Origin of the sequence: Solibacillus sp. FSL W7-1324, assembly GCF_038008025.1 — a bacterium.
In the GTDB taxonomy this organism is placed as follows: Bacteria; Bacillota; Bacilli; order Bacillales_A; family Planococcaceae; genus Solibacillus.
This window is the reverse complement of sequence record NZ_JBBOYH010000001.1, coordinates 3,420,172-3,525,000: the sequence shown is the minus strand read 5'-3', so window position 1 is coordinate 3,525,000 and position 104,829 is coordinate 3,420,172. Positions and strand designations below refer to the sequence as shown.

98 protein-coding genes, 6 tRNA genes, 2 rRNA genes and 1 pseudogene (1 of these 107 only partly in view) are annotated in these 104,829 nt (G+C 38.3%); 82 read left to right on the top strand and 25 right to left on the bottom strand.

From position 1 onward, the window contains the following. The first annotated feature begins 183 nt into the window (after window positions 1-183). From MKY71_RS17605 to MKY71_RS17515, 19 genes and pseudogenes are all read left to right on the top strand, one after another. Window positions 184-3,112: ribosomal RNA gene (locus tag MKY71_RS17605) — 23S ribosomal RNA — on the top strand. 87 nt (window positions 3,113-3,199) lie between these two features. After that, window positions 3,200-3,315, top strand: a 5S ribosomal RNA gene (gene rrf, locus MKY71_RS17600). Window positions 3,316-3,563: 248 nt separating this feature from the next. After that, window positions 3,564-4,196, top strand: coding sequence for a FusB/FusC family EF-G-binding protein (locus tag MKY71_RS17595; protein WP_339174331.1), 633 nt, complete (start codon window positions 3,564-3,566; stop codon window positions 4,194-4,196). Window positions 4,197-4,295: 99 nt separating this feature from the next. After that, a complete protein-coding gene (locus tag MKY71_RS17590; RefSeq protein ID WP_339174329.1) occupies window positions 4,296-5,582 on the top strand; it encodes an alpha/beta hydrolase in 1,287 nt (428 codons plus the stop codon). A 163-nt stretch (window positions 5,583-5,745) separates the two neighbouring features. Beyond that, window positions 5,746-5,821 (top strand) — tRNA-Asn (locus MKY71_RS17585). Between the two features lie 128 nt (window positions 5,822-5,949). Beyond that, window positions 5,950-6,024: transfer RNA gene (locus MKY71_RS17580), tRNA-Glu, on the top strand. 45 nt (window positions 6,025-6,069) lie between these two features. Beyond that, a tRNA-Val gene (locus MKY71_RS17575) sits at window positions 6,070-6,145 on the top strand. Between the two features lie 30 nt (window positions 6,146-6,175). Further along, window positions 6,176-6,259 (top strand) — tRNA-Tyr (locus MKY71_RS17570). A gap of 13 nt (window positions 6,260-6,272) precedes the next feature. After that, window positions 6,273-6,347 (top strand) — tRNA-Gln (locus MKY71_RS17565). Between the two features lie 17 nt (window positions 6,348-6,364). Further along, window positions 6,365-6,437 (top strand) — tRNA-Lys (locus MKY71_RS17560). Between the two features lie 196 nt (window positions 6,438-6,633). Then, entirely contained in the window at window positions 6,634-7,539 is a 906-nt protein-coding gene (gene rocF / locus MKY71_RS17555) for an arginase (RefSeq protein WP_339174326.1), read from the top strand. Between the two features lie 149 nt (window positions 7,540-7,688). After that, window positions 7,689-8,252: an RNA polymerase sigma factor SigW gene (gene sigW / locus MKY71_RS17550; protein ID WP_008405972.1), complete on the top strand. Its 564-nt coding sequence runs from the start codon at window positions 7,689-7,691 to the stop codon at window positions 8,250-8,252. A gap of 13 nt (window positions 8,253-8,265) precedes the next feature. Further along, window positions 8,266-8,880: a zf-HC2 domain-containing protein gene (locus tag MKY71_RS17545; RefSeq protein ID WP_339174322.1), complete on the top strand. Its 615-nt coding sequence runs from the start codon at window positions 8,266-8,268 to the stop codon at window positions 8,878-8,880. Between the two features lie 208 nt (window positions 8,881-9,088). Further along, a complete protein-coding gene (gene cdaA, locus MKY71_RS17540) occupies window positions 9,089-9,925 on the top strand; it encodes a diadenylate cyclase CdaA (protein WP_339174321.1) in 837 nt (278 codons plus the stop codon). Beyond that, window positions 9,918-10,934, top strand: coding sequence for a CdaR family protein (locus MKY71_RS17535; RefSeq protein ID WP_339174320.1), 1,017 nt, complete (start codon window positions 9,918-9,920; stop codon window positions 10,932-10,934). The genes cdaA and MKY71_RS17535 overlap by 8 nt, the downstream gene beginning before the upstream one ends. 83 nt (window positions 10,935-11,017) lie before the next feature. Beyond that, the gene (glmM, locus tag MKY71_RS17530) at window positions 11,018-12,370 is read left to right on the top strand and encodes a phosphoglucosamine mutase (RefSeq protein ID WP_339196529.1); all 1,353 of its coding nucleotides are present in this window, start codon (window positions 11,018-11,020) and stop codon (window positions 12,368-12,370) included. Between the two features lie 415 nt (window positions 12,371-12,785). Then, window positions 12,786-13,310 carry a type 1 glutamine amidotransferase domain-containing protein gene (locus MKY71_RS17525; protein WP_339174314.1) on the top strand — a complete coding sequence of 175 codons (525 nt, stop codon included), beginning with the start codon at window positions 12,786-12,788 and terminating at the stop codon, window positions 13,308-13,310. A gap of 700 nt (window positions 13,311-14,010) precedes the next feature. Beyond that, window positions 14,011-15,810, top strand: a complete 1,800-nt coding sequence (gene glmS, locus MKY71_RS17520) for a glutamine--fructose-6-phosphate transaminase (isomerizing) (protein ID WP_339174312.1) — start codon at window positions 14,011-14,013, stop codon at window positions 15,808-15,810. Window positions 15,811-16,028: 218 nt separating this feature from the next. Next, window positions 16,029-16,211: pseudogene (locus MKY71_RS17515) on the top strand (cytidine deaminase); the annotation flags it as partial. Window positions 16,212-16,229: 18 nt separating this feature from the next. Here MKY71_RS17515 and MKY71_RS17510 read toward each other — a convergent pair. Next, entirely contained in the window at window positions 16,230-16,649 is a 420-nt protein-coding gene (locus MKY71_RS17510) for a DUF3888 domain-containing protein (protein WP_340716712.1), read from the bottom strand. A 219-nt stretch (window positions 16,650-16,868) separates the two neighbouring features. On the opposite strand from MKY71_RS17510, the gene MKY71_RS17505 reads away from it, so the two are divergent. Beyond that, the gene (locus MKY71_RS17505; RefSeq protein WP_340716711.1) at window positions 16,869-17,426 is read left to right on the top strand and encodes a hypothetical protein; all 558 of its coding nucleotides are present in this window, start codon (window positions 16,869-16,871) and stop codon (window positions 17,424-17,426) included. Window positions 17,427-17,573: 147 nt separating this feature from the next. Then, window positions 17,574-17,981: a hypothetical protein gene (locus MKY71_RS17500; protein WP_340716710.1), complete on the top strand. Its 408-nt coding sequence runs from the start codon at window positions 17,574-17,576 to the stop codon at window positions 17,979-17,981. 352 nt (window positions 17,982-18,333) lie between these two features. Here the strand turns inward: MKY71_RS17500 and recJ are convergent, their stop codons facing one another. Next, window positions 18,334-20,004, bottom strand: coding sequence for a single-stranded-DNA-specific exonuclease RecJ (gene recJ, locus MKY71_RS17495; protein WP_340733499.1), 1,671 nt, complete (start codon window positions 20,002-20,004; stop codon window positions 18,334-18,336). Window positions 20,005-20,740: 736 nt separating this feature from the next. Here recJ and MKY71_RS17490 point away from each other — a divergent pair. The 6 genes from MKY71_RS17490 to MKY71_RS17465 all read left to right on the top strand — a co-directional run bounded on the left by MKY71_RS17490 (window position 20,741) and on the right by MKY71_RS17465 (window position 28,761). Then, window positions 20,741-21,175: a hypothetical protein gene (locus tag MKY71_RS17490; protein WP_340716709.1), complete on the top strand. Its 435-nt coding sequence runs from the start codon at window positions 20,741-20,743 to the stop codon at window positions 21,173-21,175. Window positions 21,176-21,463: 288 nt separating this feature from the next. Beyond that, window positions 21,464-21,943 (top strand): hypothetical protein, encoded by a 480-nt coding sequence (locus MKY71_RS17485; protein WP_340716708.1) that lies wholly within the window; start codon window positions 21,464-21,466, stop codon window positions 21,941-21,943. A 265-nt stretch (window positions 21,944-22,208) separates the two neighbouring features. Next, a complete protein-coding gene (locus MKY71_RS17480; protein ID WP_340716707.1) occupies window positions 22,209-23,015 on the top strand; it encodes a TnsA endonuclease N-terminal domain-containing protein in 807 nt (268 codons plus the stop codon). Window positions 23,016-23,035: 20 nt separating this feature from the next. Then, window positions 23,036-25,219: a Mu transposase C-terminal domain-containing protein gene (locus MKY71_RS17475; protein ID WP_340733498.1), complete on the top strand. Its 2,184-nt coding sequence runs from the start codon at window positions 23,036-23,038 to the stop codon at window positions 25,217-25,219. Then, window positions 25,200-26,909 carry an ATP-binding protein gene (locus MKY71_RS17470; RefSeq protein WP_340716705.1) on the top strand — a complete coding sequence of 570 codons (1,710 nt, stop codon included), beginning with the start codon at window positions 25,200-25,202 and terminating at the stop codon, window positions 26,907-26,909. The genes MKY71_RS17475 and MKY71_RS17470 overlap by 20 nt, the downstream gene beginning before the upstream one ends. After that, complete coding sequence (locus MKY71_RS17465) at window positions 26,878-28,761, top strand: TnsD family transposase (protein WP_340733496.1); 1,884 nt, start codon at window positions 26,878-26,880, stop codon at window positions 28,759-28,761. The genes MKY71_RS17470 and MKY71_RS17465 overlap by 32 nt, the downstream gene beginning before the upstream one ends. 51 nt (window positions 28,762-28,812) lie before the next feature. On the opposite strand, the gene MKY71_RS17460 is transcribed toward MKY71_RS17465, so the two are convergent. Beyond that, a complete protein-coding gene (locus MKY71_RS17460; RefSeq protein WP_340716703.1) occupies window positions 28,813-29,523 on the bottom strand; it encodes a type II toxin-antitoxin system VapC family toxin in 711 nt (236 codons plus the stop codon). A gap of 3 nt (window positions 29,524-29,526) precedes the next feature. Further along, complete coding sequence (locus MKY71_RS17455) at window positions 29,527-29,757, bottom strand: hypothetical protein (RefSeq protein WP_340716702.1); 231 nt, start codon at window positions 29,755-29,757, stop codon at window positions 29,527-29,529. 536 nt (window positions 29,758-30,293) lie between these two features. Here MKY71_RS17455 and MKY71_RS17450 point away from each other — a divergent pair. The 6 genes from MKY71_RS17450 to MKY71_RS17425 all read left to right on the top strand — a co-directional run bounded on the left by MKY71_RS17450 (window position 30,294) and on the right by MKY71_RS17425 (window position 34,879). Further along, window positions 30,294-31,406, top strand: a complete 1,113-nt coding sequence (locus tag MKY71_RS17450) for an ABC transporter permease (RefSeq protein WP_339174309.1) — start codon at window positions 30,294-30,296, stop codon at window positions 31,404-31,406. After that, on the top strand, window positions 31,407-32,084 hold the full coding sequence (locus MKY71_RS17445) for an ABC transporter ATP-binding protein (RefSeq protein WP_340733494.1): 678 nt from the start codon (window positions 31,407-31,409) through the stop codon (window positions 32,082-32,084). Between the two features lie 121 nt (window positions 32,085-32,205). Continuing rightward, window positions 32,206-32,910, top strand: a complete 705-nt coding sequence (locus tag MKY71_RS17440) for a ZIP family metal transporter (protein WP_340733493.1) — start codon at window positions 32,206-32,208, stop codon at window positions 32,908-32,910. Window positions 32,911-33,009: 99 nt separating this feature from the next. Continuing rightward, window positions 33,010-33,939, top strand: a complete 930-nt coding sequence (locus MKY71_RS17435) for an aminoglycoside phosphotransferase family protein (RefSeq protein WP_340733492.1) — start codon at window positions 33,010-33,012, stop codon at window positions 33,937-33,939. Between the two features lie 20 nt (window positions 33,940-33,959). Further along, window positions 33,960-34,169, top strand: a complete 210-nt coding sequence (locus MKY71_RS17430; RefSeq protein ID WP_339174301.1) for an ATPase — start codon at window positions 33,960-33,962, stop codon at window positions 34,167-34,169. After that, a complete protein-coding gene (locus MKY71_RS17425; protein ID WP_340733491.1) occupies window positions 34,166-34,879 on the top strand; it encodes a class I SAM-dependent methyltransferase in 714 nt (237 codons plus the stop codon). Before MKY71_RS17430 ends, MKY71_RS17425 begins: the two co-directional genes overlap by 4 nt. Before the next feature lie 267 nt (window positions 34,880-35,146). Here MKY71_RS17425 and MKY71_RS17420 read toward each other — a convergent pair whose 3' ends face one another. Continuing rightward, window positions 35,147-35,914, bottom strand: a complete 768-nt coding sequence (locus MKY71_RS17420; protein WP_340733490.1) for a sulfite exporter TauE/SafE family protein — start codon at window positions 35,912-35,914, stop codon at window positions 35,147-35,149. A 99-nt stretch (window positions 35,915-36,013) separates the two neighbouring features. Here MKY71_RS17420 and MKY71_RS17415 point away from each other — a divergent pair, with 99 nt between their 5' ends. Continuing rightward, window positions 36,014-36,901, top strand: a complete 888-nt coding sequence (locus MKY71_RS17415; RefSeq protein WP_340733489.1) for a LysR family transcriptional regulator — start codon at window positions 36,014-36,016, stop codon at window positions 36,899-36,901. Between the two features lie 121 nt (window positions 36,902-37,022). Continuing rightward, entirely contained in the window at window positions 37,023-37,451 is a 429-nt protein-coding gene (gene psiE, locus MKY71_RS17410; protein WP_339174290.1) for a phosphate-starvation-inducible protein PsiE, read from the top strand. 42 nt (window positions 37,452-37,493) lie between these two features. On the opposite strand, the gene MKY71_RS17405 is transcribed toward psiE, so the two are convergent. After that, on the bottom strand, window positions 37,494-37,625 hold the full coding sequence (locus MKY71_RS17405; protein ID WP_340733487.1) for a hypothetical protein: 132 nt from the start codon (window positions 37,623-37,625) through the stop codon (window positions 37,494-37,496). Window positions 37,626-37,978: 353 nt separating this feature from the next. After that, window positions 37,979-38,947, bottom strand: a complete 969-nt coding sequence (locus tag MKY71_RS17400) for a DMT family transporter (protein ID WP_340733486.1) — start codon at window positions 38,945-38,947, stop codon at window positions 37,979-37,981. Between the two features lie 129 nt (window positions 38,948-39,076). Here MKY71_RS17400 and MKY71_RS17395 point away from each other — a divergent pair, with 129 nt between their 5' ends. The 6 genes from MKY71_RS17395 (at window position 39,077) to MKY71_RS17370 (ending at window position 45,194) form a co-directional block, all read left to right on the top strand. Next, on the top strand, window positions 39,077-39,937 hold the full coding sequence (locus MKY71_RS17395; RefSeq protein WP_340733485.1) for a LysR family transcriptional regulator: 861 nt from the start codon (window positions 39,077-39,079) through the stop codon (window positions 39,935-39,937). A gap of 211 nt (window positions 39,938-40,148) precedes the next feature. After that, on the top strand, window positions 40,149-41,333 hold the full coding sequence (locus MKY71_RS17390; protein ID WP_340733484.1) for an amidohydrolase: 1,185 nt from the start codon (window positions 40,149-40,151) through the stop codon (window positions 41,331-41,333). Window positions 41,334-41,461: 128 nt separating this feature from the next. Beyond that, complete coding sequence (locus MKY71_RS17385) at window positions 41,462-42,643, top strand: M20 metallopeptidase family protein (protein ID WP_340733483.1); 1,182 nt, start codon at window positions 41,462-41,464, stop codon at window positions 42,641-42,643. 62 nt (window positions 42,644-42,705) lie between these two features. Beyond that, window positions 42,706-42,999 (top strand): DUF5316 domain-containing protein, encoded by a 294-nt coding sequence (locus tag MKY71_RS17380; protein ID WP_339196479.1) that lies wholly within the window; start codon window positions 42,706-42,708, stop codon window positions 42,997-42,999. Between the two features lie 104 nt (window positions 43,000-43,103). Then, window positions 43,104-44,231 (top strand): S-layer homology domain-containing protein, encoded by a 1,128-nt coding sequence (locus tag MKY71_RS17375; RefSeq protein WP_339196477.1) that lies wholly within the window; start codon window positions 43,104-43,106, stop codon window positions 44,229-44,231. Window positions 44,232-44,372: 141 nt separating this feature from the next. Beyond that, window positions 44,373-45,194: a methyl-accepting chemotaxis protein gene (locus MKY71_RS17370; protein ID WP_340733482.1), complete on the top strand. Its 822-nt coding sequence runs from the start codon at window positions 44,373-44,375 to the stop codon at window positions 45,192-45,194. A 44-nt stretch (window positions 45,195-45,238) separates the two neighbouring features. Here MKY71_RS17370 and MKY71_RS17365 read toward each other — a convergent pair whose 3' ends face one another. Then, complete coding sequence (locus MKY71_RS17365; protein ID WP_339196473.1) at window positions 45,239-45,697, bottom strand: DUF2975 domain-containing protein; 459 nt, start codon at window positions 45,695-45,697, stop codon at window positions 45,239-45,241. Window positions 45,698-45,830: 133 nt separating this feature from the next. On the opposite strand from MKY71_RS17365, the gene MKY71_RS17360 reads away from it, so the two are divergent. The 5 genes from MKY71_RS17360 (at window position 45,831) to MKY71_RS17340 (ending at window position 48,931) form a co-directional block, all read left to right on the top strand. Further along, complete coding sequence (locus MKY71_RS17360; protein WP_340733481.1) at window positions 45,831-46,250, top strand: ABC transporter permease; 420 nt, start codon at window positions 45,831-45,833, stop codon at window positions 46,248-46,250. 33 nt (window positions 46,251-46,283) lie between these two features. Continuing rightward, window positions 46,284-46,733 carry a GNAT family N-acetyltransferase gene (locus MKY71_RS17355; RefSeq protein ID WP_339196469.1) on the top strand — a complete coding sequence of 150 codons (450 nt, stop codon included), beginning with the start codon at window positions 46,284-46,286 and terminating at the stop codon, window positions 46,731-46,733. 16 nt (window positions 46,734-46,749) lie between these two features. Continuing rightward, entirely contained in the window at window positions 46,750-47,286 is a 537-nt protein-coding gene (locus MKY71_RS17350; protein WP_339196467.1) for a GNAT family N-acetyltransferase, read from the top strand. A 106-nt stretch (window positions 47,287-47,392) separates the two neighbouring features. Further along, entirely contained in the window at window positions 47,393-47,824 is a 432-nt protein-coding gene (locus MKY71_RS17345) for an NUDIX hydrolase (RefSeq protein WP_339196465.1), read from the top strand. A 45-nt stretch (window positions 47,825-47,869) separates the two neighbouring features. Then, the gene (locus MKY71_RS17340) at window positions 47,870-48,931 is read left to right on the top strand and encodes a PQQ-dependent sugar dehydrogenase (RefSeq protein ID WP_339196463.1); all 1,062 of its coding nucleotides are present in this window, start codon (window positions 47,870-47,872) and stop codon (window positions 48,929-48,931) included. A 54-nt stretch (window positions 48,932-48,985) separates the two neighbouring features. Here the strand turns inward: MKY71_RS17340 and MKY71_RS17335 are convergent, their stop codons facing one another. The 5 genes from MKY71_RS17335 to MKY71_RS17315 form a co-directional block, all read right to left on the bottom strand. Next, window positions 48,986-49,189 carry a helix-turn-helix transcriptional regulator gene (locus MKY71_RS17335; RefSeq protein ID WP_079523390.1) on the bottom strand — a complete coding sequence of 68 codons (204 nt, stop codon included), beginning with the start codon at window positions 49,187-49,189 and terminating at the stop codon, window positions 48,986-48,988. Beyond that, a complete protein-coding gene (locus MKY71_RS17330) occupies window positions 49,186-49,710 on the bottom strand; it encodes a DUF6773 family protein (protein ID WP_340733479.1) in 525 nt (174 codons plus the stop codon). The genes MKY71_RS17335 and MKY71_RS17330 overlap by 4 nt, the downstream gene beginning before the upstream one ends. Window positions 49,711-49,862: 152 nt before the next feature. After that, entirely contained in the window at window positions 49,863-50,423 is a 561-nt protein-coding gene (gene lepB / locus MKY71_RS17325; RefSeq protein ID WP_339174260.1) for a signal peptidase I, read from the bottom strand. A 44-nt stretch (window positions 50,424-50,467) separates the two neighbouring features. Then, complete coding sequence (locus tag MKY71_RS17320) at window positions 50,468-51,640, bottom strand: M20 metallopeptidase family protein (RefSeq protein ID WP_340733478.1); 1,173 nt, start codon at window positions 51,638-51,640, stop codon at window positions 50,468-50,470. A gap of 19 nt (window positions 51,641-51,659) precedes the next feature. Next, a complete protein-coding gene (locus MKY71_RS17315) occupies window positions 51,660-52,202 on the bottom strand; it encodes a GNAT family N-acetyltransferase (RefSeq protein ID WP_340733477.1) in 543 nt (180 codons plus the stop codon). Between the two features lie 386 nt (window positions 52,203-52,588). Between MKY71_RS17315 and MKY71_RS17310 the strand changes: the two genes are divergently transcribed. Then, a complete protein-coding gene (locus MKY71_RS17310) occupies window positions 52,589-54,292 on the top strand; it encodes a sensor domain-containing protein (RefSeq protein WP_339196455.1) in 1,704 nt (567 codons plus the stop codon). A 40-nt stretch (window positions 54,293-54,332) separates the two neighbouring features. Here the strand turns inward: MKY71_RS17310 and MKY71_RS17305 are convergent, their stop codons facing one another. Next, window positions 54,333-54,734 (bottom strand): PH domain-containing protein, encoded by a 402-nt coding sequence (locus tag MKY71_RS17305; protein WP_340733475.1) that lies wholly within the window; start codon window positions 54,732-54,734, stop codon window positions 54,333-54,335. 77 nt (window positions 54,735-54,811) lie between these two features. Beyond that, window positions 54,812-56,023 (bottom strand): NAD(P)/FAD-dependent oxidoreductase, encoded by a 1,212-nt coding sequence (locus MKY71_RS17300; protein ID WP_339174245.1) that lies wholly within the window; start codon window positions 56,021-56,023, stop codon window positions 54,812-54,814. Between the two features lie 123 nt (window positions 56,024-56,146). Between MKY71_RS17300 and MKY71_RS17295 the strand changes: the two genes are divergently transcribed. The 4 genes from MKY71_RS17295 (at window position 56,147) to MKY71_RS17280 (ending at window position 58,719) form a co-directional block, all read left to right on the top strand. After that, a complete protein-coding gene (locus tag MKY71_RS17295) occupies window positions 56,147-56,806 on the top strand; it encodes a phospholipid phosphatase (RefSeq protein ID WP_339174244.1) in 660 nt (219 codons plus the stop codon). 117 nt (window positions 56,807-56,923) lie between these two features. Beyond that, window positions 56,924-57,238: a PadR family transcriptional regulator gene (locus tag MKY71_RS17290; protein ID WP_339174242.1), complete on the top strand. Its 315-nt coding sequence runs from the start codon at window positions 56,924-56,926 to the stop codon at window positions 57,236-57,238. A 1-nt stretch (window position 57,239) separates the two neighbouring features. Beyond that, the gene (locus MKY71_RS17285; protein ID WP_340733472.1) at window positions 57,240-58,286 is read left to right on the top strand and encodes a DUF4097 family beta strand repeat-containing protein; all 1,047 of its coding nucleotides are present in this window, start codon (window positions 57,240-57,242) and stop codon (window positions 58,284-58,286) included. A 76-nt stretch (window positions 58,287-58,362) separates the two neighbouring features. Beyond that, window positions 58,363-58,719 carry a hypothetical protein gene (locus MKY71_RS17280; protein WP_339174238.1) on the top strand — a complete coding sequence of 119 codons (357 nt, stop codon included), beginning with the start codon at window positions 58,363-58,365 and terminating at the stop codon, window positions 58,717-58,719. A 90-nt stretch (window positions 58,720-58,809) separates the two neighbouring features. On the opposite strand, the gene MKY71_RS17275 is transcribed toward MKY71_RS17280, so the two are convergent. Together MKY71_RS17275 and MKY71_RS17270 are read right to left on the bottom strand one after the other, a co-directional pair. Then, window positions 58,810-60,522 (bottom strand): ABC transporter ATP-binding protein, encoded by a 1,713-nt coding sequence (locus MKY71_RS17275; RefSeq protein WP_339174235.1) that lies wholly within the window; start codon window positions 60,520-60,522, stop codon window positions 58,810-58,812. Then, entirely contained in the window at window positions 60,519-61,262 is a 744-nt protein-coding gene (locus MKY71_RS17270) for a MerR family transcriptional regulator (protein WP_340733470.1), read from the bottom strand. The genes MKY71_RS17275 and MKY71_RS17270 overlap by 4 nt, the downstream gene beginning before the upstream one ends. 348 nt (window positions 61,263-61,610) lie before the next feature. Between MKY71_RS17270 and MKY71_RS17265 the strand changes: the two genes are divergently transcribed. From MKY71_RS17265 to MKY71_RS17230, 8 genes are all read left to right on the top strand, one after another. Continuing rightward, window positions 61,611-63,191: an NlpC/P60 family protein gene (locus MKY71_RS17265; RefSeq protein ID WP_340733469.1), complete on the top strand. Its 1,581-nt coding sequence runs from the start codon at window positions 61,611-61,613 to the stop codon at window positions 63,189-63,191. A 128-nt stretch (window positions 63,192-63,319) separates the two neighbouring features. Continuing rightward, window positions 63,320-63,721 (top strand): DUF948 domain-containing protein, encoded by a 402-nt coding sequence (locus MKY71_RS17260; RefSeq protein ID WP_339174226.1) that lies wholly within the window; start codon window positions 63,320-63,322, stop codon window positions 63,719-63,721. A 340-nt stretch (window positions 63,722-64,061) separates the two neighbouring features. After that, window positions 64,062-64,184, top strand: a complete 123-nt coding sequence (locus tag MKY71_RS17255) for a hypothetical protein (protein WP_339174224.1) — start codon at window positions 64,062-64,064, stop codon at window positions 64,182-64,184. A gap of 23 nt (window positions 64,185-64,207) precedes the next feature. Beyond that, window positions 64,208-64,330, top strand: a complete 123-nt coding sequence (locus MKY71_RS17250) for a hypothetical protein (RefSeq protein ID WP_339174221.1) — start codon at window positions 64,208-64,210, stop codon at window positions 64,328-64,330. Between the two features lie 446 nt (window positions 64,331-64,776). Further along, complete coding sequence (gene ahpC / locus MKY71_RS17245) at window positions 64,777-65,340, top strand: alkyl hydroperoxide reductase subunit C (protein ID WP_339174218.1); 564 nt, start codon at window positions 64,777-64,779, stop codon at window positions 65,338-65,340. A 212-nt stretch (window positions 65,341-65,552) separates the two neighbouring features. After that, window positions 65,553-67,109 carry an alkyl hydroperoxide reductase subunit F gene (gene ahpF / locus MKY71_RS17240; protein WP_340733468.1) on the top strand — a complete coding sequence of 519 codons (1,557 nt, stop codon included), beginning with the start codon at window positions 65,553-65,555 and terminating at the stop codon, window positions 67,107-67,109. Between the two features lie 93 nt (window positions 67,110-67,202). Further along, window positions 67,203-67,496, top strand: coding sequence for an RNA polymerase alpha subunit C-terminal domain-containing protein (locus MKY71_RS17235; RefSeq protein WP_445265727.1), 294 nt, complete (start codon window positions 67,203-67,205; stop codon window positions 67,494-67,496). A gap of 85 nt (window positions 67,497-67,581) precedes the next feature. Next, complete coding sequence (locus tag MKY71_RS17230) at window positions 67,582-67,803, top strand: hypothetical protein (protein ID WP_339174214.1); 222 nt, start codon at window positions 67,582-67,584, stop codon at window positions 67,801-67,803. A gap of 121 nt (window positions 67,804-67,924) precedes the next feature. On the opposite strand, the gene MKY71_RS17225 is transcribed toward MKY71_RS17230, so the two are convergent. Continuing rightward, the gene (locus tag MKY71_RS17225) at window positions 67,925-68,800 is read right to left on the bottom strand and encodes a MerR family transcriptional regulator (RefSeq protein ID WP_339196441.1); all 876 of its coding nucleotides are present in this window, start codon (window positions 68,798-68,800) and stop codon (window positions 67,925-67,927) included. A gap of 178 nt (window positions 68,801-68,978) precedes the next feature. Here MKY71_RS17225 and MKY71_RS17220 point away from each other — a divergent pair, with 178 nt between their 5' ends. Next, a complete protein-coding gene (locus MKY71_RS17220) occupies window positions 68,979-71,180 on the top strand; it encodes an MMPL family transporter (protein WP_340733466.1) in 2,202 nt (733 codons plus the stop codon). A 78-nt stretch (window positions 71,181-71,258) separates the two neighbouring features. Here MKY71_RS17220 and MKY71_RS17215 read toward each other — a convergent pair whose 3' ends face one another. Beyond that, a complete protein-coding gene (locus tag MKY71_RS17215; RefSeq protein ID WP_340733465.1) occupies window positions 71,259-72,995 on the bottom strand; it encodes an ABC transporter ATP-binding protein in 1,737 nt (578 codons plus the stop codon). Next, a complete protein-coding gene (locus tag MKY71_RS17210; RefSeq protein ID WP_339174204.1) occupies window positions 72,995-74,737 on the bottom strand; it encodes an ABC transporter ATP-binding protein in 1,743 nt (580 codons plus the stop codon). Before MKY71_RS17210 ends, MKY71_RS17215 begins: the two co-directional genes overlap by 1 nt. A gap of 593 nt (window positions 74,738-75,330) precedes the next feature. Between MKY71_RS17210 and MKY71_RS17205 the strand changes: the two genes are divergently transcribed. From MKY71_RS17205 to MKY71_RS17185, 5 genes are all read left to right on the top strand, one after another. Then, window positions 75,331-75,837, top strand: coding sequence for a fructose-2,6-bisphosphatase (locus MKY71_RS17205; protein ID WP_339174201.1), 507 nt, complete (start codon window positions 75,331-75,333; stop codon window positions 75,835-75,837). Between the two features lie 17 nt (window positions 75,838-75,854). Further along, entirely contained in the window at window positions 75,855-77,435 is a 1,581-nt protein-coding gene (locus tag MKY71_RS17200; protein WP_340733464.1) for an amidohydrolase, read from the top strand. Between the two features lie 155 nt (window positions 77,436-77,590). After that, the gene (locus tag MKY71_RS17195; protein ID WP_340733462.1) at window positions 77,591-79,213 is read left to right on the top strand and encodes a glutathione ABC transporter substrate-binding protein; all 1,623 of its coding nucleotides are present in this window, start codon (window positions 77,591-77,593) and stop codon (window positions 79,211-79,213) included. 109 nt (window positions 79,214-79,322) lie between these two features. Beyond that, window positions 79,323-79,829 carry a DNA-deoxyinosine glycosylase gene (locus MKY71_RS17190; protein ID WP_340733461.1) on the top strand — a complete coding sequence of 169 codons (507 nt, stop codon included), beginning with the start codon at window positions 79,323-79,325 and terminating at the stop codon, window positions 79,827-79,829. A gap of 84 nt (window positions 79,830-79,913) precedes the next feature. Further along, entirely contained in the window at window positions 79,914-80,384 is a 471-nt protein-coding gene (locus MKY71_RS17185) for a DinB family protein (RefSeq protein ID WP_340733460.1), read from the top strand. Between the two features lie 76 nt (window positions 80,385-80,460). On the opposite strand, the gene MKY71_RS17180 is transcribed toward MKY71_RS17185, so the two are convergent. After that, a complete protein-coding gene (locus MKY71_RS17180) occupies window positions 80,461-81,231 on the bottom strand; it encodes a TSUP family transporter (RefSeq protein ID WP_339174189.1) in 771 nt (256 codons plus the stop codon). 133 nt (window positions 81,232-81,364) lie between these two features. Here MKY71_RS17180 and MKY71_RS17175 point away from each other — a divergent pair, with 133 nt between their 5' ends. From MKY71_RS17175 to MKY71_RS17110, 14 genes are all read left to right on the top strand, one after another. Then, the gene (locus MKY71_RS17175) at window positions 81,365-82,084 is read left to right on the top strand and encodes a YjjG family noncanonical pyrimidine nucleotidase (protein ID WP_339174187.1); all 720 of its coding nucleotides are present in this window, start codon (window positions 81,365-81,367) and stop codon (window positions 82,082-82,084) included. Between the two features lie 54 nt (window positions 82,085-82,138). Continuing rightward, window positions 82,139-82,807, top strand: coding sequence for a nuclease-related domain-containing protein (locus tag MKY71_RS17170; RefSeq protein WP_339196428.1), 669 nt, complete (start codon window positions 82,139-82,141; stop codon window positions 82,805-82,807). A gap of 134 nt (window positions 82,808-82,941) precedes the next feature. Continuing rightward, window positions 82,942-83,817, top strand: coding sequence for a polysaccharide deacetylase family protein (locus MKY71_RS17165; RefSeq protein ID WP_340733459.1), 876 nt, complete (start codon window positions 82,942-82,944; stop codon window positions 83,815-83,817). Between the two features lie 100 nt (window positions 83,818-83,917). Then, window positions 83,918-84,754 carry a putative RNA methyltransferase gene (locus tag MKY71_RS17160; RefSeq protein ID WP_340733458.1) on the top strand — a complete coding sequence of 279 codons (837 nt, stop codon included), beginning with the start codon at window positions 83,918-83,920 and terminating at the stop codon, window positions 84,752-84,754. 6 nt (window positions 84,755-84,760) lie between these two features. Further along, complete coding sequence (locus tag MKY71_RS17155) at window positions 84,761-85,651, top strand: NAD-dependent epimerase/dehydratase family protein (RefSeq protein ID WP_340733457.1); 891 nt, start codon at window positions 84,761-84,763, stop codon at window positions 85,649-85,651. Window positions 85,652-85,714: 63 nt separating this feature from the next. Continuing rightward, window positions 85,715-86,317, top strand: coding sequence for a lysophospholipid acyltransferase family protein (locus MKY71_RS17150; protein ID WP_340733455.1), 603 nt, complete (start codon window positions 85,715-85,717; stop codon window positions 86,315-86,317). Between the two features lie 56 nt (window positions 86,318-86,373). Then, complete coding sequence (locus MKY71_RS17145; RefSeq protein WP_339196424.1) at window positions 86,374-86,835, top strand: low molecular weight protein-tyrosine-phosphatase; 462 nt, start codon at window positions 86,374-86,376, stop codon at window positions 86,833-86,835. A 324-nt stretch (window positions 86,836-87,159) separates the two neighbouring features. Beyond that, window positions 87,160-88,023 carry a KPN_02809 family neutral zinc metallopeptidase gene (gene ypfJ / locus MKY71_RS17140; RefSeq protein WP_339174170.1) on the top strand — a complete coding sequence of 288 codons (864 nt, stop codon included), beginning with the start codon at window positions 87,160-87,162 and terminating at the stop codon, window positions 88,021-88,023. 159 nt (window positions 88,024-88,182) lie between these two features. Further along, window positions 88,183-88,902, top strand: coding sequence for a YebC/PmpR family DNA-binding transcriptional regulator (locus MKY71_RS17135; protein ID WP_339196418.1), 720 nt, complete (start codon window positions 88,183-88,185; stop codon window positions 88,900-88,902). 195 nt (window positions 88,903-89,097) lie between these two features. Further along, window positions 89,098-90,846 (top strand): methyl-accepting chemotaxis protein, encoded by a 1,749-nt coding sequence (locus tag MKY71_RS17130; protein ID WP_340733453.1) that lies wholly within the window; start codon window positions 89,098-89,100, stop codon window positions 90,844-90,846. A 166-nt stretch (window positions 90,847-91,012) separates the two neighbouring features. Further along, entirely contained in the window at window positions 91,013-92,716 is a 1,704-nt protein-coding gene (locus tag MKY71_RS17125) for a M3 family oligoendopeptidase (RefSeq protein WP_445683739.1), read from the top strand. Between the two features lie 148 nt (window positions 92,717-92,864). After that, entirely contained in the window at window positions 92,865-93,953 is a 1,089-nt protein-coding gene (locus MKY71_RS17120; protein ID WP_339174162.1) for an AI-2E family transporter, read from the top strand. A gap of 120 nt (window positions 93,954-94,073) precedes the next feature. After that, a complete protein-coding gene (locus MKY71_RS17115) occupies window positions 94,074-94,541 on the top strand; it encodes a hypothetical protein (RefSeq protein ID WP_340733451.1) in 468 nt (155 codons plus the stop codon). Window positions 94,542-94,561: 20 nt separating this feature from the next. Then, entirely contained in the window at window positions 94,562-94,789 is a 228-nt protein-coding gene (locus tag MKY71_RS17110) for a hypothetical protein (protein ID WP_339174156.1), read from the top strand. Window positions 94,790-95,281: 492 nt separating this feature from the next. On the opposite strand, the gene MKY71_RS17105 is transcribed toward MKY71_RS17110, so the two are convergent. The 4 genes from MKY71_RS17105 to MKY71_RS17090 form a co-directional block, all read right to left on the bottom strand. After that, complete coding sequence (locus MKY71_RS17105) at window positions 95,282-97,411, bottom strand: MMPL family transporter (RefSeq protein WP_340733450.1); 2,130 nt, start codon at window positions 97,409-97,411, stop codon at window positions 95,282-95,284. Window positions 97,412-97,519: 108 nt separating this feature from the next. Further along, window positions 97,520-98,536 (bottom strand): inorganic phosphate transporter, encoded by a 1,017-nt coding sequence (locus MKY71_RS17100; RefSeq protein WP_340733448.1) that lies wholly within the window; start codon window positions 98,534-98,536, stop codon window positions 97,520-97,522. 19 nt (window positions 98,537-98,555) lie between these two features. Then, complete coding sequence (locus MKY71_RS17095; RefSeq protein ID WP_008405849.1) at window positions 98,556-99,176, bottom strand: DUF47 domain-containing protein; 621 nt, start codon at window positions 99,174-99,176, stop codon at window positions 98,556-98,558. Between the two features lie 204 nt (window positions 99,177-99,380). Then, a complete protein-coding gene (locus MKY71_RS17090; RefSeq protein WP_340733446.1) occupies window positions 99,381-100,541 on the bottom strand; it encodes a class I SAM-dependent methyltransferase in 1,161 nt (386 codons plus the stop codon). A gap of 287 nt (window positions 100,542-100,828) precedes the next feature. Between MKY71_RS17090 and hflX the strand changes: the two genes are divergently transcribed. The 3 genes from hflX to MKY71_RS17075 all read left to right on the top strand — a co-directional run. Then, complete coding sequence (hflX, locus tag MKY71_RS17085; protein ID WP_340733445.1) at window positions 100,829-102,106, top strand: GTPase HflX; 1,278 nt, start codon at window positions 100,829-100,831, stop codon at window positions 102,104-102,106. A gap of 316 nt (window positions 102,107-102,422) precedes the next feature. Then, a complete protein-coding gene (locus MKY71_RS17080; protein ID WP_340733444.1) occupies window positions 102,423-103,907 on the top strand; it encodes a peptide MFS transporter in 1,485 nt (494 codons plus the stop codon). A 400-nt stretch (window positions 103,908-104,307) separates the two neighbouring features. Next, window positions 104,308-104,829, top strand: partial view of a GNAT family N-acetyltransferase gene (locus MKY71_RS17075; RefSeq protein ID WP_340733442.1) — the 5' portion only. Its footprint extends 312 nt past the window's final position; the window shows 522 of its 834 coding nt (coding positions 1-522); it begins with the start codon at window positions 104,308-104,310; the stop codon falls past the right edge of the window.

The window sequence follows — 104,829 nt, the reverse complement described above, 5'->3', positions numbered from 1 at the left end:
TGCTGTTCAGTTTTGAAGGTTCATTCTTAAATGAATGAAATACTTCAAAACACTCGTTCTTTGAAAACTGGATAAAACGACATTGAAAGCAATAAATCAAATTTCTATTTTATAGATTTTTAAACAAGTCAAGCAATTGACGTGTAAACTTAAATCTTGGACTCGTTCCAAGTGTTAACTTTTGGTTAAGTTAATAAGGGCGCACGGTGGATGCCTTGGCACTAGGAGTCGATGAAGGACGGCACTAACACCGATATGCCTCGGGGAGCTGTAAGTAAGCTTTGATCCGGGGATTTCCGAATGGGGGAACCCACTATCTTTAATCGGATAGTATCTTCACGTGAATTCATAGCGTGTCGAAGACAGACGCAGAGAACTGAAACATCTAAGTACCTGCAGGAACAGAAAGAAAATTCGATTCCCTGAGTAGCGGCGAGCGAAACGGGAAGAGCCCAAACCAAAGAGCTTGCTCTTTGGGGTTGTAGGACACTCTATACGGAGTTACAAAAGAATGAACTAGACGAAGCGACTTGGAAAGGTCCGCGAAACGAGGTAAAAGCCCTGTAGTCAAAAGTTCATTCCCTCCAGAGTGGATCCTGAGTACGGCGGAACACGTGAAATTCCGTCGGAATCCGGGAGGACCATCTCCCAAGGCTAAATACTACCTAGTGACCGATAGTGAACCAGTACCGTGAGGGAAAGGTGAAAAGCACCCCGGAAGGGGAGTGAAATAGATCCTGAAACCGTGTGCCTACAAGTAGTTAGAGCCCGTTAATGGGTGATAGCGTGCCTTTTGTAGAATGAACCGGCGAGTTACGATTACGTGCGAGGTTAAGTTGAGAAGACGGAGCCGCAGCGAAAGCGAGTCTGAATAGGGCGAATTAGTACGTGGTCGTAGACCCGAAACCAGGTGATCTACCCATGTCCAGGGTGAAGGTGAGGTAACACTCACTGGAGGCCCGAACCCACGCACGTTGAAAAGTGCGGGGATGAGGTGTGGGTAGCGGAGAAATTCCAATCGAACCTGGAGATAGCTGGTTCTCTCCGAAATAGCTTTAGGGCTAGCCTCGTGATTGAGAATACCGGAGGTAGAGCACTGTTTGGACTAGGGGGGCATCTCGCTTTACCGAATTCAGACAAACTCCGAATGCCGGATATTTATACACGGGAGTCAGACTGCGAGTGATAAGATCCGTAGTCAAGAGGGAAACAGCCCAGACCACCAGCTAAGGTCCCCAAGTAATCGTTAAGTGGAAAAGGATGTGGCGTTGCTTAGACAACCAGGATGTTGGCTTAGAAGCAGCCATCATTTAAAGAGTGCGTAATAGCTCACTGGTCGAGTGACGCTGCGCCGAAAATGTATCGGGGCTAAACGATTCACCGAAGCTGTGGATGCATACTTTGAGTATGCGTGGTAGGAGAGCGTTCTAACAGCGTTGAAGTCAGACCGGAAGGACTGGTGGAGCGGTTAGAAGTGAGAATGCCGGTATGAGTAGCGAAACATGGGTGAGAATCCCATGCACCGTATGACTAAGGTTTCCTGAGGAAGGCTCGTCCGCTCAGGGTTAGTCGGGACCTAAGCCGAGGCCGATAGGCGTAGGCGATGGACAACAGGTTGATATTCCTGTACCACCTCCTCACCGTTTGAGAAATGGGGGGACGCAGTAGGATAGGGTAAGCACGCCGTTGGTTGCGCGTGTTCAAGCAGTAAGGCGTGTATGTAGGCAAATCCGCATACTTTAACGTTGAGCTGTGATGACGAGCTCGTATGAGCGAAGTTCCTGATTTCACACTGCCAAGAAAAGCCTCTATCGAGGTGAGAGGTGCCCGTACCGCAAACCGACACAGGTAGTCGAGGAGAGAATCCTAAGGTGTGCGAGAGAACTCTCGTTAAGGAACTCGGCAAAATGACCCCGTAACTTCGGGAGAAGGGGTGCTTCTTTGGGTGCATAGCCTAGAGAAGCCGCAGTGAATAGGCCCAGGCGACTGTTTAGCAAAAACACAGGTCTCTGCAAAACCGTAAGGTGACGTATAGGGGCTGACGCCTGCCCGGTGCTGGAAGGTTAAGAGGAGCGGTTAGCGCAAGCGAAGCTGTGAATTGAAGCCCCAGTAAACGGCGGCCGTAACTATAACGGTCCTAAGGTAGCGAAATTCCTTGTCGGGTAAGTTCCGACCCGCACGAAAGGCGTAACGATCTGGGCACTGTCTCAACGAGAGACTCGGTGAAATTATAGTACCTGTGAAGATGCAGGTTACCCGCGACAGGACGGAAAGACCCCGTGGAGCTTTACTGTAGCCTGATATTGAATTTTGGTACAACTTGTACAGGATAGGTAGGAGCCAGAGATCTCGGAGCGCCAGCTTCGAAGGAGGCGTCGGTGGGATACTACCCTGGTTGTATTGAACTTCTAACCCATGCCCCTTAGCGGGGTAGGAGACAGTGTCAGGCGGACAGTTTGACTGGGGCGGTCGCCTCCTAAAGAGTAACGGAGGCGCCCAAAGGTTCCCTCAGAATGGTTGGAAATCATTCGTAGAGTGTAAAGGCATAAGGGAGCTTGACTGCGAGACCTACAAGTCGAGCAGGGTCGAAAGACGGGCTTAGTGATCCGGTGGTTCCGCATGGAAGGGCCATCGCTCAACGGATAAAAGCTACCCCGGGGATAACAGGCTTATCTCCCCCAAGAGTCCACATCGACGGGGAGGTTTGGCACCTCGATGTCGGCTCATCGCATCCTGGGGCTGTAGTCGGTCCCAAGGGTTGGGCTGTTCGCCCATTAAAGCGGTACGCGAGCTGGGTTCAGAACGTCGTGAGACAGTTCGGTCCCTATCCGTCGTGGGCGTAGGAAATTTGAGAGGAGCTGTCCTTAGTACGAGAGGACCGGGATGGACATACCGCTGGTGTACCAGTTGTCTTGCCAAAGGCATCGCTGGGTAGCTATGTATGGACGGGATAAGTGCTGAAAGCATCTAAGCATGAAGCCCCCCTCAAGATGAGATTTCCCATTACGCAAGTAAGTAAGACCCCTGAAAGACGATCAGGTAGATAGGTTCGAGGTGGAAGTGCGGTGACGCATGCAGCTGACGAATACTAATCGGTCGAGGACTTAACCACATTTTATTGCACAAACTCAATGAAACGTTTATCCAGTTTTGAAAGAATGAAAATTCTTTTACATAGGCTTTTTAAAGCCCACTATAGTGAAGTGATGATGGCAAAGAGGTCACACCCGTTCCCATACCGAACACGGAAGTTAAGCTCTTTAGCGCCGATGGTAGTTGGGGGCTTCCCCCTGTGAGAGTAGGACGTCGCTTCGCTCAAAAAGTCGCTGCTGATTTAGTCAGTAGTGGCTTTTTTATATTATTGAAAATTGTATAGGTTACTATAGAATATAAAGAGTAAACCAAAGATCGTGTCTTAACGGACTACTTTCTTTGGTTTTTCTATTATTAAAGTGTTTTACCTGTCTAAATAAGGTAGCTTAAGTAGTTGACCATTAAAGCAGAAAGAAATACGATTATTAAATGTAAAAAGTTTTACAAGGCATAACAGTGGAGGAAGTAACATGACAGCACCATTTTTAATGGTAGTGGACCTACGATTAATCGAACAGCAAGTAAATAAAATACTGCAGGCAAAGTTAGCATCAAATGATAAGAAAATTGTTTCAGCTGTAAGAGAGCTGGCAATTGCAGAGCTAAGAGAAAAACTGACACATGTAAATGAAGATATTATTAAAGAAGTAGAAACAGTTGAGGATACTATCGGGGCAGAACTATTTTTCCAAAGCTTAAAGTCATATACTATTCCGTTTAAACCGATTTCCGAGCAAGGTTTGCAAAAGCTTTTTAAAAAAGATAAGAAGCTGAAGCTGCCTAGACTAGAAATGATTGATTGGCAAACAATCAGCTATCTGTCATGGGTTGATAAAGGGACGAATCGCCAATACATTGTACTGGAAAAGGAAGGCGATTATACAGCATTACGTGGAGTTGTTGATGCTCACAATCCTATTAAAGGTGTTTGTTCGATTTGTAACCAGCATAGTGCAGTCCATTTGTTTACAGCTACAGTAAAGGGCAATGGGGATAACTATACATCTTACAGCAATTACATATGTGATGATTCACAATTATGTAATCAAAAGGTCAGTGATTATGAAAAACTTCAGGAATTTGTTGACCGTAATTTAATTTAATCTATTGGAAAAGTCATCGTCATTTGATGGCTTTTTATTTTGAAACTTTTTCCTATTCTAACCGTAAAGGAAGTAAAGAATGAAGTGGGAGGAAGAGTCATGCGAAAAATTGCTTATAGTTTAGCTGTTGTGTTATTGCTGTCAGCTTGTAATGGTGAAGATACGGATAAGTCAACGGCAGAAGAACAAACAAAGCAGGAGGTTGTGCATATGGAACAAGCGTTATTAGGAAAGTGGCAAGGAATGATTGAGATTCCGCAGTCGCCTCTTGAAATTATACTAAATTTGGAAGAGTCGAGTGGGAGTATTTCCGTACCTGCACAAGGACTGAGTGACTTTGCATTTGAATCAATTAAATATAACAAGTCGGATGTAGCCATCACCATTAATTTAGCCGGATCTCTCGTTAAAATTGACGGGAAGCTAAATAACGAAACAATAGAAGGAACGTTCACACAAAATGGACAGTCCTTTCCAATTACGTTAAAGCCTTATACAGAGACACCAGTTACGTATGATGAGCTATCGATTCCAGTTTCCGGCGGACAGCTTAAAGCCGCGTTGGAAATGCCTGATAAAGCTACGGGCGAGCTTGTTATTATCCATGCAGGGTCTGGACCTACTAATAAAGACGGTAATACAATTGGAGCTGGTTCGAACAATAGTTTAAAGATGATTGCAGAAGGGTTAGCGGAGAAAGGAATTGCTTCTATTCGGTTCGATAAGCGTGGAGTCGGTGAGAATACGGCATTAGTTAAAAAAGAAGAAGATTTAACGTTTGATGTCTATGTCGAGGATGTTAAATCTATTGTAGATTACGCAAAAAAGGATGACCGATTTAATGAAATTCATTTATTAGGTCACAGTGAAGGTGCATTAATAATGACCATTGCTGCCCAGCAAAACGATGTAGCTTCTCTCATTTCGGTAGCAGGTATTGGTAGACCTGCTGATGAAGTTTTAATGGAGCAGTTATCAGCAAGCTTACCTCAGAACTTATTGTCGGAATCGGAAAAAATACTGCAGCAATTAAAAGCGGGTAATGAGATGAAAACAGTGTCACCACAGCTCCAATCATTATTTAGACCATCTGTTCAACCATATATGATTTCATGGCTTAAATACGATCCCCAGCATGAAATTAGTAATGTTAACGTTCCGATAATCATCCTTCAAGGTAAAAAAGATATTCAAGTAACCGAAGAAGATGCGAAAAATTTACATGCAGCAAATAATGATGCGACAATACACTACTTCGATAAGATGAATCATGTATTAAAGGATGTAGAAGGCGACCGAGAACAAAATCTTGCGAGCTATTACAATCCTGACTTACCGCTAACAAAGGGATTGATCGAAGAAATTACTGATTTTATAAAACAGTAAAAGGGAAAGAAGTATTCATTATAAGTGGCTCTTCCCAGGGAGGAAGAGCCTAATAAATAAAATGTTCAAATTATTTCAAAAAACTACTTGTATAAATTTAAAACGTTGCTATAATAATAAATGTACGAAAGATGGCTTGTACATCAATGTATAATAGTAGCGTTCCGAAGTAGCTCAGTTGGTAGAGCATCCGGCTGTTAACCGGCAGGTCGCAGGTTCGAGTCCTGCCTTCGGAGCCATTTTTTTTGCCTTTTTACTATTAAAAATAAATAATAAAACTTTTTTAAAAAAGTTTTAAAAAAGGCTTGCACTAGATAAAAATTGATGATATTATAAATCTTGTCTTAAAGAGAACATCTTATAAAACGGCCCGTTGGTCAAGTGGTTAAGACACCGCCCTTTCACGGCGGTAACACGGGTTCGAATCCCGTACGGGTCACCATTTAAGGCTTCATAAAAAAATAAAGCAGTAACACTTGTTATGTATGGAGGATTAGCTCAGCTGGGAGAGCACCTGCCTTACAAGCAGGGGGTCGGCGGTTCGAGCCCGTCATCCTCCACCATTCAACTTTAACAGTGTTGCATCATTTGTCGGAGGGGTAGCGAAGTGGCTAAACGCGGCGGACTGTAAATCCGCTCCTTAGGGTTCGGCGGTTCGAATCCGTCCCCCTCCACCATCTATAAAATGTTTGGGGTATAGCCAAGCGGTAAGGCAACGGATTTTGATTCCGTCATGCCCTGGTTCGAATCCAGGTACCCCAGCCATTTTTTTTATTTTTTATGAGCCATTAGCTCAGTTGGTAGAGCATCTGACTTTTAATCAGAGGGTCGAAGGTTCGAGTCCTTCATGGCTCACTTTTATTTTATAAACTTAGAAGTGTACTTAAATATCAAATAACAATCCTTTACTTAATTATAAGTAAAGGATTTTTTGCGTTTATAGAGGAAAAATCGTTTAGTTACTCGAAATTCTATAGAAGGGTGAGCGGAGAATAGAATAGATTAGAACAGAAAAGAAAGAACAAATGACAACATGATAGGGGATGCAGAAATGATGAATCAGAAAATTTCAATCGTAGGGGTACCATGTGATTACGGACAACAACGCCGAGGGGTAGACATGGGACCTAGTGCCATCCGTTATGCGGGCGTACAGCAGCGATTGGCCGATCTTGGCTATGAAGTTGAAGATGAAGGGAATATTCAAGTTATAGAGGGGGATGCAGCTGCAACGAAAGATGAAAAGCTGCTTAATCTGGATGAGGTAATCAAGGTAAATACAGCACTTGCCGAAAAAGTATATAACGTTGTAAAAAAGGATTACATACCGCTTGTATTGGGGGGCGATCATAGTATTGCAATTGGTACATTGGCTGGCCTATCGATGAAATATAAAAATCTGGGTGTCATCTGGTTTGATGCACATGCAGATTTAAATACACCGGAAACAACGCCTTCAGGAAATATTCATGGGATGCCATTAGCAACAAGTATCGGGCTAGGACATGAAAGGCTAACTTCGATTTTACATGCTGAACCTAAAATTAAAGCAGAAAACATTGTTATAATTGGCGGACGTTCTATCGATGAAGGGGAACGGGAGCTAATTAAAACACGAGGGATTAAAATATATACAATGCATGAAATCGATCGTCTAGGAATGACATATGTAATGGAAGAAACACTGAAACATTTTAAGCAGTTGAAAATTGATGGTCTTCATTTATCGCTTGATTTGGATGCGTTAGATCCATTATATACTCCTGGTGTAGGGACACCTGTAGCAGGGGGAATTACTTACCGGGAAAGTCATTTAGCGATGGAAATGATACAGGAATCCGGGTTAATGACATCAGCGGAGTTTGTAGAAGTGAATCCCATATTAGATGAGCGAAATAAAACAGCAGAGTTGGCGGTTGCGTTAATCGGCTCTTTATTTGGCGAAACTTTAGTATGATTATTACGAAAAAATTCGATTGGTCGTTATGAAGTTTGTTATAATAAAGGCACATATTTATGGGTGGAAAAAATTTTTAAAGAAAATGAAACCTTTTAATAAGCAATCCGTATATATAGAACAGCTGAAAAGGTGGAGAGGAAAGACAAATGGATGCGTTAGTTAATAAAAGAATAAAGCAAGTGCTTAAAGGTGATCAAAACGCATATGCCGACATCGTTAACCTCTACCAGCACAAGCTGTATCAAGTGTGCTATCGAATGCTTGGAAATAAACAGGAAGCAGAAGATATCGCACAGGAGGCATTCATACGTGCCTATATTAATTTACATTCGTATGATCAAAATCGAAAATTTTCAACATGGCTTTACCGAATCGGAACAAATCTTTGTATTGACCGGATTCGTAAAAAGAAGCCCGATTATTATTTAGATGCGGAAGTAGCAGGAACAGAAGGATTGGATATGTATTCTCAGATTGCCGCAGATGAGCAGTTGCCCGAAGAGGCCGTTGAGCAGATGGAGCTTCAGGATAGAATACAATATGAAATCAGCCGTCTTCCCGATAAATATCGATCGGTCATTGTATTAAAATATATAGAAGAGCTGTCCCTTCAGGAAATAAGTGAAATTTTAGATATGCCTTTAGGAACAGTTAAAACACGTATTCACCGTGGCCGTGAAGCGTTAAGAAAGCAGTTAAACAATTTGTAGGAGGAAGATACGCATGAAAACGTGTGCATCAGAATTCGTGGATTATATGCACGAATATTTAGATGGTGATATTAGTCGTGAGCATGAACAAATATTGAAGCAGCATTTGCAAACATGCCCTGATTGCCAACAACATATGCATGAATTAAGTGACACGGTTGCGTTTATCAAGAGTGCAGCACATATTACTGCCCCTCCGCGCTTTGAGGATCAAGTGATAAGTCGTTTACCGAAACGCAAAAGTTCTGCCGGCATTAAACGTTGGTTCCGTCAGCATCCTGTACTTATGGCTGCAGCAGTATTCTTTTTATGTATGAGTGCCACATTGTTAGGCAGTTTCCCGAATGATGATCAATTCTCCGTGACGAAACAGCCTAATTTAGTTATTGAAGGACAAACGGTAACAGTGCCGGTCGGTGAAGTTGTTAAAGGTGACATCGTCGTGAAAAATGGAGATATTATTGTCGAAGGAGAAGTGGACGGCAATATTACAGTGATCAACGGCAATTACATGGCATCTACGGCGGTTGTTACAGGGCAGGTAGAGGAAATCGATGAAATGTTCGAATGGCTCTGGTACAAAATTAAAGACGGCTTCAATAGAGCAATCGCTGTTTTTAATAAGTAATAACTTTGAACAATCAGCACGATCATTACAACAAAAAATAATATTTTCTAAATAAATCGGAACTTTTCTTAAAAAAAATCCGTTCTAGAATAGAAAGAAAAGTCTACTCTTTCGGGTAGACTTTTTTCTGTTAGGAAAGTTAATCACTGACAGAATTGTGCTATACTAAAACCAAGATGGAATAGCAAGTAAAGGTGGGGGATGCCACATGCAAATAATTGAGCAATTTACAGACATTGCTGCTGTAGATATGATTTTTAAAGTACTGGACGTACTGCTTGTATGGTACGTAGTTTATAAAGCATTGACCCTCATTAGAGGAACGAAAGCCGTTCAATTATTGAAAGGGTTATTAATTGTTGTGTTAGCAAAATTTGCTACCTACGTTTTCGGTTTAGACACCCTTGATTGGTTATTGCAAGAAGTAATTGATTGGGGTTTCTTAGCAATTATTATTATATTCCAGCCGGAAATTCGTCGAGCCCTTGAGCAAATCGGACGAGGTAAGATTTTCCAGCGGACGAATAACCAGCAGGAAGATGAACAGACACGCTTAGTCGAAGCGATGAAAAAATCTGTAAGTTATATGGCAAAGCGTCGAATTGGAGCACTTATTTCAATTGAAAAAGATACAGGATTAAATGAATATGTGGAAACAGGTATCAAGATGGATGCCGCGATTTCTTCTGAATTAATGATTAATATTTTCATCCCTAATACACCGTTACATGACGGGGCCGTAATTATACAGAAAAACCAGATAGCCGCTTCGGCATGTTACTTGCCATTGTCAGAAAGTGCATTTATTTCCAAAGAACTTGGTACACGTCACCGGGCAGCACTTGGGTTAAGTGAAGTAACAGATGCAATTACAATTGTTGTATCCGAAGAAACAGGTGCGATTAGTATTACTGCTAATGGTAATTTACACCGTAATCTCAATATTACAGAATTTGAAGAATTACTGCGTAAACTATGGTTTGGTCCTGAACAAGATTCTAACTTAGCATCTAAGTGGACTTGGGGAGGGAAAAAGAATGGATAAAATATTTGATAGCTCATGGATGCTCCGTTTAACCGCTTTGTTTTTAGCGGTGGCACTATTCCTGTATATTCAAACAGAAGAAAAACGTGAAACGGACTCGAGCACATCCAATGAAACAGATGTCATCACAAATGTGCCATTGGAAGTGTATTATGATTCTGATAATTTATTTGTTACAGGTCTCCCTGAAACGGTCGATGTGAAAATTTCAGGGCCGAAACAAATCGTAATGAAAACAAAGCTTGAAAAGGATTTCAAACTTTTTGTCGATTTAAACTCATTGTTAATTGGTGAACATAGCGTTACAATACATCAAGAAAACTTCTCGGAAAAACTGGATGTATCAATTGAGCCTAGAATAATTAATGTAACCATTGAAGAAAAGGTTACTGAACAGTTTCGCGTTGAGCCGGAAATGAATAACCGCCTTTTAGCCGAAAACTTCGTACTGGACGAGATGACGGCAGAACCGTCAAAAGTGGCAGTAACAGGAGCGAAAAGCGTCATTGATAGCATAAGTTATGTAAAGGCGACGGTTTCTGGTGAGAAAGATTTAAATAAAACATTTGAGCAGGAAGCGGCTGTAAAGGTGCTAGACCGCGACCTGAATAAGCTGGATGTCAGCATTAATCCGGATAAGGTCAATGTAAAAGTAGAAATTAATGAATATAGTAAAGAAGTCCCGATTAAGATAAACGAAATTGGGGAACCAGTAGAAGGGCTTACAATTGACAGTTTATCCCCGGAAAAATCTAACATAACGGTATATGGTTCAAAATCTGTAGTGGATTCATTAAAAGAAGTTGTCGTAGACGTTGATGTTTCAAAAATAAAAAAATCCGGTTCCCACGAGTTTAAAATTGAGCTTCCAACAGGGACTACCAAGTTATCACAAGAGAAGCTTAAGGTAAACGCAACTGTGAGTGGAGAGCCAATTCGTGATCAGGGAAAAGATAGTGAAGCAGAAAAAGATGCAGATTCTAATAATGAAGGTACAGATGGCAACTAACTATCAATAAACAAAGCAATCCACTTTAGGTGGTAAATTTAAAAACGTATGGTATTTCAAGCGTTGAAGGAGAGAAAAAGTAAATGGGTAAATATTTCGGAACAGATGGCGTTCGCGGTGTCGCAAATAGTGAACTAACACCAGAGTTGGCATTTAAACTAGGCCGTATTGGCGGCTATGTGCTGACGAAGGATGCTAAAGATCGCCCGAAAGTATTAATTGGACGCGATACACGTATTTCTGGGGAAATGTTGGAAGGTGCACTTGTTGCAGGCCTTCTTTCAATTGGAGCAGAAGTTATGCGTTTAGGTGTAATTAGTACACCAGGTGTTGCGTATCTTACACGTGTCATGAACGCTGAAGCAGGTGTTATGATTTCAGCATCTCATAATCCTGTTGCAGATAATGGCATTAAATTTTTCGGTCCAGACGGCTTTAAATTAACAGACGCACAAGAAGAAGAGATTGAACGTATTCTTGATGCAGAAGAAGATACATTACCACGTCCAGTAGGTGCTGCTGTTGGTTCAGTAACAGACTACTTTGAAGGTGGACAAAAATATATTTCATACTTAAAACAAACAGTTGAAGAAGATTTTGAAGGATTACATGTGGCATTAGACTGTGCGCATGGTGCGACTTCTTCTTTAGCAACTCATTTATTTGCAGATTTAGAAGCAGATATTTCAACGATGGGTGCTTCTCCGGATGGACTGAACATCAATGAAGGTGTCGGCTCAACACATCCTGAAAAGTTAGCTGCATTCGTTGCGGAGCGCGGCGCAGACGTTGGTTTAGCATTTGATGGAGATGGAGACCGCTTAATCGCTGTAGATGAGAACGGTACAATTGTTGACGGTGACCAAATTATGTTCATCATCGGAAAATATCTAAATGCAAAAGGCCGCTTAAATAAAGGCACGATCGTATCTACAGTTATGAGTAACATGGGCTTCTACAAAGCGCTTGAAGACAATGAAATGACAAGTGTTAAAACAGCAGTCGGAGATCGCTATGTTGTAGAAGAAATGCGTGCAAATGACTATAACTTAGGTGGCGAACAATCGGGCCACATTGTATTTTTAGATTACAATACAACAGGAGATGGCTTGCTAACAGGTATTCAGTTAGTGAATATTATGAAAGCAACAGGCAAAAAACTTTCTGAGCTTGCAGGTGAAATGACGATTTACCCGCAAAAGCTAGTGAACGTGCGTGTAACAGATAAACATGCTGTAACACAAAATGAAAAGGTTGCCGCTGTCATCGCAGAAGTAGAAGCGGAAATGGCAGGCAATGGCCGTGTATTAGTTCGCCCTTCAGGTACAGAGCCTCTAGTGCGTGTTATGGTGGAAGCAGCTTCTGAAGAGGCTTGCGAAAACTATGTTGTGCGCATTGCAGATGTAGTTCGTACAGAAATGGGTTTAGCTGAATAAATCAAATAGACCGTACCGGAAGTGATGGAGACATTGCTTCCGGTATTTTTTAATGATGGATTTTCTAATATTCGGGTTAGAAGTTCAAATAAAACTAAAAAAGATCTAATAAAATGCTGTTCTTCTAATAAAAGCTTCCTATGTTCTAATATGTGCCATAACTTTTCAAATATCCTTATGAGAAGTTCAAATATCGGATGCAACTCGTCTAATATCGCCTCCAACTCTTCTAATAAAAAACACATAGTCAACGCTAAATGCCTTTTACCGCTTAAACCCAGTTATAAATTTTACCGTTTCAATGAATACTGAAACTGTTCTAATAAAAGAACATGACCTATTGAATTATGTTTCATGTTCAAGAATTCGGGGAAACAAAATAAAGTATCCTAATAAGACGAAGGAGTGTTTTACATTGGCTAAAATTGCAACATTAATTACTGACAAATTTGAAGATGTGGAGTTCACAAGTCCGAAACAGGCTCTAGAAGCTGCAGGGCATACAATTGTAACGATTGATAAAGAAGGCAATAAATCGGTTACAGGTAAAAATGGCGAAGCAACAGTTCAGATTGATAAAGGGGTAGCAGAGACAAGCCCTGAGGACTATGATGCGTTATTTATTCCAGGTGGTTTCTCACCGGATTTACTGCGTGATGATGAGCGCGTTGTAGCATTTGCAAAGTATTTTATGGATGAAAAGAAACCTGTCTTTGCAATTTGCCATGGACCACAGCTGCTAATTACGGCGAAGTCATTAGAGGGACGAGATGCAACAGGTTATAAATCAATCAAAGTTGACATGGAATATGCAGGGGTTAAATTCCATGATGAAGAAGTATTCGTTTGTCAAAAACAGCTTGTAACAAGCCGTACGCCGGACGATTTACCTGCATTTAACCGAGAAATTGTAAACTTATTAGAAGAAAAGGGGCTTTAATCGAGCTCTTTGCATACTATAGAAAATAGTGCATATCCCGTTTTGATGTCATGTGGAGTAAGTTTTGTAATCAGTGGGAATGATAACGTTACTGCTGTTACAGAACCTTTTCCCAAATCAAAACGGGATGTTTTTTCTTACGTGAGAAATTCACATATGTTAGAAACAGCCGCACTACTTCAAGAAAAAACTTTCTGTGAAGCGCTTTCAGTGATAGCGTAGGATTGACGGTGAAATTGTTTATGTGTATGATGTAAATGCTCAGCAAAAGGAAAATCGTTGAGCTGCGCAAAAGGGGAGAAAATCGCGCATACAAAATCGGAAAACAATAATAGCGCCAGAACTAAGGAAATCGAGCGGACGCAATCCTTAGTTGACGAGGTGGAGGTTTATCGAAATTTCGGCGGATGCCTCCCGATCGCACATGCCCGGTTGTAACTTTCGTTTTAAAACAGAGAAGTGATTCTCTGGACAGAAAAGCGAAACGGCATACAATTAAAAATAATATTCAGCTACATCACCTTTTTTAAAAAGAGCAGGAATGTTACCGGTGTGTGCAAGCTTTGCTAAACGAGAGCAAACAGCACCATTGCGTTCACTTTCCTAAAGCGCACTAGGCGAAAAAAGGCAGATTTCGTAGTCTGCTTTTGTGTTGCCGAAATGTGCTTCGATGTAGCGATTACATTGGAGGAAACGGATTATGTGTGGAATTGTAGGATATAACGGCGTATTGGACGCTAAAGAGATTTTATTAAAAGGTTTAGAGAAACTAGAGTACCGTGGCTATGATTCTGCAGGAATCGCTGTACACAATGAAGAAGGCGTAACAGTATTCAAAGAAAAAGGCCGTATTGCGGATTTACGTAAAGCAGTAGATGGCGATGTGGAAGCAGCTGTAGGGATTGGCCATACACGTTGGGCAACTCACGGAGTACCAAACCGCTTAAATGCCCACCCTCATACAAGTGCTTCAGGCCGATATACGCTTGTACACAACGGGGTTATCGAAAACTATCATTTATTACAAAAAGCTTATCTTAAAGGAATTAAGATGAACTCTGATACAGATACAGAAGTGATCGTACAGTTAATCGATTTATTTGCAAAAGAGGGCTTATCTACGTTAGAAGCATTCCGTAAAACATTATCGTTATTACACGGTTCTTACGCATTAGCACTTTTAGATAATGAAGATGTGGAAACGATTTACGTAGCGAAAAACAAATCACCTTTATTAGTAGGTGTAGGTGAAGACTTCAACGTGATCGCTTCAGACGCAATGGCGATGCTGCAAGTAACTGACCAGTTTATCGAATTGCACGATAAAGAAGTTGTAATCGTTCGTAAGGATAAAGTTGAAATCACAACATTAAACGGCCGCGTTGTTGAGCGTGCACCATATACAGCACAATTGGATGCTTCTGATATCGAAAAGGGAACATACCCTCACTATATGTTAAAAGAAATGGATGAGCAGCCTACTGTTATCCGTAAAATCATTCAAGCATATGAACAAGGTGAAGATGTTACAGTTGATAAAGATATTTTAAAAGCATTGGCAGAAGCGGACCGTCTATATATTATTGCGGCAGGTACGAGTTACCATGCCGGCTTGATCGGGAAACAGTATTTCGAGAAAATCGCTGGTATTCCAGTAGAAGTACACATTTCAAGCGAGTTTGGCTATAATATGCCGTTGCTATCGAAAAAGCCATTATTTATTTTCATTTCACAATCAGGGGAAACAGCAGATAGCCGTCAAGTATTAGTAAAAATCAAAGAGCTTGGCTACAAAGCGTTAACTGTAACGAACGTACAAGGCTCAACACTTTCTCGTGAAGCGGATTACACATTATTATTGCATGCGGGTCCGGAAATTGCTGTAGCATCTACAAAAGCGTATGTTGCACAAGTAGCTGTTTTAGCAGTAGCTGCCTATGCCGTTGCAAAAGAGTTAGGAATGGAACTGGACTTTGATTTAAAACAGGAGCTGGCAATCGTTGCAAACGGTATCCAGACAATTATCGACTCTAAAGAGGAAATGGAGCAGATTGCCGAAGATTATTTAAAAATCGCGCGCAATGCATTCTTTATCGGTCGTAATATGGACTTCTGTGTATCATTGGAAGGTGCATTAAAGCTTAAGGAAATCTCATACATTCAGGCAGAAGGTTTTGCCGGTGGTGAGTTAAAACACGGTACAATTGCATTAATTGAAGAAGGAACACCAGTCTTCGCTTTAGCAACACAAAAAGGTGTGGCACTTAACATTCGCGGTAACGTAAAGGAAGTCGTAGCGCGCGGTGCCAATGCATGTATTATTGCAATGGAAGGCATGGAAGAAGAGGGCGACCGTTTAGTTATCCCTTCAGTACATGAGCTATTAACACCACTTGTATCTGTTGTACCATTACAATTAATCAGCTACTATGCTGCACTTCACCGTCGTTGTGATGTTGATAAACCTCGTAACCTTGCAAAATCAGTTACGGTTGAATAGGATTTAATATAAAAACCGTTCGCTGTTGAAAGACAAAAAAGTCGGGAACTAGACAAAAAAGTCGGGAACTGGACAAAAAAGTCGGGAACTGAACAAAAAAGTTGGGAACTGATATATTCAATAAGAAAATTTAATCTAAAGCACGACCCAGGTTTTTATGGGGTCGTGCTCTTTTATGTTTATCTGTATTTACAGATAATTAAAGGGGGTTGACACCATTAAAGGTGCTTACGCCTTGTGGAGTCTGTCAAGAACGGTTGTTTTACTGGGATTTCCAAGTGAAATGTGCCATTTCAAATGATACATAAGCAATCATTTTTAAAACATTAAACGAACTACAACCTTACCATTGGACAGATACATATTACGAAGAAATGACTGAACAGTGGCAAAAAATATAGTTCCCAAACATCGCTTGGTTAAGCAGGAATTCTGCATTCAGTTTTTTCATTCGAATCAAATTTTCTTACGTTATAGTCCTGAAGAGACCACTTGCCTAAGGTTGACTCATCTTTTTTTACTGTTACCGTAAAAATATCAAGTGGATTATGTGTTCCTGTATAGGTCAATCCGTCTAACTTAACTTCGAATAACCAAGAACCTGAATGATCTAGCTTTTTAATTTCTACTACTCTTAAGCACATGAAACCAATTTCATTGGTAGTTCCATAGTGTTTTTCAACCGCTGAATACATTTGAGGTTGTAGTAAGTCAATAACTGCATCTTCCATTATATTTTCTCTAGTAGGAGGTGTACTGGTTGGTAAATTTTCTTGGGCTTGGATGTCCATTATAAGTATAAGCATTGTTAAAGGCACAAGTAGAAATAATTTTCTCATAACTCATTCATCCTTCACTTTTCTTGTTATCTTTCACTAAAGGAGAATAACTAATACAAAATTTTTTTATATTTAGTACGACCTTAATGGCTTTTACTTAATTAAATTCCCAAACGACGCTTTGGGTGCATTATGGAATTCAATTACAGCAGCGTTTTACTTGAATAAGAATTGTTGTAACTAAACTGGACAAAATAAAACTAAATAATATTTAGGGTGATGAAGTTGAATAAAATTTTTCCTCTTTTCTTATATTTATTAAGTTTCTTAATTTTGGGAATAAATGATGGACATGTTTCTGGGAATACAAACGATATTCCTCCACCTTTTGAGGAAATATATCCTGAAATAGGGTACAAATCGGTAGATGCAGCAGTAGACGATTTTGAACAACATTTTAATCAAGAGCTTATGTTACCAATAAGAGTACCACCAATTAGCTTTACGCATTACTGGGGCAGGTTTAGTGATTTAGATGGCGAAGCAAATGACACTCTTGAGGTTACATTTATAAGTGAACATTTTCCTAATAATCACTTTAAGATTGATGTGCGACCTATTCAACATAAAATCCCGTTTGAAAAGTATAAATCTAAAGAGATTAAATTAAAAAATGGGAATAATGCAATATATACTGGAGATTTATTCCTTGGTTTTAAATTGTTGATATTCGAAACAGATCATTGGCAATATGTGTTTAGTGTTGATGAAGATGTTTCCGATGAAGTAACACCTGAAATACTCGTCCAAATAGCAAATTCGATTGATTCTAAATAATCCTTATTTACCTAACGCTTTAGTGAAACAAGTATTTATAACGTATACAAAACAAATCTTAATAACTCCCAAATGACACTTTTGGGAAGGATTTTGAACCTATATAGTGTAATATAGATATATACAATTATTGGAAGGGGGATATTGGTGAAAAAGAAATTAAGTTTATTTTCACTATCAGCAGTATTGGCTTGTGGTATTTTTACATTTTCAAATAGTGCTTATGCAGTTACACATTTGAAAGAATTAAAAGACGACTATTATTCTACGGAGGTTCAAACTCTAACAGTTTTAGATTCCCAAGGTGTTTCCTACTTAACTACGGAAGAAGATTTACACACACCTTCTGGATTACCTATTTATAAAACTGAAGTATATTATGCCAACTTAGATGAATTAAGACAACAACCTGAGTTATTCGAATTTAAAAAAGATGTTGAAGGGCATTTGTATAAAGGTACTCTAGAATTATATCAAACTGAAATAGAAGACGACGGTAGCTGGAAAGCTATGTATAGCGGGGTAATTTCTAGAGTCGAATCGTCTAATGAATAACAGTTCCAATTTATACAAGTTGTATTCAAATAACGTTCCCAAATGAAAGTTTGGGGATACACAAAAAAAGCAGGAATGTTGTTAAATCAACGTTTCTGCTTTTACTATTGGTACATTGCTTATGCATAGTTATATGCATTTATATAAAATTCCCTTTTGGCCACGGTTTAAGCATGTTTTTGGGGACGCTGCGTCATTGACTTTCTTGCATAAAATCATGCATATCCCTATTGTTGCAAATCCACATTGTTTTTCATATTTTTCTTCCATCAACTGAACCTGTTAAGAAGAGTTTTTTATTTATGCCAAATTAACATGACCCTAATTCTCAACTTTTGGTCATGTTTTTCTTTTAAATTGACCGAAGATCATGAATGAGAAAGTTCTTATCTTTCCAACAATTGGGCGTATATAAAAATTCGAGTGAAGACCATTTATCTTGTAAATATCGGCCCTTTGAGAATGCCAACAATTCTTTTTTATGAATGGTTAACTTAACGTGGTCGTTAAGCTTTCCGAATAGTTCATATTTTAAGTCGCTTGTCATTGGGCAGTAGAAGATAGGTTTCGGATTTCCCATACCGAATGGCTCTAATGCAGCTAAATCATTGAATAACATCTGAGGGAATTTTTTTATATCCATTTGATTAATATATTGGATGATGGGTTGTTTTATAGGTTCATTTTCAACTACTAATTGAATCGCTCTTCTGAATGATTCGATTTTATCCATTTCAATAGTCAATCCTGCCGCACCTTCGTGACCACCATATTTTACTAAAAACTCCGAACAACTTTTAATTGGTTGAATAATTGAGAAATCCGTTCCTTGCACCGTTCTTGCTGAGCCTGTTCCTGATTGAGTAATAACGATGGCGGGTTTTTGAAAATTCTCTGTGATTCTTGCTGCAATGATTCCAATAATTCCATGGTGAAAGTCACCTTCAACAACAATAATTCGATCATGATTCCAGCCGTTTGTTAAAATTATTTCTTCAGCTAATAGATATTGGTTCTTTGATAAAGTCTGCCGTACACTATTTATTGCAATTAAATCTTTTAGTTCTTTTTCACTCGTATGTGGATTCGTCAACGCCAAAGTGGCTCTATTTGGATCGTCAATTCGTCCAATCGCATTAAAAATAGGTGCAATTTGAAAACCAATTTTTGAGCTATCAACATACGATATACGAAGCAAATCGATTAGTTTTTTTAAAATCGGTTGAGGATTGCTGTTCATTTTATGAATTCCAAGAGTACAGATCACCCGATTTTCTCCATCTAATGGCATTAAATCCGCAATTGTCCCAAGTGCAGCCATCTCAACAAAATCCCACATGTGTTTTTCCCAAGATAACGTAGCTGTAACTTGAAACAACGCCTGTACTAATTTAAACGCAACCCCTGCTCCAGAAAGATTTGGATACGGGTATAAATTATCAGATCTTTTCGGATTGATAAAAGCATAACAATCGGGATGTTTACCCAATATTTCGTGATGATCTGTAACAATTACCTCGATGCCTTTTTCTTTTGCCGCTTTCATTGCATCATGAGCACTTGAACCATTATCTACGGTAATGATAAGTGCGATTCCTTTATTAGATATTTCTTCTATTGCTTTGGTGGAAATGCCATATCCTTCGTGTCTAATCGGTAAGCGAATTGACACATCTGCCCCAAAAAACTTTAAACAAGTATATAAAAGTGTAGATGAGCTAATACCATCCAAATCGTAATCGCCGAAAATCAGAATTGATTCTTTACGTTTCATTGCTTGAATGATGCGTACTACTGACTTCATCATATCATTCATTAAAAAGGGGTCATGTAAATGATTAATGGAAGGGAATAAAAATTTCCATACTTGCTCTTCTGTTTTGAACCCTTGTTTATAAATCTCATACATCAGAAGAGGATCTAAACATGTACTTCTCGCTAAATAATGAATGAGGTTTTTATTGGGGTGCGATTCTAACGAAGGATTTACTTCTATCCATGTTTTCGTGCTTTTATAGTTCATCAATAAACATCTCCAATGAAGTTTTTTCCTCGACTGTTTTGTTCATATGAATGTCATGTTTGACAAATTTTAAAAAGTTTATACGTATAATTCTTTTCCTTCTGGGAAATAAGGATTACTGATAAAAATTCGGCATTAGTCGAAATATCCATTCTCTTAAAAGACTTAAGGAATGAATTAGAAATATATTGAACTAACGGGTGCTTAATGCAAGAAGAGGAATTCCGAAATGTAGAATGATAACAAAGACAGGTAATTACTTATTTAATTGTACAATTTAATTAAAAGCACGATTCAACTTTCAGTTAACGGGTTCGGTTGATGGGGAAAAAACATTAAATAGCAGCATATTTGGGACACCAATTCATATATAAATTGGTGTCCTTATTTTTGTTGTTATATCAGAATCCCTAATGATTTAACACCTTAATTAGCACAACAATTCACATACAACTTGGAGAGACCACATAAATTTATGCGGTCTTGTTAAACTCTATGTCAAAACGGGTGTTAATTGTTCGCTTAATATCAAACTGAATTCTTTCTTCTAAAAGGGGAATAGGAAATTTATGTTAAAATAATTATATGGTAAAATTGAACAATTCTGAAAAAGGTATTAGCGTTCGGGTGCATTTCCCCATCAACCAAACCTATTACTATTTTATGAGTCTTTTTTGCTTTGAAACTCGTATAACTGATAAGTAAAAATATTTTAAAAAAAGAAAGAGGGATGAGAATGTCGAAAAAAATATTGGTTATATTGCTTGGTGGGATAATATTGATTTTAATTTTGGTATTTACTTTTCTGCAAAAGAACAATAATGTTACATCGGAATGGGAAGGATTTTATCTAGAACAAACAAGCAAAACCAGTGCTACGCAATACGCGATCTATTCTATTGATGGGACGCTCGTAATAAAAAATTCATTTATGCACCCTCCTCGTATTATTGGTTCTACCAAAGAAGATTTCAACAAGCATTTTACAATCACTGAAACGGAACTAATTCCTGGAGAGTATAAAAAATACAGTGTATTAAAGAACAAAGACACTTATACGATTAAAGTGAAGGGAAATCCAAAATTTAGTTATACTTTAAATAAAGTTGCACCAAGAAAATACAGAGGTGAGGATGGGATTGAATATTCAATTGGTTTTTATTTGGAATAACTTCCTCCAGGTAATTCCTCACTTCCCATCGGGTAGATGAAATTTAAATTAGCTAATAAAATACAGCAAAAAACGCTCAGAAACTGAGCGTTTTTTATTGTCAATTATAGTGTTAGTGTAGCTGTTGAAATATACGCTGATTAACCTGTTATTTACGTGGTTAATTGCACTTTTCTCCCCATCAACCGAACCCGTTAACTTTCAGTGGATTGTTTTTTGTTTCATTGAAGGGATTTTACAACAACAAATAGAAATCAGAAGGAATAACAAATATTAGGGGGAGGAAATTTGTATACTGAAAACATTAGGCGTGCTATCAAAGTAATGGAAGATGAACAATACGAGGAATTCTTAATTAAATTGAGGAAAACCTTAAAATACAAACTCAATACGGATGTAAAGCCTTCTGAATTAAAAAAACAAGTAGAAAATTTTTTGCAAAATAAAATAGAAAAAATATCGATTAAATATCTCGAAGGGTATCTATTAACTTTGGACGAACTCTCTGTGGATGGTGGTTTTAAAGCGATTTTTCAGGGGAAAGTTACCGCTGCCAATACTTGGAGAGACTTATTAATTATTTCAACTCAAGATCAACCATTGCCACGAGATATAGATATTAATCTTGATGATGATCTATTAATAAAAGAAATTAAAGTATTGTTTATCAATGCATTAAAGTATTGTGCAAATGAAAACAAAGAAACGTTCCGAAATAATGTACATATCATTAATAGCTTTTTATCTATTCGTAAGGACTTGGAGTAATAATCCAAGTCCTTTTTAATATTATTTTTTAAAAACACGTTTATGTAGTTTATAATTTACATTTTTGGATAAAACTTAATTTTATAAGTAAATTGTATTTTACCTAAAAAGTGCAAAAAAAATATATTTTCTAAAAAAGGTTATAAAAAATAATTGTATTTATATCTTTTGTGATTTTTTGACTATCTCAAGCTAGAAAATTTTACAGCATGAAAAGCAGAATAGTACTAACTAAGATAGGAACAGACAACCAAGATGAAAGGCAGTGATAATTATCGCAAAAAGGAACACGCAATTAACGGAAAAGAAAATTGCCCAAATGGAAAAAGAAGGCCGTGGTCAGGGAACGGGGGCGAATTATAAGCCTTGGATAAACATTCAAGACTTCCCGTCTAATGGATTAGCCACGAGAGCCAAAGGTTGGAAAACAAATCGAATTCATCAATTCTTATCCAAATTAGAACGCGATTACTTTTATGTATTAGAGTGGAATCGAGCTGTTGTTGATATAAGAGAACAATATCCACTTACGCGAGAAGATACGCTATTCATCGCTGAAAGTAAAGGGTTTAAACACCCAACAGATCCCAAGTCACAAATTCCAATCGTGATGACCACAGATTTCCTTATCACATTATCTAATTCAGAAGGTACTACCCATGTTGCAAGAACGATAAAGCCATCACAGGAATTAGAAAACGAAAGAACCATAGAGAAATTTGAAATTGAACGGTCCTATTGGGAACAACAAGGAGTTGATTGGGGGATTATTACGGAAAAAGAGCTACCAAAGAAATTAATAGAAAATGTTGAATGGCTTCATTCTTCTTATTTCGAAATAGAAGACTTACCAATTTCAACTCTCCATACCTATACCGAACAAATGAAAACTTTCATCAAAAAATACAATACATCAATTATTGAGATGGTTACGGAATTTGATAAGAAATTCCAGTTAGGTAACGGTATGGGATTAGAAATTTTAAAGCATTTAATTGCACACCAAGAACTAAAAGTAGATATTAATCAAAAGATTCATACGCACCTTTGGTGTGAAGATGTATTTAAATAAATATTACTGAATAAGAAGGAATGAATTTAATGTTTGTCATTAATGACATTATTAGTTTTGAAGAGGCGAATGGTGAAAAACAATTAGAGCGTATTCTATGGATCGATGAAGGTAATGTAATTTGTTACACCATTAATATTGAAAATGAAAAAGCATTACCAATTAAGCGGAAAGTCTCAGACTTGCAGCAATTATTTAATGACCAATTGCTAACGTTAGTCGATAACGATCCTTATGCCTTTGTCTATCAAGATGAGAAACAAATTTCAGACAAAAATAAAACACTGCGAGATGAACGATGGAAAAGTATCGAAAGCATGGTTTTACAAGAACCAGATATATATGAAAGAGATAAAAGGGGTCAGCTTGTTCGTTTCTCAGTTGAAAACACAGGAAAAAACAAACGATTGTTTTATAAGTACATGGTTCAGTATTGGCAAAGAGGCAAAGTAAAAAGCGCATTGTTACCTAATTATACGAACTCTGGAGGTAGAGGGAAAGAGAAAACTTATAAAGATCAGAAAAACGGGAGACGAAGAAAGTTTGAAACGATAATCGGAAAAGGAGTTATTGTCACTGATGAAATTAAAAGAACGTTTGAAGTTGGCGTGAAAAGGTTTTATCATACCGTTAAAAAAAATTCTTTAGCCACGACGTATGATTTAATACTTAAAACCTTCTTTGTGGCAGATTATCGTTATGATAATGGTGTAAAGAAACCCATTCTGTTAGACCAAGATCAAATCCCCTCTTTTAGACAGTTCCGATATTGGTACGAAAAGACTTATCAATCTGAAGAAAAAATTCGTAACCGAAAAGGAAACCGAAAATATGAATTAAACCATCGGGCTGTATTAGGTACTTCAGTTGGTGATTTATATGGACCAGGAACGAAATATCAAATTGATGCAACAGTTGCAGATGTTTATATTGTTAGTTCATTTAATCGGAACTGGATTATTGGTCGTCCTGTCATTTATGTAGTGATTGATGTGTTTAGCCGTATGGTGGTTGGATTATATGTCGGGCTTGAGGGACCATCTTGGTTTGGAGCAATGATGGCACTTGCTAATACCGCTAGTGATAAAGTTTCGTATTGTAGACAATACAGTATTGAGATTGAAAAGGAAGAATGGGCTTGTCATTACCTACCCCAGACATTCCTTGCTGACCGTGGCGAATTGGAAGGCTACAATGTTGAGCGTCTTATCTCTGCTTTTAATATAAAGGTAGAGAATACACCGCCATATCGAGCAGATTGGAAAGGAATAGTTGAGCAACATTTCAGAATCATTAATATAACTGGTATCAAACCATTTCTTCCTGGCGTTGTGGACACAGATGTAAGAGTTAGAGGAGATAGAGATTACCGATTAGATGCAACGTTAACATTAGAGGAATTTACCAGCGTTATCATCAAATGCGTTCTCCATCATAACAATCATCATTGGTTAAAAAATTACAATCAGGATGAAATGATGATTCAAGATGAAATCTCACTTATTCCACGAGAATTGTGGAATTGGGGTATTAAGAATCGCTCTGGTAAACTTCGTTCGTACTCAGAAGATATTGTGAAACTGCATTTGCTACCGACCGCAAATGCCCGTGTAACGTATAAAGGAATTGAGTTTAAGAAAATGCGTTTTAGTAGCGATACAGCATTGAAAGAGAATTGGTTTGGGGAGGCAAGAGAAAAGAGTTGGCAAATTCCAATTTGTTACGATCCACGCGACATGTCCCGTATTTATTTGCCGAGTGAAGATGGTAAAAGTTATGAAGTAGCCACATTGTTAGACCATCATAAGAAATACGCAGGTAAGACAATGGAAGAAGTGGAGTATTACTTTGCTTACGAATTGTTAAAGAAACAACAGTTTGCACATGAAGAAACACAAAACAAAGTTGATTTAGCAAGTGATATTGAACACATTGTCCAAAAGGCACAGAAATCTCTAAATCAAGAAAAAATTGATCTGAGCAATAATCAAAAAGTAAAAGGAATTCGTGAAAATCGCTCAATAGAAAAAGAAGTAAAGCGTAAAGCAGAAACCTTTTTATTGGCAGATGCAAATCGACTGGAACAACCCGATGTACCTGAACCGATTATGGAAGAAACAATTACCCAACAAAGCGTTTCAAAGATTGAATTATTACGTCAAAAGCAAAAGGAGAAATTAAAGAATGCAAGAGTTAGTCACTAATGATAGGCAACTGTTGTACGGAAAAGAAATAGTAGACGCTATATATAGTGAACAAATTGTACAAGATTATGAATCTAATCCTTTAATTGAGGCACTGCCGCCAATATTTACGGAGGATGAAGTAATCGAACAATTATCAGTTTTTCCATCGTTTGATGAAAAAGAACGTGTTCTAAACCCTAATTATCGTTTTCATTGTGTCCAGAGATTATTTCAATACTTTCAACCATTTGAAACGCACTTAGATTTAGAACAACGCATTTCAAGAGCCATTCGTCAAGGATACTTGCACCGAAACCCAATGAAGAGAGAAGAAGTCATGCGGGTGCATGAGAGTTATCAAGCGATAAAAGCAGGGAAATTTTTAAAAAACTATCAAACCGAGGTGAAACGAACAGCAGCTGGATTTACGATTATTGGTCTTTCGGGTATTGGGAAATCAACGGCAATTGAACGGGTTTTATCTTTTTACCCGCAATTGATTAAGCACCGTGACTATAAGGGAAAACCGTTTATTTTCACACAAATTAGTTGGATGAAGTTAGAGTGCCCTTTTGATGGATCATTGAAAGGGCTATGTATTAGCTTTTTTTCAGAATTAGACCGATTATTAGGTTCCAACTATTTAAATAAGTTCGGTGCTCAGCGAAATACGACTGATTTAATGCTTCAACGAATGGCACACCTTGCAAGCCTGCATGGGGTTGGATTACTCATTATTGATGAAATTCAGCACCTCAGCCTTAGTAAAAGTGGCGGTTCGGATAAAATGCTAAACTTTTTTGTCACGCTGGTGAACACCATCGGCATTCCTGTTTTAATGGTTGGTACCAATAAAGCGATTTCTATTTTGCAAAGTGAGTTTCGTCAAGCAAGACGGGGAAGCGGTCAGGGAGATATGGTCTGGTCACAAATGCCAAAAGATACGTCATGGGAGTTATTTTTGGAGGGGATGTGGGAGTATCAATGGACAGCTGATTACACACCTTTGACTGAAGAACTCAGTGATTTTTTATACGAAGAGAGTCAAGGGATTATTGATATTGCAATCAAACTTTTTATGCTATCTCAGGTCAGTGCAATTTCGACTGGCACAGAAAAAATAAGCAAGAAAATAATCCAACAAGTGGCGAAAGATAGTCTGCGATTGGTTAAACCAATGTTAGATGCTTTGAAGTCAGGTATTCCAAGTGAAATTGCCAAGTATGAGGATATTCGTCCCATTGATATAGATGAAGAAATGGAAAGATACAAAGCTTCCGTTGACTTGCAAGAAAAAATTCGCATTCAAAAGAAATTGCAACAGCAGAAACGACAAAAAATGAAGCAATCTCTTTTAGAAGATATGACTTTGCAATTATTATCAATGGATTTTGAACCAAAGGAAATTGAGCGTGCTGTAAAAAGCGTATTAAACAACTTTGGAGAAGATGTCGAAAAACCGACGTTGCTAAAAGAAACAGTAAAACTCCTAATTGACAAGGATGAAATGAAGGCGGAAAGCAAAGCTGTGAAAAAGAAAGCAAAAACAACAAGCGAAAATTACTTGATTCAATTAATGCAAGAAGCAAGGAAAAAGAAAAAGTCTGTTCATGAATACTTTTTGGATAAAGCTATTATTAAACAACCATTAGACGAGTTCTGGGAGGATGAAGATGATGTTGAATTGGTTTCCAACGCCGTATCCTGACGAATTATTGTATAGTGTTCTAGCAAGGTACCATGTTAGGTCTGGAAATATAAGTCCTAAAGTGACAACTGAAGAACTGTTTGGAAAAAGGACAATTAGATCAGTTTGGGATTTACCAGCAAACTTAAACATATTACTCAATCAAACAGGGTCTTATTGGAATACGGATCAGTTAATTTTCAATCATACAATGTATCCGTATTATGCTGCTTTTTTATTACCAAAGCAAGCTGATCAAGTAAAGCAATCCATGATTGGCAATAAGGGTAGCACGATTCATACTCGCATAGGCGTTTCAGCAAGTAATGTGAAATTAAAATCTCACCTTTGGGTATGTAGTGATTGTATCAAAGAAGATATGAATACTTGTGGCGAAACGTATTGGCGTCGTATTCATCAATGTCCAGGTGTTTATATTTGTCCTAAACATGAAACGGTTTTAGAAGAAACAGTTGTTTCTACCAAGGCTATCAATCAGCATGAGTATGTAATTGCAACTTCAACGGTAGAAAGGAAAAAAATGAATACCGATGGATTAAAGGAAGATGAAGTTCAATTGTTATTAGAAATTGCAAAAGCATCTTATGCGTTATTAATAAACAGTCATCTTCAAAAAACGAATAACACGTTGCAGCAAAAATATAAAGAGTTTTTAAAGCAAAATGACTATGCAACTTCAAATGGCATTTTAAAACGAAATCGATTATACACCAGCTTTAGGGCGAAATTCTCTGAGCGTTGCTTGGAACTTTTACAATCTACGGTTGTATTAGAAGAAACTGATTGGCTTACTATGATATTCCAAAAGCACCGTAAATCCTTTCACCCGATTCGGCATTTATTAGTCATGTTATTTCTAGATACCAATTTGGATCATTTATTAGATAAAAATAAGTATCAGCCCTTTGATAAAGCTCCGTGGTTATGTTTGAATGTAGCTTGCTCAAATTTTCAGAAGTCTGTTGTTAAAGAGTTAACAATAACAATCGACTACGATACGAGGAAGCCAGTTGGAACCTTTCGATGTGACTGTGGTTTTATTTATTCAAGAAAAGGACCCGATAAAATATCGGCAGACAAATATCGAATTGGCAGGATTAAAGAATATGGACATGTTTGGAAAGGGAAACTAACTGAATTAGTGAGTGAGGGTAAATCACTTACAGAGATTTCGAGAGATTTGCATGCTGATCGTGCAACAGTCAAAAAATACGCTGCCGAGTTGGAGTTGATTGTTCCTTGGAAATCTCCCAAAAATAAAAAGAAAAACACTAATATTCCTTCTGAAGAATATGAAAATCAGCTTGCTGAAAGAAAGAATAAATGGTTGGAAACTCAAACGTCATATCCTGAAAAGTCGAAAACGGAACTCAGAAGATTGGTACCAGATGTTTATGCCTTTTTGTATCGAAACGACCGAGAGTGGTTAAATGAATTCTCGCCAAGTAAGAAAAGAGTTCTGCCTCCTAATTACCGAGTGGACTGGGAAAATAGAGATGAAGAAATGGTGAATGCTTTAAAGAAAGTGGTTCAAAGTTGGGATGTTGCTACTGATAAACCTACAAGAATCACAATAACTTCTCTCGGAAAGGAAATAAACCGATTTTCGTTATTACAGAAGAAAGCGGACAAGCTACCAAAAACGATGGATTTTATCCGTAAAGTTTCAGAGGATGTAGTAACCTTTCAAAAAAGGCGTATCGAATTCTGCATAAAAAAGTTAAAAGAAGAGGGTGAACCAATTATCGAATGGAAAATATACAAAAAGGCAGGGCTTCGACCGACGGTTTCGGGTGAAGTTAAACGGTATATTTCGCTTAGGGTAACTGAGTATGAATCCACTAATAATTAATCTTTGAGTAAACAAGTCACCCTCAATTAAGAGGGTGACTTGTTTTAAAAATCATGCTATTTTGTCAATTACTAAGGGCACATTCAACGAAAGTCTAGGGTGAGTGAAATCACCATCAAGAGTTATAAATTTATCACATCCATTATTGATTGCAATTGCTAAATGTAGTGAATCAGTAGAGTCGAGTTGATAATTTAGCTGATAATTTATAGCGTTTTGTAAATCATCCACATTTGAATCCAAATGTGAGAAATATACTCCTTGTCTTTCAATGATTAGGATTATCCCATCATATAAATCCTTCGCTTTGTTATAGAAACAATCCAATAAATGAATTTTATTTTCATTTGATTTTGCTTCCTTTATTAGGTCAGGAATATATAAACTTTCTGGATTTTGCTTATAATAGGTAAAATTATGAGAAGCTGTTTTATTGAGATATTGGACTGCTTCTAATTCTACAAGATAACCCCTTTCTTTCTCAGGAATAAAGTCAATTCTTCCATTTTTTTTATGTATTATAGATTGGTATCGACGGAAAGTTGACAACGCCCTCTTGACGATAAATTTGAAAATATTGTTATAGACTTCAGTATAAACGTGATTACTAATTGTGTATGTCACATTACTTTTTCCAGATTCTCGAATGAAATCAATTACAGCTTGATATCGGCTATCGTTTGCTTGTGTCATTGTTAGAAGAAAACAAGCATCTACGTAATATTTAGATGCTTGAGTTCCCATAGGATTGTTTTTAATCATTTTTTACCTACTTTGCTTATAAACATCCATCAGGTTTTGGCCAAAAGCATTTCCATCTAAACCTAATGCTTTGACCATTTCATGAATGTCGTTGGATTTAAGTGATTTAATTTTTTGATTTACCGTATTATCAACTTTTTCAGGGGGTTTAACTGGGATATCTATTGTCAAGTCCACCACTCCTATTTTTTTATTATTTGTAAAATTATACATTTTTTTAAAATGTTTGTCCATAGGGATCGACTCCTTTTTACACTTATCCCCTATTTCATGGATTTTATTCAATATATGCTTGGTTTCTTTAAAAATGAAAAACTCCTTTATATTAAAACGTATGAATGCAAGTTATGGCGTTCCATAGTTCCCGACTTTTTTGTCATGGAATAAAAATGAGTGGTTCCCGACTTTTACTTTTAGTGTTTGTCATATTGAACGATAGAATGCGGGTTTGAACATATCATAGTTCCCGACTTTTTTGTCTTTGAACATTCGCTTTTAAGTAAGCAAACGGTTTTTTATATTACTATAACGAGCAACTTTCCGGAAAATATTTATATAAAATAGTAAATAGTTTATATAAAGTTCATAATAAAGGTCTATACTAGAGAACGGAAATGGAAGAAAATTATATTTATCCAATTTTTAATAACTGTAAATTAATATTGAACAATAGTTTTTAAAAATAGGATAATTTATTTAGAGGTGATCAGTTTTCTAGTAATTAGAACAATTGAAGAATCGGTTCATATAAAAACTAAGGAGGATTTAAAATGTTTTTAGCAATTAAAGAAATGAAACACGCCAAAAAACGTTTCATGATGATTGGCGCAATTATTATGCTTATCGCATGGCTTGTATTTATTTTATCAGGATTAGGTAATGGCTTATCATCATTAGCTGCAGCCACAATGAAAAATATCGACGGAGATCTTTTTATTTATGAGGAAGGCTCTGAAGCAACAATGATGAAAACAAAGGTATCAGGTACGATTGCCGATGATGTGGAAGGACAATTTGGTGTAAAAGAGGCTGCTAAATTTGGACAATCTACTGTTATCGTGAAGTCACCGGATGCGAAAGATAAAGTGGACGTCGCGTTTCTTGGAATCGAACCAGGGAAGTTTATTGAGCCAAAAGTTGCTTCAGGTAACCAGTTATCTGCTGAAGACAAAATGGGTGTAATTATCGATGAGTCATTACAGGAAAAAGGCTATGAAATCGGCGATAAAATTGAGGTAACAAGCTCAAGCATCGAATTAACAGTAGTCGGTATTACAAAAGGTGAAACATTCAACCATTTACCAAGTGTATTTGTAAACGTAGACGTTTGGCAAAGCTATGCATTTGCAGCACCAGGATCAGATAATGGCCTAGAGAGCCCAGTAGCAATGATCGCATTACAAGGTACAGACATTGACGCTGAAAAAATCGAGGACAACTATGCTGAAATTGATACATTTACAAAATCTGAAGCTGTAATGGGTATGCCAGGTTATAAAGAAGAAAGCGGCACAATTTATATGATGCTTGCCTTCCTATTCATTATTTCAGCTGTAATTATTGCAGTATTCTTCTATGTATTCATTTTACAAAAAACACAACAGTTTGGTGTTATGAAAGCAATTGGTGCATCAGACAGCTTTATTAAAAAATCAATTATTTCTCAAGTATTCGTGTTATCACTAATCAGCATCATTGCCGGCATTGTATTAACGTACTTGACTGCTCTTGTTTTTCCAGAGGGAATGCCGTTTAGCTTAGACTTTAAAATGGTTATTTTATATGCCATTGTGTTATTAATTGTATCTGTTTTAGGTTCTGTTATTTCAGCCCGCCAAGTGACAAAAATTGATCCTTTAACAGCGATTGGGAGAGTGGAATAAATGCCAGGTTTAGTACTGAAAAATGTAACGAAAACATTCAAAGAAGGGTCTTCTACAGTAGATGCATTAAAAAATGTATCGCTTACAGTAAACCCGGGTGATTTCATCGCGATTATCGGTCCATCAGGTTCAGGGAAAAGTACACTTTTATCGATTGCGGGAGCATTACTTCAGCCATCGACAGGCGAAGTACTTGTTAACGGGACTGATATCGGCAAGATGAAGGAAAAAGATTTATCGGCTTTTCGCTTAACAGATGTCGGTTTCATTTTACAAACATCGAACTTAATTCCTTATTTAACAGTGTTAGATCAGTTGTTGCTTGTACGTAAAATGAAAGGCAAAGTTACAGTTGAAGATACAAAATTTGCAAAAACATTATTAACAGAATTAGGATTGGGCGATAAGTTCAACAAATTCCCGAATGAATTATCTGGTGGGGAACGTCAACGTGTTGCGATTGCTCGTGCGTTCGTGAATAATTCAAACATCATTTTAGCGGATGAACCAACAGCAAGTTTAGATTCTAAGCGCGCATTTGAAGTTGTAAAGCAAATCCGAAAAGAAGTTAAAGAACGTAACAAAGCAGCAATTATGGTAACCCATGATGAACGTATGCTGGAGTTCTGCGATAAAGTTTATCGTATGGAAGACGGAATTTTAACTTTGGAAGCATAATCAAATTTAATAATCTTTACCGTATTTAAAGTAAGCTCATACTTTAAATACGGTTTTTTTATTTTCATAAATTCCCCTTACTAACCATACGACTAACTATACTCAGTGAAAGGTGATATCGATGTGGCTACTAGGGTTTTTATGGACTTCTGCAGGTATATTCATTGGTGGCGTGCTCGCTTGGCTTTTTAAAGGAATTAACAAGAAAGCACATATTATTTATGCGCTTTGTACTGGGATTATTTTAGGTTTGATCAGTTTTGAGGTACTCCCGGAAGCGGTAGAGTCAGGCGGCTGGTTAAGTACGGTTATCGGATTCATTTTGGGGATGATGCTATTCAAATTGCTACATAGCAGATTGCATTTTAGAGAAGATAAAAGTCACACTGCAAAGAAATTATATATTCGAACTGGCCTATTATTGATGCTTAGTTTTGCGGTTCATAATTTACCGATTGGAATAACGTTAGGAGCCAATGAAGAACCAGGGCTTACAAAGGCCTTACTGCAAACTCTTTTATTTCATAGTATTCCCGAGGGAATAATTTTGTTTATGCCATTAGTTTTGGCTGGGTTAAGTCTATTTGCGATTTTATTAATTTCACTACTCGTATCGATTCCAGTTGCTTTAGGTGTTTTTATCGGTGGTTTTCTAGTTCATCCGTTCCTTAATACGATCTTCATGAGTTTCGCTATGGGGATGATCTTTACCGTTACCGTATCAGAAATCTTATATCCGGCACTTCATAAATCTACAGTACTAAAAGTTGTATGCTGCACATTAATCGGATTTGGACTAATCGGATATTACCTTCATTTACTTTAGAGTTATTAAAGGTGACTATCAATTTTAACTTATTTGGAAAATTATGTACTTGAATATGTTAAACTACTACATACAATCACGAACAAATGGAGGAAATTTATGGTCGATATAAAAAACTATGAATCATTCATGAAAATTGAAGCGATCCATAAAGGATGGTCGGACGATAAAAAGTACTATATTGAAACAGCTACAGATGAGAGGCTGTTACTGCGCATTAATGATATAGCAGAGTATGACAAAAAGAAAAGGGAATACGAAATTATAAGCAGTTTAGCTGAAAGAGGTTTGCCTGTTTCACACCCAGTTGATTTTGGAATATGCGACAACGGCAAAAGTGTCTATACGATTTTCGTATGGTGTGACGGTGAAGACGCGCAACAGATACTGCCGAACCTGACAGAAGCCGAACAGTATTCATTAGGGGTGAAATCAGGGCAAATACTGAAGGGAATTCACAGTATTCCTGCACCGGAAGAGCAGGAAGAATGGGCAACACGATTTAACCGTAAAGCGGACAGTAAAATTAAAATGTACAAAAACTGTGATGTGAAAATAGCGGGTGACGATAAAGTTATTCGGTATATTGAAGCGAACAGACACCTCCTCGAAGGCAGGGAGCAATGTTTTCATCATGGAGATTACCATGTTGGAAATATGATTATATCCCCCAAAAAAGAGCTATATGTTATAGACTTTAACCGCAGTGACTACGGCGACCCGTGGGAAGAGTTTAACCGGATAGTGTGGAGTGCCGATATGAGTCCGTACTTTGCCACAGGTCAGCTTAACGGATATTTTAACGGAACACCACCGATGGAATTTTTCGCATTGCTTGCATTTTATATAAGCAGTAATATGCTGTCATCCATTCCTTGGGCTTTAGATTACGGGGAAGAAGATTTGAACATCATGAAAAATCAGGCTAAAAATGTTTTGGAATGGTTTGACGGAATGAACAATCCCGTCCCAACTTGGTATAAGGGAGAATTAAATTTGGTTGATCAAAAGCTAGAGAGCAATAAATAGAATAGAACGGAGATGAAAAAATGGGGAAAGTATTTTGGATTCCACTAATTTCCTCCTTTGCGACGATAGCCGTATTATATTTTATCGGTTATTTAGCTGATATAAATTTTCTTATATTTAAAATTTCACTCTCACATACTGAAATAGCTTTGCTGCCAATCTTTGTGGGAGCAGCAGTAGGGATAATAACTGAACGGATGCTTAAGAGGAAGGAGGGGGAAGTTAAATGATTGCCTATTACTACGATCAGCTTCATACATGGGGAAAAGAGGATGACTTCTTCATGGAGCTTCTCCAATCAACAAAAGCTAAAAAGATAGCCGACTTAGGATGTGGTACTGGACGGGTAACGATAGAATTGGCAAAGGCGGGTTATGAAGTAACTGGAATCGATCCAAATGAAGAAGCCGTTCTTCGTGCTCAAAACAAAGCGCATGCACAATCGGTTTCATGGATAATCGGTGATAGTCAGGACCTGACAAGTAACTCATATGATGCAGTAATCATGACAGCGAATGTGGCGCAGGTTTTTATTTCGGAAGAGAGCTGGAATCGTGTACTGCAGGATGTATTTACAGCATTAAAGCCTGGTGGGCACTTTATTTTTGATGCGCGGAATCCTCAAGCAAAAGTATGGGAAGAATGGCAAAAAGATGAGACAGTAGACGAGCTTCAAGACGTTCATACAGGGGACCCGTTGCTGTACTGGGATGAATATGAAGGTCTAGATCGGAATGTTTTTACCTTTTATGAAAAAATCAAAAATGTTAATACGGATATTACATACGAAGCAAAGGTTCAGCTAATATTCCGTAGCTTTGAAGAAATTTCGTCCTCTCTTAAAGAAGCGGGATTTTCGACAGTGAACGCGTATGAAGATTTTAAATTACAGCCGGCTACGAACCAGGCAAAATCGTATGTCTTTCATTGTAAAAAATGATTTGAATGATAATAGAACAGGAGAGGATTTTTTGGATAACATACTGGAAAATGCTTATCAAATTTCGGGAGTGATCCTCCTCATATGTGGTGTATATTTTTATTGGCATTTTAAAAAGTTGAAGAAACAAAACAAGCTTACATCCTCAGAACGTGCGGTTTATATTATTACACGAATTGCGATGTTTGTTTTTGCAGGGAGCTATTTTCTTCTGTTTTTAAATAATTCATAATGGCTGGGACAGTTAAGTTTGTCCCAGCTACAGTATTAAAATAGTAAATCCGATATCACTTGGATAATTAAAAGGAAAAATATAATGGGGAGCAGAATTTCAACCCATTTTCCTTTTAAATAAGGAATGATTTTTAAACCAATATGTGAGCCGACAATCGATCCGACAGCTACCGGTACAGCGACTCCCCAATTAACAATGCCATAAAATAAGTAAAATAAAAAAGCAGTCGTACAGCTTGCAAACATTAAAAAGCGAGTCATTTCAGCAGCCATTACATAGCCGACTTGTTTCTTCAGAAAATAGGTAATGTTAAGAAGTGCAGACCCTGTTCCTAGCCCGCCATCATAGATGCTGATAAAAAACGGCGCGATTAAATTAGTTTTCTTTTCGATGTCCGGCTGCTCACTTACGACTTCTTTCTTCTTCCTTTTAATAACGAAAAAGAACATTACGATCAATACAGTACAGGCAACAATATTCATCGTCTGTTCCGCTAATCTTGTTGCTAAAAATGCCCCGCTTATTCCGCCGCTTGCAGCAATCAGCATAAAAGGAACCATTTTTTTCAGCGATACTCTTTTTTTCATTGTTAAAACAATAACAGTCGAAAATGAAGAAATGCCTGTTGCAAATTTATTAATCGCGACAGTAGCATGAATCGGAATTCCGACTAACAATAGAGAAGGAAGCAATACGAATCCAGCAGCCCCAAACATGACCCCTACAACAGAAGCAAGTATGCCAATAGCGAATAAAATGAGCCCGTCTACTGATAGCCACTCTATAAATAAATTCTCCATACAAATCCCTCCTAGTCTCAAAATACTGCTATACTACTCATAAAACAAATATATATATTTTGTGTATTCATAAATAGAAGTTATGAGTGGGGTGAGAAAATGAATTTACATACGCTAAGAATCTTCACAAATGTTGCGAAGCTAGGCAGTATAACAGAAGCAGCAAAACACCTTCATATCAGTCAGCCTGCCGTTACTGTGCAAATCCGTAAACTCGAAAGAGAAATCGGAGTTAAACTTATTGAAGGTAAAGGGAGAGGGATACAGCTAACATATGAAGGTGAATTTCTTTATGAGCAAGGGCTACGTTTATTTCATCTGGAAGAACAGATTGATGAAAAGTTTAAAAACTTTTTGGAAAAGAAAGAGAATATAAAAATCGCTTCTTCCTATATTTCAACGAATTATATTTTACCGCCAATCATTGCAGGCTATAAAACGGAAAATCCGAATATCGATATGTATGTTTCACTAGGAAATGTTCAATCTGTTGAACGTCTTGTTCTTGATTATAAAGTCGATTTTGGTTTCGTAGTGCAAAGCAATATAGGTCATGAAGATTTAAACTTCGAAAAAATAATGGATATTCCATTTTGGTTTGTTGTTCATCCAACACATCCTTTGGCAAATAAAGTAGTATCGATTTTTGAACTAAGTCAACATGATTTTATATATAGGGAACGAGGCAGTTCGACATTGGATTTGATGGAGGCTATTTTTTATACGCATAATTGCCCGTTACCGAGGTTCGGCTTACAAATAGAAGGTGTACTGGAATCGATTAAAGTTGTTGAAGCGGGATATGGAATGGCAATTGCTCCAGCATTCAGTGTAAAGGAAAAGTTATCGCAAGGCAGCATTGCACGCGTCTTTGTAGATCAGGTGGAAATCAGCCAGAGCCTGTTTTGCTGTACAAGAAAAGTGGATAAGATGGCGCATCCGTTTATTCAATATTTGAAAGAGAACTTAAGCAATTTAGATATTTAAATTGCTTTTTTTATATAAAAATCTATGCAAAAAAATTTTTTGAAATAGTAATCGCTTACAAAATTGACACACTTCAGATGATGGAATAATCTGAAAATATAACGTCTGGAGGTGTGAATAAATGAAATTTTTATCCAAACCTAAGCCTTATAAAGAAATCATTCCGAAAGTACTGCAAGTGATTTTGAATATTGGTTTAACAGTACTGGCGTTGGCTCTTTGCGTCATGCTCATTATCGAAATGGTCGAGCTTTTAAAATTCATATTCAATGGGGAAAAGCATGAATACAAATATTTTCTGGCTAAAATTTTAGTATTCTTCCTGTATTTCGAGTTTATCACAATGATTGTGAAGTACTTTAAAGAGGATTATCATTTCCCGCTCCGTTATTTTATGTATATCGGAATTACGGCAATGCTCCGGCTTATTATTGTCGAACACGATTCCGCAATCGATACACTCATTTTTGCAGGTGTGATTCTCATTTTGATTATTAGCTATTATATTATCAATATTACACCGAGAGAAAGGCCGAACAGAAAAACGTAAATTTCAACTTATACAAAAAGGCTAATCAATAAGGTTAGCCGTCTAGCCGTTGCAATCTAACTCCTGATAATTGATCTTCTCAACATTCAACTGCCACTTTCCGTTTGCATCCTTTGAAACAGCCATTTTTATTTTAATATCTTCAAATAAAATATCTCCATCTTTATATATCATCGTTACCCTAGCCACAGCATTTAAATAGCGTAAATCTCTATAGGAAGCTAACTATTTAACAGTTGAATTTTTACAATGAACTATAAAGTAGCAGAATTTCGAGGGTGGGACATAAGTAAAATGACCGTTAAATAACAGGAAGCCCTTTGTTAAATAACGGATATTTTGCAAAATTGATTGGAATGCAGGGCGACTCCTGCGGGAATAGCGTGACGCCTGAGACTACAGGCTCAGGCCACGCCCGCGGAAAGCGTCCCGGAATGGAAATCAATTTCAACGCTCAGCAAAAAAAAGCTATTTTTCTCTCAGAGAAAAATAGCTTTTTTGGATTATGTCCCAGTCGCTTATTGTAATTAAGAAACCCCTTCGCTCCATGTAGAACGTACGGAATGATTAGTCCTTTTCTTGTCACGCATTCTTAAATACATATTGTTAGATAGAAGTGCGATGATGATCAATACCGTTCCCACAATATCGAATACTGTTACCGCATTTCCCTGAATAATGGAAATGAACAGAGTTGTCACAGGAACAAAGTTGATGAAGAGTAATGCATTTAAAGGGGTTAGGTAGCTAACGCCAATGTTCCAGCCCAATAAAGCAATAACACCCGGGAAAATAATCATAAACAGTAAGTGGGGACCTACTGTGACTACATCATTAATAGCCGGTACCGGTACAGCGCCGAACATTGTTGCACCTAAAGTAACGAATAATGCCGTAACCGTTCCAAGTAAACAGCTCAATGTCGAATAGCGCAAAGCAGACCAATGACTGAATTCATTGGCACCCATTGTATAAATAACCCAGCCAACGACAGCAATAAAAATTAATAGTGATGGGATAAACTGACCCGTCGTGCCTAAAAATGCCTGGAGATCACCTTTTGTAATGACTAATACCGCCCCGACAAATGACAGCAATACACAGAGTAATGTAAATAGGGATGGCCGGTGTTTAAAAATCATCCATGAAATTACAATCGAAATCATCGGCATCAGCGATTCCATAATTGAGGCCGTCATAACACCTGATTGGCCGAGTAAATCTTCGCCCCAGAAAATAAGCAAATTATAGATTGTAAAGGCCATTGTACCGAAAAACCAAAGCTGAAGACCTTTTCCTTCCATACGGAAAGCGCTCTTTCCTTCTTTCCATAATAGCAGTGCAACCAAAATGATTGTTACAGCGCCATATCGGAAAATTGTAAAGTAAAACGGATCTATATGTTTAAACGCATCATGTGCTACCGGAAACATGGCACCCCATGATACTGCAGCTATAAAACAAAGAATGGAACCTATAAAAACACTGTTTTTCAATCTTCTTTACCTCTTTCATTCAATTAATATCTACATCATCTTACAATTGAAATGGTATCTCGTAAAATGAATAAAAAACATTGTTAATATCATATTTTTTGATACCATAATAGAAGGATGGTGAAAAGTGTGGAGTTTAAAGACTTGGAAATTTTCCAGCTCGTTGCAGATAAAGGTACGGTTACAGAAGTCGCAAAAGAGTTGAATTACGTACAATCGAATATTACATCAAGAATACAAAAGCTTGAAGCGGAGTTAAATACACCATTGTTTAACAGACATCGTCGAGGAATGATATTAACTCCCGAAGGAAAGAAACTGTTGGCCTATAGTGAAAAGATATTAATGCTGACAGAGGAAATGAAACGCGCCGTCCTGAATAAAGATGAACCAGTCGGCAAACTTGAAATCGGTACAGTAGAAACGGTTTATCATTTACCGAACATCTTGTCTACCTATATAAAAAGCTATGAAAATGTAGACTTGTCACTTGTAACAGGCGTCACTGAGAAACTAGAAGAAAAAGTATTGAATTATAAATTGGATGGTGCATTTATTACGGCTTCAAATGTTCATCCGGATCTTGAAGCATATGATGTATTCGATGAGGAGCTTGTCCTCATTACAGAACCTCGTAAGAAGACGTTGGAGGGGCTGAAAGATGAACCGTTCCTATGTTTTAAAAAAGGCTGTGGTTACCGGGCTCGTCTGGAAAAGTGGTATGAGCACGAAGGTGCGATGCCCGAAAAAGTGATGGAATTCGGAACGCTGGAAACAATTATACGCAGTGTTGCAATGGGACTTGGTGTATCATTTGTTCCGAAATCAGCGGTAGCTCACCTGGAAAAAAGCGGAGAGATTACTTGTCATCAATTGCCAAGTGAATTCAGCAAAGTGAAAACAGTCTTTATCCGCAGGGCAGATGCGTACTTAACGACAACTATTGAAAAATTTATTGAAACAATTCAACATAATCGACAGTTAATCTAAACATCATTCACTAGGGTTTAATGTTATAAATAAATTTAAAGCAATTGCTGCATTTTCATCGCAGCAATTGCTTTTTCTTTTTGACCATTTCTTACGAGTGGAAAGTATGATTTAAAGAGATATGAAGACATTATAGTTGTGCTTAAAAAATATGAAGGATTTATCTCATTTGATACAATTCATTTAAAATAGATGCTTAGGAGTGGTTACCATGAGACAAAAACTAATGGACATGCTGGAAGTTCGTAAAAATGAAATCATTCAAATCCGGAGACATTTACATCAGCATCCCGAAGTATCGTTCCAAGAGGAAAACACCGCACAATATATTCTCGATTTTTATAAAGGAAAAGATGTAGAAATTCATTCAAACGTAGGGAACGGTTATGGAATTATCGTTACGATTAAAGGCGGAAAACCAGGCAAAAATATCGGGCTTCGCGCAGACTTTGATGCACTGCCGATTACTGAAGAAGCCGATGTTCCGTTCAAATCGGTAAATGAAGGGGTCATGCACGCATGCGGCCATGACGGACATACCGCCTATTTGCTTGTATTGGCGGACTGTTTAATCGAGTTGAAAGATGAGATTGCAGGAACAATTAAAATTATTCACCAGCATGCAGAAGAAGTTCCGCCGGGCGGAGCGAAAAGTATTGTAGAGTCAGGGCTTCTCGATGATTTAGATAATGTTTTCGGGATTCACTTGCTGCCTATGGGACCTGCAGGATTTGTCGGTTATAATTCAGGTTTTGCGTTCAATGGCCGTGCGTACTTGAAACTGAAAATTCAAGGACGTGGCGGGCATGGTTCCTCACCGCATTTGGCAAACGATGCGATTGTTGCCGGTGCCCATTTTGTCACTGCAGCACAAACAATTATTAGCCGCCGATTAAGTCCGTTTGATATCGGTGTAATTACAATAGGATCATTCGATGGTAAAGGGACATTCAATGTCATTAAAGACAGCGTGGAACTGGAAGGCGATATTCGCTATATGACGATTGAAACGAAAGAAAAGATTGAAGCGGAAGTAAAAAGATTAGTAAGAGGTCTCGAAGAACAATTTGGTGTTACTTGCGATTTGACGTATGAAAATGACTACCCGCCATTATATAACGATCCGGAGCTAACGGCGAAAGTCGCGGGTTATTTAATAGATGCGGATGATCCGGACATTAAAGAGGTGAAGGAAGTACCACCAATGTCGCCATCTGAAGACTTTGCCTATTATGCGGAAAAGTTCCCTTCTTGTTTCTTCTATATTGGCTGTACGCCAAAAGGAGTGGAAAAACCTTTCTACAATCATCACCCAAAATTTGATATCGATGAGGATGCACTTCTAGTAGCAGCAAAAGCAGTGGGACAGGTTGTTGCCGGCTACTATGAAGAATAAAATTTATAAAAGTTTCGGATTCATGCCGAGGCTTTTTTTATTGGATAACATCTATACCGAACATCTCATGCAACAACTGTATATACTAATTTGATGCGTAAAAACGAACGAGAGAAGGGTGTGTTCAAGTGCTTAAAGAATGGCATGAAGAAGTTGAGGCAGTATACGATCAAGTGGTTGCTTGGAGAAGACATTTGCATGAGAACCCTGAACTGCCATTTCAAGAGGTACAAACGGCGAGAATGGTCGGTGATATTTTAGCTGGGTATGGGATTGAAGTTCAACGGAATGTTGGCGGGCATGGTGTAGTCGGTATATTAAAAGGGGGAAATCCAGGGCCAAACATTGCACTAAGAGCTGATATGGATGCATTGCCGATTCAACAGGAAAATGACGTTCCCTATAAATCGCAAGTACCGAATGTTATGCACGCATGTGGTCATGATGCACATACGGCAACATTGTTAGGGGTGGCAAAAATATTAAGCAAATATCAAGATCAGTTACATGGTACGGTTAAATTTATATTTCAACCTGCTGAAGAACAATTTCCGGGTGGAGCCATTCAAATGATAGAAGAAGGTGTACTGGAAGGGGTAGATGTGATTTTCGGTAATCACTTACTATCTTCTGTTCCATTAGGTAATTTTACGGTACCTAAAGGGAGTGCAACGGCTTCCAGCGATTATGTAAAGATTAAAATAATCGGTAAAGGTGGACATTCTTCTGCTCCCCACACTTCAGTCAATCCGATTGTGATAGGTGCACAAATCGTCAATCAAGTTCATCTGTTGTTGAGCCAAAAAGTTGATCCAGTACAACCAGTAGTAGCGGCGATTACTATGTTCAATTCCGGTGTAGCAATAAACATAATACCGGAAGAAGCTACAATCGCGGGGACGGTCCGTACATTTAACCAGGAACAAAGGGATAATGTCAAAACGATTTTAACGCATATTCTCAACAATGTCACAGTAACTTACGGGGCCACTTATGAGCTGGAATATAAGAGGGGGTATCCGCCATTAGTTAATACGGATAAAGAAGCAGAAATTGTAAAAGACTTACTGAATAATATCGACCATTTAAGTGTAATTGAAATCCCTCCTATTATGGCAAGTGAAGATTTTGCCTATTATCTCCAACATGTTCCCGGAATATATTTTTATACTGGTTCAGCTACAGAGGACCCCGCCACGCAATTTCCTCATCATCATCCCAAATTTAATATCGATGAACGGGCAATGAAAAATTCTGCGAAAGGATTTCTAAGTATTGTCCATCATTATTTAATTCCAGAGGATGCTTAACATTTTTCTGTTTTGAAACCTTTTCCAAATTAAGAAAGTATAAAGGAGAAGGGGGAATGAATATGAAATACTTTTTTATTGGTACAGGACTATCTCTAATCGGTATTTTGCTAGCTATTATTATTTGGGATGTTCATATGATTTCCAATATTACGAGCGGGATTGGTTTTATCTTTTTAATTGTGGCATGCCTTTTTTCCGGGGCGTTCGTAAATGGTGACCGGATGAGGGCAAACTTGGCAATGGAAACGAAAGAAAGCTGGGTTCAAAGAAATAAGATTGCTTGGTGTTCCCTCATAATGGCAGTTCCTAACTTTGTCGTTGCATTCATTTTTTACTATTATTTAGGCTATTAATTTATCTCTCAAAAACATTACCATTATATACTTGTATTCATATAAATTCAGTTTAAGTAATATGTTAATGTATTATAGATTTTGGAGAAGTGGGGTTAACTAGATTGAAGGTACTTCAATTAGCATTTTTATTAATTTTTGCAGTTTGTTTTATTACTGTAACGCCAGCATCGGCAGCAGTAAAAACAATCGATCAGTATTACATGGATGATGTAAGTTATGAACATGGCGCATATGAGCAGTTGGAACGTTTCTTGTATGCAAATATTATCGATGGATATGAAGAACCAACAGTTTATGAAGAAGATGGGGAAGTATACGAATATACTTCAATTCTTTTAAAGCCCGAAACTAGTATTACGCGTGCACAGTTTACAAAGATTTTAGTGAACGCAATGAATTTAAAAAACGGGGATTTAAAAAAAGAGTTCCCTGATGTAAACAGTTCTGCCTGGTATTATGATTTTGTCCATATTGCCAGCAGTCAAGGCATCATTACCGGGAAAGAAGACGGTACGTTCAAACCGAACGATAAAATTACACGTGCACAAATGGCAGCGATGATTTATCGTGCATTTAATGGCACAGTGGATTTCTCGAAAACAGGGAAAATGTTTAACGATGTAAATCCGAATAGCTATTCTTACGAAGCGATTGTTAAAACTGCAGGTGCTGGTATTGTAAATGGCTACGGAGAAACATTTAAACCGAATGATTATGCAAAACGTTCTCATGCAGTATTGATGATTGACCGTGCACTGCATTTAGAGAATGGTGAAGCAACAGATGAAGCTTCAATTATTGCCACAGTAAATCGCTATATTGATCAAGAGTTTGAGTTTTCTTCAGACACAGAAAATGTTGAAGATATGGATGCGCTTTATCGCGAAACGACAACAGGTTACTATTTAGCTTATTCACTTGATAGTCAATTGCTGTTGGAAGACGCAGACTTTTCAACTGGTTCAAGTTCATCTCAAAAAGTCGGCGAGTATTCTAGTGAGCTGATTACGCTGAATAAACGTTTTGCAGCAGTAAAAATTGATGATTTGAAAGTTCATATTAAGATGACTGATCCTGAAATCAACTTTAATCTTGAAATGACATTAGACTTATCCGGAACGGCTTATTTAAAGAAAACAGATGACGGCCTATGGAAAATCTATAATTTGGTCTATGATGAAGAAGATTATGATAATATGCTAACTGCTGCGGCGGCAATGGAAGAATAGTGAAAATTCCCCTTTCTATTTAGTAGAGGAGGGGATTTTTTCATGGAAAAATGTTGATCTGATGATAGAATGGTATTTTGAAAATTGAAATATTTCTATATCATTATTTAGTATATAATACTTATAAAGGGGAGATGGATGATGCATACAAAATTACAAGCAGTAGTAGATACGATGGAGTTATATCAGGCAACTTTTCCGGAAGATGCATGTATCGTTGTAGCGAATAAATCTGAGGTTATCGGATATCAGCCAGGTCAGGTCATTGATTTGAAAATTGCTGTAGGGATGAAACTGGAGAACTTCCGAGGGACCGTTACAGAGCGGGCGTTAACATCCCAACGTTTTTTAAGAAAAGAAAAAGGTCCTGAAAAATTTGGGTTTGCTTATATTTCAACAGCACAGCCTATTTTTGATAACGGGGAAATAATTGGGGTCGTAAGTGCCATTATTTCAAATGAAAAAATGGATTCTATGCGCCAATTAGCCACAGAGTTATCGAGTGCAGTAGAGGAAATGACAGCGACGAATGAAGAGTTAACCTCAGCGAGCATGGATGTTTCAAATCGTTTGGACGGGCTTGTCACATCTACAGAAACGATGACCGCAGATATAGGGGAAATTAATCAAATGGTCGAGCTTGTAAAAGGGATTGCATCGAAATCACAAATTTTAGGATTAAATGCATCAATTGAGGCTGCCCGTTCTGGTGAGCATGGAAGAGGCTTTGCAGTTGTAGCGAAGGAAATTCAAAAAATGGCGCAGAACAGCAAAGAAAGCGCAGAAAAAATTGCTGCGCAGTTAAATAATATTCGTGTTTCCATTGAAGATGTAAATGGAACGACAAGCCAAATCGCAGCGTTTACAGAACAGTTTGCAACAAGTATGCATGAACTGAACGATGCATATGGAAGTGTGAATGGCACGGCAGAAAAGCTGTTGGAGATTAGTGAAGTAAAATAATAGAATCGAACAACCACTCCGAAAGATGATCGGAGTGGTTGTTTTTAATTTATATTCAATCGGCTTTTTATAAGTTCATGTTTTAAAAATGCCGCACCTGTAGCAATGAGAATTGTAATTAAAATGATCACAATACCAATTGCCGCAACTAACGGAGGCAGTGCATTTGTATAATCGAGTAGAAAGAAACCCGAAATGTACAAAGTAAGAATGGCATAGGCGCAATATTTAATATAGTTTAACCCCTGTTCAAGACGACTGGAGAAAACAGACTCCCGCTCAATAATAGTAATCATCTTCAAAGTTTCATAAAGCGCATAAAAAAACGGAATAGCGGTCGCATACATACCAAGCAAAATCGGATATTGAAGGTAAGCAACTTCCGGATTTAAATGCGCAGTTTCCTGAGCTAACCACGGTAAAACAAATACACATAATAACAACACAAGTATACCCGTTGAAATAATAACAGTTTTTAAAAAGATTGAGTTTAATTTCCGCATGTTAATCCTCCTCTTTTTTCCGCAATATATACTATAGACGTCGGAAAATTCGGAAAGTTTCTGAGTGCATAAAGCGATTTACTGCTCCTCTATATTCCATTAATTGTTACAATAAGTAAAAGAGGTGAATGGAATGTTTGATACAGATGCGTATAAAAAAATAGAAAAGAATAGAAAACATTTCTTGATTTTTAATCTCATTACGATTCTATTTTTTACGGGAATATCTTTTACTTTTGTTATTCCAAGTTTAAAGGGATTTGATTTAGGCTCTACATTGATAGTGTTTCTAATCTATATTGTTGTTGCAAATGTTTTTGTAGGGATTTTTGTTCACAAAATAGAATTGGTTTTCTTAATTTCGTTGTTATTCAGTGCTCTTGGAATGGGCTGGCGTCTATGGCTTGAGTGGGGGGAATTCAGTTTAGTCGAACATACAAACATTGTTGTGATGATAGGTTATCCATGTATTACAGCACTTGTAATCACACTAATTTATGCTGTTTCAGAAAAGTTCAAAACGAAAAAGATCGTCATGATAGATAGGGAATAGAAGAGATTCATAAAATCAGAAAGGTGGATATAAATGGAGTTTCGATTGGCTACTACAGAAGATATGGAAATATTAATAGATTTACGCAAACGATTATTAGTGGAGGAAGGGCAAACAGTATCTTCCAATATCGATGAACAATTAAGAAGCTTCTTTGATAAGCAATTAAACTCTAATCAATTTGTTCAATGGATTATCGAGGAAGAGAAACGTGCGATCGCTACAGGGGGCATTCAGTTTATTTCTTTTCCCCCTAGTTATTCCAATCCTACAGGAATTCGCGGCTATATTTTAAATATGTATACAGTCCCGGAAAGCAGGGGTAGAGGGCTTGCCAAACAGTTGGTGGAGCGGTTGCTGGCAGAAGCACAAGAAAGAAATGTGCACCACATATTTTTGATTTCCTCACCGATGGGAAAACCGTTATACAAAAAAATCGGTTTTAAGGAAAATGATATTTATATGGAATATTTCATTAAATAGTTTAGGGGATGAGGAAATGATTTTAGAAACGGAAAGACTCATATTAAAGCCATATGAAATTGAATTTGCGGATGCTATTTATGAAGTGGTAAAGCATAGGGAAATCGCGGATACGATGGTCATGATTCCGCATCCGTACCCACGGGAAGTCGTTGATCAGTGGATTTCCTATTTGCAAAAAAGCTTTGAGCAAGGGACAGCCTATGAGTTTGCTGTGTTTTTAAAAGAGAACGGCCGCTATATCGGGAATTGCGGACTCGTAACAGTTTCAAAAAACCACCGTAATGCAGAGGTAGGTTATTTTATCGATGTCGCAGAGTGGGGTAACGGCTATGCAACAGAAGCGTGTAAAAAAATAATAGATTACGGATTTCAGGAACATCAGTTAAATCGAATTTACAGCCGTTGCATGGTTAGAAATGTCGCATCAAGAAAAGTAATGGAGAAGTCCGGCATGGTGTGGGAAGGACGCCACAGACAGGAGTTTTTAAAGGACGATATATATGAAGATATGGATTACTTAGCTATTTTAGCTGAAGAATATTTTAATTAGAGTATGCAGGCTTAAAGAAACATTCTATTAATGGCAGGGTTTTAAATTTTCTATCTAGAACCTTTTAAAATAAGCGATAATGATACTTTTAAAAGGACTGATGAAATTGGAACAAATTCAGCAGAAAATAAATACAACGCCAAAACATATTGTGTCTGCCGCAACAATTGTACTGAACAGTAAAAATGAGATTCTGCTTATAAAAGGACCTAAAAGAGGATGGGAAATGCCTGGCGGTCAAGTAGAAGAAGGCGAATCTTTGACTGCTGCAGCGATTAGGGAAACAAAAGAGGAATCGGGAATTGACGTAGAAATACTTAAATTCTGCGGTATTTTTCAAAATGTAGAGAAATGTATTTGCAATACACTTTTTCTGGCAAAACCAATCGGGGGGACACCGACAACTTCACCGGAAAGTCTGGAAGTCGGTTATTTCCCCATGGAAAAGGCATTGGAAATGGTGACGGCCGGAAACTTTCGCCAAAGAATAGAATATTGTTTAGATGCAACGAAACACCCGTTTTTCATAGATTTTTAAATGAAGAATCCTTGAGGCGATTTGTACCGTGAAGGAGGTTTTTCTGTGAAACAGTTATTCTTTGGATTAGGTATTTCCCTAGTATGTCTAACAGGATGTTCTACAAATGAGAAGGGATCTGTGTCCAGTGAAAGGAATAGTTCGCAAACGTTGGTGCAATACGAAACAATCTCTGCTAATTTAGAGGCACCATGGGCTATTAATAAACTTGGGGACGCTTTTTATATAACGGAGCGAACAGGGCATATTGCAAAAGTGGAGCAAGGAGAAGTGACAAGGCAGGAAGTGAAGCTTGAAAGAATGCTTTCCACTGCTTCAGAGGCAGGGCTTCTTGGCTTTGTATTAGCACCGGATTTTGAACAATCAAATGAGGCATATGCGTATTATACGTATGAAAAGGGGAGTGACCAATTTAACCGGATTGTATTGCTTTTCCTTGAAAATAATAAATGGCTGGAAAAAAGTGTACTTCTCGATGGAATCCCTAGTGGTACGTATCATCACGGAGGACGTGTGAAAATTGGTCCGGATCAGAAGCTTTATGCGACAGCAGGTGATGCATCGAATCCTCAAACAGCACAGGACTTGTCTACACTCGGCGGAAAAATATTGCGCCTGAACTTAGATGGGAGCATTCCGGACGACAATCCTTTTCCGAATTCATACGTATACAGTTACGGACATCGAAACCCGCAAGGTATTACGTGGTCACCGGACGGCACAATGTATGCAAGTGAGCATGGACAAAGCGCAAATGATGAAATCAATAAAATTGAAGCTGGGCAGAATTATGGCTGGCCATCAATAGAAGGAGAACAAACGCAGGAAGGATTCATATCTCCTTTATTTACATCAGGTAGTGAACATACATGGGCCCCTTCCGGTATGGCATTCTTCAACAACAAGCTATATGTTGCGGCACTGCGGGGAACAGCAGTCCTTGAATTTGATTTGCAGACAAAAGAGGTAAAAGAAATCGTCAATAATATGGGAAGAATCCGCGATGTCTGGATTGAAGATCATACATTGTATTGGATTACGAATAATACAGACGGGCGCGGTACACCAGGAGAAAAAGATGATCAGCTGTACAAGCTTGAGCTATAGCAAAAGGAGTGTAAAAGTGAAATAACTTTTGCACTCCTCTTTTTGTCGTTGCTGTTATTCTGACTGTTCATCCCAAAACAGTTCATCCAAAGTCTTGTTTAATGTTCTGCATATGGCGATACAGACACTTAATGTCGGATTATACTTGCCAAGCTCGATGAGACCAATTGTTTGGCGTGTAACCCCAACCTTTTTTGCGAGTTCATCCTGTGATAGATCATGTTCAATTCGAGCCATTTTCAAGCGAATATTTTTCATCGTTTTCGCCCCGCATCATCATCTTCAAGCATTTTACGGTTCACTTTTTGACTTTTATTCAATGCGCTTTTATAGGCACCAAATAAAAGCAGTAAATAGAATGGAACGTAAATCATAAGCGAAACAATAAACACTATAAAGAAATATTCAATTGCTTGAGCAGAACTGTCCGCATATTGGTATGCACTGTTAACTCCCATGAAAAGTGCGATGATCAGACCTAAACCAATACCGACAATAAGCTGTTTTGTACTGTATGAAAACTTACTGTTGGCATCATGAAGTTCAACTTCATCCGAAAATACCCCGAGTTGCGCCGAACGGAAGCCGTAATATAAACTCCCACATATTAAAATGACCATTTCTGTTGCAACAGACTCCATACTTATTCCGGAAAGGTAAAATTTAACCGCAATTGAAGCGATAACAATGATTATCGTAAGTATATAGATTTCCCGGTAAATTTTATTTTGCGTGTTGTACACACGCTCATCCACTATCTTTTTGTTCCAAAACCCCATTTTATCCCCTCCATATTTGTTTTTGTTAATCTCATTATACATTATATAATTCATAATGCAATTTATATATGTCATTTTGTAATTTATTTTATTCAATTGCAATAAAAAAACCATGACTGCTAATGAAGGCAGTCACGGCATATGTTCTTTGATTATTTAACAATACCTAATGAGTCGAGCGGGTAAAAACGGATCGATGTAGAGCCGAGAATTTGATCTTTTGAGACTAACCCGATGCGTGGATCTCGGCTGTCACTACTTTTACGGCGGTTATCACCCATAACAAAATAATAGTCATTCGGAATTTCTGATACACCAGCTATATCTTCCAGTGTGAAATCGAGAGTCAAATCACCAGGATCGTTAAGAGCAGACTTATATTCATCCAAATAAGGTTCGTCGATTTCCTGACCATTTATATAAAGTACATCATCTTTATATTCGATATGGTCACCTGGAAGTCCGATAATCCGTTTAATAAAATATTCGCTTTCCAGACCATCAAACACAATGACATCGAATCGATCAAAATCATGAAGCGATTTTCCGATTTTATTGACGATAATCCGGTCTCCGTCTTCATATGTCGGCATCATGGAAGCACCTTTCACATCAATTGGAGTGAAAATAAACATTCGAATAGCTACAACAAACAAGGCGGTTATGGCGATAACTTTAATCCATTCAAAAAGCTCATTTTTTTCTTTTTTCATTTTCTATAACACCTCCTTAAAGAACCTAGCAGCTTGAGTTGAAATTATTTTACAACCCCATGAAGCTTTAATGCTTCCACAAACACATCCGCAATGTTCAACATAGACTGTTCATCAACATCAAATCTTGGATGATGATGCGGGTAGATGGCATCGATCTCCGGATTGCCGCCGCCTGTGAAGAAAAACGTGCCGGGCTTTTCCTGTAAATAATAAGTGAAATCTTCTGCGCCCATACGAGGTGGAGCATTCAATACTTGCAAGTCCGGCAAGTTTATTGAGACAGCTTCGCGAAGCATAGCTGTTTCGTTCGGGTGATTATATACGGCGTCATAGCCGCGAGTATATTTAAATTCAAGTGTAGCACCGTACTGAATTTCAATCGCTTTGCACAAATTGTTCAAATTTTGCTCTACCATATCGCGAATTGCCGGATTGAATGTACGCACTGTTCCTGTTAAATGTGCTTTGTCTGGGATGACATTGCCGACTGTGCCACTTTCAATTTTTCCAATTGTAATAACAGCAGATTCAATCGGATCAGTATTTCTGCTGACGATTGGCTGCACACCAAATACAAATTGTGCCGCTGCAACAATCGGGTCTACTGTTTCGTGAGGAGATGCGCCATGCCCGCCTTTACCTTGAATCGTAAGTTCAAAAAAGTCGGCTGCTGCCATTGCGTAGCCTTCACAAAACAGCACAGTGCCTAATTCGCTCCACGATGAAACATGAGAACCGTACACATAGTCGACACCGTCAAGACATCCTGCTTCTACCATTGCCTTTGCACCACCTGGTACGACTTCTTCCGCAAATTGATGGATGAATACGATATTGCCATGAAGTGCGTCACGGTTATCAGCAAGTGATTTTGCCAACCCGAGTAGTGCAGCTGTATGGATATCATGACCACAAGCATGGCTTACTCCATCGACTTGCGATTTGTAAGGTACATCTTTTTCATCTTGAATCGGTAGTGCGTCAAAATCTGCGCGGAACGCAATTGTCGGTCCATCAAAGGCACCTTTTAAATAGCCTACAACGCCATTACCCCCAACATTCTCTTTCACATCAATCCCATAGGAACGAAGCTTTTCGGCAACGAGTTTTGGTGTATTCACTTCTTTAAATGACAGCTCCGGATACATATGCAGATGTCTTCGGATTTCTATCATATCCTCATAGTTTGCTTGCAGTTTCTCTTTTACGCTCATCTTCTCCACCCCTGAAAAATTATTCGTTATTCAATGCTTCCCATTCTTCTCTAAGTAACCCCATGCGTATCGAGTCATAATAATGCCCTTCGTAATAGCGAACTTTACGGATTTTGGCTTCAAGCTGCATCCCCAGTTTTTCACCTACACGAATCATGCGTTCATTGCCTGACCATGTCGTGAAGCCAACACGCACTAATGGCATTGTATGAAATAAATGTGCAATCCATAATTTTAGTGCCCGTGTTCCAATACCTTTTCCCCATGATTGTCCCTCATGCAGGACGATGCCCATTTCAAGCCACTTTGACGGTTCGTGTTCCCAGTAGTAGGAGATAATCCCACGGACACCCCCCGATACTTCAATAACCCACATGCTAGTATTTCCGATCCAATCATGCATTGTTTCGATAAATTGTTCATATGGAATCGCTCTATGCGGATAATACGGTGCATCCCATTTTTTCCATTCTGGCTGCTCATCTTTATAAATGAGTTCCCATAAACGGTCCATATCTTGTTCTAAAATTGGTCGTATGATTAGTTCCTGGTCTGTATACATTGTTTTCCTCTTTTCAAATAATTTTCTGTTTATAATGGATTGAAAAGAGTGGAAAGATTACTTTTCAATCACGTTCGTAAATGTTCTCATTTTTATCAATCCTTTCAATGGAAATTACTATTATTTTATCAGAATATTCCAGTAAAAGTAGAAATTGTTGAACTTTAATAGAATATTTAAGTAAAAAATTGGATAGATTTCAAATGAAACTGAGACCAACTGAAAGTAAAAAATATAAAGAAAAAGTAAAAAATTATAAAAAATAGTCGAAATTATCTAAAAGAACTACCAAAATCAATAACTAAGAACTATAATTATGGTTTGAAGAATGCAAATTTTTAGAAAATATATTAGAAAAGAATCACTAAATAGAAGTTGGTGAATAGATGGTGAAAACAGAAGATACAAATGTGCTAAGTTCAATGCAGCTAACAGTAGAGGAATTACAAAATATTAAAGTTGCATTAGACGAGTCGTCCATTTTGGCTGTTACAGATCAACGAGGCATTATTACAATGGTAAATGACCGATTTTGTAAAATTTCCAAATATGAACGTTGTGAACTCATTGGCAAAGACCACCGACTTTTAAATTCTGGCTATCATCCTAAGAAATTTTTTAAGGAAATGTGGCGTACGATCGGTTCTGGTAAGACATGGCATGGGGAAGTATGCAATCGCGCAAAGGATGGTTCAACATATTGGGTACAGACGACGATTGTGCCTTTTTTGAATGAGAAAGGAAAACCGTATCAGTATATTTCGATTCGTAACGATATTACGGCACAAAAGAAAATTGGGGAAATGATACATATTGCACACCATGATGATTTGACAGGTCTGCCAAATCGCCGGATGTTACTTAATGATTTAAAAACACTGATCGAAGTTGAGCAACAACCGTTTTCACTTATGTTATTTGATGTGAACCGTTTCAAAAATATTAATGATGGCTTAGGTCATCGTGTTGGAGATATGTTTTTAGTAGAAATTGCAGAGCGAACAAAAACGTTGAATAGTCCGCTTCAGACTTTTTACCGTTTAAGTGGGGATGAATTTATCTGTATATTAAGAGATTCAGACCTGTTAGAAAGTACTGCAGAAAATATACAGGCGTTATTTAAACACCAATTCAATTTAAATAACCATGCGTTTTATGCATCGATCAGCATCGGGGCGGTAAATTACCCGGAACATGGGCACTCAGCGCAAGATATTTTAAAATATGCAGATATTGCGATGTATGAAGCGAAAAAAAGCAACAATAAAGGTTTTGTCGTCTATAAAAAACAACAGCGCTTTTCACATAACCAGCTACTGACATTGGAAACAAAGTTACATGATGCCATTAAAAATGAGGCATTTGAACTGTATTACCAACCGAAAGTGAATCTCCAAACGAACAAAATTGAAGGTATGGAGGCACTGATTCGCTGGTTTGATGATGAGCTTGGTTTTGTACCTCCGGATCAGTTCATCCCATTTGCAGAGGATTTCGGGCTGATTAGTGATATTAGTGAGTGGGTTATTGCTAAAGCCGGTCGTCAAGTAACAGAATGGAATGAACAGTATAATTTAAATCTTCGCGTAGCAGTAAATATTTCGCCTAGTCATTTGAAAGCAGATAACTTTATCGAGCGCTTAAATCATATTTTATTGCAGCATGAAATTTCACCAAGCGCGCTGGAAATCGAGATAACAGAAATGAGTTTTTTAGATCAAAATTCAGATTTGCTCCATACAATTAAGCAATTGAATGAAATGGATATTACGTTAGCTATTGATGATTTTGGGACTGGCTACTCTTCATTGAGCTATTTAAAAAAGTTCCCGGTAGACTTATTAAAAATCGATCGTACATTTATTCATGAAATGTATAAAAACAATGCAGACATTGCGATGGTTTCTGCGATGATTTCTTTGGCCCGCGCACTTAATTTAAAAGTAGTGGCAGAAGGTGTCGAAGAACATGAAGACTTACACCTTTTACGGGAGTTTGACTGTGAATTTGTACAGGGTTACTATTATAGCCGCCCATTGACGATCGATGACTTTTCGCAACGTTTAAGCGAAAAGGGGATACTCGTATAAAAATCCACGCAGATTGATCTTTCAATTTGCGTGGATTTTTTTATGGTATGAGTGTAATACTTGGATTAATTTCGAGAAGTTTTTTTACAAACAGTTCCTTATCTTTTGGAGAGACAAGAATGATTTGAATATGCGGGTCAAAGGTAATTTCTATCCGGTCAATTGACATAGCCGGAGCTGATAGAGGATTTTTCGATGGGCGTAAGCTTCGGATTTGGTTGATGGGAATACGCTTTTTATAAATCCCGCCGTAAACGATGAGTTCATCCTTTTCGATAACGTATTTTGTACCAAAAAACAGGATGCATAATAGGACAATTATAAGTGCCGTAACAAGCAGCAAAACAGCACTTGGTTCAGTAATGATCCCGTATATCATCGAGATGGGCACAAAAATAAAAACTATAGCTATCCAAATATCCACTTTTGATTTAAAAATCATGAAACGGCCCCCTTCTCCTTATAGCTTATAACATAGAGGCAGAAATTAAAAATACAATTCTAGTAATAGGGGATAGGTTATTTAATTCCATATTTTCGATCCAATGTTACAAGGCGCGCATCGTCATTCGGACGGTTCATGACTAAGTCGGCAATAATTTGAGAGCCAAGCATACTATAAACCGTACCGTTACCGCCAAATCCGAGCAGGTAATAGTGATTCGGCTGTTCTGGATGCTGTCCGATAAAAGGGAGATGGTCTAAAGACTCGCCGAAGGAAGCACAGTATTTATATGGGGCATGGAAATTTTCATCAGGCAATAACTCATGTAGCTTATCCAGCAGCACGTTAGCCATTGCATCCACTTTTGTTTCATTTTTGGCAGGATCGGCTTTCTTTTCGTCTAATCCGCCGATTACTACACGGTGATCTACCGTCTTTCGCATATATAAATACGGGCGAGCTGTTTCCCAAATGAGTGCATTTTCATACCAGCCTTCAAAGCCGGGTTTTTGCTCTGTCACAATCGCATAAGAACGGTTAATGTCAGCCCCCTTCATTTTTCCGTAAGGAAGACGCTCATACCCGGTCGTGTATACAATGCGGGATGTTGTAAAGGTTCCGTTCATAGTGTGCAAAGTGATCTCATTTCCCTCATCTTCAATCACATTGGCATACGTATTTTCAAATAAATCGAGTCCTTTTGCAATCAGCTGCTCAGTTAGTGAAACAACGAACTTATAAGGATTTATTTCTGCATCATTTTGTGTGTACAAAGCGGCAGGAGCTTTAAATGGCAAGCGCTTTTCTACAACTAATTCATTCCAAAATTCAGCAGGGAATCCGTTCTTCACCAACATTTCACATTCCTTTTCCAGCTTTGATACATCTTTTTTTTCACTGGCAAAACAGATGCTGGGACGTCGTATAAAATCTGCAGTATCTTTTAGAGGTTGTGCAATTTTTTCAATCTCGTCAACTGCTTCATAGCAAAGTTTATAAAAGCGTACAGCATCCTCCTCTCCAATTTTTTCACTTAGTTCATGTAGTTGAATATCATTTGAATATTGAAGTAATCCTGTATTTGCCGAGGTACTGCCGGAGCCAATCTCGTTTCGTTCTAAAACGGCTACCGTTAAGCCTTCATCAATTAGTGCTTTCGCTGTCAGTATTCCGCTCATTCCCGCACCTACGACAATTGCATCATAATGAGGTTTGATTGGTGGGTTGGTGTGAGGTTGTTTTAAAAGTGTTGTTGGCCAAAATAATAAACCGTTGTGTAATTCCATAAATAGTCCTCCTCGTATAATCTAAAGAATAATTCCCGCTCTTTGCTGTTTCTAACCTTGAAATTTTTAATAACTTACTTTCGGGGTAAAGGGGAAAGAATAGAAATTAAAAGGAGGGATATGATGGATCCTTATATTTTCGGGTTTTTCACGATTGCCTATATTGCCATCTTCGCCTGGGGAATGGCAAAACATAAAAAAACGGCATCTGCCATTTTGTTTTTAGTTATTGCCGCTCTGATTTACGATAATGCAATATTAGCGTTAGGGCATCTCATCGGAGAGGGAGACCTTCTTGAAACCCTAAGCTATGGCCGTTTTTGGCTTCATGCAATCTTTACCCCTACGTTAATACTTTTTTCATTATTTGTAATGAAAGAGGCAAATCTACACTTCGCCTATAAGAACTGGGTTCCCTTTACATTTGGTGCCTTATGGATTGTTGCCATGATTGTAGAATATTTTGCGGAATTGAGTGGACTGGAACTAGCTCCGGAAGAATCGTATGGTGTACTTAGCTACAGTACAACAGAAGCAGCGTCCGGACCGCCGCCAATGATTTTGATTGTCCTTGTCGCCTTATTAATTGCCGCAATCATGCTTGGCAGGAAAAGAAAATGGTGGTGGATGCTTGTCGGGACAATCGTTATGACAATCGGTAGTGCATTTCCGATTGATATTGGGAGTGACGCAATTACAAATGCCTTTGAGCTAGTATTAATTGCGACTTTAATGTGGACAGCGATTCATTTTTCGAATGACAGACCATATAGAAGATTTTAATGAAGAATAATTGTGCTAAGGGGGATCGCTTAGCACAATTATTTTTTGTATACTACCTTGCAATGAATAATAGTGTTTGTTAAACTACTGTATAATGAATAGTAGTGAGGTGAAATAATGAATCCTCAATTTAAAAAAGGCGTGCTGAATTTATGTGTCCTCGCCTTGTTGGAAAAGAAAGATATGTATGGATATGAACTCGTTCAAGCAATTTCTACACAAATCGAAATATCAGAAGGGGCGGTATACCCGCTGTTGCGCAGGTTAACAAAAGACGGTCTTTTTACAACATATTTAATGGAGTCCACAGAAGGCCCGCCGCGTAAATATTATCAAATTACCGAACTAGGGATTGAACAACTACAGAGCTTACGTAATGAATGGGAAAGTTTTATTTCAGGTGTAAATACTTTAATTCAAGGGAGCGAATAAAATGAACGAACAGCAATTTTTGGATTTACTTGATTACCATTTAGTAAAATTACAACAGCAAGAAAGAGATGACATCCGCAGAGACTTTGAAGAGTATTTTGAAAATGGTCGTACAGAAGGAAAAACGACAGAAGATATTATAAAATCATTTGGAAGTATTGAAGAATTGGCGGAAGAGCTCCTTGCTTCATATGATGAAGAAGATTTCATGGAAAATGTTGCGGTTGTAAAAAATGATAAGCTAATTCCGTACCAAAATGTAGAAATTGAAGCTAACGGTGTGAATGTGGTAATTGTTCCTACTGACGCTGAAGAGGCTCTTATTGAAACAAAGGATAAGGATCACCTGACAGAAGCAGCGATGCAGATCAAAGATGATACGCTATATATCTCGATTAAGCGTCAGGAACAGGTTCGCCGTTTTTGGTTTATTACGATAATAGGAACGATCAATACAATAGATACAGTTGTTTATCTGCCTAAAAAGCAGTATGAAAAGCTTGTGATTCATAATGACAATGGACGGATTAAAGTGTCGGAAACAATCGCGCAGCAATTTTACCTGCAATCAGATAATGGACGCATCTTAACAGACTATATCCAAGGGAAAGTTCTTGATGCCCATTCGGCTAATGGGCGAGTGGTGCTTACAGAAACGAATATTGATCTTGTAAAGGCAAGTTCAAATAATGGACGGATTATCGCAGAGAATGTGAAGGGTCAAGAGCTTCAGTTTGATTCAGATAACGGACGTGTCGAAATGAAAAATGTTTTAGGTGAAATTAAAGCACGATCACGAAACGGCCGGATCGTTGCACAGTTAAATACTGTCCAATCACCTATAAATTTTGAAACCGATAATGGTCAAATAATATTGAGTACAGAAGGCAAAATTCAAAATATAGAAATTGATAGCTGGACCGCTTGGGGATCTGTATCCATTTATAATGAAAAAACATCGCATTATTCGCATGGAACTAGAGCAAACACTATAAAGTTAAAAACAAGCAATGGGAAAATTACGGTTGAGGACCTTTTAGCTCAGTAATCTATGTAAAAGTTAGAAATTCATCGGCACAATCCGTATAATAAAACTAATGATAGTTGAAATGGAGTCGTTAACGATGAAAACATATAGCTTTAAATTATTTGGTGGCTATAAGGTGATACTTGATAAAACAGAAATAACAATTGACTATGCCGGCGAAAAGTTTCTATTTATAAATAAATCTAAGCCCCGTATGAAAACTATTTCTTACGATGACATATTGAGAGTCGATTACAAGGAAGCCGGTATGACATTCGGTTATGTGCGTCTTATTACTGCGGAAAATGCGCCATATGTTAGCAGTTCGTATGTCGCGCAGCATGATGAAAACGCCTGGATGGTCGAAAAGGATGAAATTAGTTTTTTAAATGAAGTATTGGGTGTGCTGAAAAAGCGCTGTAAAAATATACAGTTCGCTCAATTGAAAGCTTAAAATTAATACATTGCACGTCAAAAGTATTTGATGTGTTTTTCTATAGTAAAAAAAGTGCTCCGAAGAATACTTCGCAGCACTTTTTTTACTTTAAACTATCTGCATTTTTGACCACAGCTGTTTGTAGTAGGAATGGGAGTCAATAAGCTCCGCGTGTGTACCTTCACCTGACAGCTGGCCGTCTTCGAACAGTAAAATCTGGTCGGCATTAGTAATTGTAGAAAGACGATGTGCAATAATGATCGTCGTCCGGTTTTGCATTAATGTATGCAATGCAAGCTGTACTTCGCGCTCGGATTCATTGTCCAAATTGGATGTCGCTTCATCAAGCAGCAATATTTGAGGATTGCGTAATATTGCCCGGGCAATTGCAATCCGCTGCTTTTGTCCCCCTGAAAGCTTAATACCGCCTTCTCCAACTTCTGTTTCGATTCCTTGTTCAAGTGCCATGACAAATTCATAGGCATAGGCGGCCTTCAATGCATCTATTACTTGTTCGTCTGTTGCTTCGCTTTGACCGTACAAAACATTTTCGCGGATTGAGCCATTCATAAGTGGTGCATCCTGCGTCACATAGCCAAACAATTTTCGCCATTCATATAAATCATATTCTTCAATATTCGACTGTCCATATAAAATTTTCCCCTCTGTTACTTCATAAAAACGTTCGATTAAAGAAAACATTGTCGTTTTTCCACCGCCACTGCTACTTACAAATGCGGTTGTCTTTCCGGAAGGAATCGTAAAGTTCATTCCTTTTAAAATAGGCTGCTCGGCATATTGGAACTTTACATTTTGAAAAACGATATTTTGTGCCTTAGCAGGAATTGAAAGACCGGATAATTTTTCGGTTGCCTGAGCGATAATTGCTTGAATACGTTCTGTTGCTCCAAGCGCTTTCTGTAAGGCTGTAAAAAATGTCGCCATTTGCGTAAAGGGAATAATGATTTGCACAAGGTAAATCATTATCGCCACAAGCGCTCCTGAAGATATTGCTCCCGAAGATACTTGTGTTCCCCCATATCCGAATAAAAGAATCAGCACAATCATCATAATGAGCGTCATAATCGGAGATAAAATAGCGAGGATTTTCGCCTCCTTTAAACCAAATCGGTAAAGCTGCTCAATCCGGTTTCCACCCCTTTCTTTTTCCAATGGTTCGGTCTGTGAAGATTTTACAAGTCGAATATTGGATAATACACGTCCAAGATGCCCGCTGAATGAAGCAAGTTCATCCTGATTGGCTTTAGCGATTTTATGCATTTTTTGTCCAAGCGGTAATGTAACAAAAATCGCAAGCGGTACGGCTATTAACATAAGAAGCGTCATTTTCCAGTCGATCCAAAGTAAAATTGCAATCGCCCCGATTATAGAGAAAATGCCCGACACAAAATTTACCAGGTGGTCTGTTACAAGTTCCTTTACGACGCTTGTATCTTGTGTAATACGGCTCATCGTTTCCCCTGATTCATGGGCATCAAAGTAAGGGGTTTTTAAATGTAAAATATGCTGCCATAGTGTATTTCGCAGATTTGCTACAATCCGTTCCCCGAGCATACGCATCAGAAAGTAAGTCAATCCACTAAGAACCGCCTGTATGACTAAAATTAGTGCAACGGCAGTGACCGCTGTCCAAGCAAAACCTGAAGTCGAGAAATCATTGATCATATTCATCGTAAATAACGGCACAGCCAGTGAAGCAAGTGTTTCGATAATACTTAATACAAAAACAATAATGACGAGCTTCTTGGGGAATTTGCTTTTTTTTATAAGTTCCCATAATTGTTTTAGTTGAACGTTCATGTAATAACCCCCTCTAATATGTTCAATCGTGCAGCTTGTTCCAAGAGCCAATTTTCTTCTTCAGCAGAAAGCGGAATTGTAAACAACCAGTTATCAAAATCGACATTTGGATATTTTTCAAATTCCTGCGCTAAACTTTTCGTTAATTCTGCCGGAATAATAGAAAATAATTGTTCAATTAGTCGTTTCAGTTCCGTATCATCTGGCGGATGCAGGAAAGCCTGCTTAATTTCATAGAGACTTTCAATGTAACGCCGATTAATTTCAATGAAGTTAATATCTAAATAATTGTAGATCTGTTCAATGAGCGGCTCCGGGATATACTGTTTTAAATAATCCTTCTGGGCATCCTCTGTCAGTAAACTATGAATAATGAGCAGTAAGGTAGTAGAATCAACAGCCGCACTTTCCTGGTGAATGAGAATGGCCGTATCAATCGTTGCAAGCATTTGATCCAACTGCTTTTTCTTCTTTAATAACTGTGCTTTTTGATTTTCCAAAGATTGAAGCAGTGAATCGTCTTTTTTGAGCAGCTCTTTAATTTCCTCCAAAGAATAATCAAGATATTTGAAAGTCACGATTTTTTGGACAGTGATAATATTGGCGTCATTATAATAACGCTGCCCGCCTTCCGAAATGCGTGCAGGTACTAATAACCCCTTTTCTCCGTAGTAACGCAAAGTACGAATTGTAATGCCGGTCTTTTTAGAAAACTCCCCGATTGAATATAAAGTCCTCACTCCTTGTATGTAGTATAAAAGCTGACGTAACGTAACATGCAATAAAAACATTTGAAAAATATAAAATAGTTTAGTTTGCGACAGAAATTTAAAGTAACGATGTCTTTTATATTACAAAAAAATAATGTTCGAATTTATCGAAAGTTGTCAGTTTATGTTCCACGTGAAAAAAATCCAACTAAATATGAATCATTTAAAAGAAAGAAAATAATAAAAATTTGTAAAAATCAAAAAATAATAACGAAATAACATAGAAAAAAATTACAATAAATACTATTATATTTAGAAAGAAAGGGTAAGCGCGTTAATAGATCGTTAAATTTTTATAATATGAGAGGTTAGGGAGAAATGATGAGTAGAAATATGAACAGTATAAGGAAAATTGTATTTCAGATTGGGGTAATTTGTTTCCTGTTAGCAGCTGCAGCAACTACAGGCTATGCCCAAATGTTTTCTGATGTAAAAAGTGATTCTAAATTAGATGAAGAACTGACAGTGTTAAATAATTTAGGTGGAGTAATACAATCACCAAATGAAAAATTTCGTGCAGATGATCCGATTACACGCTATGAAGTGGCTGAGTTTATCGTACGTACACTGCAAATTGATTTAGAGATGAGTACAACAATTCCTACATATTTAGACATTCCTGCCGAAGATCCGCGAATGCCAGTCATTGCAGCAATAACTGAGCTTGGGATGATGACGGGATTTGAAGGGAAATTTAATCCGGATGCAAAATTAACACGTGCACAGGCGGTAAAGATTTTGATGCCTGCGTTTCAGTTAACTGGGCAGGCGGCAATCTCCTATACGGATATTGCAAAAAACCATAGTGCCGTACCTGCAATTCAAGCATTGTTGGCAAATAAAATTGTATATCCGGCAAAAAACCAAAAATTTAATCCGAACGAGCTGATGACACGCGGGGATTTTGTTTCATATCTTGCGAGAATTATTGAGCCATCATTAAGACCTACTGAACCAGAACAGCCTGTCTTCCAAAGCTGTGTGAAGGAAACGGAGAAAAAACGTTATGTAGTTGATGTCGCAGTAACAAACTTATGGAATAAACCTGACCAGGCACGTGCTGTTGACTATCCTTCGACAAAAAATCCGGTAGAAATGCAAAAATGGATTTCATCATTAAGTTTAGCTCAAAAGAAATGGCTTGTTGGTCGTACAGATACCCAGGCGTTATACGGTGATGAAGTATCAATGCTAGAAACAAAAGGGAAATGGCAGCGTGTCGCGGCAAAAGATCAATATGTACCATATTTAAAGGCAGGCTATCCTGGCTGGGTTCCACAATCTCATATTGTGGCAACGAACAAAAACTATGATGACTGCGGTATTGCGATTATTACTGCTGATAAAACAAATCTGTTAGAAAAAGATGCGAAAACGAAATTTTTACAGATCAGCTATGCGACGATTTTGCCGGTAATTGATGAGACTGCAAAATATTATTATGTAGAGACACCAGGTGATGGGGTCAAGCTACTAAAGAAAAGTGCAGCAAAATCGTATGATTCCTATAGCGATGTCCCTAAACCGACAGCTGCTACAATCATTAAAGAAGCGAAGCGTTATTTAGGGTTACCATATCTTTGGGCGGGCACCTCTTCATGGGGATATGACTGCTCGGGCATTTTATATGGTGTTTTCCGTACACACGGTATCATGATTCCGAGGGATTCATTCTATCAGGCGACAGGGGGTAAAGCTGTTGCGAAGAAGGATTTAAAACCGGGTGACCTTGTATTCTTTGCGTATAATGGCGGCAAAGGGAAGGTTTATCATGTCGGCCTTTATATCGGTGACGGTAAAATGTTACATGCACCGCACTACGCATCAAAAGTTAAAATTGAATCAATGAACAATGGTGTCTACAAAAAGAACTATTCTGGCGCAAGACGCTATTTATAATAGGCATGCACAGTTAATCAAAAATTTTCCGTTTCTTTTTAACTTACATGACGAATTATTTAGTGTATTGTTAGGAGTAAGTTGGGTATATGTAAGGAATAAAGGAATTTAATAAGGAGGCATATTTTATGAATCCGTGGTTAATAGCGTCCCTTGTTGTACTGGGAATTGCTGTAGTTCTGTTAATCGTCTGTATTGTTGTAGTAATCGGGCCAATAAAAAAGGTCGTTACACTGCTGTTGGCACATGCTGAAGGAATCAAAAAACAGCTGAACCCTATTCAAACCGAAACAACAAAATTAACAACAACAGTCAATCGCATGATGGCAGATATCGAGTATAAAAAAGAATCTGTCCAGTCGGTCATCCAATCTGTCAAACAGACTGGTAAGGTACTGGATCAAGTAAGCGATGTGTCACACGATGCGACTGTGAAAGTGATGAAGAAAGCAAACAATGATCCTCAACGTCAAGCTGAGGTAGAACGTTGGACTAATACTGCAATGGGTATTATTCAGCGAAAAGCATAAAAGGAAAAGGAATGTACAAAAACTCTGTACATTCCTTTTTTAATTCAAATTTAACGTAATTTTGAATGTAAGCGTTATTTTTCTGTACTAGAACAGAACTTGCTGGCTTATAATCTATTCTTCTGTTTTTTGTTTAAAACATTAAATTCAAGGCATTCATAAATTGTTCAAATTAATCAGATAAATTGTGAAAACATTGTGAATATAGGGGATTGGGGGTTTCTTTTTAAATTAAAAGGAGTAATATAGAAAATAGGAAATGTGTTATATAACAAACTGCAACTGTCACGGGAGAATCGACTATTTATAATACAGTTTTATAAAAAAGGAGAAATGAAACATGTGGGTAGTAACAGTATTTAACAATATAAACGATATTCGTATATTTGAATATACGACGAAGATGGAAGCAACATCAACATTAGAAAAATATAAAAACGCAATCTTATCCTATACAAAATAAAAACGAAAAAGGAGCGGTAAAATATGTGGGTAGTAACAGTGTTCAATAATCCAAATGATATTCGTATGTTCGAATACGCAACGAAAAGCGAGGCTGCTGCATTTTTAGCAAAGTACAAAAATGCTGTCCTATCGTTTACAAACTAATTTAAAAAGGTCTATGCAGGAAACGGAAGAATCCTGCATAGACCTTTTTATTTGCGGTGGAATATTGAGAGTGGATCGGTCCATTTTTCTCGTTTATTTAATTAAAGGTATCTTAAACGAGAATGACGACGCTTAGAGAGATTTCTGGCTGCTAGTTACAGAAGAAGAGGAGAATGTTATAAGAACGATAACTATACTTTAAATAGATGGGTATACAGAAATAATGTTTTATATACAGAAATAATGATTCTAAGTAGAATTTTTACGTAGTTAGTTTCGGTCTTAATTAATGTGTGACATAAATATGCAATTTATATAGAAGTATTTACTGAATTTATTTTATAGAAGGTTGACGAAATATAGCTAATATAAGATAATTTTAGATGGTAATAATAATTATTTTATAATAATTATTTCATTGATATTTATATAGGAGGAATTTTAAAATGGCATTAATCGGTAAAGAAATCGCACCATTCGCTGCAAAAGCATTCCACAAAGGTGAATTCATCGACGTATCTTCAGAAAACTTCAAAGGACAATGGTCAGTAGTATGCTTCTACCCTGCAGACTTCACATTCGTTTGCCCAACTGAGTTAGAAGACTTACAAAATGAATATGCTACTTTAAAATCTTTAGGAGTAGAAGTTTACTCTGTATCGACTGATACACACTTCACTCACAAAGCATGGCACGATACTTCTGATGCAATCGGTAAAATTGAGTACATCATGATTGGTGACCCATCTCATACAATTTCTAAAGCGTTTGACGTATTAAATGAAGAAGACGGTTTAGCAGAACGCGGTACATTCATCATCGATCCAGACGGTGTTGTACAAGCATTAGAAATTAATGCTGGCGGTATCGGCCGTGACGCTTCAATTTTAGTGAATAAAATTAAAGCGGCTCAATATGTACGTAACAATCCAGGTGAAGTTTGCCCAGCTAAATGGGAAGAAGGCGGCGAAACTTTAACACCAAGCTTAGATCTTGTAGGTAAAATCTAATCTGAGTAGTAAATAACAAACAAGTAAGCGACAAAAACAACCTTTATGGCTTGGTTTTTGTCGCTCTGTTTTTAACTTGAGATAAGAATGGGAAGCTCTCTACCTTCTAAATTAAATAGGAAAGAGGTGGAAGGCTGGCTGTATTAGAGAGAGAATCGCCGCTTATTTTTCGGGAGAGAACGATAAGTGGTATTCATACAGCAGCTTGTGCAGTGTTAGATAATCAGATTAAAGCGCAGTTACAGCAGTATTTATCAATGCTGGAAGGTGATTTATTAATTAAAGTGAGTGTTAATGACGACAAAACATCGCAAGAAATGCTCAATTTAGTTGAAGAGCTGGAAAAGATGTCACCCCGCATTACGGTACAGCATGCAATATTAGAACGTACACCGAGTTTCAGTATTAATAAAGTAGGCGAAGGGGAATCTGGTGTTACGTTTGCTGGATTACCACTTGGTCATGAATTTACTTCATTAGTTTTAGCGCTTTTACAAGTTTCAGGTCGCGCACCGAAAATCGATGCAGCTGTTGTAAAACGCATTCAGGCGATTAAGCAACCATTGAAGTTTGAAACGTACGTAAGTTTAACTTGTCATAACTGTCCTGATGTTGTGCAGGCATTAAATATTATGGCAGTTTTAAACCCGAACATCTCGAACACGATGATCGAAGGTGGAGCATTCCAGTCTGAAATTAAAGACCGAGACATTATGGCAGTACCTACTGTATTTTTAAACGGCGAAAACTTCGGTGGCGGTCGTATGGAGTTAGAAGATATTTTAACAAAGTTAGGTGAAGTATCGGACGGCTCGGAATTTGCGGATAAAGAAGTATTTGATGTATTGGTAGTAGGTGGTGGTCCTGCAGGTTCTGCGGCTGCTATTTATTCAGCGCGTAAAGGGATTCGTACGGGTATCGTGGCAGAACGCTTCGGTGGCCAGGTTAACGATACGCTATCAATTGAAAATATTATCGGGACAAAGGCTACAGAAGGTCCTGCTTTTGTATCGAGCCTGGAAGCGCATGTATTGGACTATGACATCGATGTGATGAAATCGCAACGTGCGGCAAAAATCGAGAAAAAAGATCTGATCGAAGTGACGTTAGAAAATGGTGCGGTATTAAAAGGGAAAACAGTTATCCTTTCTACAGGGGCTCGCTATCGTCAGCTTGGTGTACCTGGTGAGGAAGAGTTTAAAAATAAAGGCGTTGCGTATTGCCCGCACTGTGACGGCCCGATATTCAAAGGGAAAGATGTTGCGGTAATCGGCGGCGGTAACTCAGGCGTAGAAGCAGCAATCGACTTAGCGGGTATTGTTAACCATGTTACGTTACTGCAACGCAACGGTGAGTTGAAGGCAGATAAAGTGTTGCAGGAGCGTGTTCGCGGCCTGAAAAACGTTACAGTAATTACAAATGCTTCAACTACTGAAATTACAGGAACGGATAAAGTAAATGGTCTAACGTATAAAGATGTTGTGACAGGTGAAGAAAAGCATATCGAATTACAAGGTGTATTCGTTCAAATTGGTTTATTGCCAAACACAGAATTCCTTGAAGGAACTGTAGAAATGAATGCGCATGGCGAAATTGTTATCGATAAGCACGGTGCAACTAATATTCCTGGAGTTTTTGCAGCAGGCGATTGCACAGATACAGTATACAAGCAAATCGTTATTTCGATGGGCTCTGGGGCAACAGCTGCTTTAGGTGCATTCGACTATATGATCCGTAATGTAGATTCACTTGAATTTGTAGAAGCATAATTATAAAATCCGTTGTACGTAAAATCGTGCAACGGATTTTTTTTAAGGGTAAAATAACGGTAATTAAATCAAGCTTAACGAGAGTTGGTGAGAATGGTGAAAAGGGAGCGAACATTGCGTATTTGTCCAAAGGGACACCGATATTATAAAAGTACAGATTGTGGAACTTGTCCTAAATGCGAGCAGGCTAATAAACCGTCAAAAGGATTTTTATCTCGTTTAACTTCACCTGCACGAAATGCCTTAATAAATGCGGGCATTACCGAGTTGGAGCAGCTTGCTGAATATACGGAAAGTGAAATTTTACAATTGCATGGGATTGGACCTTCTTCGATGCCTAAATTAAAACAAGCGATGGCTGAGAAGAGCTTAAATTTTAAAAGTTAAAAATGTTAATGCTTAAAAGTAAAAGTGTAAGCATCTCTAATTTCGGGTAATAGATAAGAGACCATTCGAAAAGGAGGCTTTTATAATGAAAGACGATAAAATAAAACATAAAAAGCTCGACAATCCGGATTTATTGAATACCGAAAAGGAAAGCATTTTCGATATAGATGAGGAAATGAAATTTGTGGATCCAATTCCGATGGAAGAATTGAATGATCAGGTGAAAGATGAAAAATATCGTGCGAACACGAAAACTACTTCCGGTAGTGAGCGTAAAAATTCGCCGGACGAAACGAAAGATAAGTAATTTACAAATAAAGTTTAGAGGTTGGCCATTTTGCAAATTAGGCAAAGTGGTCAATTTTTGCTGTTCGAAATTAATCAGCAAAAAGCCCGCTGTAAATGAACGCAGCGAGCTTGGTGTGAAACTACGAAAGACTGACGGGAGGAAGAATATCATCAATTGTTCGTGCTAATTTTAACGCCTTTAACTGGAACTGTTCATAAAAGGCTTCTGTCCCTGCACCACCGATATAAAAAGAAATATGCTCGTGAACTTGTGCCAATTTTTCTAGGGTATGAATAGATTGGGCGAATTCATTGTAAGCAATCTCGGTAGATCCTGTTAATAAAACAATTGCCGGCTTTTTTAACGCGATAGCAGATTGTATCGCAGTTGGTGCTGGTGAAGGACCGAGCATAAGTGTGCGGTAACCCCGCAACATACATTGGATGAGCAGAATTTGCATAGGGATTTCATGTCTTTCTCCAGGTAGACAGCTCCCTAATGCGAGCGGCGCATCGTCCGGAACATAAAAATGTCGACGAAGGTGGCTTAAAAAGTCGCGCACTGTTTGACTGCTTATTGCTTCTTGGTATTCACCCCAGGCTTTTTCGCACCAAAGCTGTCCAACTTCGTGAAGGAAGGGAACAACAATGTCCCGAATCAGTTTCTCTACACCAAATTTATGGTGAGCCTGTTCGAGCAAATGTAATATTTTATGCTCATTCGCATCGGTACCGGCCTGAATTAGTGCTTTGTGGAAGTACGATACAGGGTCTTCTTCCGGTACATCCTTATTTTTAATATAGTGATCGACCGCTTGTTTGATCGTCATGCCGCTATTCACATACTGTTTCAGCTGCAATAACGTTTGAACTTCATCTTCCGAATATACGCGATAACCATTGTCTAATCTGTCCGGTTGAATGATCTGGTAGCGATCTTCCCATTTTCGGATCAGTTGTTTAGAAAGATTTGTTAAGTTAGATACTTGTTGTATTGAGTATGTTTTTTTAGTCATATTTTACCACCTTCTAAAAGGAATCCTTGTTAAACTCTATTCAACCGAAAAATAAAGTACTTGTCAAATGTTTTTCGTATACTGTACAATGTTTGTATAACATGAAGTGAGGGGTATTATAAAAAAGCGCCATCACCTTGCAATATTTGGAAGAAATAAAATAAGAGGAGGCTATGTGATGTCTAAACATCCATTGGAAAAATGGGGAACTGTAATGGGCGGTAAGAAAACACGTTGGGTCGTTTTGGCTTTATGGATTATGCTTGCCGTTGTATTTGCACTTATCTTTCCGCAAATTAATAGTGTTGAAAACTTTGTAGGCGATGAAATCCCTGATACTTATACATCAATTCAAGCAGGAAAAATTATGGAGGAAGAATTTTCTTCTGACAGTGGGATCCCGCTATTAATTACTTGGTATAACGAATCAGGTCTTACAGAAGAAGATTTGACAAATATTCAAGGGTTATACAAACAGCTGGCGGATGATCCGTTAGATGGGCAGGAAACAATCCCGCCATTCCATGAACTTCCCGTTTCAGCATTAATGGGATCACTTTCCGAGAACGGTGCAGCACTTGTTACACCTGTTTTCTTTTCAACAGATAAAAATTCAGATGTCTTAAAAGAAAATTTAGCGATTATTAAAGAACGTACAGAAAGTCAATTTGGCGAAAATCCATATGATAATAATTTAGAAGATGAAGGACTTCATGCTCGATTCTCTGGACCGGTTGGTATTTCGATTGATGCGACAGATCTATTCAAAGCAGCTGACGTACAACTAATGGTTGCCACTGTAATAATCATTTTAGTCATCTTATTAGTAATTTACCGTTCGCCAATTTTAGCGATTATCCCGTTAATAGTTGTAGGGATTGCGTATTTAGTTGTAAGTCCACTCTTGGGCGTGATGGCTGAAAACGGATGGATCGATAAAGACGCACAAGCGGTAGCGATTATGATTGTACTATTGTTTGGTGCAGGTACGGACTATTGTTTATTTTTAATTACACGTTACCGAGATATATTGCTGACTGAAGACAATAAATTTACAGCATTGGCATCGGCTGTGCGTGAATCGACAGGTGCAATCGTCATGAGTGGCTTAACAGTAGTTATCGGTTTAGCGACATTGGCATTGGCAGATTATGGGGCATTCCAGCGTTTTGCGGTTCCGTTTAGCTTTGGTGTATTAATTACAGGTTTTGCAGTAGTTACATTGCTGCCGGCTATTCTTGGTATTTTAGGTCGCGCTGCGTTTTGGCCATTTGTTCCACGTACGGAAGAAGCTGAAAAAGCACATGCAAAAAAGAAAAACAAACCATATAAACAACGTAAACCTAATCACCGCTATATGCGCAAGATCGGTGAATTTGTTACTTCGAAACCATGGCTTGTCATAATTGTTGCAGGAGTAATATTAATTGGTTTAGCATTCGCTTCAACAAATATTAAGTACAACTACGATTTAATTTCTTCCTTCCCTGAAGATATGCCTTCACGTGAAGGATTTAAAATCATTGAAGAAAACTTTACACCAGGTGAATTAGCACCGGTTCAGTTGTTAGTAGACAGTGAAGGAACGGATTTGAACATTACTGAGCAACTATTAAGACTCCCTTATGTCGGTGTAGTAAAAGAAATGCGTAAAGGGGAAACAAACAACAACATTCAGCTTTATGAAATTGATTTGGATAAAAATCCATACTCGAATGAAGCGATGGATGATGTTGAGCAAATGAAGGACGATGTTAAAGAAATACTTGCTGATAAAAATCTGGAAGACGGCAAATTCTGGATCGGGGGCGAAACGAGTTCGCAACTTGATACTAAAGTCGTTCAGTCAGGCGATGAAAAAATCATTCAACCTGTCATGATTATTATTATTTTCGTCGTATTATTAGCCTACTTACGTGCCTTAATCACATCGGTTCAATTAATGGTAACAGTAGTGATATCTTTCTTCGCTGCTTTAGGTGCAGGCTGGCTGATCATTCATTACGGTTTGGGACATGAAGCAATGGCTAGTTCGATTCCGTTGTATAGTTTCGTATTTATTATCGCATTAGGTAATGACTATAATATTTTCATGATTTCTGATATATGGAAAAACCGCAAGCGCGGTATTGCACATCGAGAGGCCATTTCAAATGGTATAGCATCAACAGGTGCGGTTATCACATCTGCTGGTCTGATTTTAGCTGGTACATTCCTAGTATTAGCGACATTACCAATCCAACTGCTAGTACAATTCGGGATCGTAACAGCGGTAGGGGTATTGCTAGATACATTTGTCGTACGTCCATTACTTGTACCGGCGCTCATTACGGTGTTTGGTAAATGGTCATACTGGCCGAACAAAAAGCTCGAAAAATAAGAAAAAGCGTATAGCTCCCTAATTTTAAGGGACTATACGCTTTTTTTAGTGTTATACGGGCGCATTAGCGCTTTTGTTCTAGGAAGTTAATGAACCGGATTGCAGACGATACATGAGTTCATACTTTCCGCCAAGTGCGACAAGTTCATCATGGTTGCCTTGTTCAACAATTTCACCACGGTCCAATACTAAAATTTTATCTGCATTTTTAATAGTTGAAAGTCGGTGAGCGATAATAAATGTTGTACGACCTTTTTTCAGTACATCCATTGCATGTTGGATAATTTCTTCTGTTTCTGAGTCAATGTTCGATGTCGCCTCATCCAGAATAAGAATAGCCGGATTAAATGCAAGCGCTCGCGCAAATGAAATTAACTGGCGCTGACCAGAAGAAAGCGTACTGCCTTTTTCGATTACAGGCTCATCAATTCCTTTTTCGAATTTTGATAATACACGATCGCCTCCGACTGCTTCGAGTGCTTTTTCAACGGTTTCTCTTGAAATCCGCTTATCATTGAGGCTAATGTTCGAAGCAATTGTCCCAGTGAACAAGTAAGGGTCCTGCAATACGATTCCCATATGTTCACGAATTGCTTGACGGGGTAGCTTCGTAATATCTTTTCCATCAATAATGATGCGGCCTTTTTGCGGGTCATAGAAGCGGAACAATAAATTCATGATCGAACTTTTTCCTGAACCTGTATGACCGACAAGTGCAATTGTTTCGCCTTCTTTTGCTTCAAAGTTAATATCCTTCAACACATACTCATCATTTTTATAGGCAAATGATACATGATCAAATACAACATTACCTTTATAGCGTTCAATTCGTTCTTTACTTACAGTTTCCCCTTGCTGATCCAGCAGTTCAAATACCCGTGAACCAGCAACAAGTGAACGTTCAAGCTGGGAGAACTGGTTGACTAAATTCGTAATCGGATTGAACAGACGCGTAATATAATCAACAAATGCATACAGCGTACCCGCTGTTATCGCTTCAGGCAATGTCATCGATTGAGTACCGAAGTAAAAAACAAATACGGCAAACATTCCTAGTCGTAAAATGTTGACAAGGTTATGTGACGTCGCGGAGTCCAGCATTAAAAGTTTACGATTGTATTTATAATGTTCGTCATTCATCTCATCGAACTCTTGCTTCATCTGCTCTTCACGGCGGAATGCCTGAATAATCGTCATCCCGTTGATCGACTCATTGATCATTGCATTAATATCCGCAATTTTTGTTCGAATAATATGATTGTACTGGGAAGCAAATTTTCGGTATAAAATCATCCAAATATAAACGATCGGAACGAGTAATAGAGCAAAGAGTGCCATTTTCCAATTTAAAATAAATAAGGCTATATATACCCCTGCAATGGTAATAAAGCTGTTCGCAAATTGCGAAAGTACAGTTACATACAGATTTCGAATTGCTTCGGTATCATTTGTGACACGGGCAACAACTTTCCCGGCTGGTAAGTTATCGAAGTATTCAATTGGCAGCTTTTGAATATGTCCGAATACATCTTTCCGTAACTGCTGAATAACGAAGTTTGCACCACGTTGTAAAAAGATGAACATTAAATAACGGAACACAGCAGTAAGCACAGATAATAGGAAGAAAATCGACAGCAGTATCGCAATCGGTTCTACTTGCAAATTACCTGGTTCCATATAATGGTCGATAATATATTTCGCGATGAACGGTCCTGCAATATCAGTTGCGACCGCAATTGTTAATAAAGCTAAGCCGATTAAAATCGGTTTTTTAAATTTTAAAGCATAAAGGTACAGTCGTTTTGATGTACTCATTATTGCTCCACCTCCTCAAGCTGCTGGCGGTCAAACTGTTCTTTGTACCAGCCACCTAAGCGAAGGAGCTCTTCATGTGTACCTCGTTCAACGATATAACCATCATCCAGCACGATAATTTCATCCGCATGCTGAATACCTGACAGGCGGTGTGTTGAAATGATTGTTGTTTTTCCAGCGCGCTCTGTTTGTATATTTTCGATAATTTTTGATTCTGTTTTAGCATCGACAGCAGATAAAGAATCGTCCAAAATTAAAATTTCGGGATCTTTAATCAATGCACGTGCAATGGATACACGTTGCTTTTGGCCACCTGATAAAGATACACCTTTTTCACCAACAAGCGTCTCAATACCAAGCGGTAAATTGGACAAATCTTTCTCGAAATCTGCCAGTCGAATGGCTTCTTCAATTTCACTGTCCGTTGCATTTTCTTTCCCGAATAAAATGTTTTCTCGGATTGTACGTGAAAATAGTATATGGTCCTGTGGCACATAGCCGATCCAGTCCAAAATTTGTTCTTTTGTCATTTTTGCCAAGTCCGTATCATTAATAGCAATTTGCCCATTGCCTAACGGATATTCACGCAGCAGCTGACGAATAAATGTCGTCTTTCCTGAACCAGTTTTACCGACAATGCCGAGTGTTTGCCCTTTTTTGAGGTTCAGGGAGATTTGCTGCAAGTTTTTCACCTGAGATAGAGGGTACTGGAATGTAAACTCAGAAAACCCGATAGAATTCGGTACATGATGCGTCATTGGCGAAGGAGGATTTTGAACATCCGCTTCATATTCCAATGTATCCTGTACACGGTCAAGGGAAGCACTTCCTTGCTGCATAACATTAATAAGCTCGCCAATAGCAAACATCGGCCAAATTGCCAAACCTAAATAGACGTTAAATGAAACGAGCTGACCGACCGTTAGCTCATTATTTGAAACAAGAACAGCACCATAGCCTAATGCGATTACATAACAAATACCCGTTCCGATTTTCGTAATTGGCATAAAAAGTCCGTTAATATATGCAACACGCATATTTTTGGCGAAAATGTTCTCACTCATTTCCGAGAAGCGTTCTTCATCTTTTCCTTCTTGAACATATGCGCGGATTACACGCGTTCCTGCAACAGATTCAAGCACGTTGTCATTCATCTCACCGAATGCATCCTGTGCTTTCATGTAGCGTTCATGAACAATTTTCCCTAAATATTGAATGATTATAGCCATTATTGGAATCGGGAGCATTGCAAAAAATGTCAGCTTCCAAGAGATGAAAAAGCCCATCGCTAAAATGATCAGTGCCATATAGACCGTCGAATCAATGAGGGTCATAATACCGAAGCCGGCAGTTAATGTAACGGCATTTAAATCGTTTGTGGCTTTGGCCATCAAGTCACCAGTACGGTTTTTTTCATAAAACGTCGGCGTCATTTTTAAAAACTGATGCATCAGTTTTTTTCGCAAAATACGGTCAAGTGTAATGGAACCGCCAAATAACTGATATTGCCAGATGAAATTTAAAGCGTAGCTCACGATGGCAGCCCCAATAACGAAGCCTACATACTTCAGCAGCAGCATCTGAGTCATGTCTCCACTTGTCATATCATCAATGGCCTCACCTAAAATCCATGGAGGCAAAACTTCGATAAAGCTCGCCAGCATTAGGAGTACAATCGCAATTGTATATTGCTTACGGTACATTTTTAAAAACCATTTTAATTTCACAAAAACATTAAACATTACGTATACCTTCTTTCTTCAAAGTTGATCGTGTTGCTACCCATCATCGTATCGATCCATTTTTAATAGTTTTCGGTGCAAAAAGATAGTCATATAAAGCCCTCCTGTAATTTTGTTACACTAAAATGCATCGTACATTTATTCACATGTTTAATGCCTGCATGATGTAAACAAAAAAGACACCTTTCCAATTTTTCGAAAAGGTGTCAAAACGAAAAAGGGCACAGGGGAATCCATACCTGTGCCTTTTATTTACATGTACGTGCAAAATTAAAACAAAAGTTCAGGTTAGGGCAATATGAAATTGTCGCTTTTGAAATGTGTAAATTTACAATTGATGTGTTCATATCCCTTAACTCCTTTCCTTGTTTTAATTTATTTAGTGTTCCTTAATATTAGTGTAGGCAATTATCGTTGTCAATATTTTTTGAAAACATTTTATTTTCAGTGTTGTAATTTATTGTATTTATTATAATTAAATAGACTTAGAGGATTCCGACTGTAAATGGTACTCATAAAAGTCACTGGAAGTTTGAAAATTGTTTGTTAATTCTGTATCTTGAAAGTAATACATCAAAAGGAGTGATACAACAATGAAGAAATTGTTAATGGTCGTGCTATTTGCGCTTGTACTCGCAGCATGCGGGACAAAAGAGACGAGTGATGATGTAAATAATGTCCCGGGAAATAATACAGACGATGTGACACAGGGTAGCCCTGAAGTGAAAGAGGAAAAAATCACTTTATATAAGTCAGATGATAATGCGGAAAATACCGTACCATTTGATGAAAATTTTGATAGCAGTGAAGAAGAACTAGTCCCGTTTATTTTCTCAAAAGTAAATGAACATGATGTAGAGCTGCTGGATTATACGATGGAAAATGAAGATAAAACCTTAGTGCTTAATTTAGGTGACGATATATACACGATTCAAGGTTCAGCAGGTGCCAATATGTTTGTTGAAACATTAGCGCGTTCTTATTTTGAGAATTTACCTGAATTGCAGGAAGTGACGTTTTTATATAAAGGATCGGATGAACCAGTCTTGGATCATATGAATATAGGATTACCATATAAACGAGAAGATTTTGATATGTAGACGGGGGATAGCTGAAGATGAAGCAACTATGGACTAATGGCACGATATATACGATGGAACAAGAAGGCGCAACTGTACAGGCGGTGCTTGTTCAGGACGGTAAAATCGTAGAAACAGGAACATTCGATGAATTACAAGTATATGCGGATGACATTATCGATTTGCAGGGTGCAGTTATGTATCCAGGTTTTGTAGATAGCCATCTCCATATGATTGGACACGGTGAAAAGTTGTTGCGTCTTGATTTGACAGTAGCTACAAGCGGTGAAGAGCTTGTAAAACTGGTGAAAAATGCGGCAGCTCAACTTCAGGAAGGGCAGTGGCTCATTGGGGATGGCTGGAATGAAAATCAATTTACAGATAGCCGCATCCCAACGAAAGAAGAATTGGATGCAGTAACGAATAACCCTGTATTCCTTAATCGTGTGTGCCATCATGTTGCCTTAGTCAATTCAGCTTCACTTCAATTGGCGGGGGTTACAACAGGTACTGAAGATCCGGCAGGCGGAATGATAGGACGGAATGAAAATAATGAGTTAAACGGATTGTTGTACGAACAGGCAACGAGTCTAGTATCTTCATTATTCAAACAAGAGGGAGATAGCTATATTGAGAGCTTAGCGCAGTCATTGCAGCTGGCGATTGAACATATGCAATCTTACGGATTAACTGGCGGGCATACAGAAGAGATGAGTTATTATGGTCATTATTTGAATCCATTGACTGCCTATCACCGTGTAGTTGGCGAACGGAAGCATTTCCGAGTTAATTTATTGCGTCATCATACTGTATTCGAAGAAATGGTTACAAACAATGCGCCATTTAATGAACCCTTTATTGAACCGGGTGCGATGAAAATTTTTGCGGATGGTTCGTTAGGCGGCTCTACTGCTGCACTTTTGGCACCCTATGCAAATGATGAACAAAATAAAGGGATGCTTATTCATACTGATGATCAAATGGAAGCACTCATTCAATTAGCGCGTAAATATAATGAAGCGGTAGCCATTCATATAATCGGTGATGGGGCAATGGAACAGGTGCTACAGTATTTAGAAAAATATCCTGTAGCTGACGGGAAGCGCGACCGACTGATCCATTGCTGTGTCGTATCAGAAGAACAACTTGCCCGAATGAAGAAGCTTCAAGTTATATTGGATTTGCAGCCGGCCTTTGTTACATCAGACTATCCATGGGTAACGGAGAAACTTGGTGAGAACCGTGCTGGTCATCATTATGCGTGGAAAACGTTTATAGAAGAAGGGTTTATATGTGCTGCAGGTACTGATGCGCCGATTGAAGCAATGAGTCCATTTGAGACAATCTATGCGGCAGTCGAGCGAAAGAAACCGACAGATGCACATGAAGGTTATGACCCTAAGCAAAAGCTTACACGTTTTGAGGCAGTAAAAATGTACACGGTTGGAAGTGCCGAGGCAATTTGCAAGGAAGACGAGCGCGGCTATATCCGAAAAGGATATGATGCAGACTTTACAATTCTCGATACAGATTTAATGAAATGCAGCCCGGAGGAAATTCTTCAGACAAATGCATTGCTGACAGTTGTTGGAGGTACGATCGTTTATAAAAGAGACTAGGATAATAAAAGAATCACAAAATAATGTGGTTCTTTTTATTTTGAAATATATCCTAGTAAACATATAGTAATTATATAATAAGGGGTTGCTATTATTTCCAATAAAAGTTAATATATTAAAAACAGAAAATTCAGTTAAAAAGGAGGAAGGTAAGAATGAAGTTACAAAAAGTATGGTGGCTATTATTGTTTTCTTTTATCCTCATATTGGCTGCATGCAGTAATGACGAGGAAACATCTCCAAACAGTTCGGCCGATTCTAGTGCCGAAACGGATGCTGGTAAAGATTCAGCTACAGAGAATACATCATCAGAAGGCGGCGAGCTTGTAATTGAAGTTCTTTCGGAAGCAGTTGAACTAGATCCACACGGCTCAAATGATGTCCCTTCATCAAATGTACAACGCAATATTTTCGAGACATTAGTTGTACGCAATTTTGATACTGGTGAGATCGAACCTTTATTAGCAGAGTCATGGGAATATCTCGACGATTTAACATTGCAGTTAAAACTGCGCCAAGGGGTAAAGTTCCATGATGGGACAGATTTCAATGCGGAAGCGGTTAAAGTGAATTTAGATCGTCTGCTTGATCCGAATATAGCATCACCTCGTCTTTCTAATTTTGAACCGATTAAAGAAGTAGTCGTTGTCGATGACTATACAGTACAGATTAAAACAGAAGAGCCATATGGACCGTTGCTGTTTGCATTAACACATCCGGGCGGCAATATGATGAGTCCGGCGGTTATTGAAGAAGATTATAAACGTATGGAAAGTGGCGGTGAAGCGCGTGCATACGGAAATGAAAATCCGATCGGCACTGGCTTCCTGAAGTTAGAGAAGTGGACACCTGGTCAGGAAATTCGTCTTGTAAAAAATACAGAATACTGGGGTGATCAAGTAGCCTATGATTCTGCTGTATTTAAAACAGTGCCGGAAAGTGCAACACGGGCGGCTGACTTGGAAGCAGGCTATGCGCACATTATCGACCCGGTACAACCAACAGAAGTACCGCTTGTCGAAGGGTTTGCCCAAGTAGTAAAACAGCCTTCTGTTTCCATTTCCTATTTAGGTTTCAATACAGAAAAAGCGCCATTTGATAATCCGAAAGTACGTCAGGCCATTTCAAAAGCGCTTGACCGTGAAGCGATATTAAAAGGCGTTTATGATGGATTTGGTGTTCAGGCATTTGGCCCGCTATCACCAATGGTATGGGGTTATAACGAAGAAGTGGCGAAACAGGACACTAATATTGATGAAGCAAAGAAATTGCTGGAAGAAGCGGGCTTCCCGGATGGATTTAAAACGACAATCTGGACAAATGATAACCCGCAACGCCAGCAAATTGCAATCATCCTGCAAGAAACGTTAAAGCAGCTCAACATTCAGGTGGAAATTGAAGTAATGGAATGGGGCGCTTATTTAGAAAGAACATCTAAAGGTGACCATGATATGTTCATGCTTGGATGGGCACCTTCTACAGGAGATGCGGACGGGGCACTTTACCCGCTATTCCACACTTCTGATATCGGCAATAACAACCGTACACGTTACAGCAATAAAGAGCTGGATGAGCTATTGGAAGTTGGGCGCATTGAGACAGACGAAACGATTCGCATGGATATTTATAAACAGGCACAGGATATTATTATTAATGAAGCACCTGCAGCATTTATCCACCACCAAGCTTATTTAACTGGCTATGCGAATAGCGTTACAGGCTTCTCAATCGATGCTACTGGCATTTATCAGATCCAAAACGTGAAAATTTCACAATGATTTAAAATAAGTACTGTTCACTAACCAGGCTATTTGGGGGAGTGGACAGTATTTTTGTTTGGAAAATTTATTTATAATAAGACTGACTATAGCGAAGGGATGGGAAACGATGGAGCCAATCCGAAACATATTACCTCCGATTGTGGATGAAACGACTAAAGTGCTTATCCTTGGATCGATGCCAGGAAAACAATCGCTGGAGAAGCAACAATACTACGGCAACCGACGGAATCACTTTTGGCCGATTATGGGAAAGCTTCTAGCAACAGATATTCCGGAAGACTATAACGAAAGAATCGCACTTCTTCGTAAACATCATATAGGGCTGTGGGATTCGATCGAAAGCTGTGAACGCGAAGGCAGTCTGGATGCAAAAATAAAAAATGAAGTACCGAATAACTTTTCGGAGCTGTTTATTAGTTATCCGCAAATACAGCTTGTCTTATTTAATGGCGGGAAGAGCTTCGATGTTTTTAAAAGACATATCGGACTTGAGGTGTTGGACGGACGGGCATATAAAAAAATGCCATCAACCAGTCCGATTCCGGGAAAGAATATTAAAACCTTTGATGAAAAAGTTGAAATATGGAGCATCGTGCTAAATTATTTATCTTAATCAAAAATCTTACTTGTTGATTGATAGCGCAATGCCATCAACTTCGGTATGATAAAAACAAATCGTAGTAAAGGGGAAATATTTATGTATCGTGTAGCAGAAGATTTCGTAAAAGATTGGGCAATTTCATCTAAGGGTGCATTGAAAGTAATGCAAGCAATTCCGGATGACAAAATGCATATCGCCATCGTAGATGAGCACAATTCATTAGGATGGTTATCTTGGCATTTAGTAAGTGTAGCAGGCGCATTCGGCCACTTTGCAGGATTACAAATTCCGGGACCAGGTCCTGATATGCCGCAGCCGGAAACAATGGCTGAAATTACGGAGAAGTATGAAATGGTGCGCGAAGCGTATAAAAAAGAAGCGGCAGCATTAACAGAGGAACAGCTTTTAGAAGAAGTACCTGCTTTTGGGGGGATGATGAAGCGCGGTGAATTACTTCGCACAGTAATCACACACCAAACACATCATGTTGGCCAAATGACAGTATTACTTCGCCAAGCAGGCTTAACAGTACCACCAGTAATGGGACCTACAAAAGAAATGCAATAAGATTTAAGCCCCGAACATGTTTCGGGGCTTATTTTATAAAAAAAGATGCCCAAGTTAAATTGGACATCCGGCACATTTATTTCAAGAAAAAATCATAGCTGTTTTTTGCAAGTAAAGTAATCGTGACGACGATGAAAAGGACACGCACATAGCCGCTTCCACGCTTAATTGCAAACCGTGAACCGACAATCGCTCCGACAATTTGAGCTGCCCCCATTATCAAGCCATATGTATAATTGATTTGCCCTAAGTAGATAAACATTAAAAGAGCCCCGATATTACTCCCGAAGTTAAGGAGCTTTGCATTACCGGCTGCCTTTAAGAAATCATAGCCGACCATTAGAAACGCAAAGATCAGGAATGATCCAGTACCAGGACCTAAAAACCCATCATAAAAACCGATTAGAGAAATCACGAAGAAAAATAAAATATACTTTGTCTTTGAAAGTGATTTGACCGCCGAAATACTGCCCCAATCTTTTTTGAAAATTGTATAGACTGCTACGGCTGCCAGCATTATCAGCATTAAAGGTTTTAATAAGTTCGGATCAAGTAAATGGACAATCCAGGCCCCGATCATCGAACTAATAAAAACCCACGGAAAATACTTCATGACAGATTTAATATCTAGCTTTCCAGACCGATAAAAGGTAATAGTACTCGTTAAGGAACCCATTGTCCCGGCGAGTTTGTTTGTTGCAACAGCTGCAGAGGGACTTAGCCCGGCAAACATTAATGCAGGCAGTGAAATAAGGCCACCGCCTCCCACAACAGAATCGATAAATGCTGCTAAAAAACCAAAACAAATTAAAATAATAACTAGTTGTGGGTCTAACTCAAATCCCATAAAAGAACCCTTCTTTCTTCACATCGAGCAATACACTCATGCTATCGAAAATTTGGAGTAGTGTAAATAGTTAAAATTATGGTTCGATTATGATAAGGTAATATATTAGTATAACGGAACGGAGTATGGATGAATGAAGGATTATCAATTTTTATTGTTTGACTTAGATGATACATTATTGGATTTTAAAGCTGCTGAAAAATTAGCTTTACCAAAATTATTTGAAGCATATCAGCTGCCATTAACGCCTCAAATCGAAGCTGTTTACCGAGAAATTAATACCGGTTTATGGCGTTCGCTTGAAGAAGGGCTGATCACTCGCGACTTTCTCATGGAAACCCGTTTCGGCAAGACATTCGAGCATTTTGGTGTTGAAGTGGATGGCAGGTTATTGGACGCCGAGTACCGTGGCTATTTAGCAGAAAGTAAAGTTTTTGTTGAAGGTGCACTGGAGCTGATCCAAACATTGGCACCTGAATATGAACTGTATATTACATCAAATGGATTGGCGGAGACACAGAATAAACGTCTCCAAGTAACAGGGCTGGCACCTTATTTTAAGCAAGTCTTCGTTTCGGAGGATACAGGCTATCAAAAACCGATGAAGCCATTTTTTGATTATGTGTTTGAACGGATTCCAAATTTTGATCCAAACAAGGCGATGATTATTGGTGATTCTTATAGTGCGGATATTATCGGGGGTGTAAATGCTGGAATCGATACGTGTTGGCTTAACCCGTCGAATGCAGTACCATCAACAATTCATCCGACTTATGAAATACAAACGCTGGCTCAACTTTTGCCCATTATAAACAGTAATAAAGCCATCAATCAACAGCCTTTAGGTATTTAGGTTAAGGCATTAGTATATAAAATGAAATGCAATAATGCAGAAGGAGTGTACGCAATGACATTATTTATACTGGTCGTTCTCATTGCGATTATAGGTTACTTTATATTTAAATTATATAAGCATGACAATACACCATTTTATCAGTTGACCGGTTATTCCTATTTTGACATCCTATTGAATAAAAGTGTCCGAACTTCCTACCAGCTTATAAAGGAATTGGAGCATGTTCAAGGTACAAAGAAAATAATGGTGAATCTACAATTACCTGTACAAAATGAAATTCAAACAATTGATGCCCTTTTACTCCATGAATCAGGAATTTATGTAGTGAATGTGAAAGAGAAGTCAGGATGGATAAATGGACGGGAACAGAGCATCGAGTGGATTGAGCTATTGTATAAAAATCAAAAACAAGTATTTAATAACCCAATTCATGAAACGAAGCGTTTAATCCATACATTAAAAGACCGGCTGCCGGAAGTAGATGGTACAATTTTTGAAACAATAGTAGTTTTTACGAATGATTGTTCATTCCAGCAAATTGAGATTCAATCTTCCGATGTAGAAGTGCTGAAAATCGGGGATTTGAAAAAGTGGGCAGCAACAATTGAAGGAAAACGTTTATCGGAGACAGAGATTGAAAATTTGTATGCAACATTAGAAACCTTTATGCAAAGAAAAAATGTGAAATTACGTTCAAAAACGGCCACATCGGTAAATTAATTAGAAGAGAGCAAAGTAGTTTTTTCTGCTTTGCTTTTTCTTATAGGAAAAATATATAAAAAAATCCAAAATTTTATCAACTTTTTGCTCTCCTTAAACGTCTAATAAAAAGAAGAGTAAAGGAGGGTAGTAGAATGGGCAAAAAAATAACAGTGCTCAGCATATTATGTGGAATATTAATAGTTGTCGGTTTTCGTGTATGGACTAATACACCGCCAACTTATGCTAGCAATAAAACGGTAGTGAATGCTACTTATAAATTGCCGTCCATTTCCAATGATTATATAAACAAGTCGTCCGCCAGCTTAAATAAAATGATGCCGTATTATATGAATGACGGCGGGGCACCGGGCAGAAATTGTACAACATACATAAAGGTTGAAAATATATTGGATAATAAGGAGGCTGATGTTGTACAAGAAAGTGATCAGCAGCAAAAACAAACAGAACAGGAAGCCAATCACAAAAGAATTGCACTTACGTTCGATGACGGCCCCCATAAAAATGTGACCGACCAAATTTTAATGACACTGCAAAAGTATGAAGTGAAAGCAACATTTTTTGTACTCGGTCAAAACGCTGCAAAGTATCCTGATGTCGTAAAAAAAGCGGATGCTTTCGGTCATGAAATTGCCAATCATACGTGGAGCCACAAAAACTTAACGAAGCTAAACGCACAACAAATGCAAGCGGAAATCGACCGGGCAAACGACGCAATTTGTGATGCAACAGGGAAGACGCCTACGATGTACCGTCCGCCATTTGGAGCATTGGACGAAAAAGTACGGGAGTCGATTGACTTAACGCCGGTACTCTGGAATGTCGATACACTTGACTGGCAGCATAAAACACCTAAAAAGACATTGGCTAATCTAAAGGCACAAGCAAAGGACAATGGCATTATTTTGATGCATGATATTCACCAGCAATCAGCAGATGCATTAGAGGATGTCATATTGTATTTGAAAGAAGAAGGCTATGAATTTGTGACAACGAGCCAACTATTATAGATTGAAAGGATTTGAAGGGAGTAGTGACCACTATTTCCTTTTTTTATTTGAATGAGTTTATGGTACGATACTAGCGAACACATATGAAGGAGGATCCATCATGGGTCTATTATCAAAGCGAGCGTTAAGTATTCAGCAGTTTCAAGTCAATAGCCGACTTTTTGCGTGCCCTATTTGTAAACAGGAAATAGAGATAAGTAATGAAGGAAAAATGAGCTGTCTATCGAATCATACATTTGATGTGGCAAAACAAGGCTATGTTTATATGTTAAACCGTCCTGTCCAATCCATGTATGGAAAAGAACTATTCGATTCGCGCCATACAGTTATTCAAGCAGGGATTTACGATCGGTTGCAGGCAGCAATTGCCCGGGAAATCACTGTAGCACAACCGGTACTTTTAGATACAGGCTGTGGCGAGGGGTCTCATTTGCATCGTATTTGCGAACAGCTTGATCGCCCTGTTGGTGTAGGAATCGATATTTCTAAAGAAGGGATAATCGCAGCGGCAAAGTATAATCCCGAAGAGCTTTGGTGTGTCGGTGATTTAGCGAATAGTCCGTTCAATGAGCAATCATTTGATGCGATTTTAAATATTTTATCCCCTGCAAATTATGATGAATTTAAACGTCTATTAAAACGAGGCGGTAAAGTAATTAAAGTCGTGCCACAGGAAAATTACTTAAAAGAACTGCGTAAACAAGCATTTGCAGATTCGGAGAAGGAAAGCTATACAAACGGCCAAACGGTAGAGCGTTTCAAGGCAAGTTTTGCAAATACCGAAGTAAAAAGAATTACGTATACAGTACCGCTCGAACCATATTTAGTACAAAACCTGCTAGAAATGACACCGATGGGCTGGCATATTGAAGATAAAGAAAGCATTCAATTACAGGAAATTACAATTGATTTAGATTTATTAATTGGAATGGAGTGAGCGTAGATGAAGAAAATCCTAGTATTAGGCGGGACACGATTTTTTGGCCGTAAATTAGTGGAACTTTTATTGGAGCAAAAGCATGAGGTAACAATTGTTACGCGCGGAATGTCGGAGAACCCTTTTGGCGATGCAGTGGAGCATATTAAAGTGGACCGTAAAGATACAGCAGCTTTCGAGAAAGCATTGGAAAACCGTACATTTGATATTGTGTATGATAATATTTGCTATTCACCAAACGAAGCAAAACAGCTGTGCGATCTATTCAATGGGAAAATCGGCAAGCTTGTTTTTACATCTACATTATCTGTATATGATGCTGATGGGAAGGCGCATTCTGAAGAAGACTTCGATCCGACTTCCTATGACATCATCATGGGCGACACACATGAATTTACGTATGGTGAAGGAAAGCGTCTGGCAGAAGCGGTATTTTATAAATTTGCCGAGTTCCCTGTAGTGGCAGTCCGTTTCCCAATTGTTATGGGAGAAGATGATTACACGCGCCGATTGCATTTCCATATTGAGCGCATAATGAATAAAGAACCGATTGGATTTGTGAATATGGATGCGGAAATGTCCTTTATTCAGGCAACAGAAGCGGCTCGATTTTTACAGTGGGCAGGTAATGATAATGTGGAAGGCCCAATTAACGCGACAGCAAATGGGGCGATTTCTTTAAAAGAACTTATTGCTCTTATTGAAGAAAAGACAGGGGAACGCGCCAAAATCGCGCTGCTTGGGACAGAGGAAATCCGTTCACCATACGCGATTCCCGCAACATGGTATATGAAAAACGACAAGGCGGAGCAATTAGGATTTTCGTTCAGCAAGCTTGAAGACTGGCTGGCTCCATTAGTCGAGCAAATTGTAGGAACTACAGTAAAGCAACAGTAATTGAATGTAAGTATGACTTTCAATTAAAATGAAGTGAGATTAACGATAAGGTAGGAATGAAACGTGTATAAATTTATTGCAAGACTTGTATCTGGAATTTTAGGGGTTAACGGAGCAAAGGCTAAGGTATATGGGAAAGAAAATATACCGAAAGAAGGCGGTTTTGTCGTTGCCTGTACTCATAATGGCTATATCGATATTTTGAACCTGGGGATTTCAATGCTGCCAAAAGAAGTACACTTTATGGCTAAGAAACAACTGTTTGATATAAAAGGTTTAGGCTGGCTAATTACGAGATTGAATGCATTCCCGGTGGATCGTGACAATCCGGGACCAAGTGTTATTAAAGTACCTCGCCAGCTTATTAAAGAAGGAAAAGTAGTTGGTATCTTTCCTAGTGGAACACGAAGCTCTGAAAACTCGGAACTGAAAGCCGGTGCAGTGACGATTGCTCAACTGGCAAAGACGGTAATATTACCGGCTGCTTATATCGGTCCGAAAAATGCAAATGGTGTATTCAAACGCCAAAAAGGCTATTTAATTTACGGAAAGCCGTTTACGGTTGGCGTGGGAAAAGAAGGCCGTGAACAATCCGTGCAATTTTTGGAAGAAGAACTGAACCGATTGACAGCACATTTAAAAGAAATGCATCCGGAAGTAAAATAACAGGAGCTGCGCGAAAATCTTTCGTGCGGCTTCTTTAAGTAGGAGTGGATAAAGAGATGAAGCAAGTACTATTCGTATGTTTGGGCAATATTTGCCGCTCTCCTATGGCAGAGGCGGTTATGCGTGATTTAATTGCTAAACGCGGTTTGACGGATCAAATTACAGTCGATTCGGCCGGAACGAGCAATTACCATATCGGAGAACCCCCGCATAAAGGAACAACGGCAAAATTAAAAGAATACGGAATTATGCCAACAGGTATGCTTGCAAGACAATTACGCTCGTCCGATTTAGACAGCTTTGACTATATTGTCTGTATGGATGAAAGCAATGTGAAAAATACGATTGAAATGCTGCGTGCAGAAGCAGATGCAAAAGTGTTCCGTTTCCTTGATTTGACGTCACATCAAAAAGATGTACCGGATCCTTGGTATACAGGGGACTTCCAGGAAACCTATGATTTATGTGTAGAAGGCTGTGAGGCATTGCTGGAACGGATATTACAAGATATAAAATGATTATGGAAAGCGGATTAGATTTAGTGTTAATCAAATCCGCCTTTTTCATCTTCCTACGGCAAAGACAATTCGATTATTGTGTTTTGGGATTTTGCCGTTTTTTCTTACTTGTTTTTGAAATAAAGACCCCTTTACCGGACAGCATCATGATAAAGCACCCCTTTTTCTTTAATTACCAATTAGACTAAGCAAAGGATAAATACGTTACACTTATAGGTTTCATTAAATATAAAGGCTATTTTATTATTACTGTCGGTTATAAGAAGCTTTGTTAAGGGTAATTATATTGCAAAGTATGTAGAGAGTCATATGGAGGGAATAGCTATGGATGTGAAAGGAAGACGGAAAAGCAGTAATGTGGAAGATCGCCGGGGGATGAGTGCCGGGAAAATCGGTGGAGGACTTGGTGGAGTCGGAATAATTATTGCTATTATTTTTACATTGCTTAATGGCGGAGATGCGGGGGATGTTGTTTCGGAAGTATCAAAGAGCATTACGCAAAACGGTGCAACTTCTGAAAACTATGAACCAACCGCTGAAGAAGAGGAACTGGCGGAATTCGTTTCCGTAGTACTTGCGGATACAGAGGATATTTGGCAACAACTGTTTGCTGACAATGGACTGACATACGAAAACCCGACGCTCGTATTATTTACGGACAGCGTAAGTTCCGGATGCGGGATGCAAAGTGCAGCGGTTGGGCCATTTTACTGTCCGGCGGATTATAAGCTTTATATTGATTTAAGTTTTTATAAAGAATTAAAAAACCGATTTGATGCACCGGGTGATTTTGCAATGGCTTATGTAGTGGCACATGAAGTCGGTCACCATGTCCAAACATTGTTGGGTACATCCGAACAAGTACACGCGCTAAACGGAAAAGTATCGCAAGCTAAATATAATGAAGCAGTGAAACGTCTGGAACTTCAGGCGGACTATTACTCGGGTGTATGGGCACACCATGTCCAGGATAAGGGCTATTTGGAAGAAGGCGATTTTGAAGAGGCATTAACGGCAGCGAATGCCATTGGCGACGATACATTGCAGATGGAAGCGCAAGGCTATGTCGTTCCGGAAAGCTTTACACATGGTACAAGCGAACAACGGATGCGCTGGTTCAAAAAAGGCTATAATGCCGGTACACTTCAAGGCGGCGATACATTTAGTTTAGAGGCTTCCCAACTATAAACGTGTGACCTATAGCATCGAAAAAGTGCTATAGGTTTTTACATTTTTTTGTGCAGAGTAATTTAAAATTATTTCAAGTTTATGTATAATAAATAAGTTAAATATATTTTTTCGTTTTTAAATAACGTTACTAATAGAGTATGAAAGAGAGTGAACAAAATGGGTCGTAAGTGGAATAACATTAAAGATAAAAAGGCTGGGAAAGACGCAGCAAATAGTCGTATCTATGCTAAATTCGGTCGTGAAATTTACGTAGCAGCAAAATCAGGTGAACCAAACCCTGAATCTAACCGTGCATTAAAAACAGTTTTAGAACGTGCAAAAACTTACTCTGTACCGAAACATATTATTGAAAAAGCAATCGACAAAGCAAAAGGCGGCGGCGATGAGCAATTCGATGAGTTACGCTATGAAGGTTTCGGTGTTGCGGGTACAATGGTAATCGTTGATGCGTTAACAAACAACGTAAACCGTACAGCTTCTGAAGTACGTGCAGCATTCGGTAAAAATGGCGGTAACATGGGCGTATCAGGTTCTGCAGCGCATATGTTCCAAAACACAGCTGTATTCGGGATTGAAGGTAAATCAGAAGATGAAATTCTTGAAATTTTAATGGAAGCTGATTTAGATATGCGTGACATCATGGATGAAGAAGGCACAATCATCGTGTATGTTGAGCCGGAACAATTCCATGCAACACAAGAAGCATTTAAAGGAGCAGGCATTGAAGAGTTCACTGTAGCAGAGTTAACGATGCTGCCAATGACAGATGTTGCTTTAACTGGTGATGATTTAGTGAAGTTCGAAAAAATGATTGATGCATTGGAAGATTTGGAAGACGTGCAACGCGTATACCACAATGCTGATTTAGGCGAATAATGATGTAAGTCCAAAGATGATTCTTTGGGCTTTTTATTTTTGCTGACTATTGGAAACTAACGGGAAATAGGTGGTGCTATTTTCTTATTATTCATTAATAATATGTAGTATTCTCGAAAAGCAGTTGCATTTAAATAACCTTTAATTCAAAATAAATTTAACAATCAAATATTATACTAGGAGACATAATAGGCTATGAAAAGAATGGACAAATTAGGTAGTAGAATCATCTTGATGATCGGCATTATTTTCGCGGTTATTTTAGTATTAACCGTTGTTATGCTTCAATTTAATTCCGCGCGCTCAGTACAGTCATCAGTGAAAGAACGTACGATTGAAGTAGCTAGTAATATAGTAAATTACATAGATGTACAAAAGTATGAGCAACTTATTGAAAACCCGGAAGAAAATGCAACATATTGGGAATTACGTGAACAGTTAAACGAATTACGCGAATATAATGGTGTCATGTATGCCTATACCTATTTTGTACCAGAAGAAAATGGGGACGTTACCTTTTTAGTTGATGGCATGCCTTCAGATGATACTGAAAATGCCGGGAAGCTGGGTGAAGTTTCAGGCTCTACAAAGTACGAGCATATTGAGCGCGTTATCGAAGACGGCCGCTTTGCAACAGATATTTTAAGCAGTGATTTTGGTGAATATATTACCGGTATTGTACCGGTTAAAAATGATGCAGGGGAAACAATTGCCTATTTAGGTGTTGATATCAATGCATCATATGTCTCGGCTCTGACAAAGGATGTGGCAAAGGAGATTGTGCCAATTATTGCGCTAATTTTCATTGTTATATTTGTAGCCGCTTTAATCGGTATTTACAGTTATATCCGTCGGGCGTTAGCTCCATTAGAAACTTTGAATAAAGCAGCAGAAAATCTAGCTTCAGGTGATATTGTTGAATCACAGTCTATGTTGGAAAAGCTGAATTTTAAAACGAATAATGAAATTACAGCGTTCGCAAAAAATTTCCAAAGCTCGCTTGTCGAGTTATCGGCTACATTCCAAGTATTGAAGGAACGTACAGATGGGCTGGGAGAAGTGGTTAATTTAATTGAAACATCAACAGAACGTGTGAACACATCAAATGAAAAAATGGTGGAAAATATTACTACAATTTCACAGAGTGGGTCATTGCAGCAAGTAAGTAATAATGAAGTAAATGCGGCGATGAATGAAATGGCAATCGGCATTCAGAAACTGGCCGATACATTTAATGAAATTGCGGAAATCTCTTCTGATATGACAAGCCTTGTAGAAGATGGAGCACAAAGTTCAGGTAAGGTAGTTGACCAGATCCACGGGGTAGAAAAATCAGTGGAAAACACTGCTAAGCTCGTGAAAGAGATGGGAGAAAACTTCCACTCAATTAAAGAAATGGTAACAGTCATCACGAATATTTCGGATCAGACGAATTTACTTGCGCTCAATGCAGCAATTGAAGCAGCGCGTGCAGGAGAAGCCGGTAAAGGTTTTGCGGTTGTAGCGGATGAAGTGAGAAAACTGGCAGAAATGTCCCGTACATCAGCGGATGAAATTTCAGGTCATCTTCAAAAATTCTCACAGATTACGGATCGTTTACTAGTTGAGATTGATATGACAACAACAGATGTTAAAGAAGGAACGATGGCAGTAGGTGAAATCGGTCAACGCCTCGATCAAATTTTAAATTCTGTATTGAATGTCAACAATCGCATTCAGGACGATTCAGCAGTTGTTGAGGAAATGTCGGCAGGAGCAGAGCAGATTTTAGCTTCGACTGAGGAAATGAGCCGGTTAGTAAACGATACTTCCGACTATGCAAAACATTTGGCACTTGCCTCAGATGAACAAACACTCGTCGTCGATGATTTAACAAAAGCGGTTGAAGAATTGGATAACCATTCACAGCAAGTAGTATTGGAAATGAATAAGTTCAAAATATAAAGACTGATATAAGCGGCTGGGACCTTTTCTCAGCTGCTTATTTTTATGTCTATTAACCTAAAATAAAGATAGACAAATATTCTGAAAATAATTGCAATTTTTGCCATAATCATAAATAATAAAAGAGGGAATTTCGAATTCCGAATGAAGTGAATAGATGAGGTGAATGAGTTTGGTAACTTTTAAAGACTTTGATTATAAACGTCCGGATTTAGAAGAAATGAAAGAACAGACTACAGCATTATTAGAAGAATTTAAAGCTGCAACTACTGTAGATGAACAAAGCGAAGTGATCGAAAAGTTAAATGCGATCCGCAATACATTTTCGACAATGGCTAACCTTGTTTATGTACGTGCATCAATTGATACAAATGATGAATATTACCAAAAAGAGCGTGACCATTTTGATGAAGTAAGCCCAATGGCGGACGAGCTTGTATTTAATTACTATACGGAACTAGTAAAATCGCCATTCCGTGCTCAGCTTGAAGAAAAATGGGGCACGCAACTATTTGCCTTAGCTGAAAACTTACTAAAAGGTTTCTCACCTGCAGTGATTGAGCTTATGCAAAAAGAAAATAAACTAACGTCTGAATACAGCAAGCTAGTTGCTTCTGCTCAGATTGAATTTGACGGAAAAACTTTGACATTGGCACAGCTTGGACCATATGCAGAATCGACTGATCGTGATGTTCGTAAAGCAGCACGTGAAGCAAGTGCAGATTTCTATGCTTCAAACAAAGAAAAGTTCGATCAAATCTATGATGATTTAGTAAAGCTGCGTCATGAAATTGCTACAAAACTAGGATTTAAAAACTATGTGGAACTTGCCTATGTCAATATGAACCGTATTGACTACAACGCAGAGATGGTCGCAAAATTCCGTGAACAAGTGCGGGAAAATATCGTACCGCTTGCAACGAAACTTTACGAGCGCCAAGCAGAACGAATCGGAATAGAGGACTTTAAATTCTACGATGAAGGTTTAACATTCTTAACAGGAAATGCCGTGCCTCAAGGTGATCCGGAGTGGATTATTAATAACGGTAAAAAAATGTACGAAGAACTATCAAAAGAAACAGGCGAGTTCTTCAATTATATGATCGAGCATGACCTGATGGATCTGGTAGCGAAAAAAGGTAAGGAAAGCGGCGGATACTGTACGTTTATCGAAGACTACGAATCACCGTTTATCTTCTCGAACTTTAATGGCACATCTGGTGATATCGATGTACTGACACATGAGGCAGGACATGCATTCCAAGTGTATTCAAGCCGAAATATTGGTATCCCGGAATACTTATGGCCGACATATGAGTCAGCAGAAATCCATTCTATGAGTATGGAATTCTTTACATGGCCTTGGATGGAGCTATTCTTCAAGGACCAAACAGATAAATATAAATTCTCGCACTTAAGCAGCGGGTTATTATTCTTACCATACGGTGTAGCAGTTGATGAATTCCAGCATGTTGTATATGAAAATCCTGAAATGACACCAGCTGAGCGTAATGCTGCTTGGAAAGAAATCGAAGCGAAGTATTTACCGCATCGAGATTATGACGGTCATGAATATTTAGAGTCAGGAGCTATTTGGCAGCGACAAGGCCATATTTATACAACGCCATTCTATTATATTGACTACACGCTAGCGCAAATTTGTGCATTCCAGTTCTGGAAACGCTCACGCGAAGACTTCGAAGGGGCTTGGAAAGACTATCTGCATCTATGCAGTCTTGGCGGTTCATTTGCTTTCACAAAACTTGTTGAAGAAGCGGGCTTAATTTCGCCATTTGACGACGGCTGTGTGGAATCGGTTGTAGGAACAATCGAAGACTATTTAAATTCAATCGATGATAAGAAGCTCTAAAATTTAAGGGGTGCGTTTCGCAAATAGTACTTTGCGAAACAATCCTTTTTTATTTTTTGTATTTTATGAAGCTTTATGGCATGCTAAAACGTACATAGTTATAGTAAAAATTATAAGTAAAAGAAAGATTGAGAAAGAGAGTGAGCCGATGACTAGAAAACTGTGGTTCCAAGTGGGCGTAGGTATTCTAATTACATTATTAATTATCAAATATTTTATTGAAATTCATTCAATTTTTAATCCGATTATCATTATTTTTACAACCATCCTTGTACCGTTATTACTCGGTGGGGTACTCTATTATATTTCGGAGCCATTGCAGCGCATATTGGAAAAACGGGGTATGCCGAGATGGGGAAGTTTAATAACAATCGTCCTTATAATTGCAGGTTTATTCGCAACTTTTTTAGTTTTAGTCGGTACTCCAATTGCAAACCAAGTAAACAGACTTGTTGAAAATGCACCGACAATCGCTAAGGATATTGAAGAAACAGCGGATTTTATTTTAGATAATAAGGATAATATTCCGATGCTGCCGCCGCAAGTAGAAGAGTTTATAGCATCAGTAACGACTTCTATTCAAGACATTGCTGTCGCAAGTAGTAAGTATCTTGTGTCCTTCTTAAGTGGTGCGGTAACGGTAACCTTAACATTAGTACTGGCGCCGTTTTTCTTTATTTTCATGTTGAAAGACCATGAAAAGTTCGCTCCTCAAATTTACGGTATATTTAATGGTGAGAGCCGCACATGGGTTAAGAAAACATTGGAAGATATTGATAATGTATTAAGAAGCTATGTTCAAGGACAAGTGCTGGTCAGCTTTTTACTCGCAATTATGATGTATATCGGCTATTTAATCATTGGCTTGGAGTATTCATTATTACTTGCTTTGTTTGCATTTTTCATGAACATGATTCCATTTATCGGGCCGTGGATTTCCCTTGTCCCGGCAGTGATTGTGGCACTGGTTAATGACCCATTTGATATTATTTGGGTTGGTGTAGTGACGCTTGTCGCACAACAAGTGGAAAGTAACTTAATTACACCGAATGTTATGGGGCGATCTTTGGATATTCACCCGTTGACAGTCATTTCAATCGTATTGGCAGCAGGGAATATTGCCGGATTTATTGGAATTTTAATTGCCATTCCAACGTACTGCGTCATTAAAGTAATCGTTCAAAATATTTATGAAGAACGTAAACAGATTAAAGAGACTGCCACTAAGAATGTATAACACCAACAGAATCTGAATTAATTATAGCGGGACATATGTGATAAGCATATGCTTCGCTTTTTAATTTTCGCAGGACACGGTATACTTATAAATTGAAAAGACATTTAAAAGGAGCAGACAATGCTAACATTTGAACAAAAACAAGAAATTATCGAATCATTTCCGCAGTTAACTAAAAAGGAAATTTCATTAAAACGTGTGAATTATCACTTTGAAGGAAGTCTATACGAAAAATCAATCGTTGTAGAAAAATTGCATCCAAACGGCAATGGCTTTGTTTTCGTAGGCGACTTATTGAAATATGAAAAAGAAGCAGGCGACAACGGACTAGTCAATATTCGTGACTACAGCGAGGAAGCGTTACGTGAAATCGTACGGGACTCCATCAACTATTTATCTGAGGAAGAAGAAGAGATTTTACCGATCGTCGAAACGTGGACATCGCGTGAAGGTACGACGAAGCTGGAGCTGGAGTTTAACGATCGTTCTTGGAATATTTATCATCAAGGAAATTTAGAGGAAACATTCGGTACGCGTGAAGACGCTGTTGCTTATTTACGTGAGGAAGGTTTCCGACTTTCAAATTAGATAAGTGAGGAAATTGGAGAATGACACAACAGAATTCATCGAAGGAAATGTCCGGAAATAAAATGGTCAAAATTATCGTCGGTACAATTGTAGTAGCATCCATAGTTATTGTCATTGCAATTCAAGCATTTTACATGTTGTGGGAACCTAAAGACCCGAAGCAAATCGAGTTGAACAAAAGTGAAGAGGAATCGAGCGCTGTAAATTCAGTTATGTTTCCGTTTGAGGAACGGCTGTATTTAGGCTAGTTATGGAATCCCTTGCGTCGGTAGTGGCGCGGGGGATTTTTTTGTTTGGGTTTTGGCGGTGGGCGTGGTTGCGGTGGGCGTGGTTTTCTAATAAACAGGTGAAATGTTCTAATATATTTTAAAATGTTCTAATAAAATTGCGATTTTCTAATATCTTTGCCCAATGTGCTAATAAGTGTTCGAGATTTTCTAATATCGCGGGTGGATGTGCTAATATCCTGCCAAGTTGTTCTAATATATTTTAAAATGTTCTAATAAAATCTAAATCTCCAACCCGGACAGCCTAAATTAAAATGAAAAGCAGCTTAACCGGCATCCGTTTCCCCCGGTTTTCTAATAAAAGCAACGGAAGTTCTAATAACCACCAGATTTCTTCTAATAACCCCGGCATTTGTTCTAATAAACTTAGCCAGCTCCCGCACTCCACCAGATTTCCAAATAAAAAGCCGTACAGCCCATCTAAAACAGGCCGTACGACTATTTACTGATCAACTATCTCGTATTCTTCTTAAATGGCAGCCACCAGTTCCAGTCGCCAAACAGCTTCATGAAACTTGGGACGAGCATCAACCGGATGATTGTTGCGTCAATGGCAATCGCGATCGCAATACCGACCCCGATTTGCTTCACGGGCATAACATCCGTAAATGCGAAGGCGCCTGTAATAACGATCATAATAAGCGCTGCCGATGTAATGATTTTACTTGTGGAAACAAGCCCATCGACCGTTGCCTTCGTATTTGTTGCCCCTTTTAAATATTCTTCCTGAATACGGGAAATTAAAAATACTTCATAGTCCATACTCAAACCGAACACTAAGCAGAACGTCAACACCGGAATAATCAGCACAATTGTCGTTGCTTCCAGACCGAAGTGGCCGTATTGGAAAATGTAGACAAGGATACCGAATGTCGCACCTAAACCAAGGATGTTCATTAAGATCGCTTTCAACGGAATTAAAATCGACCGGAACGCAATCATTAAAATAAAGAAGGTAGAGACAATGATGATCGCAACGGCAATGAGTACTTTACCGGCAATTTCATCAAAAATTTCCTGATTGAACTTCGCTTGACCGGACAATGCAAAATCGACACCTAAGTCTTTTTCACTCCAGTCGCGTACGAAATCCTGTGCTTCGAATGAAGAACCGTCTGCATGCAGATAAGCAACCATATACATTTTGTCTTCCTGAATAAAGTTTTCCGCTACTTCATCCAGTGCACCGGGTGCTTGCGGGTTGCTGTTTGCCATTTCCCACATTTCAATAGACTCAATATTGGCTACAGTAAACATTGATGTTACCCGGTCAACAAGAGGGTCATCCAACAGCTGTTGCTGGATATCGAATATTTTTTCGCGTCCTTCTGTCGTATCCCAATCACCGGCAACTTCATTTTCTGCCAGAAGGAAAACCGGTGTATCGTCGCCGAGTCCGAATTGTTCATCAAGTGTATCGAACGTTTGGCGTGATTCATAGGATTCCGGCAATGAATCCGTGGAAGGGATCGTTAATTCGATATCTTTAATCGGCACCATCGCAACACATAGTAAAATGATGGCCACAACGATAATTGTGACAGGTCGTTTCATAACAAAGGCAGCGAATTTTTGCCAGCGAGAGGCAGTCGGTTTTATTCGGAAAACACGGCCTTTATTTAAACGGTCGCCAAGAAGCATCAATGTTGCCGGTAAAAGTGTAGTACCAGTTAAGACAGCGAGTAATACAACGATTGATCCGCCAAGCGCGATGTTCATAAAAATCTCCACGTCAATGACGATCATAGCACCAAGACCGATCATGACACAAAGTGCGGAGAAGATAATCGAACGTCCGGCTGTTTGGATGGCTGTTTGAACAGACTGCTCAATCGATTGGGTATTGCGCTCTTCACGGTACCGGTTAATAAGGAGCAATGCAAAATCAATGCTTAAAGCCAGCCCGAGCATTGGGACGATATTTAATACGAAAATCGACAGGTTCACACTGTCGCCTAAAAGAGCCAATAGACCAAGTGTAATGACAACTGTCGCACCGCCGACTAAAATCGGCAGTAAAGAAGCTACGATTGTACCGAAAGCCAGCAGTAAAACGATTAAAGCAATCGGAAGACCTATCGTTTCCGCTTTAATTAAATCATTTTGACTTGCGACATTAATATCCTTTGAAATAACCGGTTCACCTGTAATGGAAATACCGTTGTCTTCGCCGAGTTTTTCACGGAGCTCATCAATAATCGGGAAGTAATCATCCACCGAATTATCAAAATCGAGCATTCCATAGGCAAACCCGTCTTTATTTAATTCTTCGACACCTACGGGAGATGTGATTGTTTGAATCTCTTCTATTGTTTCTAAACTTGTTTCTAAACTTTCTAGGGCGGAAGAAATTTCTTCATCTGTTTTATTTTCAAACAGTACAAAAATCGTCTTTGCGGGTAAATTGAATGTATCGGACAGCTCGTTCGTTACATACGAGTGGTCGCCATCATAGAAAAACCCATCCCCTTGCAGTTTGGAAGGGAGTTGAAGTGCGAAAAATGCTAAAATAACTAAAATTGCACACCATATTAGAACAATCGGTTTTGCGAATTTAGTAATGAATGCTGCGAACTGTTTCATAAATTACCGCCTTTCTTTTTCCATAATTACAGTGTAATGGATTCATAGAAAAAAAGAAAAGAGGGAGGTTTGTCCGAAAAAATTTTCGAAGCAAACCTCTCCTCTTTATTAAAAGAACAGATTTAATATTGTATAAATAACCGCTGCCATGACAGCCGAAATAGGCATTGTAATAATCCATGTTGTAACAATTTTACGAGCCATACCCCAGTTAACGCCTTTTACATTTTGCGCAGAACCAACACCCATAATTGCAGAAGAAATAACATGTGTTGTTGATACAGGCAAGTGAATTAACGTAGCACCGAAAATAATGGATGCGGAAGCAAGGTCTGCAGCAGCACCGTTTACAGGACGGATTTTCATAATTTTACCGCCAACTGTTTTAATGATTTTATAACCACCGATTGAAGTACCAAGACCCATTGCTAAAGCACAGGCGAAACGTACCCAACCTTGTACATCATCCGTTGTTTGCCAATTTGCTGCAATAAGTGCCATCGTAATAATACCCATTGCCTTTTGGGCATCGTTTGTACCGTGAGTAAAAGATTGAATGGCTGCAGTGAAAATTTGCATAATACGGAAACCTTTATTTGTTTTATAAAGGTTCATATTCTTAAAAATGAATTTCATAATTGTCATCATGATAAAACCAGCACAAATCGCGATGATTGGTGATGCTAATAAAGCGATGATGATTTTTGTGAAGCCGCTATAGTTTAAAACCGCGACTCCAGATGATGCGATGGCAGCACCCGCAATCGAACCGATCAGTGTATGAGAAGAACTTGATGGAATCCCAAAATACCAAGTGACTAAGTTCCAAGTGATCGCCGATAATAAAGCGGCCAAAATAACAACAGTACCGATTAATGGTGCATCAGGTGTAGATAATGCAAACGGGTCAACAATATCTGACGCAATTGCTTTTGCAACACCTACGAATGTAATGGCACCCACGAAATTCATAATCGCTGCCATAAGTACCGCTACTCGAGGAGGTAGCGCACGTGTTGAAACGGATGTTGCAATCGCATTGGCCGTATCATGAAAACCATTAATGAAGTCAAATGCAAGTGCAAAAAAGACTACTAGGACAGTAATGATAAGTAGTGTATTCATTAAAAGGACTCCTCATTAATTACGCATTACGCATAATGATTGTTTCGATTGTGTTAGCAACTGTTTGACAGTAGTCGGCAATTTCTTCTAACTGCTCATAAATATCTTTGAATTTAATTAGACGAATTGGATCTTTTTCATTTAAAAACAGCTTTTTAATAGAAGAACGTAAAACTTCATCACATTCGCGTTCATAATCTTTAATTAAAATTGCGTGCTGACGCATCCCAACAAGATCCTTTTTGTTTAATAGTTCCATCGCTTTTACAATTTCATCAGTCGATTTGGCGATATATGCTAAGAAATCGCGCATCGATTCATCGATTTCTGTTAGTGAAAACATTTCGAAATGTGCAATCGTACCTTCTGCGCCATCTAGCACATCATCCATACGAATTGCTAATGATAAAATATCTTCACGCTCAATTGGCGTCATAAATGATTTATTAAGCATGACGATTAATTCATGGATTAATTTATCACCCGCTGTTTCGTATTGCTTCATACGAATGCTGATTTCTTTTAAGTCTGCAACCGTTTCAATGCGGAAATCATTAGCATAATGGATACCTTCACGCATATTTTCAGCAATTTTCAATAACGCTGAGAAAAACGGATCTTGCTTCTTTGAACTAAACATGGAATGCCTCCTGGATATATATAATTAAAATAATTTTAAAAATTAACCTCAATTATCATAACAAAAACTTAAAAAAATCTATACAATTTTTACTCTAACCTTATCAATCTTTACAATTCTGTAACAAAAGGAAAAGTTGGATAATTAATTATTTTTGGTCAAAAGATAGAAAAAACACGAATAAACGAGAAAACGGTTTTGAAATTATAGTAAATCCTGCAGCTCTTTTTCCAAAAATGGCTTCGCGTTTAAAAAGCGTACAAATTCATCATACTTTACACGCTGCTCATGCGTTGGTTTTTTCCCCGTATAATAAGCACGAATCAAAATATTCTTTGGCGTGTTTTCCATATCGATAAATTCCAATAATTGAGTATCGTAACCGACGAGTGACAATAGTTCGGCACGAATTGAATCCGTAGCTAATGCGGCAAAGCGCTCCTTCACTAAACCGTGCTGTGTCATAATCGATAATGCAGGGGATTGCAGCTGACGGTTCAGCTCGTGTTGACAGCATGGAACACTTAAAATAACTTTAGCGCCCCATTTTACTGCACGGGCTAATGCCATGTCTGTCGCAACATCACAAGCATGAAGTGTTACGACCATATCTACAGCAGTTTCTTCATTAAAGTCATTAATATCCCCAACTAAAAACTGCAGATTTTCATATTGTAAATCAGCTGCAATCCGGTTACATTCCTCAATGACTTCCTTTTTGAGGTCAAGGCCAGTGACATGTATATCAAGACCCTTTTCAACTTTTAAGTAATGATACAAAGCGAATGTTAAATAGGATTTGCCTGAACCGAAATCTAAAATGCGAATCGTTTTGTCTTTCGGCAAATGGGCTAAAGAATCATCGATGAACTCAACAAAGCGATTAATTTGTTTAAACTTATCGTATTTCTGTTTCTTTATTTTTCCATCTTCAGACTGTACTCCTAAACGGACTAAAAATGGATGAATACGGGAATCATCCAATAAATATTGTTTTTTTCTATTGTGGGATAAGTTCACTTGTTTAGTTGTCGCATTTTGATCAGATTTCCAAAGTACTTTGTTTTTCTTCGAGAGCTGCACTTGTACTGTCTGTTCCTGAAACTCGGCATGTACTTGACGGAACTGTTCAAAAAGAGCATCGAGCTTCGCGGCTAAATCTCCCACTGTAATATTTTCATGTTTTAAAATGCGCTCATATTGGTATTCCAGCTGAATCATATATTCTCCGCGAATTTCTACGGGCTTGAGTTTGACCCGTTTCAAGTCACTGGATTTTTGACGTGGCTGGCTAATAGTTGCTTGAAGTAATGTTTTATTAGAAATGAGTGCATGAAGCTGCACTTTCATTTGTTCGAATTCCATAAAAACCGCCTTTTCTTTTCATTAATTACTTGGCATAATTGCGTCTCGATTTTTCGAGGCACACAGGATGTAACGTATTTAGGCTGACTTCAATTTCCTAAAACCCTGTGACAACTGCCGGGGCTTCTCTTCATTCATCACTCACCAATGAAAGGTGCGTGATGAATGAAGAGAAATAATTGTGACCCTATAGTATCATAATGCGCTTATATGTTGTCATTGTACAGGGTTTTGAATTGTATGTTACGATGGGGAAAAACTATAGATTGTAGCAAGGAGGCAAAAATTTGAAAGATGTTGAAGTATTAATTGAACGCGGTATATTAGTTGGCGTCAATTTACAAAAGGATGAGCATTTTGATTACTCAATGGAAGAGTTGGCAAATTTAGCACAAGCTTTAGATGTTGAAGTTGTCGGCATGGTAACGCAAAATCTGGAGCGTGTGACACCTTCCCATTATGTAGGTACTGGTAAAATTGAAGAAATTAAGGCGTTCTTTGATGAAACAGATGCCAATATTGTTATCTTTAATGATGAACTGTCCCCATCGCAAATCCGTAATTTAGAACGTGATTTACAATGTAAAGTAATTGACCGTACAATGCTGATCTTAGATATTTTCAGTCGCCGTGCAAAAACACGCGAAGCCCAATTACAAGTAGAGCTCGCTCAATTACAGTATATGCTTCCGCGCCTAGTTGGGCTCCATGCTTCACTATCCCGTCAAGGGGGAGGAACAGGCGGCGGCTTTAAAAACCGTGGTGCTGGGGAAACAAAGCTCGAACTTGACCGTCGTAAAATTGAAGATCAGATTTCGAAAATCAAGAAAGAGCTGGAATCTGTTAAAGAACAGCGTGAAACACAGCGAAAGCAACGCCGTAAAAATGCAGTACCTGTCGTATCGATTGTTGGTTATACAAATGCAGGGAAGTCCACGATTATGAACCAGTTACTTGCAAAGGCGGGGCAGGATGATACGAAGCAAGTGTTTGAAAAGGATATGCTGTTCGCGACACTTGAAACTTCGGTCCGTAATATTGAACTTGAAGATAATAAATCCTTTTTGCTGACTGATACGGTTGGTTTTGTTAGTAAGCTTCCGCATCACTTAGTAAAAGCATTCCGATCGACATTGGAAGAAGCACGAGAATCTGACCTGCTGCTGCATGTTGTCGATGTTTCGAATGAGGAATACCGCTTTATGATGGAAGTGACGAATGAAACATTAAAAGCGATTGATGTTGAAAATATTCCTACTATATATGTATACAATAAATCTGACTTAGCCGATGTGGAATATCCGTTAGTAAGCGGGGATAATATTTGGCTTTCTGCGAAGGAAGATGTAGGGCTGGAAGAGTTGCTTCAGCAAATTAAGCAACAGATTTTTGCTAATTATGTTACATGTCAAATGCTTATTCCATATAATCAGGGTGGAATTGTTTCCTATTTAAATGAGCAGGCAACGGTTCTTGAAACCGCATATGAAGAGGAAGGTACATTATTAACGCTTGAACTTAAAGAAGCCGATTATCAAAAGTATGAAATTTATGTTGTAAAATAAGGATTGAAATACAAAGCTAAAGTACGTTGCTATGACAGCGCACTTTAGCTTTTTTGTTTTTTAATAAATTTTTGTCTTTAAGAAAAGTCAAAATAATTCATTTAGTGAAGTAATTGTTTTATAATACAAAAATCCTATTGTGAAGATTTGCCCTTTTTGTCTGAAAATAAAGAAAAAACATAAAATTATAACATTTTGATTATTTGTTGATTTTAATCAACTATTAGGCTAAAGTGTTCAAGTATATTATTTCAAATGTCAGACAACAGACATCGGATTTTATTGTCAGAATATTTATTAATCGGGAGGATTTCAAATGTATTCAAAAGAAGAAATCGTGAAGTCCGTTCCTCAAACTGGTTTTGTTGGTCAACCTAAAGGGTTGTTTACACTATTCTTTACAGAGTTTTGGGAACGTTTTTCATATTATGGTATGCGTGCCATTCTATTATTCTACATGTACTATGCAGTTAAAGATGGTGGATTAGGATTAGATCGTACGCAAGCTAACATCATCATGTCGATTTACGGTTCATTAATCTACATGTCAGGTATTATCGGCGGGTGGATCGCTGACCGTATTACGGGTATGCGTAAGGCGATATTCTATGGCGGAATATTAATTATGATTGGTCATATCCTATTGGCCTTGCCGCTTGGTGTAACAGCGTTATACTTATCGATGTTCTTTATCATCATTGGTACTGGTTTGTTAAAGCCGAACGTTTCATCTGTAGTTGGTGACTTGTATGCAGAAAATGATGCACGTCGTGATTCAGGATTCTCAATTTTCTATATGGGTATCAACATGGGTGGTTTCCTGGCACCTTTATTAGTTGGTTTATTCCAAAAAAACTGGGGCTTCCATGCAGGATTCAGTGTTGCTGCAGTAGGTATGTTCATCGGTTTAGTTGTTTACTTAATGTCACAGAAGAGCCTTGGTTTAGCAGGTTCTGTAGCACCAAACCCACTTTCTGGTAAAGAAAAGAAAACGACAACTCGTAACTTCACAATCGGTGGTTTAATTGTTGTAATTTTAGGTTTTGTAGCTTACCAAACAGGTAACGCAAGCATTGAAAACTTCTCATTACTGATTACTTTCTTAGGTGTAATGATTCCTACAGTATTTATTATTTTTATGTACCGTAGTCCAAAAACAAATGCAGACGAAAAGTCTCGTCTATTAGCCTATATCCCATTATTCATCTGTGCGGTAATGTTCTGGGCAATTGCTGAACAATCATCAACAGTTATTGCAACGTTCATCGATACTCGCACAAACTTAAATTTATGGGGCTTTGAAATTCCGGCTGCATGGTTCCAGTCATTTAACCCGTTATTCATCATCGTTCTAGCGCCAATGTTTGCGTTATTATGGACGAAATTAGCGGATCGCGGACCATCAACTCCGAAGAAATTTGCTTTATCTTTATTCTTTGCAGGTATTTCATTCTTCGTAATGATCGCAGCAATCGTTTTAACTCCGGAAGGTACGTTAGTAAATCCGCTTTGGGTTGTATTCTCAATCTTCCTGTTAGTATTAGGTGAGCTATTGCTTTCACCGGTCGGTTTATCAGCTACAACGAAATTGGCACCGGCTGCATTCGCTGGACAAACAATGGCGTTATGGTTCCTGGCATCAGCTGCTGCACAAGCAATTAACGCACAGTTAGTTCGAGTTTACGGAATCGTATCTGAAACAACTTACTTCGGTGTATTAGGTGGTTTATCGGTTGTATTAGGTGTTATTATTCTTCTGATTTCTCCAATCATTTCTAAAGCAATGCGCGGGATTAAATAATTATCAAACCTTTATTTACAGAATTTCTGTAAATAAAGGTTTTTTCTTTTGCCTAATAAGGAATAATAAAAGTTAACTACTTAAAATGGTAGCATGTGGTATATAATGAGATTGGGATGATACTTAAAGAAGTGTTACAACATCTTTGGTAAGGAAGTATCGATTCTTCACATGAACTTTTTTCGGTATTGTCAAAAACTTTTGCCGAAAGAGAGCTACTAAGGTTAATTTCGCTATAATTGGTCGAAAATAACCGGGGTAACCGATATATGTAGAACATTCCCGATGGTTACACATCTTTTTCAAAAGTCATGTAACAAATGCATGATTGCGGAGAGACACTAAGTAAAGCAAGGCGTTTTTAAGTATGAAGAATAGTAACTATAGGGGAGGCAGAATTATGTTAGAATCAGTGACGATTAAAGAATTAACGACAATTGAACAAATTGAAGAGGCGCGTAATCTAGAGCATGAAATTTGGGCTGTCGGCAGCATTCCGGTACATCAGACAATTGCGACAATTCGTAATGGCGGGATTGTACTCGGTGCATATTTGAATGATGAAATAATTGGTTTTAACTATAGTTGCCCTGGATATATGGATGAGAATATATACTTATATTCCCATATGATTGGTGTGAAGCGTAATTATCGTGAGCAAGGCGTTGGAGAATTGCTTAAAAATTACTTAAAGGATATCGCAATCGAGCGCGGTTACAGAACGTGCCGCTGGACATTTGATCCACTTGAAGCACGCAGCGGATTTTTAAACTTCTCGAAGTTGCGCAGTTATAGCGATACTTATATAGAAAATTGCTACGGCGAAATGGAAGATCCATTCAATCGGGTATTGCCTACTGACCGTCTTTGTGTAGAATGGCAACTTGTCGATAATGATTACTTGCGCTGGGATGCGAAAGTG

Excerpts from the sequence above, each read along its gene's own strand:
- MKY71_RS17595 (WP_339174331.1), top strand. The coding sequence starts at position 3,564 with ATGACAGCACCATTTTTAATGGTAGTGGACCTACGATTAATCGAACAG.
- MKY71_RS17590 (WP_339174329.1), top strand. The coding sequence starts at position 4,296 with ATGCGAAAAATTGCTTATAGTTTAGCTGTTGTGTTATTGCTGTCAGCT.
- rocF (WP_339174326.1), top strand. The coding sequence starts at position 6,634 with ATGATGAATCAGAAAATTTCAATCGTAGGGGTACCATGTGATTACGGA.
- sigW (WP_008405972.1), top strand. The coding sequence starts at position 7,689 with ATGGATGCGTTAGTTAATAAAAGAATAAAGCAAGTGCTTAAAGGTGAT.
- MKY71_RS17545 (WP_339174322.1), top strand. The coding sequence starts at position 8,266 with ATGAAAACGTGTGCATCAGAATTCGTGGATTATATGCACGAATATTTA.
- cdaA (WP_339174321.1), top strand. The coding sequence starts at position 9,089 with ATGCAAATAATTGAGCAATTTACAGACATTGCTGCTGTAGATATGATT.
- MKY71_RS17535 (WP_339174320.1), top strand. The coding sequence starts at position 9,918 with ATGGATAAAATATTTGATAGCTCATGGATGCTCCGTTTAACCGCTTTG.
- glmM (WP_339196529.1), top strand. The coding sequence starts at position 11,018 with ATGGGTAAATATTTCGGAACAGATGGCGTTCGCGGTGTCGCAAATAGT.
- glmS (WP_339174312.1), top strand. The coding sequence starts at position 14,011 with ATGTGTGGAATTGTAGGATATAACGGCGTATTGGACGCTAAAGAGATT.
- MKY71_RS17510 (WP_340716712.1), bottom strand. The coding sequence starts at position 16,649 with ATGAGAAAATTATTTCTACTTGTGCCTTTAACAATGCTTATACTTATA.
- MKY71_RS17505 (WP_340716711.1), top strand. The coding sequence starts at position 16,869 with ATGAAGTTGAATAAAATTTTTCCTCTTTTCTTATATTTATTAAGTTTC.
- recJ (WP_340733499.1), bottom strand. The coding sequence starts at position 20,004 with ATGAACTATAAAAGCACGAAAACATGGATAGAAGTAAATCCTTCGTTA.
- MKY71_RS17490 (WP_340716709.1), top strand. The coding sequence starts at position 20,741 with ATGTCGAAAAAAATATTGGTTATATTGCTTGGTGGGATAATATTGATT.
- MKY71_RS17475 (WP_340733498.1), top strand. The coding sequence starts at position 23,036 with ATGAATTTAATGTTTGTCATTAATGACATTATTAGTTTTGAAGAGGCG.
- MKY71_RS17470 (WP_340716705.1), top strand. The coding sequence starts at position 25,200 with ATGCAAGAGTTAGTCACTAATGATAGGCAACTGTTGTACGGAAAAGAA.
- MKY71_RS17465 (WP_340733496.1), top strand. The coding sequence starts at position 26,878 with ATGTTGAATTGGTTTCCAACGCCGTATCCTGACGAATTATTGTATAGT.
- MKY71_RS17460 (WP_340716703.1), bottom strand. The coding sequence starts at position 29,523 with ATGATTAAAAACAATCCTATGGGAACTCAAGCATCTAAATATTACGTA.
- MKY71_RS17455 (WP_340716702.1), bottom strand. The coding sequence starts at position 29,757 with ATGGACAAACATTTTAAAAAAATGTATAATTTTACAAATAATAAAAAA.
- MKY71_RS17450 (WP_339174309.1), top strand. The coding sequence starts at position 30,294 with ATGTTTTTAGCAATTAAAGAAATGAAACACGCCAAAAAACGTTTCATG.
- MKY71_RS17445 (WP_340733494.1), top strand. The coding sequence starts at position 31,407 with ATGCCAGGTTTAGTACTGAAAAATGTAACGAAAACATTCAAAGAAGGG.
- MKY71_RS17440 (WP_340733493.1), top strand. The coding sequence starts at position 32,206 with ATGTGGCTACTAGGGTTTTTATGGACTTCTGCAGGTATATTCATTGGT.
- MKY71_RS17435 (WP_340733492.1), top strand. The coding sequence starts at position 33,010 with ATGGTCGATATAAAAAACTATGAATCATTCATGAAAATTGAAGCGATC.
- MKY71_RS17430 (WP_339174301.1), top strand. The coding sequence starts at position 33,960 with ATGGGGAAAGTATTTTGGATTCCACTAATTTCCTCCTTTGCGACGATA.
- MKY71_RS17425 (WP_340733491.1), top strand. The coding sequence starts at position 34,166 with ATGATTGCCTATTACTACGATCAGCTTCATACATGGGGAAAAGAGGAT.
- MKY71_RS17420 (WP_340733490.1), bottom strand. The coding sequence starts at position 35,914 with ATGGAGAATTTATTTATAGAGTGGCTATCAGTAGACGGGCTCATTTTA.
- MKY71_RS17415 (WP_340733489.1), top strand. The coding sequence starts at position 36,014 with ATGAATTTACATACGCTAAGAATCTTCACAAATGTTGCGAAGCTAGGC.
- psiE (WP_339174290.1), top strand. The coding sequence starts at position 37,023 with ATGAAATTTTTATCCAAACCTAAGCCTTATAAAGAAATCATTCCGAAA.
- MKY71_RS17405 (WP_340733487.1), bottom strand. The coding sequence starts at position 37,625 with ATGATATATAAAGATGGAGATATTTTATTTGAAGATATTAAAATAAAA.
- MKY71_RS17390 (WP_340733484.1), top strand. The coding sequence starts at position 40,149 with ATGAGACAAAAACTAATGGACATGCTGGAAGTTCGTAAAAATGAAATC.
- MKY71_RS17380 (WP_339196479.1), top strand. The coding sequence starts at position 42,706 with ATGAAATACTTTTTTATTGGTACAGGACTATCTCTAATCGGTATTTTG.
- MKY71_RS17370 (WP_340733482.1), top strand. The coding sequence starts at position 44,373 with ATGCATACAAAATTACAAGCAGTAGTAGATACGATGGAGTTATATCAG.
- MKY71_RS17365 (WP_339196473.1), bottom strand. The coding sequence starts at position 45,697 with ATGCGGAAATTAAACTCAATCTTTTTAAAAACTGTTATTATTTCAACG.
- MKY71_RS17360 (WP_340733481.1), top strand. The coding sequence starts at position 45,831 with ATGTTTGATACAGATGCGTATAAAAAAATAGAAAAGAATAGAAAACAT.
- MKY71_RS17355 (WP_339196469.1), top strand. The coding sequence starts at position 46,284 with ATGGAGTTTCGATTGGCTACTACAGAAGATATGGAAATATTAATAGAT.
- MKY71_RS17350 (WP_339196467.1), top strand. The coding sequence starts at position 46,750 with ATGATTTTAGAAACGGAAAGACTCATATTAAAGCCATATGAAATTGAA.
- MKY71_RS17335 (WP_079523390.1), bottom strand. The coding sequence starts at position 49,189 with ATGAAAAATATTCGCTTGAAAATGGCTCGAATTGAACATGATCTATCA.
- MKY71_RS17330 (WP_340733479.1), bottom strand. The coding sequence starts at position 49,710 with ATGGGGTTTTGGAACAAAAAGATAGTGGATGAGCGTGTGTACAACACG.
- lepB (WP_339174260.1), bottom strand. The coding sequence starts at position 50,423 with ATGAAAAAAGAAAAAAATGAGCTTTTTGAATGGATTAAAGTTATCGCC.
- MKY71_RS17320 (WP_340733478.1), bottom strand. The coding sequence starts at position 51,640 with ATGAGCGTAAAAGAGAAACTGCAAGCAAACTATGAGGATATGATAGAA.
- MKY71_RS17315 (WP_340733477.1), bottom strand. The coding sequence starts at position 52,202 with ATGTATACAGACCAGGAACTAATCATACGACCAATTTTAGAACAAGAT.
- MKY71_RS17310 (WP_339196455.1), top strand. The coding sequence starts at position 52,589 with ATGGTGAAAACAGAAGATACAAATGTGCTAAGTTCAATGCAGCTAACA.
- MKY71_RS17305 (WP_340733475.1), bottom strand. The coding sequence starts at position 54,734 with ATGATTTTTAAATCAAAAGTGGATATTTGGATAGCTATAGTTTTTATT.
- MKY71_RS17300 (WP_339174245.1), bottom strand. The coding sequence starts at position 56,023 with ATGGAATTACACAACGGTTTATTATTTTGGCCAACAACACTTTTAAAA.
- MKY71_RS17295 (WP_339174244.1), top strand. The coding sequence starts at position 56,147 with ATGGATCCTTATATTTTCGGGTTTTTCACGATTGCCTATATTGCCATC.
- MKY71_RS17290 (WP_339174242.1), top strand. The coding sequence starts at position 56,924 with ATGAATCCTCAATTTAAAAAAGGCGTGCTGAATTTATGTGTCCTCGCC.
- MKY71_RS17285 (WP_340733472.1), top strand. The coding sequence starts at position 57,240 with ATGAACGAACAGCAATTTTTGGATTTACTTGATTACCATTTAGTAAAA.
- MKY71_RS17280 (WP_339174238.1), top strand. The coding sequence starts at position 58,363 with ATGAAAACATATAGCTTTAAATTATTTGGTGGCTATAAGGTGATACTT.
- MKY71_RS17275 (WP_339174235.1), bottom strand. The coding sequence starts at position 60,522 with ATGAACGTTCAACTAAAACAATTATGGGAACTTATAAAAAAAAGCAAA.
- MKY71_RS17265 (WP_340733469.1), top strand. The coding sequence starts at position 61,611 with ATGATGAGTAGAAATATGAACAGTATAAGGAAAATTGTATTTCAGATT.
- MKY71_RS17260 (WP_339174226.1), top strand. The coding sequence starts at position 63,320 with ATGAATCCGTGGTTAATAGCGTCCCTTGTTGTACTGGGAATTGCTGTA.
- MKY71_RS17255 (WP_339174224.1), top strand. The coding sequence starts at position 64,062 with ATGTGGGTAGTAACAGTATTTAACAATATAAACGATATTCGTATATTT.
- MKY71_RS17250 (WP_339174221.1), top strand. The coding sequence starts at position 64,208 with ATGTGGGTAGTAACAGTGTTCAATAATCCAAATGATATTCGTATGTTC.
- ahpC (WP_339174218.1), top strand. The coding sequence starts at position 64,777 with ATGGCATTAATCGGTAAAGAAATCGCACCATTCGCTGCAAAAGCATTC.
- MKY71_RS17235 (WP_445265727.1), top strand. The coding sequence starts at position 67,203 with ATGGTGAAAAGGGAGCGAACATTGCGTATTTGTCCAAAGGGACACCGA.
- MKY71_RS17230 (WP_339174214.1), top strand. The coding sequence starts at position 67,582 with ATGAAAGACGATAAAATAAAACATAAAAAGCTCGACAATCCGGATTTA.
- MKY71_RS17225 (WP_339196441.1), bottom strand. The coding sequence starts at position 68,800 with ATGACTAAAAAAACATACTCAATACAACAAGTATCTAACTTAACAAAT.
- MKY71_RS17220 (WP_340733466.1), top strand. The coding sequence starts at position 68,979 with ATGTCTAAACATCCATTGGAAAAATGGGGAACTGTAATGGGCGGTAAG.
- MKY71_RS17215 (WP_340733465.1), bottom strand. The coding sequence starts at position 72,995 with ATGAGTACATCAAAACGACTGTACCTTTATGCTTTAAAATTTAAAAAA.
- MKY71_RS17210 (WP_339174204.1), bottom strand. The coding sequence starts at position 74,737 with ATGTTTAATGTTTTTGTGAAATTAAAATGGTTTTTAAAAATGTACCGT.
- MKY71_RS17205 (WP_339174201.1), top strand. The coding sequence starts at position 75,331 with ATGAAGAAATTGTTAATGGTCGTGCTATTTGCGCTTGTACTCGCAGCA.
- MKY71_RS17200 (WP_340733464.1), top strand. The coding sequence starts at position 75,855 with ATGAAGCAACTATGGACTAATGGCACGATATATACGATGGAACAAGAA.
- MKY71_RS17195 (WP_340733462.1), top strand. The coding sequence starts at position 77,591 with ATGAAGTTACAAAAAGTATGGTGGCTATTATTGTTTTCTTTTATCCTC.
- MKY71_RS17190 (WP_340733461.1), top strand. The coding sequence starts at position 79,323 with ATGGAGCCAATCCGAAACATATTACCTCCGATTGTGGATGAAACGACT.
- MKY71_RS17185 (WP_340733460.1), top strand. The coding sequence starts at position 79,914 with ATGTATCGTGTAGCAGAAGATTTCGTAAAAGATTGGGCAATTTCATCT.
- MKY71_RS17180 (WP_339174189.1), bottom strand. The coding sequence starts at position 81,231 with ATGGGATTTGAGTTAGACCCACAACTAGTTATTATTTTAATTTGTTTT.
- MKY71_RS17175 (WP_339174187.1), top strand. The coding sequence starts at position 81,365 with ATGAAGGATTATCAATTTTTATTGTTTGACTTAGATGATACATTATTG.
- MKY71_RS17170 (WP_339196428.1), top strand. The coding sequence starts at position 82,139 with ATGACATTATTTATACTGGTCGTTCTCATTGCGATTATAGGTTACTTT.
- MKY71_RS17165 (WP_340733459.1), top strand. The coding sequence starts at position 82,942 with ATGGGCAAAAAAATAACAGTGCTCAGCATATTATGTGGAATATTAATA.
- MKY71_RS17160 (WP_340733458.1), top strand. The coding sequence starts at position 83,918 with ATGGGTCTATTATCAAAGCGAGCGTTAAGTATTCAGCAGTTTCAAGTC.
- MKY71_RS17155 (WP_340733457.1), top strand. The coding sequence starts at position 84,761 with ATGAAGAAAATCCTAGTATTAGGCGGGACACGATTTTTTGGCCGTAAA.
- MKY71_RS17145 (WP_339196424.1), top strand. The coding sequence starts at position 86,374 with ATGAAGCAAGTACTATTCGTATGTTTGGGCAATATTTGCCGCTCTCCT.
- ypfJ (WP_339174170.1), top strand. The coding sequence starts at position 87,160 with ATGGATGTGAAAGGAAGACGGAAAAGCAGTAATGTGGAAGATCGCCGG.
- MKY71_RS17135 (WP_339196418.1), top strand. The coding sequence starts at position 88,183 with ATGGGTCGTAAGTGGAATAACATTAAAGATAAAAAGGCTGGGAAAGAC.
- MKY71_RS17130 (WP_340733453.1), top strand. The coding sequence starts at position 89,098 with ATGAAAAGAATGGACAAATTAGGTAGTAGAATCATCTTGATGATCGGC.
- MKY71_RS17125 (WP_445683739.1), top strand. The coding sequence starts at position 91,013 with ATGAGTTTGGTAACTTTTAAAGACTTTGATTATAAACGTCCGGATTTA.
- MKY71_RS17120 (WP_339174162.1), top strand. The coding sequence starts at position 92,865 with ATGACTAGAAAACTGTGGTTCCAAGTGGGCGTAGGTATTCTAATTACA.
- MKY71_RS17115 (WP_340733451.1), top strand. The coding sequence starts at position 94,074 with ATGCTAACATTTGAACAAAAACAAGAAATTATCGAATCATTTCCGCAG.
- MKY71_RS17110 (WP_339174156.1), top strand. The coding sequence starts at position 94,562 with ATGACACAACAGAATTCATCGAAGGAAATGTCCGGAAATAAAATGGTC.
- MKY71_RS17105 (WP_340733450.1), bottom strand. The coding sequence starts at position 97,411 with ATGAAACAGTTCGCAGCATTCATTACTAAATTCGCAAAACCGATTGTT.
- MKY71_RS17100 (WP_340733448.1), bottom strand. The coding sequence starts at position 98,536 with ATGAATACACTACTTATCATTACTGTCCTAGTAGTCTTTTTTGCACTT.
- MKY71_RS17095 (WP_008405849.1), bottom strand. The coding sequence starts at position 99,176 with ATGTTTAGTTCAAAGAAGCAAGATCCGTTTTTCTCAGCGTTATTGAAA.
- MKY71_RS17090 (WP_340733446.1), bottom strand. The coding sequence starts at position 100,541 with ATGGAATTCGAACAAATGAAAGTGCAGCTTCATGCACTCATTTCTAAT.
- MKY71_RS17080 (WP_340733444.1), top strand. The coding sequence starts at position 102,423 with ATGTATTCAAAAGAAGAAATCGTGAAGTCCGTTCCTCAAACTGGTTTT.